Source organism: Streptomyces sp. NPDC045846 (genome assembly GCF_056431605.1).
Map to the genome: position 1 here is coordinate 311,206 of NZ_JBWKKJ010000005.1, position 114,269 is coordinate 425,474.

Below are 114,269 nucleotides of genomic sequence, written 5' to 3' on the forward strand. Positions count from 1 at the left end.
AGACCCCCTTGGGGGGGTTCCCCCCCCCCCCCCCCCCCCGGCGTCCCCCCCCCCCCCCCCCCCCCCCCCCCCCCCACCCCCCTCTCCCCCCCCCCCCCCCCCCCCTTCCCCCCCCCCCCCCCCCAGGGCTGTGCAGACCTCTGCGGTCAGCCCGGCTGGCAGACGCGGAGCACGGCGCATGAAGCCCCGGCGAGGTGGGGGCAATGCGCTGCTGAACGTCCCCGGACCGCTGGCCAGGGGCGCCGCTGGAGCCTGTAGGGGCAGCCGCGCTTCCTGCGCCCGCCCGCTGGGCGAGGCCCCGTGGCGAGTCGTGGTCCAACTGCGCTGCCGCACATGGACCAGCGGCAGCCACCTGCGCTCATTCACGTGAGAGCATCCGTCCATGAGTAGCGACCTGGAAGTGAGCGCTCTGGCGATCAACGTCACGATCCCGCAGGCTCTCCGCTGGACGGACACTCGGCGTGGCGAAGAGTTCACGCTGACCACGCTGAACGTCCGGCTTCTCCCGAACGGGCACCTGGCCGTAAAGGCCTATGGCCGACCTGTCGCTGGTGGTCGAGGCGCATACGTCTCGTTCCCGGTACCCGATCGACCCGAACTCGGGGCGCTGGTCGCCGAAGCCGCCGACCGTGCCGGAGCGTTGTGGGCCGCCCATCGTGGCCTCGGCTGAAGGCGGTTCGACTCGATGACGGACGGTCGCGGTTACGGATTTTCGCCCTCGCGGCGCGGCCGAGGGTGGAAGAGCCCGCGGGCCGCGGTGTGCGCAGGCAGTCGGTGCGGCCGCGCTCGTGTGGCCAAGTCCTGTGCCCGGCTGGACCAATTCGTCGCCGTCCGGGACTGTCGGTGGCGTGCCTGGTGGGCGGGCCGGTGTCAGCCGGTCAATGCGGTGAGAGTGGCCTCCAAGTCGGCTGTCTTCGGCCGGTTGTGGGGGAGCTTGGCGAGGAGCGTGGCCATGCCGCAGGTGTTGGTCAGAGCGGACAGGACAAGGCCTCCGGCGACGCCCGCGGACAGCCAGCGCGCAGCGCTCTGGCGCTGTCCGGCGATCAGTCCCGTCAGGACGAGGGATCCCGCGGCGAGGCGGACCTGGCGGTCCATGGCCCAAGCGGTGCCGGTGCCGACGGGGCGACGGACGTCGTGACCGAGCCGGGTCCAGGCGGTGGTGCCGCCGGCGAGAGTGGCGGCGGGGACGCCTTGCTCGGCCAGGCGCCCGCAGGCGGTCGCGGCTCGGGCGCCGGAGGCGCACACGATGAGGAGGCCGCCGCGCCGGGCCGCGTCCTTCAGGGCCGGCAACGCCGTATCGAGGCGATCGAGGGGGATGTTGTGGGCGCCGGGCAGGTGACCGGCGGCATACTCGCCGGGGGTGCGCACGTCGATGACGGTCAGCTCGTGCAGGCGGGCGTTGGCCTGGTCCGCAGAGAGCGAGGAGGGGGTGGGCACGCGGGACTTTCCTTCGCCGGGTTGGGGTTACCCCTTCGGTAGGATACCCGCGGGGGTATCTCGAAGGAGCGTGGGCTGTGGAACTGGCGATGGCGGCTGAGGAACTGAAGACCGTGGTCAACCGGTTGCGACGGGCGCAGGGCCAGATCGCCGGTGTGGTCAAGATGATCGAGGAGGGGCGGGACTGCGAGGACGTGGTCACGCAGCTCGCCGCGGCCTCGCGGGCGCTGGACAAGGCGGGTTTCGCCATCATCGCCACCGGCTTGCAGCACTGCCTGACCGATGCGGACATGGCCGCGTCCGGTGATCGGGAGCAGATGCGTGCGCGGCTGGAGAAGCTGTTCCTCTCCCTGGCCTGAGCGCGGGCGCTGCGACACCTCGTACCCCGTCGGCCTCAGGTGAGAGCGTCGATCAGCATGAAGGCGGCCACCGCGAGCAGGACGACGGCGAAGGTGCGCTGAAGGCGCGTACTGGTGACCTTGGTGGCCAGACGTTTGCCGTCCCAGGCGCCCAGGACCGCCGCTCCGGTGAAGGGGCCGATCACCGCCCAGTCCAGGCCGACGGCGGTGGAGCCGCGAGTGGCCAGGGAGGCCAGTGAGTTCGTCGAGATGACGAGCAGGCTGGTGCCGACGGCGGCCTGCATCTCGAACGCCAGGACGGTGACCAGGGCGGGGACGGCGAGGAAACCTCCGCCGACCCCGAGCAGGCCGGTCAGCGCGCCGAGCCCGGCGCCGGCGCCAACTGCTCTGGCGGGCTTGGCCTCGCGCGTCTCAGAGCCCCTGGTGGCCGGACCGGGCCGCAGCAATTTCACGGCGGCGAGGGCGGCGACGGCAGCGAACGCGGCGGTCAACGCGGCCTGGGGCAGGCGGGATGCGGCGGCTCCGGCCGCGGCGGCGGGCAGGAGCCCGGCCCCGGCGAACAGGACACCGGCCTTCCACCGGACGTTGCCGGTACGCGCGTGGGCGTACAAGGCGGTGAGAGAAGTGGCGGTGACGATGATCAGGCTGGCGGTGGTCGCGGCGGCCGGGGTGAAGCCGAGCAGATAGATCAGCGCGGGCACCGCGAGGACGCTGCCGCCTCCGCCGAGCGCGCCGAGCGCGAGTCCGACCACGGCACCCGCGATCAGGGCAAGGATCAGCGCACTCACGCTATGACACCGTCAATGTTGCCGCGGCCGCCGGACAGCGGCAGCCCCGCGCGCGCCCAGGCGGCCATGCCGCCGATGACGTCGGTGGCACGGATGCCGCGCCGGGCCAGCAGCTTGGCTGCCGCCTGGGAGCGGTGACCGGAGCGACAGATCGCGACGATCGGTTTGCCCTGCGCGGCTTGCGGGAGTGGATCCCCGGCCAGCAGACGGGAGAGCGGCAGGTGCACCGCGCCGGGCGCACGGCCTGCCTTCCACTCGGGCGATTCGCGGACATCGAGCAGGACGGCTTCGCCGGCGCCGGTCCGCTGATGGGCCTGTTCGGGGGTGAGGCGGGCGGGGCCGGTGCGAAGGAGCGAGGACATCGTGTGATCCGTTTCGTGCGGGGGCCGGAAGTGCGCGTCAGTCGGCATCGGGGCGGGTGAGGGCCAGCCCCGCCTCGTGGGCGGCGTCGAAGCCGTCGTCGACAGCGACTACGTCGCGGCCGGCGGCGTCGAGCAGGGAGGCGGCCATCGCCGCGCGCATCCCACCCGCGCAGTGCACCCACACCACTCCGCCCGGCACCTCGCCGATGCGGCCGGGCAGTTCGTGGATCGGGATGTGCACGGAGCCCTCGATGTAGCCGGCCGCGCGTTCGGAGTCCCGGCGCACGTCCAGGACGGTCACGTCGCCGCCGCGCTGGTGAACCCCGGCGAGGTCGGCGAAGCGGGCGCGGGGGAACGAGGCGAGCTGTTCACCGGCACGGACCCAGCCCGCTGGGTCACCGGTGGCGGCAGCGGCGGGGCGGTCGATGCCCACCCGCACGATCTCCCGCTGCGCGCGGGTGATCTGCTCAGGAGTGTCGGCGAGCAGAGTGACGGGCTTGCCCCACGGGATCAGCCAGGCCAGATACGTCGCGAGCTTGCCCTCGCCTTCGAAGTTGAACGATCCGGCCACATGCCCCTCGGCGAAGGCCGTACGGCTGCGCAGATCCACCACCCACTTACCCGCAGCCAACCGAGAGGCGATCTCCTCCGCGTCCGCGCGCTTCGGCGGGGTGAGGTCGACCGGTGCCGGGCCCGCGGCGTTGGCCGGGCCCATGTGTGCGTAGTACGCGGGTACGTCGTCAAGACCGGAGAGTATCCGGGCGACGAAAGTGTCGACGTCCAGGGTCAGCGCGTCGTTCGTCGCGCGCTCGTTGCCGATCCTGGTGGCGTCCCCCTGGCTCTGGGAAGAGGAGCAGAAGCTGCCGAACCCGTGGGTGGGCAGCACCGGCACCTCGTCGGCCAATTCCTCGGCCAGCCGATGGGCGGAGGCGTGCTGGGCGCGGGCCAGCTGCTCGGTCAGTCGCGGCTCGACCAGGTCCGGGCGGCCCACCGTGCCGATCAGTAGCGACCCGCCGGTGAACGCCGCCACGCCGCGCCCGTTCTCGGTCAGGGCGTAGGAGGTGTGGTGCGGGGTGTGCCCGGGAGTGGCGATCGCGCGCAGCGCCAGGCCCTCGTCCACCGTCACCGTGTCACCGTCGGCCACAGGGACCCGGTCGAACGACACGCGCGCGCCCGCCGGCACCAGGTACTGGGCGCCGGTGAGGCGGGCCAACTCCAGCCCACCGCTGACGTAGTCGTTGTGCACATGGGTCTCGGCCACGAAGGCGATGCGCACACCGCGACGGGCCGCTGCGGCGACGACCTGGTCGACGTCGCGCGGCGGGTCGACGGCCACCGCGCTGTTGGCCCCGCCGACCAGATAGCTGCGGTTGCCCAGGCCCTCGAACTCCAGGGTGTCGACAAAGAACACGGCTCACGACTCCTTCCGAACGGTGTACCCCGGGGGGTATCTGACAGCACCATAACAGTGATACCCCTGGGGGTATTCCCCGGCCGTCGGAACGGCGCTCAGGGCAGCACCCGGCGTCCCGCGGGGACAAGGCGGGGTTATAGGGGGATGGAGTGCGGGCGGCGCGCTCCAGGGGCTCCCCGCTGATGTGGGGCACGGTCAGCGGGTCGCGCGCCGGGGAGCCGCTGGTGGAGGACAGTTGTGTACGTGGCTGACGTGTTTGATGTGGATGCGATTGCGCGGGAGCTGTACGGGTTGAGGCCGGATGAGTTCACCGCCGGCCGGGACGCGTATGCGGCCCGCGCGCGTTCGGCGGGGGAGAGTGCCGCGGTGAAGCAGATCAAGGCACTGCGCAAGCCGACACTGGCGGTGTGGGCCGCGAACCTCCTGGTTCGCTCCGATGCGGACCAGACGCGGCAACTGCTGGAGCTGGGCCAGGCACTGCGTGAGGCCCATCGAACGCTGGCGGGCGAAGAGCTGCGGGAGCTGTCGCACCAGCGGTACGAAGTGATCGCCGCCATGGCCTGCCAAGCGCGCCAGTTGGCCGAGGCGGCGGGGCAGCCCATCACCGAGAACGCCCAGCACGACGTCGAGCAGATCCTCCACGCTGTCCTTGCCGACCCGGACATGGCCCACACCTGGGCGGCGGGCGTCCTGGCCAAGCCACCGCCGGCGGCGATCGGGTTCGAGAACCTGGAACCCGCACCCGGCACCGTCACGCCCCGAGCGAAGAAGCGCCCTCCCGCCACCCCCGTCACGACTAAGGCCCCGGCCCCCGGGCCCGTACAGACGGACATCAGGGAGGAGAAGCGGGCCCGTGCCAGGGTGGACCGCGCCTCGCTGGAGTACCAGCAAGCCGAGGAAGAGCTCGCGCTCGCGGAGAAGGAACTCGCCCAGAGCCGTGCACGGCTCGAAGCCCTCGACCAGCGGATCGCGAGCCTGCAAGAACAGCTCCAGAGCGCGAGCGAGGAGCACAACCGCTGCGCCACGGCGGCAGACACGGCACGCCGCCGGCAGCAGCGGGCCGACAAGAAGGCGGAGACCGCGCGGATCGCAGCCGAGAAGGCTCGTAAAGCGCTGGAGGATCTCCAGCGGGGGAAGCGGCGCCGCTGACCTGTCGGCGGAGTGGCGGGGGCCGGTTCGTCCATCGGTCCCCGACCACCGGACTCGGCTCCCACCGCGCCATGGCGGCCCTGTTCTCGCGCGCCGTGCGCGGGCATCCTGCTGGACGCCGTGAACCATGTCGGCAGGCGTCACGGCCCCCAACTGCCTTTCAAATGCCATGACTTCACTCCGACAGGCCACATCTGCTGGAGGGCTGGCCAGGCAGGACGGCGGGATGAGCGCGATGCGAACCCGCCGGGAGGCGGACATTCCGTGTGCCTTTGCGGGCGGCTTTTCGGTCTGCTGGCGACGGCGGTTCTCAGCTACCGGATGGTGATGAGCGGCCTGTCCTTTGGCGCGCCCACCAGGACGGACAGGGCCCAACAGGTCAGAGATCGGGGGAAGTTCGTCTGGACGGCGACCGAGGTCCGGAGGTAGGCGGCCTGGCGGTTACCATTTCCGGTCGGACAGCCGCAAAGAGCCGGGGGAATAGTTGTACATGAACAGCGATGAGCAGCAGGTCTCGGGAATCGACCTTTCCTACCGTCTGACCGCAGAGGACTTCAAGGAGGCCCTCGGCGCCCGTGCCAAGGCCTCGGCCGGTGCTCGTCGTCAGCGCGTCATCATGCTCGTGTGCGGCTCGGTGGCGCTGGTGGGCGGGATCATGTCGCTGGTGACCGGCGGTAGCCTCCCCGTGCCGGTGGTGGTGGGGCTCGTCGTGTTCGTGGTGCTCATGGTCGCCATGCCCTATCTCCAGGCCCGCCAATTCCACAAGCTCACGGCGGGCCACGGCGACTACCGGGCGACGATCGCGGACGCAGGTGTCACCGTCGCGCATCAACAGTCCGCAACCACCCTGACTTGGCAGGCCGCACCGCGATATGTCGAGACGCCGCACCTGTTCGTGCTGCTGAGCGCGGACAAGAACGCCTCGTGTCTCACCATCCTGCCCAAGCGGGGAACCAGCGACGTGGACACCCTGCGGGCAGCGCTCGACCGGCGCGCGGCGCGCGTCTGACCCGGCCTCCGCAGGCAGCGTCACGACGACCCCGGTTCCGGCGCCTTCCAAGGCCGAGCTGCCCGACCGCGTGGCCACATCGCCTGTGAAAATGGGCTGCCGCGAGGTCAGGTTTGGTCAAGGCCGGTGGTCGTCTGCTGGATGAGGTGGTCGACGACGTCTCGGTGACTGTGGCGGTGGCGGTAGGCGGCTCGTTGGCGGTCGGCCCCGTTGCCTTGTGCGGCGAGGTGTCGGCGGGCTGTGTGGACGCGCGTGCGGTCGTCGGGCGGCAGGGCGCTCAGGACGGTGTGCCAGAGGTGGTCGAGGTAGCGGGTGGCTGGCTGTAGCCGGCCGGAGGACAGGTCAATGCTCTGGCCGCGGACACCGTCGCGGGCGGCGCGCCAATGTGCGGCCCGGAGCATTTCCGGGTCCGGCCGGGGAGCGGCCTGTCTGTCGTGTACGGCGACGAGGGCAGCGGCGGTGAGACCCTTAACGGCGGCGGCCAGCAAGAGGGTGTCGTCGAGTGTGGGAGCGGCGTCGGCGGCACGGACTTCCAGGGTCGGCACGTGGTGGGAGGGCCGGATGTCCCAGTACACGCCGGCGCGGTCCAAGACGGTGTGGCTGGTGATGAGTTGGCCGACGAGGTCCTCGTAGTGGGCGGCGGACTCGAAGTAGGGCGGTGGTCCGGCCACGGGCCAGCGTCCCCAGGTGAGGGTCCGCCAGCTGTCATAGCCGGTGTCCTGGCCGTTCCAGTAGGGCGAGTTGCCGCTCAGCGCGATCAGTGCGGCCAGCCAGGGCCGCAGGTGATTGCTGACGGAGAGCGCGGTGGCCAGGTCGGGGACCTCCACATGGATGTGGCAGGCGCACACGGTCTGCTCGTCGTCCAGCGCGCGGAAGGTGGCCAGGCTCTGCGCGTACCGGGCTCCCTCCGACACCGGCGGGGGAGTGTGCTGGCCCAGGACAGGCGTTCCGCTGGAGACGATGCGCAGCCCCAGCCGGGCGGCAGCGCGTGTGACAGCGTGGCGGATGTGGCGCAAGTCCTCCCCGAGGGCGGTGAGGCTGGTGTGGGGGTGGGTGCGGACCTCGACCTGGTAGCGGGTCAGTTCGGTGGTGACCCTGGCCCCGAGTTCCGCGGCCGCTTCGGCGACGACCTTGTCCGCACGCGTGCTGAGCTGCCGGGAGACCGGGTCGACCACCAGGTACTCCTCCTCCACGCCGACTCGCACCACGGGTGAACCGCCGATGCGCCGCGAGGGTGGGTCGCTGACTGCTGGTGAAGGGGTCGGGACGGGGGCGGATGTCCACGTTTCGCTCTCCATGGCCACCAGGGTGTCACGCACAGTAATCCTGTCGTGTGTGTTGGCTGGAAGGAGGCTGTATGAGGCCGCAGGGTGGTGTCCTCGTCATGGGCGGCGGCCCGGCCGCCGGTCACCCCGGGGCGAGTTCGAGGCCACCTGCTGGCCCATGCCCGGGGTCAGGCTGCCGAAGTCCGGAGCGCCCCGGCAGCGCACGATCGCCTCTCACCATCACGGCCCGGCGCCGTGCGCCAAGCGCCAGGAGGCCGCCGCTCATGACGGCACCGCTCGCTGCCAGGGGCCGGATCGGCGTCTGAAGAGGGCGGCGTGGCTGTGTCGGGCACCCTCCCGCAGCGCCGAGTGTCGGTACCTCGCCGATCACCACGGCGCTCACCTTCCGAATGCTCAATCACCGCATTGGCCTGCGGCGAAGACCTTGCCGGAGGCCGACGCCGCTGGCGTCGGCCGGGCGTGCGGCGCGAACTTTGCCAGGTCCGCCGTTCCGTCTACTGTTCGACCGGTCGTCTGCCATCCATTTCGCTGCTCGCGCATGACGGCCCACGTGAATGAGAAGTACTGAGAAGAGCCATGGGGCATTTCGGAGTGGGCATGAGGCCACCTGTCTCGCGGGTCGCGTCCCAGGTGGCGTGGGGCGCGTCACGGTGGGCATCCGTACTTCGCACGCCGCCCCAGGGAAAGGGAATTCGGTGTCTGAACTCGCGTCGCGCATGGGCAGGAGACGTGGCCGTGCCGCTGCCTCGTGCAAGGCGCTGGGCAGGGATCTGCGGGCCACCGGGGTGGCGGTGTGGAACGACAACGTGTCCGACTTCGCGGCGGCGCTGACGTATTACGCCGTGCTTGCGCTGGTACCGGCGTTGCTCGTCGCCGTCTCGGTGATCGGTCTTGCGGCCCCGCAGGCGACCGGCCGGCTGATCGACGACCTCACCTCCTACGCCCCCGCCCAGTCGGCCAGCGCCCTGCGTAGCGCACTGCGCGAGATGACGACTGCCCAGTCCGCGGTGTGGCTGCTGGTGGCCACGGGAACCGTCAGCGCACTGTGGTCGGCGACCAGCTATCTGGCGGTGTTCCGCCGGGCTCTGCACTCCATGCACCACCTGCCGGACAACCGCCCCGCACTGCGCGCCGCACACACCATCGTGGCCACCGCACTGGTGCTGCTCGCCCTGCTCCTGACCGGTTCGGCCGCGATCGTCATCTCGGGGCCCCTGGACCGCCGAGCGGCGGCCCTGCTCGGCCTGGACAGCCTGGGTACGTGGCCGATGCTGCGCTGGCCGATCATGCTGGGCGTGGTCACGGTCCTGGTGCTCGTTCTGTTCCGTACCGGACCGCGTGAGGTGCGGGGCGTGCGCCGGGGCTTGCCGGGCGGCATCCTGGCTGTGCTGCTGTGGTTCGCGGCGTCGGCCGGTTTCGCCCTCTACGCCGGTCACTTCGCCTCCTACACCCGCCTGTACGGCTCACTGGCCGGGATCGTCGTCTTCCTCGTCTGGCTCTGGTTCACCAACCTCTCGCTCCTCACCGGAGCCCAGTTCAACGCGGTCCGCGGCCGCCCCGCGCGTGGCACGGCGGTGCCATCCGAGGACGCGGCGCGGGGAAAGACACCGAAGCCGTAAAGAGCAAATAGGAGCCTCGCGTTCCGTATGCGCCCGGCCGAGTGGGCGCCCACCGGGGCCGGTGGCCGACGCCGGTGACGTGGGCGGACGAACTCTTGACAGGTGCATGTGCCATTGCGAGGCTGGCAGCGGCCAACGGCCTTGTGATCTCCAGCAAGTCTTGCGTACCACCCAGCTCCGGCCGGGACATCCGGTCGGTCGTGGTTCCGTGTGTCCTTGATATGTCAGGAGGAAGCGATGAACGCTGTTGCGGTGCAGGACCCCCAGAGCGCGGCGCCGGTCGGCGACGACGAGCTCGACCTGGTGATCGGCGATCTCGAGCAGGAGCTCGTGCAGAGCCCGGCGGCCGACGCCCCGCAGGCCAGCACCTGTATACGGGTCTACTGCATCATCGACTGACCGTCACACGACAGCACGGGCGGTGCCCTCGGCAACGACGGCCCGCCCGTGCCTTTCGCCAGGGCCGGGCACGGACGGGTGGGGGATGCGGTGCCGGACGTCTTGTGGGAGCTGCCCGCCCCGGGTGCGGCGAGCGCGCCGCAGGCGGAGCGGAGCCGCCAACTCCCAGACGGCGCACGGAAAGTGGTGGGCTCCCTGGCCGCCGGAGGCGCCCAGGGGATGTTCCCGCCCGTCTTGACGGACGGGCCGGAGGGAACCGTTGTCGTCCAGCGGCACTTGGGCGGCGCGGCAGAGGCCGAGGCGCTCGCGGACGCGCTGACCGATGCCCGCTTCGCGCCCTTCACCGCGGCCATGGAGCGGCTCGACTCCTGGTGCCTGCGGGCCGCGCCCCGGTGGGCGGGGCTGATCGCTCCCCGGGTGCTCGACGTGACCCATGGCGAACTGTTCGGCCCCCTGAGCACGGAAATCTTCGAAGCGTGCCTGACCCGGGGCCGACGGGGGGCCGCCGACTTCGCGGCCCTGCGCGTCGCTCAGTACGAGTACGTCCTCGACCTCTTTCTGACCCGCCTCGATCGTGATCTGGCGGTGGGGCTGCCCGATGTGCCGGGGCTCGACGGCCCGGTGACCGGGATATGGGCTCACGGCGATGAGACGCACAACGGCGGCGGGCGGGTCCTGCGCGTGGAGTTCGCCGGGGGCGGGCGCCTCGCCTACAAACCCCGGCCCGCTTCCGGCGAGGTGCTGTTCCTGGCCGAAGGTGCCGACGGGTCCCCCGCCGGTTCGGTGTTCGCACTGCTCAACAGCCTGCCGACGGTTTCCGGGCCGGTCCGGCTCCCGGTGCTGCGCTGCCGGATGGGCCGGAGCCCCGGGGCGGACTACAGCTGGCACGAGTGGATCGAACCGCCCCGGACCATCGGCGTCCTGCGCACCGACCAGGAACTCGCCCTGCGGGGAACGGTGTTGGAACCGGAGGCGGCCCGGCGCTTCTGGCACCGGGCCGGTGCGCTCGCCGCGACCGGCTTCGCGTTCGGGATGGCCGACCTCATCGGCCCCAATCTCCTGGCCGGGACGCGGCCGGGGGACGACGGGCCGCTGCTGTACCCGGTGGACCTCGAGGTGTTCTTCACCGACCCGGACCGGCTGTCCGCCACCGGCCTGGTGCAGGACCCGTCCGGCGGCCCGCACCATGTGGGCCTGGAGAACGTGCCCCGCTGGTGCGATCTGGACGGGCCCCCGACCTGCTGGACCGCGGGAAGCGACGGAGTGCTGCGCCTGGTACGCAGAACTCGCCCGCTGGCGCGAACCTGGACGCGGTCGGTGGTCGCAGACATCGAAGGGCGCGTCGGCTACGGGCCCTACCTGGGCGCGATGCTGCGCGGCATGTTCGACGCCTGGACGCTGATGTGCCGCAACCGCGAGCGCATCGCCACATTCGTCGCGGAGCGTGCACCGGACCATGCCGTACGCGTCCTCGCCCGTCCCACCCGGGAGTACGCGGACGCCCTCACCGCGGACCGCGACGATGCGGCCTCCGTCTTCGCCCCGGGCGAAAGGGCGCAGTTGGCGCGAGGAGACGTGCCGTACTTCTTCCGCAGGGCCGACGGAGGACCGCTGCAAGTGCTCCCGGAGCCGGGCCGACCTGCCGTGAACGCCGAGTTGCCGGAACCCGCCGTTGGCTGGACGCCGGCGGCGGTCGTGCGCGAGGGGCGCAGGCTCGACCTGGCCCGGCTCGGCCTCGCGCTGCGCGGCGCCGTCGAGCACGTCTTCGCCGACCTGGCCGGGCCGGACGTCTTCCTGCACGAGGACGGCGTACGGATCGCCCTGCACGGCGCGCACCACGGCGAGGTGTCCTTCGACTGGGCCGGGACGGGGCGACGGATCACCTACGCCTGGGACGAAACCAAGCTCCGCCTGCGGATCGACGACATGGGCGAGACGGATGGGCCGGGTGGGCCCCGCGCGGACGCCGCACGAACGGCCGACCACATCCGGGAGCGGCTGCTGCGCCTCGGCCGGGTGGACGCGGCCCTGCGCGCACCGTGGGCCGCAGGAGGCTTCACAGACATCCAACTGGAGGAAAAACTGAGGCGGTTGACCGACACCGCGGCCAACTGGCTCGACGGCGTGATCGCGGAACACGGCTGGCCGGGGCAACGGCTCGTGGGCCCCGAAGCCTCGGCCGTCGCGAGCGGGCTGGTCCAGCACGTGGTGGAGCGGACCGATTTCCAGCGGCGCTGCCTGCGGCTCGTGGAAGCGGCCGCGGCGGACGGTGATGTTCCCTTGCGCGAGGTGGCGTATCTGACCGACGCGCTGCGCTGGGCGGAGAGGCGGGAGCAGGTGTACGGGACGAAGTTCCGCAAGGTGGCGGGGGAACTGGTGCCCTGCCCCATCGAAGACGCGTCCCGCGTGGACGAACGCCGGGCCGGTGTGGGCCTGGGGCCGCTGGAGGAGTACGCCGCGCGGCTGCGCGAGCGCTTCGCGCACACCGACGGGGTGTCGGCGTGAGGGAGACGGAAGGACAGCGCCACGTGACCTGGGACGGATTCGCCGCACAGTACTGGGGGCTACGGCCGACCCGGCTGACGGCTCCCGCGCCTCTGGACGCCGCGCGCGCCCACGAGCTGGTCGTCGAGTCGGCCGAGCCGTTCCGCGCGGGAACCGTCTACCGGGCGCTGCCGAAGGTCCGCCTGCACACCACGCGCGGGTGGCTGGGCGCGCCCGGACGGCTGCTGCCCGACGCCGACGACAAGAGCGCACAGCAGTATCTGACGCGCGCCGGTGGGAAGTTGGCCGTCCCCGGGCTCCTGTTGAGCGTGCGCCAGCCGCTGCACCTGGATCACGGTGTGTGGACGGCGGTGCGGGACGAGCTGGCCCAACTGTGGCGCGCGGTCGGCTGGCCGTGCCTGCCCGTCGAGTCCGAGCTGACCGAGGCGGAACAATTCACCTGGGACCGGGGCATGGGCGCCCCCGGCGAGCACGCGGTCCTGATCTGGGTCCTCGAAGGGGCCATGGAAGCGGAGCTGTGGCCGGAGGCGGGAGGCGGGCCCGTCGAACTGGCGGCGTCCGCAGGCCAGTTGCTGTACTGGCCGGAGGGATACCGCAGCCGGGAGCGGCACGCGCGGCGATGCGTGACCCTGCGCGTCCACGTGCCCCGGGCGCGCCGCCTGGTCACCGCGGCGGTCAGAACCCTGCTCGCGGACGCCGTGCACGAGCGTCTGGGCCACGGCGGATCGGTGCCCCTCCTGCCGTTCCCCGCGCCCACCCCGCCCGACGGCCCGACGGCTGTCGCGCCCGAACTCGCGCAGGTCGGCGAGGCCGCCGGAGCGGCCCTGGCGGAGGGAGGCCCGGCCCGCGCGCTCCGGGCACGCTGGGCCGCCCTGCGTTCGGCGGCCGGACTCGACCCCGCGCCGCCACCACGCCCGAGCACTCCCCCGGCTCCCGGTCAGCGCTTCAAGGTGGCGGGGGAGATCGTGCGGATACCGGACGGGCCGGGCCGCTGGATCTGGGCAGCCGACGGACATGCCTTTCCCGTGGGCGGCACGGCGGGGGAGCGGATCGCCGAACAGCTCACCGCGGGACGGGAGTTGACCGTGGCCGAACTCTGCCGAGCGGTCGGCGCGGACGAGCGCAACACCGCCGTGCCCGCCCTCCTCGGCAAGCTGGCGGGGCTGCGGGCGATCGAGGTGCTGGACGAGCGGGGGCAGGAATGACGCGCACGGAGCCGCACCAGGGGCACGGGGTGAGCGTCGAAGAGCGCTTCGACTGGGCCGAGTTCGTCGAACGGTACTGGGACCGGCGGCCGGTGCTCTACAAGTCCGTCCGGCCGGCCCCCTTCCAGGAGGACGAGGTCTTCCAGGCCGCGTTGCGGGCCACTCGCGCCCCCGACCCGCATCTCATCCCCTCCCACACCCAGTTCGCGGTCGGCCGATTCCAGCAGACAGCCCCCGGACCGTGGCTGCCGCGCGCCGCGGACGGCACGTTCACGGGCTACGGGAAACGCCTGGCCACTTCGGCCGAGGAGGTCCGTGAGGACGGGTACGCGCTGATCGTGCACGCCTTCCACGGCTTCCATGCCGCCCAGTGGGAACGCGAGCGGGCCTTCTTCGCGGGCCTGTGGGAACAGGTGGGCCTGCCCACCACGGGGGCGATCACCACCCTCTTCCACGGCACGTACGAGCACACACCGGTCGGCGTGCACAAGGACCGCTTCGCCACCTTCCTCTTCGCGTTGCAGGGCCGCAAACGGATGCGGTTCTGGACCCACCGCCCCTGGACCCACGCGGCGACCACGGTCCTCGACTACGAGCCCTACCTCACCGAGTCGTTCACCGCCGAGGTGGAGCCCGGCGACTTCCTGTACTGGCCCGCCAGCCACTACCACGTCGGCGAGAGCGTGGGGAAGTCGATGGCGACCAGCGTCAACGTCGGGGTACCCCGGGAGAACCACCGTGCCGTGTACGACCTCGACGATCTGCTCGTCGGGCATGACGCCCGCTCCCTGATGGACCCCGACGCCGGACTCGCGACGCTGTCCGCCGCCGCGGCACCCCTGTCGGTCCCCGGCCCGGCGACCGTCGGACTGCCGCCCGTCTTCGAGCAGGCCCTCGTGGAGTTCGGGACGTACACCGAGGCGTCGCGCATGCGGGGCCGGGCCGTGGTGCAGTCCCTGCGGACCTGGACAGCCGGTGGCCTGCGCCCCGCCCCGCCGCCCGACGAGCCGCACCCCCTGAGCGACGAGGTCATCGTGCGAGCCCCCGCCCCCGTGCTGTGGGGCGAGACCGGGGGCGCGCGGGTGTGCGCGGTCAACGGCCATGCGGTGACCACCGCCCTGGACGCGGAGTACGTGCGCCGCATGCTGCGCCTCCTGGACGGCCCGGGCATCGCGGTGCGGGACCTGCTCACCGCCCTCCCGGACGGCGCGGTCGCGACGTCCATCGACGAGCCACTGCCCGCGAGCAGGCCGGGCGCCCGCCGCCTCCTGGAGATCCTGGAGAGCTTCCGGGGAGTTGACCGGCTGTGACCCCAGGACCTCGGGCACGTTTGGTCTTCGTCGCCCATGACCAGTTACGGGCGGTACATCGCCGTGAGGAGATCGTCGGAGCGCCGTGGTTGGGAGGTGGTGTCGGGGCCCGTGACCCCCGGAAGCGCTGACTGCTCCGCAATCGGCTCAGCCCTCCCGAGACGGAGGCGGCAGGTGACGCTACCGTTCGCGCATGCGTTCCCTCATCGGTGCCGGTTTCCGCGCACTCGCCATGGCACTCGTCAACGGCGATCCCCTGTGGCCCGCGATGACGCTTTTCGCGGTGTCCGTCCTGATCGCCACCGCGGTGGCCGCGGGCCGTGTCTCCCGGCGGAAGGGCGGCAGCGGAGGGGCTGAGTGACGTGTGGGGCCGCAGTGCCGTAGACACCCGTGCAGCCGTCCGCACGTCATCGCGGTCGGGGCAGGAGCGAGGGCCCGTCGTGAGGTCACCTGACTCGCCCCGACCGGGCAGGAGTTCGTGCGACGAGCAGAGCGATGTCGTCGGTGTGATCGCTGGCCATGCCGGCGAGCAGCTCGTCGCAGAACGTGTCGACGTCTTCGCGCGTGAGGGCGGCCGCGTGCTGGCGTAGACGGGTCATACCGTGTGCGAGGTCCTCGCCGCGGCGCTCGATGAGCCCGTCGGTGTACATGAGGACGGTGCAGCGCGGCGGCAGGGCCGTGGCGGCGTCGGTGCGCGGGAGAGTCGCGTCGACGCCGAGGAGGAGGCCACGGCCGCCTCTGAGGAAACGAGTGTCGCCCTCATGCGTGATCAGCAGGGGCGGGGGGTGCCCGGCGCTGGAGTAGGTGATCGTCCAGCCCGCTTCGTCGTCCTGGTCGAGGAGGGCGTACAGACACGTGGCCGTGGCATGCGGATAGAGCGACTGGTGCGCGAGGTCGAGGCGGCGCAGGATGTGCCCGGGGGGTTCTTGGCGATCGCAGCCGATTCCGCGCAGCATGTTGCGCAGCTGGCTCATGGTGATCGCGGCGCGCAGGTCGTGACCGGTGACATCGCCCATGATCATGGTGGTGCTGCCGTTGGGCAGAGGAAAGCTGTCGTACCAGTCGCCGCCGACTTCGGCGGTGGTGGCGGCGGGCGCGTAGCGGGCGGCCATCTGTAGCGGGCCGGCCTGAGTAAGGGTGGGCAGGAGGGAGCGCTGGAGGCGCTCGGCGATGTGCTGGGTCTCGCGGTGCAGCCGCGCGTTGTCCACACCCAGAGCGATGCGGTGCGTCAGATCCTCGACCATCGCCAGGTCGTCGGAGGTCAGAGGGGCGCGGTCGGCGGAGCGGCCGATGGTGAGGGCGCCGAGGACTTGCCGTCGGGCCCGTACGGGGGCGACGACGGCGGTGTGGGTGCCGAGCTGGTCGAACAGTTCGAGCTGGCGGGCGTGCAGCGGGTCGGCGGCCTGGTCGGGGCTCGGGATGTCGGCTGCCGTCAGCAGCAGGGGGCCGGCGCCGATGAGCACGCGGGCCAGCGGGCCGACCGGTTCTTCGGGGAGGTTGGGAAGCAGCCCGGTCAGACCGCCGACGGGCAGCAGACCAGGATCGCGATGGACGACGCTGATCCGTCGCGGTCTGCCGTCGTCGTCTAGCAGGTCGACCGCGCACCAGTCCGCCAGCTGGGGCACGAGGATGCGGCACACCCGTTGGACCGCGGCGCGGGAGTCGAGCGTGCTGGTCATGGCGGTGGTGGTCTCGGCCAGGAGCGTCAGCCGATCCAGGGCTCGTTGGACCACTTGGTCGATCTCGAAATCGTCCACGTCTCCTCCTTGCGGTTGGCCCATGAAGAAGGACCGCATGCCTCTACGCCTTCCCCGCCACGCGCGGATCTGTACCGGCGACGGAGCCGCTGCCTTCGGCTTCACCCGTCAGCCCCAGCCGCACGTCCGCCGTCAGGGATGCGCGATGCGTCGCTGCTGAATCGACGGCGGGACGAGGGGACGGACGCTTCGGGACGACGAGGACGGTTCGTGCCCCGCACGGGCCGTCGTAAATAAAGAGTCGCGACCCGTTGTGGACGGCGTCGGGCCACCGGGACCGACAGCACCTGCGAAGGGTTTGCGCACTGATCGGCAGGGGCGAAGAATCCTCGCACTGACCTCCTCGCCTTCCCCCGTAGGGAGAATGGCGGAGTTTCCCCTCGGGCTGGAACCCTGAGGCCGCAGCTTCATTGCGTCGAAGGGAAAAATGCTCATGTCGGTCGAGGCAGGCCCCGAGAACCGCGCGCAGCAGAGTCTCGGCACAGCTGCCGCGCGCAACTTGGCGACCACCACCAAGTCCGTGCCGCAGATGCAGGAGATCACGTCGCGGTGGCTGCTGCGGATGCTGCCATGGGTGCAGGTCCAGGGCGGCACGTACCGGGTGAACCGCAGGCTCAGCTACTCGGTGGGGGACGGGAGGATCACTTTCGTCCAGACCGGCGAGCGGGTGGCCGTGATCCCGGCCGAGCTCGGTGAGCTGCCCGCGTTGCGGGACTACGAGGACGAGGCCGCGCTCACCGAGCTCGCCAACCGGTGCGAGCAGCGCGAGTTCGCGGCGGGCGAGACGATCGCGACCGCGGGCGACGTCACCGACCGGGTGTTCCTGCTCGCCCACGGCCGCGTCGAGAAGATCGGCACCGGCCCCTACGGCGACGAGACCGCCCTGGGCTTCCTCGCCGACGGGGCGTACTTCGGTGAGCAGGCCCTCGTCTCCACCGACGCGACCTGGGAGTGGACGATCCGCGCCACCACCGGATGCACCGTCCTGGTGCTGACCCGGGCCGATGTGCTCAACCTCGCGGAGCGCGCCGAGTCCCTCCAGAACCACTTGGCCTCTGTCGCGCGACTGCCGGAGCAGCGCACCAACACCTACGGTGAGGCGGCGATCGACCTTTCGGCGGGTCATGTCGGTGAGGCGGTCATTCCGCATACGTACGTCGATTACGAGGGTGCGCCGCGGGAGTACGAACTCTCGGTCGCGCAGACGGTGTTGAAGGTCCACAGTCGTGTGGCGGACCTGTACAACCAGCCGATGAACCAGACGGAGCAGCAGTTGCGGCTCACGGTGGAGGCGCTGCGGGAGCGGCAGGAGTACGAGCTGGTCAACAACCGGGAGTTCGGTCTTTTGACCAACTGCGACTACGGGCAGCGTCTTCAGCCGCACGACGGGGTGCCGAGCCCGGACGACATGGACGAGCTGTTGTCGCGGCGGCGTGGCTCCAAGTTGTTCCTGGCGCATCCGCGGGCGATCGCGGCGTTCGGGCGTGAGTGCAACAAGCGGGGTCTGGTGCCGGAGTCGGTGGAGGTGGGGGGCCATCATGTGCCGGCGTGGCGGGGGGTGCCGATCTTCCCGTGCAACAAGATCCCGGTGAGTGAGGCCCGTACGACGTCGATCATCTGCATGCGTACCGGTGAGGCCGAGCAGGGGGTCATCGGGCTTCAGCAGGCGGGGATCCCGGACGAGATCGAGCCGAGCCTGTCGGTGCGGTTCATGGGCATCGACGAGCAGGCGATCATCTCGTACCTGGTCACCGCGTACTACTCGGCCGCGATCCTGGTGCCCGACGCGCTCGGCGTCCTGGAGAACGTCGAGGTCAGCCGCTGGCGCGCTACCGCGGGCCCTGGAGCTCCCACAGCGGAACCCCCCAAGCCCACCACGCCGAGGAGCTGACGCCTCGCCTCGCGTCGGGTCCTGCGTCCCTCGGACTCGGCGCCCCGCGGTCCAAACGGCCTCCCGCAGGTTGGTGCCTGACCGAAGGGGCGCGCCGGGGCCGCGGGCCCGGCGCTGCTGATGACACAGCGCCAGTGATCTGATCGCTGAAGGTGCCGGGCCCGGGATCTCCGGACCCGGCTCTGCCCGTCTGTGCCGCGTGAAACCAGCCGCGCCATCCGGTCCGCCTCCGCGCGTGAGCTCGCTGGCACGGCCAGCGATCCGGGCAGGCGGCCCGGCTCCGGACGACAATGCCCCACCAGGCGACCGGCAAACGAGGCAGCCCAACGACGTACCGTCTGCGGAGCGACGGTCAAGGTCGCCCGTGACGGGTGTCGCTCGCCGGACACCGACTTCCGCCACGCCGCCGGCCCCACCACCCGCCGGCTCCCCAATCCTCCCCAGAACGTGCCGAGTTGCCGGGCCTGCCGCACCGCCTTGCGCCGACGCCGACAGTCGCTCAGCGACGCGTACGGCACGGACCTGACGGTTCCCTGTTCGCGGTGTGCCCGATCACAGCGGGTGAGTTCGCCGGATCTCGGGGAATAAGTGGCCTCAGACGGTGGGAGGTTGCCATGGACAGCAGAGATCTTGAACTGGGCGAACTACTCGTCGCCGCGGAGTCCGCGCCGCCGGGGGAGTCCGTCGGCGTCATCGCGCACGACCTGCGCAAACGCTTCGGGGCGGAGAGCGTGTCCTTCCTGTTCGCCGACTTGGTCGGGCAGCGGCTGCTGCGCCTGAGCGCGCCCGCCGAGGGAGATCGGGCAGACGCCGCGGAGCAGATCGATGTACAGGGCAGTGTCTACGACACCGTTCTGCGCAGCCAGCGCCAGCACGTACAACCGGACGGTCAGGGCGGACAGCGCGTGGTCTCGCCCGTGACCAATCGTGGGGACTGCATCGGTGTCCTTGAGGTGACGCTGCAGTACGCCGACGCCACGGTGCTCTCACAGATCAGCGAAGCCGCCCACGCACTGGCCTACATCATCGTCACGGACCGCCGCTTCACCGATCTATACCACGTCAGTCGGCGCACCACCCCGACCAGCCTGGCCGCCGAGATCCAGCATCAGCTGCTCCCGTCGTCCTCCTGCTGCGAGGCTCCCGAGTTCACGCTCGCCGCAGGCCTGGTCCCCGCCGACGACATCGGCGGCGACACCTACGACTACACGCTCGACCGGGACACGCTGCATCTGTCCATCACCGATGCGATGGGCCACGACACCGACTCGGCTCTCCTGGCCACGTTGGTCACCGCCGCACTGCGTGGAGCGCGCCGCAGTGGTTGCGACGCCCTCCATCAGGCCCGACGCGCTCACGAAGCCCTCAGTACCCACAACCGTGGGCTCGCCACGGGCCAGCTGTTCTGTGTCCGTCTCGAAACGGGCACGTGCGACCTGGTCAACGCTGGGCATCCCTGGCCCTGGCTCCTCCGGGCCGGTGCTGCCGAGGCGGAAGAGGTCGAGCTGGCGGTCAACCTGCCGTTCGGCGTACCGGCGCCCACCTCCTACCAACTTCAGAAGCTCCAACTGCACCCCGGGGACCGCCTGGTGCTCCTCACGGACGGCATGCAGGAACGCGCGGCCGCAGGTGTGGATCTGCCCGCACTCGTGCGCGAGACGCGCTCCGCTCACCCCAGAGAAGTCGTACGTGCTCTGACGGCAGCGGTACTGGACGCCTGCCGTGGCAGCCTCAGGGACGACGCCACCGTCGTCATACTGGACTGGCACGGCAGCGGCGGCGCCAACGGCCGCAGGACAGCGGAGAATTCGCCCCGCCGAGGAGCTGCTCCCCCTGCGTGACGGGGTGATGAGCGGGCGGCCTCTTTGCTTGGCACCCGCCCACCAGAGTCGGGAAATCATTCGCCCGCTATGAAGGCTGTCTCCAGCCCGAGGCGGAGCGGGAGGGCGCGCAGTCCCGCAGGCCTAGGCGAGCTCATGGAGCTGTGGGGGCAAGGAGCGTGGTGACGAGGTGGTGCGCGTAGGGGGTGCTGAGGTCCTGGGGGCGGAAGAGGATGCGGTACATGAGGGGCGCGACGATGCGGTCGATGACGGTCTCGGCGCCGGGCACCTCTTCTCCGCGTGCGTGGGCCCGGTTGAGGATGAGCTCGATCTGCTCGGCGGCGTAGGCCGAGCACTGGCCGGCGTTGCTTCCGTCGGGGTCGCCGAGGAGGGCGTCGCGGATGTAGGCGCGGCCGGTGGGGGAGGACATCTCGTCGAGGAACTGTTCGGCCCAGGCTGTCAGGTCGGCGGCCAGGGCGCCGTGGTCCGCCGGTGCGGTCTCGGGACGCAGGTGCTCGACCGCGACGTCCGAGAGTAGCTCCTGAAGGTCTCCCCAGCGACGGTAGACCGTCGACGGCGTGACCCCCGCGCGCTGGGCGATCATCGGTACCGTGAGGGCGTCGCGCCCCACTTCCGACGCGAGTTCGTGTACGGCGGCGTGGACCGACGCCTGGACGCGGGCGCTGCGTCCGCCGGGACGTACCATCTGCCTGCTCATGAGGCCATCTTAAAGCGAATCTGTTGCGTCTGCCGGGTCGGGCGGCGGGCCCTCGCATCGCCGACCGGCATGCCCGCCGACATTCCCAGGTCTGCTCGACCCCCTTACTTGGTTGGGCGGTAAAGGGTGCGACTCGGCGGCCGTGCCCCGTTCCGCTTTCGCTCAGCCCAGCGCGTCCATCAGGGAGGTGACATAGGCATCCAGCCGCTCCTCCATGGCTTGTGTCGTCAGCTCGGTCCGTCCTGCCTCTCGCCACGGCTGCGCCAGCCACCGCACTTCCTCCGAGAATGCCAATGGCTCGCGCACCTGCCAGTACAGCCGTTCTTCCGCGGACGCGGCCAGCGCCCCGCCCGCCTCCTGGTAAGCCTCGGTGAAGCGCAGGCCCCACGCCGGGCCGTGCAGCAGGGCGAGATTGGTGGAGCAGTGCGCCACGTCGAGGTCCGCCGGGCCCCAGGAGGCTGCCGCCCAGTCGACGACGCCGGTGATCCGGGTGACGGCGGCACCGGCCGGGCCCTCGCGCGGCAGGTCGAACAGCACGTTGCCGGGCTGGAAGTCCCGATGCAGGAACCGCCCTTCGTAGCGCGGCACGGGCTTGCGGATCACGTCGATTGCGGCCGCCCAGACCGGCACGTCTGCGCCTTGGGGAGTCACGACCGTGTCGGCTGTCGTCAGTGTCACGTACTCCCGGGGCCGGACGGCAGGCCGCACGGCGTGGATTGCCACGAGTTGGCGGGCCAGCAGCGGCAGTCGCGTCTCCAGCCCCTTGTCGTCGAGGACCGTCCGGCCCGGCAGGTGCGTCATGAGGAGCGAGGGGTACTCGCAGTGCACAGCGGTCGCGTCGACGGCGACGAGTCCAGGAGCCTGCACCTCGGTGCTCGTGAGCGTGGTCAGGGCATCGGCTTCCCTGTGCAGGAGGTTCTCGGCAGGCCCCTGCCGAGTGGGGTCCACGAAGGAGCGCAGCACCAGGTGCCGGATGCCTCCGTCCCGCGCGCCGATGGTCAGCCTCCGCATGTCAGCGGTGGCGCCACCGTGCAGCGCCTCGGCCCCGACGACCCGCTCGCCGGCATCGAGGTGCCGCTGCACCCAGGCCAGTGTCAACGGCCGTACCTGCGACGCCTCATGATGATGGGTCACCGTGCCACCTCATCATCCGGAGGGCGGCACGCGCGAACGCTTTGTTGCCCGGCCGCGGGCCAGCGTGCGGGTGCTGGGTGGGGAAGCTGCGAGCATGCCTGTCCGCACCCATAGCGAGGGATGGGGAATCCAAGGGCCTCATTGGCCGGCTCAAGGCCTCCCGTCGACTGGCGTTCCCCCTGCCCTCCCAAAGCCGTGAGGTAGCGACGTTGGTTCAGGCGGCTTGGGCGAGGGCGGTGGCGGGCCGGGTCTGTTCGTAGGCGTGGCCGACGCGCAGGAGCACGGCCTCCCCGAGCGGCCGCCCGAGGAGCTGCATGCCGATCGGCAGTCCTGCGCTGTCGTGGCCCACGGGCAGGGACAGGGACGGTACCCCGGTGATGTTGGCGGGGGAGGAGAGGCGTACGTAGGCGTCGGAGACGCCTTCGACGGTGCCGTCGGCCCAGGTGAGGGTCTCCTGGCCGGCTCTCACGGCGGTGGTCGCAACGGTGGGGGCGGCGATGAGGTCGACCTCCTTGAGCATGCGGGTCCACTCCTGGCGCATGAGGGTGCGGGAGCGCTGGGCGCGCAGGTAGTCCCCGGCGGTCATCAGTTCACCGGCTTCGAGGAGGATGCGGACGTCGGCCTGGTAGAGGTCGGGGACCGTGCGCAGGGTGTTCTCGTGGTAGGCGGTGGCCTCGGGCACCATCAGGCCCCACTGGGTGGCCTGGATGTAGCGCGTCATGGGGATCTCCACCTCGACGAGGCGGGCACCGAGGTCCCGCAGTTGGTCGATGGCGCGGCGGACGGCCTCTTCGGTCTCGGCATCGACGTGGTCGAAGTAGTAGGTGCGCGGCACGCCGACCCGCAGCCCTGTCAGGTCCGCGCCCCCCTGCGGCCGGTAGTCCGCGACGGCTGCGGGCAGGGAGGCGGGGTCGCGCGGGTCGTGCCCGGCCAGGGCGGTCAGGACCAGGCCCGCGTCCTCCGCGGTGCGGGTGATCGGGCCGACGTGATCCAGTGACCAGGACAGCGATGTGATGCCGTGGCGGGGGAGGAGGCCGTAGGTCGGCTTGAGCCCGACCACGCCGTTGAGCGCGGAGGGCACTCTGATGGATCCGCCGGTGTCGGTGCCCAGGGCGAAGGTGGCCATGCCGGAGGCGACGGCGACGGCGGATCCGCCGCTGGAGCCACCGGCAACCCGGTCCGTGTCCCAGGCGTTGTGGGTCTGGGGGGTGGTCAGGCCGTAGGCGAACTCGTGCGTGTGGGTCTTGCCCAGCAAAACGGCGCCGGCCTGTGCCAGGCGGGCGGCGACCGTGCTGTCGGTGCTCGCACGGTGATCGGCACGGACCAGGGAGCTGGCCGTCGTCGCCGAACCCGCGACGTCGATCAGGTCCTTTAGCGCCATGGGAATGCCGTGCAGCGGACCGCGGTGGCGGCCGGCCGCGATGTCGTGTTCGGCCTCCCGTGCGGCGCTGCGGGCGCGGTCGGCGGTGACGGCGACGTAGGCCTGAAGGTGCGGGTCCCTCAGCGCTATGCGTTCCAGGACGGACTCCGTCAGTTCGACGGGGGACAGGCGCCGCGCGTGGATGGCGTCGGCGGCCGCGGCCAGGGTGAGTTCATACGGTTGCATCGTGGGTCTCCTCTCCCGCCCGGTAGGCGGGGGCGGGCGGGGTCTCGCCGAAGTCCAGCTCGCGCAGCACGGCGACGACGGAGTGGATGTGTTCGGCAGTGGCGGCGACGGCGGCGTGGCGGTCGGCCGACAGTGCGAGCCCGCTTCGGGCCAGCAAGCGGGCCGCTTCGGGCGGGGTGAGTTCTGGCGTTGACATGGACGTCCTTCTTCGCGGGCCGTCGGCGTTCAGCGGACTTCCGCGCTTTCTGGGTTTGCCTCGTAGACAGCTCGGGCCGAGGAGCTCAAGCTCTCCCCCGCTGCAAAAGCTAAGTGGTTGCGTTAGCCCACGGTAGGGCCTACAGTGAATTAACGCAAACAGTTAGCTTTTAGTGGTGAGGCGAGGCGCGAGACATCCGCACGACCGCCACACAAGCGCCTGCCGCCCGCCCCAAAGGCCCGCGGCCTCACGGCCTTCCCTGACGCGACTCGAAGGACAGCACGATCATGAGCACCGCACTCGCCAATGACCCGGCCGCCGTTCCCGCTTGGGCCGTGGGCGACGTAACCGTCCACCGCATCGACGAGATCCCCCTGCCGCCCGCCACCGGCCCCTGGCTACTGCCCGACGCCACCCCGGACCTCGTCGCCGCGCAGGACTGGCTTCACCCCCACTTCGCCGACGACCAGGGCGCCCTCCGTCTCGACAGCCACAGCTTCGCCTTCACCCTCGGCGGCCTGCGGATCCTGGTCGACACCGGCATAGGCAACGGCAAGCAGCGGGCCAACCCTGCCTGGCACGACCTGAACTCCGACTACCTGCACAACCTCACGGCCGCCGGATTCCCCCCGGACTCGATCGACCTGGTGATACTCACGCATTTGCACGCCGACCACGTCGGCTGGAACACGAGGAAGGCTCACGACGTTTGGGTTCCCACGTTCCCGCGCGCCCGCTACCTGACCGCCCACACCGAGCGGGAGTTCTGGGCGGGATACGACATGGACGAGGCGCGCGCGCAGATGTTCCGGGACTCTGTGATCCCGGTGGAGGAGGCGGGGCTGCTCGACCTCGTCGATGTTCCTGCCGAGGGTGTCGACATCGTCCCCGGGCTGCGCCTGCTCCCCACCCCCGGCCACACCCCCGGCCATGTCGCCGTCCAACTGACCAGCCAGGGGCGGACGGCCGTGATCACCGGAGACTGCATCCACCACCCCGTCCAGTTCGCCCACCCCGCCATCGGCGCGTGCGTCGACATTGACCCGCAGCAGTCCGAGACCTCGCGCCGTACCCTGCTCGCCTCCCTCGTCGGCACGGACGCGCTCGTCCTGGGCACCCATTTCGCCCCGCCCACAGCCGGCCACGTAACCCTCGACGGGGGCGGCTACCGCCTCTCACCCGTACAGGCCGACGCACACGCGTCCCGGGCCGCTCGTCCTCCGCGGGGTTGAACGTCGGTGCGTCCAGCGCGTTGTCGGAGCCGAACGGCCTGGCACCCTGACGCAGGCGGGCGGCGTGATTACGCCAAGGGCGAGATGCCATGGGCGGAGGCCGACGGCGACGAGCGTGCCGTCCCCGAGATCGACGTCTTCCCGTTTCCCGTCAGCTATGAGGTGTATGGCGAGCTGGCCCCTCACAGCCCCGGCTGCCTCGGCCCACTCGTACAACCCCAGCCATCAGAGGTCCAGGAACAAGCTCTACGCTGGCCCGGTGACTGATGAGCAGGAGCGGGTGCAGCCGTCGGGAGTTTGGGCCACGGCGGTGGGAGTGGCCAGAGTGCGGGCGCTGGAGACCGAGCGGGAGGACGCCCTGTTCCGCGACCCGCTGGCGCAGGCCTTCGCCGCCGCCGGAGGCCTGTGGCCCTCCTCGCCGCACCCGCCGGGTGACGAGGCCGCGCAGCGCCGCCGGAGGGGCGTCGCCTTCTCCATCGTGATCAGGACGAGGTTCCTCGACGACCTGTTGGAGCAGGCGTCCGCGTCCGGGGTCCGCCAAGTCGTGCTCCTTGGTGCAGGTATGGACAGCCGGGCCTTCCGGATGGACTGGCCCGAGGGCACCCGGCTGTTCGAAGTCGACACGGCCGAACCGCTCGAATTCAAGGCTTCGGTACTGCGCCAGGAGCAGGCCGTCGCACGCTGCGAGCGGATCCCCGTCCAGGTGGATCTGCGCGACGACTGGCCAGGCGCGCTGGTCGCCGCAGGGCACGACACGGCGGCGCCGACCGTGTGGATTGCCGAAGGGTTGCTGATCTATCTGCCCGAGGACGCGGTGGAGTTGCTGCTGGCGCGGATCAGCGCGCAGTCGGCGGCGGCCAGTTGGATGGGGCTGACGTTGGGCTCGCGTGGTGTGATCGAGCGCTTCGGCGCGGACGCCGCGCCGGGATCGGCGGCGTCCTTGTGGGTCTCGGAGATGCCCGACGATCCGGTGGACTGGCTGGCCGGGCACGGCTGGGAAGCCAGCAGCCACACGCTCCGCGAGCGTGCCGCCGCCTATGGCCGACCGTTCAGCACCCCGCCGCAGCGTGAGGAGCGGCCCGGCGGGCTGATCTCGGCGGTCCGTCGGTAGAGCGCTGCCTGGCGTGTGTCCGTCATCCAGGCCGCTTCCTGGCTGGCGCGGACTGACCGCCCGCCGCACCGGGGGCGGTGAGAACCCTGTGCGCGGCTGCGTGCGCAACTTCGCGCGCTGCTGGGGATGTTGGCCCTTACGGAGCGGTGGATGCCTCTTCGATTCCCTTGATCGCGTTCCGGACGAGGAGGGCGAAGTCGCCGTTGCCTTCGTCGGCGCACTGGCGGAGTGCGGGCAGTGCGGGCCGGGCCGCTGGTCCTTTGGAACCGAGGTAGTCCAGCACGAGCAGGGAGGGCGGAGCGGATCTGCTCGACCAGGAGGGGCAGCGCGCCCTCAGCGTCGCCGGTGATCTTCCACAAGGCATGGGCTGCGGCCGCCCGCAGCGCGCCGGGCTCCACCGCACTGTCCCGCAGGCGGCGCAGGGTGGCGATGGCGGGCCGGGCCGCGTGCGGCCGTGCGCCGATCCACTCGCAGGCCGTGGCTCAACCGCCTTGCATCTGAGCCGTGTTGAGAGCCGTCGCGAGTTGCTCAGCCGGGTCTGCGGCGAGCGGATGCTGCTGACCGACCGGTCGGCCAAGTGGTGATGCCGTCGTCCGGCCACCGCGGAACGACATGGAAGTGCAGGTGGCCTCCCGCTGCTCGGATCCTGGACCCCTCGCGTTGAGGACATTGACGCCGGTCGAGTTCACCGCGGAGCGCAGGGCACCTGCCACGCGCTGGGCCAGCTCGGCAGTCTCGGCCAGCACCTCGGCGGGAGTGTCGAAGAGAGCGGGGTAGAGAGTCGTCGGTGCCACCAGGGTGTGACCTGGAGCGAGAGGGCTGAGCGGCGGGCGGGGCGTGAAGGCGCATGCGGATGGCCCACGAGCCACCCAGTGGGTGTTGACTTCACTGATGAGCTGTCAGAAAGGGCACGGCATGGGGGCGACAGTGCCACACGCCCGACGGAGCGCGGTCCAGCCGGGCCGAGGCCTTGTGCTGCAACGCCGCAAGCGGGGGTGCCGGAGCCCGGTCCGCGGAGCAACCCTGTGCGGCCACGCCGCCCACCTGAAGCACGTTCGAGTTCGCGCTACTGGAGCCCGGCGCGGCCGAGGAAGAGGCTTGTGGTGACCTTCAGTTGGGTGCGTCCGCCCTCAGCGTCGATGATGCGGCCGATCTCCTCGAAGACCTGCTTGCGCGGGTGTGCGGGGAGGGCGCGGTAGCCGCCGTAGGAGGCGAGCAGGCCGAGGAGGTCGGAGGTGGACGGTTCGTGCAGCGCGGTGTAGAGGCGGTGGTCAGGGTCTCGGAACCGGTTGGCGGTCATGTCGCGCCACTGGCGGGCCTCGGGGCCGCGACGGGTGGGGCGAGGCCGGGGATCGAGGAGGGTGTCCGCAGGCACCTCGATGCCGAGCCGGCCATGGGCGGCCGTGAGACGGTCCGCCAAGTGGCCGCAGGGCAGGGCCCAGTGGTTCCAGAAGAGGGCTATGGCTCCACCGGCTTCGAGTGCGGTGCGGGCCCGGGCCCAGCGCACGGCGGGATCGACCCAGTGCCATGCCTGGGCGCAGTACAACAGGCCGTAACGTCGTGGGGGGTGCCAGGTCTCGAAGTCGGCCACCTCGACGGTGACGCGGGGGAGGTGGGCACAACGCCGGCGTAGCACTCGGGCCATGCGGGCGTCCGGTTCGACGCAGGTGACCGCGAGACCCGAGTGCGCGAACGGCAGGGTGGCCTTGCCTGTCCCGGCGCCCACTTCCAGCGCTGCCCCGTCTGCGGTCAGCGAGGCGAAGTCCCGGACGTCCTCGACGAGTTGCGGGGGATATCCGGGCCTGGCCGCGTCGTACTGTTCGGGGTCGTCCCCGAAGATGTGCCGCGCGGAACGCGGCGTCGGCGGGTCGTGGGCGGGTGTCCCGTACGGCATGGAACCCACGCTAGGTGTTCATAGGACCTGTCCACACAGGGGCCTGCCGTTTCTGGCCTGTTCGTTCTGGTGGACATGAGGGCGGCGCCGGAAGGGCCGGTGGGTCCTCACGGCAAGGGGCAGTGGAGGCGCGGCGAGCGGGAGGTGCTGGCCGCGCATGCGAGATGCCCCGGGGGGAGTTCTTCAGGCGGCATTCAGCGGTGCCGGGTTCGGGGGCAGTTGCCAGTCGCCGTCGCGGTCCTCCTTCGACCAGCGTGCGACGAGGTCCGGGACGCGCAGGAAGCAGGCCAGCGCGGTGGCCGTCTGGAAGGCGTCGATGGCGCGCTGGGTCATCGGCATGCCCAGGCGCAGGAGCCGAGGATTGACCGCGGCCTGGATCTTGTCGACGAAGGGCCGCAGCACGGTGTCGTAGTTGGCCAGTGCGGTCGGCAGATCGTCCGGGTGCCGATTGATCTCGTCGGCCAGGACATGGGCGCCGACCAGGCCGCCGGACACTCCCATGCCGCTGTAGGGGGAAGCGCAGTGCGCGGCGTCTCCGGCCAGGACCACGCGGCCCTTGGACCAGGTGTCGGTGCGTACTTGGGCGATCTCCTGGGAGTAGAAGAAGGGGCTGGTCTTCATCCCCGTGATGAAGCGCTCGGTCTGCCATCCGGCGTCGCGGAACCTGCTCGCCCAGAACTCCTGCTGGCGCTCGACCGGTTCCCGGTGGATCGCCGAAGCTTCCTCTGATTCCTCTCGGATCACGAAGTACGCCTGTGTCTCGGTCGGGTTGTGGCTGCGGCGCATGATCTGGCGGCCGCCCGGGACCATATAGGTGTCCCGGATGTTGCTGTCGGAATCGATGCGGGGGACGAACCAGTACGCCATGTGGATGCCGAGCCGCCAATACGGGTCGAAACCGTCCGGGAGGATCGCTTGGCGGATGCGTGAGCCCTGCCCGTCTGCGCCGATCAAAAGGTCGAACTCTTCGGACGAGCCGTCGGAGAAGTGCGCGACGACTGTGTGCTCGTCCTGCTCGAAGCCGCCCACGCTCTTCCCGAAGACGTAGTCGGCGTCGTGCTTGGTCGCATCGTTGAGGATGCGGACCAGGTCGCCGCGCATGATCTCGTACTCGGACGTCAGTGTCTGACGGCCCTGCCCGGATGCGTTGGCCATGATCGTCGCTCTGGTCCTGCCGCGGTCGTCGATGAGGGCGACGCCCTTCTCGTCGACGAGCTTGGCCCGGACGTCTTCGAGAAGTCCCATGCGGCGGATGGCCTCGATGCCCTGACCCCGGAGGTCGACCTGGGCACCAGTGGCCCGCAGCGCGGGGAAGCGTTCGACGACGGTCACCCGGTGTCCGCCCCGTGTCAGCCAGAAGGCCAGCGCCTGCCCCGCGACTCCGCCGCCCGCGATGAGGACTCGTAACGATCGCGCTCCCGAACCCTGTGCCATGTCCGCCACCCCAAAATCTATCGGTGAATGATTCCTTTTCAGACTTCTCTATCGGCGATAGATTGTCAACGTGACGAAGATGAACCGTGAGACCGTGGTCTCCGAGGCGCTCACCCTGCTGGACGAGGTCGGGCTGGATGCCGTCAGCACACGGCAACTGGCGAAGCGGCTGGGCGTCGAACAGCCTTCGCTGTACTGGTACTTCCGCACCAAGAAGGACCTCCTGGCCGCCATGGCGCAGGCCGCGATGGCGCCCCATGCGAACGAGCCGCTGCCGACGCCCGAGGACGACTGGCGCGAGTGGTTCCTGGAGAACACCCGCAGCTTCAGGCGCACTCTGCTGATGCGTCGCGATGGCGCACGCCTCCATGCCGGCTCCACCCCCACCGCGGACCTCGGGCGGATCCGCCACAAGATGTCTTTCCTCGTCGACTCGGGCGTGCCCGAACGCGATGCGCAGATGGCGATGCTGACGGCGGGCCGCTTCACGGTCGGCTGTGTCCTGGAAGAACAGGCGGACTCGGGCCCCGGCAGCGGCTCGGACCTACCGGCCGACGTGCCGCGCATCGACCCCGAATCGGCATTCGAGGCGGGACTCTCCCTCATCGTGGACGGCTTGACCCCGCGCGTCAGGGCATCGAAGCCGGGTCGCCGCCAGGTTTGACCTCAATTGCGCCTGGGGTTCTAGCTTCGTGATCATGACGAGCACGAGCATCGAGCAGAACAGCACCGCGCCAACTCCGCAGAACGTCGCCACGGCACCCGATCAACGGCCCATCGCCCTCGTCGCCTGGCATGCCGTGGAGGCGATTCTGCGACACTCGCAAACCACCCTGACGCGGGGCGGAGTGCCGCACCGAGGTGCTCGACCCAGGCCCTGTTACGGGGCCTTGACGCCGCTGCCGTGTCATCGAGCTCCGCACTCCCTTGGCACGGCCGATCGTCCAGCCCGAGCCGCCAAGTTCGTCGCTCCAGGGCCCACCGCTCGCCCCGGCGAACGTCGGAGAGGGGCGCTCCACGAACCGTCGCCGGGGCCGCGCGGCGCCGACGGAGGCTTCCTGGCTGCTTGTCGGGATTGCCCGGCCTGGGGCGTCATGCGGTTGCTGACCTCGGACAGAGAGACCGCCCGCGTCGGCTACTCCGCGGGCTTCGCGCTCCTGGACCAGCCGCGTGATTCGCCCTCGTCGATGAGGCGTTGACCGGCCTCCCACAGAGCGGCTGACGCGTCTCCGATGAGGGCCTTGCGGGTGCGGATGTCGTCGGCCGTGATGCCGGGTGTGCGCCATGTGCCGCCGCGCGCCATCCAGTTGAGGAGCAGGGGCTGGAGGCGGTCCATGGCTTTGGCGAAGGCGGCTTCGGGGGTGCGGCGTTCTTCGAACTCGTCCCACAGGGCGCGCATGCGCCGGGCTTGGTCCGCGGGGAGCAGGTCGAAGAGCTCGTCGGCGGCGGCGACCTCGCGCTCGCGCTGGTCGGTGCCCGCGGCACTGCCGTAGAGGGGGGTGTCACCTGCGTAGATCTCGACGAGGTCGTGCAGCAGGACCAGCTGAATGGTGTGGCCGACGTCGATGGGTTGGTCGGAGTGTTCGGCGAGGACGGCCACCATCATGGCCAGGTGCCAGGAGTGCTCCGCGTCGTTCTCGCGGCGGTCCGCCGCGGCAAGAGGGGACTGGCGCAGGATGGTTTTGAGCTGGTCCACCTCGATGAGGAAGGTGAGCTGGGCGAGCAGCCGTGCGTCGAGGCCGTCGGGCAAGGGCGTCTTCTCCACGAGGAGGCTGCGTTCAATGCTCATGCGTCCATCGTGGCACGTACGACGCCGGCGTACCGGCGGCCGGGCACGCCGGCACGGTACGGGTACCTGTCCGGCAACCCCGATGACTGAGGAGGGAGCAGTGTCGGGCAGGAGCCGGTGTCGGCCGGCCCCGCCGTGGTCAGGGAAAGGGGCGCGGATGTGGGTTGACCTCCTTGGGGAAGAACGGTCGTGAGGTGTGGCCGCGGCGATGAAGAGCGGTGAGCACCCTGTCGAGTCCGGTGATGCGCCGCAGGCGGTGGCCGAAGGTCATCGGGAGCAGGCCGGGGACGAGGACCTTGGCGCTGGAAAGGCCGGAGGCGGCGTGGGCTCGGGCGCAACCACCCAGGGCGGGGCCCGCTCGGGCGGCTGACGTGCGGGCCCATGGCGCACTACCCGGGCCGCTTCATTGCCGTGGCGTCGGCACAGACGGGGCGGGTGCAGGAGGCGTAGGAACGAGCGGCCACGAGGAGGCCGATGCCCAGCCCGCCGAATGCCAGGCCGCCGAACTCGACGACCCAGGTGATCCCCGTACTTGAGGTGAACGGCGGGGACGGCTTGGCTTTGGGCAGGACGCCGACCGCCATGAGCGGGGCCATGACGGTGAGGCAGACCCCGTACATCGCCAGTGGGATGCCGGTCAGCCATGCCGGTATCAACGGCAGTAGGCGCGGGACCCGTCGTCCGGACAGGAACACCGTCCAGCGCGGGAACACCTGCCCCCACCGGTAGAGCAACCCCAGCAGCAGGAAGACCCCGACCATCGCGGCCAGCACGGTCACGTCGATCCCCGCCGACGCGGTTGCCTTCGCCGGGCCCGACGCGCCGTCGTTCGACACCCTCTGCCAACCGTCACCTGTGACGCCGAGCGCGTTGCCGCCCAGCGTCCATATCGTCTTCGCTCCAGCCCACGGCAGAAGTCCGCACATGAGCAGGTACACCGCCACGATGGTCCGTCTTGGCGCCCGGGAGGCGGCTGGGTGGGTCAGGGGGCCGTCGGAGGCGCCGGTGTGAGGCTGCCCGCATCGCGGGCAGGCGCCGCGTAGCCGTCGGCGGTACGACACGGCGACGAGGAGCAGAAGGGTGGCGCCGACCGTGTTCAGCAGCACCTGGGCCAGCCCGGTGGCACTCTCGACCCCCGAGAGGGTCGTCATCGTCACGAAGTAGATCGGCAACCCGTTCATTCCCGCTACGAATACCGGGAGTGCCACGAACAACACGGTCGTCACAGCAACCCGGCCGCGGTTGGACCGAGTTCGGGTACTGGCGAGGCAGGCACCGCCGCTCAGGAGTGCGAGGGCCGCCAGGAAGAGCTGGACCCCCGGCGCGTATGCGGAGTGCTCCTTCCATGGGACCCTGGTGCCCGTCACCGCCCAGGTGACCTCGACAGCGGCGTACAACATTCCCCACACAGCTGCCGCCGAGGGGACCCATAGGGGCCACCGTCGCCACCACAACTTCCGCTCGGGGCTTGCGGTGGGTGGCCTCGGAACGCCAACTACCTCCGAGCTCGCAGGAACAGTCACTGTTACTCCCGTGCATCTGGATCGCGGACACTTCAAGGCTCCCTGGCGCAGGCGCTGTTGAGATCCCTCCCAAGGGCCATCCGACCTCCCCCGCGCGGGGGAAGATTGGATCGAGAGAGCCACGGTGGCGTCGTGTCGGCTGCTGTCCGGGGGGTGCTATGCCTCGGTGTAGGGGAGCACCTGATGGGTCGGGTCCTGCTCGGGTCTGATCTCTCGGGGGCCTCGGGCGTACGTGGTGCAGAACTCCACCGGCTCCTTGAACGTGATCGCCATGAGGGGAGCCGCACCGGGCATCGGTATCTCCGGGCCGATGGTGTAGTGATGGCGTGTCACCTCGGTCACCACTGTGGGTGCTTCCATGGAGGAGAACGCCAGCTGGCGGACTCGCTCGTCCGGTTGCCCTTCGACTGCCAACTCCGGGTGCAGTTCCAGAAGTCCCGACTCCGGGCAGTGCCAGCGCAAGCGGGTGACGTAGAGCGCGTCGAAGGTGAACCATGCGCTCCACCCGCGTCCATCGCCGAGAAGTCCCAGCTCTGACGCCTCCATCACGCCGTAGGAGAACGGCGCACTGCTCCAGTGGCCCACCAACATGTCATCCAGATCCATCCAGGAATCCTCGGGCATGGGGCGGGAGTTTGACCATGTCGCCGGGCGGACGGTTCGGGGGAGGCCGGCCGGAGACGGCGAGGTGCCAACCGTACGGTCGGAGTTGGGACACCGAGGGCCAGGGTTGGCGCCTACCTGGGTGCGGGCGACGACTGCTGCGGCAGGCGGCGGACGAAGTCCATCAGCAGCGCGCAGAACGCGGCGGGCTGTTCCAGCGGCGCGAGATGTCCGGCGCCGGGGATGACCGCGGTCCGGCCCGCGTCGAGGTCGCGGGCCAGACGCTCGCCGCCCTCGTGGAAGTCGGGCATGTCGTACTCGCCGACGCCGACCAGGGCGGGTATGCCCCTGAGTGTGCGTAGTGCCGCCGGGCCTGTGCCGAGAGGGTCGGCAGCCTGCCGCGGTTCGCCGTGGGTGAGTTGTTCGGGCAGCTGGCGGTGGAGCATGCGGGCGGCGTGGGTTCGCACCTCTTCGGTCGCCCCGGCCGCGGTCCATGCCTCGACGCCGGCTTTCACCGCGGCGTCCAGGTCGCCGGCGGCCAGTGCCGTTCGTTCGGCCTCCCAAGCGGCGTCCAGGCGCGGGGAGGCGGGTTGGTCGTGGGGCCGGTACCCGACCAGGACCAGCGCCTCCACCCGCTCGGGCGCCGTGACGGCGGCTTGCAGCGCCACCAGGGCGCCGAGCGAGTTCCCGGCGAGCACGAAGCGGTCGGCCCCGAGGTGGTCGAAAGTGTCGAGCACGTCCGACCAAGGGGCGACCTCACGGCGGTCGGTCACGATCGCGTCGCCGTGGCCGGGCAGGTCCAGGGCGATGGCCCGCACGCCTGCGTCGGCGAGCAGTGGGAGGTGGGCGTCCCACATGGAGCGGTCGGTGGGGCGGGCGTGCAACAGGACGACGGGCCGTCCCCGGCCTGCCTCAGAAGAGGGAAGCAGCATGGTGTGAGGTGCCTTCTTCAGTCAGTGGTCGGGTGGGGGAGGGCGAGGCGGCGGGTGTGGAAGGCATCGGTGGCCTCGCGAGGGTGCCGGTCATGCGGCGTCGGTACCACGCGGACGCACTCCTCGCGGTCGTCGGGCTCGCCCCACACGCCGGGACCGGTCAGGCGCATGGCGCCGAAGCCGAGACGACCGACTTCCTTACCGGCGATCGTGAAGGTCCCGGCGGTGTCGGTCAGGGCGGTGGTCATGAGCGGATGCCTTCTTCCTCTTCGGGGGCGTCCTGGACGGTGGGAGATGAGCCCTGCTCGGCCAGTTGACGCAACAGGACCAGGGCAGCGGCACTGGAGCTGCCGGGTTCCGCGCTGTAGACGGACAGGTGCTGGCCCGGGGCGCTGGTGACGGCCAGCGCTTCGAAGTGCAGCCGCACCTGGCCCACTTCGGGATGGCGGAAGTGCTTGTCCTCCTGCGTGCGGGGACGGGCCTCGTAACGTGCCCACAGTCCGGCGAAGGCGGGGCTGCGCACGCCGAGTTCGCCGACGATCCGTTCGATCCGTTCGTCCGCGGGGAACTGCGAGGAGGATGCCCGCAGGTTCCCCACCGCGGTCTGCGCCGCTTTGTCCCAGTCGACGTAGAACTCCCGGGCGTACGGATCGAGGAAGATCATCCGCGGCAGGTTGTCGTACCGGGCGAACCCGCGGTACAGCTCGCGCGCCATCGCGTTGGCCGCCAGTACGTCCTGTGCCGTGCCGACCACGAAGGCCGGCGCGTCGCGCATGCCGTCCATGAGCCGCACCAGGTCCGGGGAGACCGTGGGAGCTGCGGCCGCCGTGGCGAACACGGGCAGGCCGAGCCGGAAGAGATGGCCGGCCGCGGCGCCGTCCAGCCGCAGCGCTCCGGCGATCGCCCGGAGCACCTGCTCGGACGGACTCCGCTCACGCCCCTGCTCCAGGCGGATGTAGTAGTCCGTGCTCATCCCGGCCAGCAGCGCCACCTCGTCCCGTCGCAGCCCCGGCACGCGCCGATCGCCGGTGTCGAGGAGCCCGACGTCCCGCGGCGTGATCATCGCGCGGCGGGCACGCAGGTAGTCCCCGAGCTCGTTGTTGCTTTCCATGTCCGCCACGCTAGATCCATGGCGTGGGTCGGGGCGTGGGTGCGGTGCACCCACCCAGGACCACGGCCGCCCCCGGTGTCACGGGAGCACCCGGCGGCCGTGCCCCACCGCCGCTGAGCGCGGGAGATGCTGACGGTATGGTCCCGACCCGCCAGTGAGAGCAGATCCTCGTCCTGGGGGATCGGACCACTGCGGCGAAGGGGCAGCCCTGCGACTCCTACGGACGTGATCTCCCCGAGAAATACGCCCAGTTCAGTCGATTCGCTGTCGGGCTGGCTGCCGAGGCGACTTGGGCGGCAGTCGTGAAGATCACTGTGCGTTCCTTTCTCCCCTGGTCGTCATCGTCGTTCCGACGGAGCGGGAGCCCCATGCGCCATTCCTACCGTCAGGCGGTCGTGCGGGGTCCCGCGGCGCGGCGCAGGCGGTTGGCGATCGCGAGGCCAAGCCCTTCCTGCGCGGGCAACGAGGCGACGATGAGGTCGCATTCCTGGTGGTCGAGGCTGCGCAGGAAGCCGTACAGCTCGCGGGCGTAGGCGTCCATCGAACTGGGCAGGGTGACCACGGCGTGCGCCTTGACCTGAGCGTCGGCCAGGGCGGCGGGAAGCAGGACGCCGACCTGGCGGCCCTCCTCCTGCGCACGTTCCGCTTCGGCGATCACGTTCTCCGGCTCGACCAGGACGACGCGCGCCTGCGGTGCGTAATGTGACGGATGCTGGCCGGGCACCCGGACACGGCTGGACGTCGGGACCGCGAGCGGATGCCCCAGCACCGCTTCCAAATCCTCCCGGGACACCCCGCCGGGCCGAAGAATGACGGGGACCTCGCCCGTCGCGTCGACAATGGTCGATTCGACGCCCACCTCGCAGGGGCCACCGTCGAGCAGGAAGTCGACGCGATCACCGAGTTCCTCGCGGACGTGGGCCGCCGTGGTCGGGCTGACCTGCCCGAAACGGTTGGCGGACGGGGCCGTGACGCCGCCACCGAACGCCCTGAGCAGCGCGAGCGCGAGGGGGTGGTCGGGGACGCGCACGGCCACCGTCTCCAGTCCGCCAGTCGCCTTCAGAGGCACCCGGCGGCCCCTGCGCAGAACCAGCGTGAGCGGCCCCGGCCAGAAATGCCGGGCCAACAGGCGTGCCGTCGCGGGTACGTCGTCCACCCACTCGTCCAGCAGTTCCGCACTCGCGATGTGGACGATCAGCGGATGAGTGGAAGGGCGCCCCTTGACCTCGAAGATCCGCGACACCGCGACAGGGTCCTCGGCGTTGGCGCCCAGGCCGTAGACGGTTTCGGTGGGCAGGGCCACCAGGCCTCCGGCCCGCAGCACGTCGGCCGCCATCTCGACGTCGCCGATACTTGCCATCACGCTCACAGTCCTCTTCTCCATTTGGTCCCGCCCTCCACGTTCTGCGGGCATGTCGGGCGGAGCTTCACGTCGGCCGACGGTACCCAACAGACGCCCGAGGCGCTCCGGCGGCACCCTCATGGGCGAAGACCCGCTCGGAGCAGATGCCTCGGACCCGAGCCCCGCCGCCTGTCCGCCTTCTCGCGCCTGGCCGGCGCCGTGTCCTGCGGCCTCGGCCTGCCCGTCCCGGCAGGCTATCGATGCCGCCGGGCCGCGTACCGACAAGCGAGAACAGTCCCTCGTACGAGTCAGATCGCCGCCTTGGAGGCCGCCGGTGTCGTCGCCCTGGCTGAGCAGGGCAGATGGAGAACTGGATCGGAAGTATCTAGGGTCGGCGCGTGGCCTGCATCATGGTGTGCGAAGACGACGCGGCGGTTCGTGGTCTTCTCAAGCGCGCCCTGGAGCACGACGGTCACCGTGTCTGCGTTGCCGCCACGGCGGAGAGTCTGCTGCGGCAGCTCACACCGCCACCCCAGCTGGTCGTGCTGGATCTGGGGCTGCCGGACGCCGACGGACGCGATGTGTGCCTGGCCCTGCGGGCGCGTGGCATCGACGCGCCGGTGCTGATGCTGACCGCCCTGGACGGCCTGCATCACAAGGTGGACGGGTTCGAGGCCGGCGCCGACGACTACATGACCAAACCGTTCGACATCCCGGAACTGCTGGTCCGGGTCCGTGCGCTGCTGCGCCGGGCCACGCTGGCGCCCGCACCACGCGAGGTGGTCCTCGACCCGGCGAAACACGTGGTGACCCACGGCTCGGTGAGCGAGGACCTGACCCCGACGGAGTTCCGGCTGCTGGGCCGCCTGATCGCCTCCCAGGGTGAGGTGGTGCGCCGTCACGCGCTCCTCGCCGCCGGGTGGCCGCACGGGGCCCACGTCAGCGACAACACCCTGGACTCCTTCGTGCGTCGGCTGCGGACCAAGCTCGGTCCGCTGGGAGTGGCCGAGCGCCTGGCGACCGTCCGTGGGGTGGGCTACCGATGGCAGTGACGCGCTTCCGCAGGAGAGTCGTCGCGCTCACCGTGCTCATCGCCACCGCCGTCGTCGCGATCCTGGTCGTGGTCTCCCACGTGTTGTTGAGCCGGGTGACGGACGCCGATGCGCACGATCTGGCGCGCACCCGCGCCGAGGCGGTCGCGGCGAATGTCACCGAGGTGGACGGGCGGGTCGTGCTGACGGAGAACAGCAGCGAGGCCCTGGACGAGGTCGCCTGGGTCTACGCCGACGGTCGCCTGATCGACGGGAACGTACCGGCCGGCATGGTCGAGCGTGTCGAGACGCTGGCGCACTCCGGGCGCGAGCAGACCTCAACCGTCGCGCACTACCTCCTGTACGCGCAGGCGATTCCGCTCGACGGCCACCACGTCATGGTGATCGTCCGGGTGGACCTCACGCCGTACGAGACATCCGAGCAGCACAGCCTGACCTTGTCGCTGATCCTGGGCGGCCTCGCCATCCTCCTCGCCGGCGGTGTCGCGCACCTTGTGGTGCGCCGCGCGCTGCGGGTGGTGCACGAGATGGCATCCCTGGCCAACGACTGGAGTCATCACGAACCCGGGCGCCGCTTCAACCTCGGAGTCCCGCGCGACGAATTCGGGGAACTGGGGCAGACCCTGGACGGCCTCCTGGAGCGCGTCGACCACGCGCTGGCGGACGAGCGCCGGCTCACCGACGAGATCGCCCACGAGCTGCGGACACCGCTCACGGTTCTACGGGGCGAGGCGCAGCTGGCCCAGCTGTCCGGCGAGCCGGTGGCGCCGAAGACGGTGCTGACCGAGGTCGACCGCCTCCAGGCGGCTATCACGACGCTGCTGCGCGCCGCGCGCGCACGCACCGATTCCGGCACGCGGTGTGACCTGCGGTCCGCCGTGCGGAAGGCGATCGCCGGCCGCGCGGTCGAGGTCGCCCTTCCCGCGCATGCGGAAGTCGCCGTAGCGGCCGACGTCGCCGAGTCACTGCTGGCGCCCCTCCTGGAGAACGGGCTGCGCCATGCGCGGTCGCGGGTGTGGATCACCGCGCGACTCCAGGGCGGGGCCATGGTGGTCGACGTCCTGGACGACGGCCCGGGTTTCGATCCTCGCGAGCTCGACCGGGTCTTCGAAGCGGGCGTGACCGGCGGCTACGGGTGCGGCCTGGGGCTGTCGGTGGTCCGGCGCCTCGCGGCCTCCGCAGGGGTCGAGGTCCGCGCGATCGCGGACGGCCGCGGCCACATCGAGATGACGCTCCCCGCCGCGCGCACGGCCACGTAGTCAGGTTGCGTGCAGGTTCCCCGCGCAAACCTCCCCGCATGACGACGACAACCGAGGCACGCACGCAGAGCGGGCGGCTCATGCTCAACAAGGTTCCCGAGGTCACCCTCTGGTTCTGGGTGATCAAGGTCCTCTGCACGACGGTCGGGGAGAGCTTCGCCGACTGGATCAACACCCAGCTGGGCGTTGGCCTGGTGAACACGGCCTGGATCTTCACCGGGCTCTTCGTGGTGGTTCTGGCCGTCCAACTGCGGCTGAAGCGATACGTCCCCTTCCCCTACTGGCTGACCGTGGTCGTTGTCAGCGTTACCGGCACCCTGTACACCGACATCCTGACCGACCAGCTGAACGTGCCGCTGTGGATCAGTTCCGCCGTCTTCTCGGTGCTGCTCGCGGTGGTCTTCGGTGTGTGGTGGCTGCGTGAACGCACGCTGTCCATCCACGCGGTCACCACGCTCCCCCGGGAGTCGTTCTACTGGCTGACCGTCCTGGTCACTTTCGCGCTCGGCACCGCGACCGGCGACTGGACTCTGGAGCTGACCGGGTGGAGCCCGGGCGTCTCGGTGCTCCTGCCTCTCGGCCTCATCGCGGCGATCGCGGCGCTGCGGAAGTACGGTGCGAACCCGGTGCTCTCCTTCTGGCTCGCCTACGTCCTGACCCGCCCGCTGGGCGCGAACATTGGCGACTGGCTCGCCTCTCCCAAGGTCGCCCAGAACCCGGGCGACCCCACCGGTATCGCACTGGGCACGTTCACCACCAGCCTGATCTTCCTCGGGCTGATCCTGGCGACGGTGGTCTATCTGACGGTGACCCGCTCGGACGTCATCGAGACCCACGAGGCGACTCATGCCGCACACACCGTGGGCAACCCGCGCAGGGAGCGCATCGCGCTGGCCGGCTTCGGAGTGCTGGCCGTCGCGACCGCGGCCCTGCTGGCCTGGGCCCACAGCCAGCCGCACGTCGGCCCGGCACCGGAGACCGACACCACCTCCGCCGTTCAGCTGGCCCCCGGCCAGGCGGTGAAGAACTTCCCGTCCGCGAAGGTCGCCGCGCTGCGAGCCCTCGCGTCCACCTCCCTCACGGACACACGCTCGGGGAACACCGCCGGGGCCCACGCGGCCGCCCAGTCACTGCGTGACCTGTGGGATGCCGACCAGGATTCACTCCAGCCGCTGGACGACACCGGCTGGACCTCCGTCGACGCCCAGATGGACAAGGTGCTCAAGACCTTCGGCATCGACCATGCGAACCCGCCGATGCCACCGGTGCAGCAGGAGAGCGAACTGAGCGTCCTCCTGGCTGACCTGGGCTGAGCACCGCCCCGCCCGGCTGCGCCACCGTCGGCGGACCCGGAGCGGCGCACCGAGAACTCGCGTCGCCTTGCCCCGGGCCGAGGGAGTCCCCACGGCCCGGGGGAAGGGCGACGAGCAGGTGGGGGTCTTGCGGGAGCTTTACTGCACCATGGTTGCAGTTGCGGACTATTCGCAATTGGCTGGGTTGCGGCCCTTCCGCACAGCAGAAAGCAGTATCCGGCATGACCGTCGCCCCCACATCCGCACCGCCCGCGAGCGGACCCCGGCTGCGCCGTCTGCGGGCGTCCATGACGCGCCAGGAGTGGACGCGGCTCGGCGGGATGGCGGCTTTCGTCCTGGCCCTGCACGTCATCGGATGGTTCACGCTGGTCGCGATCGTGGCGCCCGAGCACTACAGCATCGGGACGAAGTCCTTCGGTATCGGGATCGGCGTCACCGCCTACACCCTGGGCATGCGGCATGCCTTCGACGCCGACCACATCGCCGCCATCGACAACACCACCCGCAAGCTCATGAACGAGGGGCAGCGGCCGCTGTCCGTGGGCTTCTGGTTCTCGCTGGGCCATTCCTCCGTCGTCTTCGGCCTGGCCTTCCTGCTGTCCCTCGGCGTCAAGGCACTCGCGGGACCCGTGCGCGACGACAACTCGCAGCTGCACAATGTCACGGGCCTGATCGGCACCACCGTGTCCGGGGTCTTCCTCTACCTCATCGCCGGAATCAACCTCCTGATCCTGGTGGGGATCTGGAAGGTCTTCCGCAAGATGCGCGCCGGGGACTTCGACGAGGCGGCCCTGGAAGAGCAGCTGAACAATCGCGGCTTCATGAACCGGCTCCTGGGGCGCCTGATGAAGTCGGTCGACAAGCCCTGGAAGATGTACCCCATGGGCCTGCTCTTCGGCCTCGGATTCGACACCGCCACCGAGATCGCCCTGCTGGTCCTCGCCGGTTCCGGGGCGGCCTCGGGGCTGCCCTGGTACGCCATCCTGTGCCTGCCGGTCCTGTTCGCCGCCGGGATGTCGCTGCTCGACACCATCGACGGCAGCTTCATGAACTTCGCGTACGGCTGGGCCTTTTCCAAGCCTGTCCGCAAGGTCTACTACAACCTGACCATCACGGGCCTGTCGGTCGCGGTCGCGCTCATCATCGGGACCGTTGAACTGCTCGGTCTGCTCGCCGACAAGCTCGACCTGCACGGCCCGTTCTGGGACTGGGTCGGCGGGCTCGACCTCAACGTCATCGGGTTCGTGATCGTCGCACTGTTCTTCGCGACCTGGCTGATCGCGATGGCCGTGTGGAAGTTCGGCCGCATCGAGGAGAAGTGGACGGCCGGGCTGACCCCTGCGCGCCAGGAAGCCGAGTGAGACGCCGCTGACCAGGCCCACGCCCTCGCGCCCCGACTGGCCGGTCTCCTCGCCGGCGCCCGCGCGTGAGTCCCGACCCACGTGCTGCCGTCCTCTTCGGCCCCTCACCGGCGCAGGCGGGCACGGTCCCGCCACGCAATCCTCAGCCGACCCCGCGCACGTCTGGACAGCCCGACGGGCCCGTCGCAGCTTCTTGCGGCAGGCCCGTCGGCCTTGAGGGACTGCCCTGCGTCGATGCCGCCGAGGCTCTGGCCGTAAGCTGCCGCCATGACCGCTCCCCAGAAGATGACACCCCGTGAGGCCCTTGAAATCCTGCTCGCGGGCAACGAAAGGTTCGTCACCGGCAGTCCGGAGCACCCCAACCAGGACGCCGCCCGACGGACCCAGACGGCCTCGCTCCAGGACCCCTTCGCCGTGTTGTTCGGCTGCTCGGACTCGCGGCTGGCAGCCGAGATCATCTTTGACCGGGGGCTCGGCGACCTGTTCGTGGTGCGCACGGCGGGCCATGTGGCGGGTGCGGAGGTCCTCGGGAGCATCGAGTACGGGGTGAGCGTGCTGGACTGCCCCCTGGTGGTCGTGCTCGGCCACGACACGTGCGGCGCGATCGCCGCGACCCGCGCCGCCGTCGAAGACGGCGCCCTCCCCGAGGGATACGTGCGCGACATCGTGGAACGCGTCACCCCCAGCGTGCTGGCGGCCCGGGCAGCCGGGCGCGACCAGGACGACGAGATCCTGGAAGAGCACATACGGCGCACCGTTGACGCCCTGCTGGACCGCTCGCGCATCCTCGCCGACCAGGTGGCGGCCGGGCGTACCGCTGTGGTGGGACTGGCCTACCGGCTGGCCGACGGCACCGCGCGCCTGGTCGCTGCCCGGGGAGTGCAGGAGCCGGCTCACCCTGCCTCCTGACGTCCGCGACGGGCGGGCGTCGCGCCCGCGGGCTCAGGCGGATCGCGCGATCACGGGGTGCCTCGGTGCTCGGCCGTACCCGGTCGAGCCCGGGGCGTGGTTCAGACGCGGGGGATGGCCATGAGTGCCAGGGGGGCAGTGGTGGGGTGGGTGGAGCCGCCGGTGGGCTCGACGGTGAGGCCCATGCCGGAGGCCTGGTCGACGGAGCCGGTCAGCAGGACGGCTTCGGTGGTCCTTGCAGGGTCCATCAGACCTGCTGAGCGCATGGTGCCGGCATCGTCGAACCAGAGTTGGTAGACCTTTCCCGCCGGGGGCCGGGGCAGGCCGGCGGCCAGGAACACGGCTTGGTTGCGGCTGCGCGCCACGACGAGCGTGCCCGTGGCGTTGTTTTTGAGCTGCCCGGTGGTGACCTTGGCGTCGGGGGCCGCGAGGACGTCAGCCAGTTGCTGGGACTTCCGCTGTTCCGCCTGTGCCTGAGCACGCGCGATGTCGGCCTGTTGATGCTGCCATACGGCAATCCCGCCAAGCCCGACGGCTGCGGCCAGGCAGGCGGCGAGTGCGAGCCGGGTCAGGGTGCGCCTGCGGCCGACGCGCAGCGCCGCCGAGGCCGGGGATCCGGTGTGGGGCGGATCCTGCCGCACGGTGGTGATCCTGCGGAGCACGTCTGCTTTGAGAGCAGCCGGGGGAGTGGCGGTCATGGCGAGCCCCAAACGCCCAGCGGTGGCGGCCAGTTCGCGCACTTCCTGAGTGCAGGCGTCACAGACGACGAGGTGGCGCTCGAACTCCTCGCGCTCTTCGTCGAGGAGTGCGTGCAGCGCGTAGGCGCCGGTCAGTGTGTGAAGGTCGGCGCTCGTCACGCGGTCACCCCCAGGCAGTCGCGCAACCGGATGAGCCCGTCGCGCAGGCGGGTCTTGATCGTGCCGAGCGGCACGGACAGCAGTTCGCTCACTTCACGGTAGGTCAGCCCTCGGTAGTAGGCCAGGGTGACCGATTCGCGTTGCAGCTCCGTCAAGGTGCGCAGGCAGCGGCGCACCGACTCGCGTTCCAGGCGGCTCTCCACCTCTTCACTGACCTCGTCGAAGGCGGGGGTCTGGGCGAGCAGCGCTGCCTTGTTCTCCCGGTCGGCCGAGGCCTGGGCGGAGCGGACCCGGTCCACGGCCCTGCGGTGCGCGAGGGTGAGGACCCAGTTCATGACGCCTCCGCGCTCGGGCTCGTAGCGGGCCGCCGTGCGCCATACGTCGACCAGTACCTCCTGGGCTACTTCCTCCGACTGTGCCGGATCTCGCAGCACGCTGCGCACCAGGCCGAAGACAGGGCCGATGACCGCGTCGTACACCGCGGAGAACGCCTCTTCGTCGCCGCGCGCGGTCCTGCCCAGGAGTTCGGGCAGGTCGGGGCCGACCTGGCGAACTCCACCGATGTGCACGCTCTCTTTCACCCGGCGATCCTCCCGGAAGTTGATGGTTGCGCGGGTGATTCGGAGTCGGCGGGCCGTCGGATTGGTGCGCGCGGGCAATATCCCGTGCTGATGTCGCGGCTCCCGCGCGGTGTGGCAGCACGTAGGCGTTCACCTGTGGTTGTGCCTTCCGGTAAAGGCCCGCAGGCTCCGTCAATCATGAGTACGTCCTCAGCCGAAGAGATGAACGGCCAATCTCGCTGGGCCTCGGTTCCGAATAGGAGCCGTGATGAAACTTCTGAGCAGAGGGATCCGCCTTCCGCTCGCAGCGCTGTCCGGGCTGCTGGCCGGGTTCGCCGCGCTGGCCGTCGCCGAGCTGGTCTCCGTCGCGGTCCGGCCCGAATCCGGTCCGGTGATCGCCGTGGGTGGCGCGGCCATCGACCGTACGCCGCCCGCGGTGAAGGACTGGGCGATCCGGCACTTCGGCTCCCACGACAAGCTCGTGCTCCAACTCGGCATCCTCGCCGTTCTGGCCCTGCTGGCCGTCGTCCTCGGCGTCCTCACGCTGTGCTTTCGCCGTGCCGGGGCCGCCGGCGTGCTGCTGTTCGGCGCCGTGGGAGCCCTCGCTGCGACCGGCCGCCCGGACTCTGCCGCCGCCACCGACGCGCTGCCGTCACTGGTCGGCTCCCTCGCCGGGGCAGGGTTGCTGTATCTGCTCGTCGGTCGCCTCACCCCGCGAGGTGGTGCCCCGGCCGACGCCGGTCCGACGCCTGAAGACCAGGCCTCCGCGAGGTCCGCCGACTGGGACCGGCGCGGGTTCGTGATCGCGGCGAGCGCCGCGGCGGCCGCTTCCGCCGGCGCCGGAGTGCTGGGCCGGTCGCTGAGCGGCGCTCGCGGCCGGGGAGCCGTTGCCTTCCGCAGCAAGGTCTCGCTGCCGAGCCCGGCCGTCGCAGCCCAGCCCATTCCTTCCGGCGCGGTCCTGCACACCCCGGGCATCAGCCCGTTCGTCACCCCCAACCGTGACTTCTACCGGGTCGACACCGCCTTGGTCGTCCCGAAGGTCGATGCCACCACCTGGCAGCTGAAGATCCACGGCAAGGGCGTCAGCCGCCCCCTCACGCTCACCTACCAGGACCTCCTGAAGCGCCAACTGACCGAGCGGGACATCACGTTGACCTGTGTCTCCAACGAGGTCGGCGGTCCCTATGTGGGCAACGCCCGCTGGATCGGGGTGCCGCTGGGCCGCCTGTTGAAAGAGGCAGGCGTCCGGCCGCCGTCGCGCGGAGGACCGGCGGACCAGCTGGTGGCCCGGTCGGTGGACGGCATGACGATCGGCACCCCGGTCGAGGACATCATGGACGGCCGGGACGCGATGCTCGCCCTCGGCATGAACGGTGAACCTCTCCCGTTCGTGCACGGCTTCCCGGTCCGCATGGTGGTCCCGGGCCTGTACGGCTACGTGTCGGCATGCAAATGGCTCCAGGACCTGGAGTTGACCACGTTCGACGCCTACGACGCGTACTGGGTCAAGCGCTCCTGGGCCAAGAAGGCGCCGATCAAGACCGAGTCCCGGATCGACACCCCGAAACCGTTCGCCCGGCCCAAGGCGGGCACGGTGATGATCGCCGGTGTCGCCTGGGCCCAGCACCGTGGCATCGACCGGGTCGAGGTCCGGGTCGACGACGGTCCGTGGACGCGGGCCGACCTCGCCGCCGAGGACACCACCGACACGTGGCGCCAGTGGTCCCTGCCCTGGAAGGCCACCCCGGGCGGACACACGCTGACGGTCCGGGCCACCGACCGCACCGGGCAGGTTCAGACCGAACAGCGCGCCCCGACCATTCCGGACGGCGCCAGCGGCTGGCACTCGGTGGTGATCACCGTGGACTGACCCGCGCTCGAGAGCCAGCACAGCCCCTTCCGTAGGGGCCCGGAGGGCCCCGTTCACCTCATTGGAGAAGTCATGATTGCCTTGCGATTCCGCCGTGCCGCGATCGCCGTCACCGCCGCCGCCGTCCTGCCCCTCGCACTCACCGCCTGCGGAGGCGACAACAGCAAGAAGGACAACGCCTCTTCGTCCTCGGAGTCCGCCGCGCCGTCGGACGCACAGTCGACCGGCAGCGACACATCGACAACGGACAAGCCGTTCGGCGCGGCGTGCGCGTCGGTGCCCAAGGAGGGCGCGGGTTCGTTCGACGGGATGGCCAAGGACCCCGTCGCCACCGCCGCCTCCAACAATCCGGCGCTGTCCACCCTGGTCACCGCGGTCAAGAAGGCCGGGCTGGTCGACACCCTCAACAACGCCCAGAACATTACGGTGTTCGCCCCCACCAACGACGCCTTCGCGAAGATCCCCAAGGCCGACCTGGACAAGGTCCTGGGCGACAAGGCCACGCTGACCAAGATCCTCACGTACCACGTGGTCGGCCAGAGGCTCACCCCCCAGCAGTTGGGCAACGGGTCCTTCGACACCCTGGAGAAGGGCAAGCTCACCACGTCCGGTTCCGGCACCTCCTACAAGGTGAATGACACCGCGCAGGTGGTCTGCGGCAACGTGCCCACCGCCAACGCCACGGTCTACATCATCGACACGGTCCTCATGCCCAAGTAACCGGGACGCGCGGTCACCCAGCCGGTGACCAAGCGTGGACGGGAGCGTGTGGGCCCTCGGCAGCCGCGGACCCACACGCTCCCGCTCACCCCCCGAATCAGCGGGGGCCCCATGGTGGTCGCATCACTCCGGCATCGCTCAGCCGGTCCGGATCGCGAGGCGCTCCAGGAGGCGTTGCCTCTGCTGGCTGCCGAGGCCGCGTACCCGACGGTTCTCGGCGATGTCCATCTCGGTGAGGATCTTCTGGGCGCGCACCTTCCCGATGTCGGGGAGCGATTCGAGCAGCGCGCGGACAGGCATCTTGCGCACTGCCTCGGAGGTGCTGGCGAAGATGTCGTGCAGCGAAAGGGTGCCGCGCTTGAGGGCACTCTTGACGTTGGCGCGTTCGGTGCGTGCGGCGGCGGCCTTGTCCAGTGCGGCCTGGCGCTGTTCGGGGCTGAGCTGGGGCATGCTGCCCATGGGGGTGGTCCTCTCGTCGTGCGGTCGGGCGGTCGTCATGATGTCTTCTGCCCAGGGTGGCCACGGCATCTCCATGCCGAGCAGCCGGTCGGGGATGCGGTCACCGCAGCGTGGTGGGGGAGTGCCATGTCGGGCCGCGGTGAACGTGCGTGGGTGGGCCGCGGGGTCAGGCGGCGACTTGATGCTCGGCGAGGGCCTGGCGTCGTATCCGGGCGCAGGTGCGGGAGATGAGACGGGAGACGTGCATCTGGGAGATACCGAGTTCGTCGGCGATCTGGTTCTGCGTCTTGTCCTGGAAGAACCGCATGTACAGGATTTTCGCTTCGCGTTCCGGGAGGGCGCGCAGGGCGGGCTTGACGGCTTCGCGGTCGATGACGGTGTCGAAGCCGGATTCGGTGATACCGAGGCTGTCGGCCAGCGCCGTCCCGTCGCCGTCCTCCGCGCCGGCCCCGGTCGTTTCGGCGTCGAGGGAGAGGGTCCTGAACGTCTGGAGGGCTTCCATGCCGTCACGGACCTCGTCTTCCTGGAGGCCGGTGTGGGCGGCGAGTTCGGCGATGGTCGGCTCTCCGGGCCGGCTGGTCTGGAGTTCGCTGCGGGCTGTGCGGACCTTGTTGCGGAGTTCCTGGACCCGGCGCGGGACATGGACGGACCACAGGGAGTCCCGGAAGTGGCGTTTGATTTCGCCGGTGATGGTGGGTACGGCGTACGCCTCGAAGGCGCCGCGGGCGGCTTCGTAGCGGTCGACGGCCTTGACGAGCCCCATCGCGGCGACCTGGTAGAGGTCTTCGAGGTCGGCGCCGCGGTTGCGGTACTTGCCGGCCAGGCGCCGTGCCATGGGAAGCCATTGGGCCACCAGGTTCTCGCGCAGCGCGTCCCGCTCGGGGCCTTCATCGAGGGTGTTGAGGTGGGCGAAGGCAGCGGCGGTGTCGGGGGCGTCGTCATGGCTGCGGTGACGGCTGATGGCGGTGATCGTCATGGCGCTGCTCTCCTGGCATGTCGTCGGGGTGGCTGGGTGACGCCGCCGAACCCGTATACGCGCAGGGCAGGTCCGAAGGGGAGCGCGCCCAGGACATACGGGTCCTGCGGAGCGTGCCTCCGGTCCGAAGCACGACGTCCGCCTGCCCCGGCCCCCGCCCCGCAAACGGGGCAGTCCGACCCGGGCGCTCTGCTCAGCGCCTCAAGGGCCTGAAGACAGGGCCGTTGGTCCGGCGCCGGTGGCCCCCGTCGCGGCTGAGGCAGGTCATGGCTGTCGAGGTGACGTCCAGGGGAGCGGGATGGTGCCCGCGGAGCGGATGTGGGCAGGAGGGACTGCCCAGTTGGGGTGGTCGCGGCGCCGAGTGGATGGGGCGGCTGCTCATGCGAATCGGCGCGTCGAGTGCGCGAGCAGTTCGTGTGAGGGGCAGGCCCCGGCCGGGTTGTTGGACGGGAGACCCTGGCACCCAGGTGTTCAGGTGAGGTCGGGTCCGACAGGCCGGCCGGTGGAGGCGCGGGGGGTGAGTACCGGTCGCAGGCGCTGGGAAGCTGCGGGCTTACGGGTGATCAGGCGGACCAGCTGCTTGACCGCTTGCTTTCCCTGCTCGGCCATGGGGGAGTGGACGCTGGTGAGGGGAATCGGTAGCTCGGCGGCGAGCGGGGTGTCGTTGAAGCCCCCAAGGGCCACGTCCTGTCCGATCCGCAGGCCCAGGTCCCGGGCTGCTCCCATCGCGCCGATGGCGGCGAAGTCGTTGACGGCGAAGAGCGCGGTGGGACGGTCAAGAGGGTGCAGCAGTTCGGTCGCGGCCGCGCGCCCGCCGAGCGTGTCGAAGGGGCAGTGACGGACGCGGTGCGCGGGCAGGGGAAGACCGGCCTCGCGGTAGCGCTCCAGGAAGCCCGCGGTGCGGTCGGCTCCGGTACTCGCGAACGGCTCTCCCGCGATGACCGCGACGTCGCGATGGCCGAGCGCCAGCAGGTGCTCGGCCATCAGGCGGCCGCCCAGGTGGTCGTCGCAGGTCACGGCGATCAGTCCCGCGGCGTCCTGGGCCTTCGGGGCGTGCCGGTTGACCAGGACGAACGGGACGGCGCGCAGGGCCGGGTCGGCCAACGCGGCACCGTCCAAGTGTGCGTCTCCGATGATCACCCCGTCGACGCGTCGGCCCAGGACCATGGCGAGGCGTTCGCGCTGCACCGCCGGGTCGTCGCGGGTATTGGCGACGAAGGTGGAGAGTCCGTGCCGGGCTGCCTCCTCCTCCACACCCTCGTAGATGGTCGCCACGACGATCTCGGCGAGGCGCGGGAACAGGACGCCGATCAGGTTGCTGCGATGGGTGCGCAGGCTGGTGGCGTGCGGGTTGGGCTGATAGCCGAGTTCGTGGGCGAGCTTGCGGATGCGGTCGGCTGTCTTCCCGGAGGCGGCGCGGCCGCTCTCCCCGGCCGGCCCGTTGAGGACCCGCGACACCGTCGAAACATGCAGCCCCAACTGCTCGGCGATGCCCTGCAGTGTCGCCGGTCGGTTCTTGCCCGCCATGCCCACGCCCTCTTCCCGGCCCGCACGTCCCTTTCCCTCATTCTCGCCGACGTGGAAAGAGTCCGGCTCCGGCCGGTAGGGCTTTACGAACCGGTGCTCGCCGTCAGGTAGGGGAGGGACACGAGGCCGACCACGGCCATGATCAGGACGAGGATTCCTACGGTGACCAGGGCCGCCGTCACATACGGCCGGGCGACGGAGAACGGCAGCCGCAGTCCCGGGTAGGCCGTACGCAGGGCGCGCGGCGTGCTGTCGGTCTCCGATGCCACGGCGATGGTGAAGCCCGCGGGGCGGAACACCTGCTTGTCGACGTACTGCCAGTCCCAGTGCTCCGCACGCAGCAGCAGCGGTGTCTGTCCCGCCGTGCCCGACACCACGAGGAGTACGGACTCACCCTTGGACCCGCGCACCGGATGGGCGGTGGCGGCGATCGGTTCGACGGAGCTGCTCCGGCCCCGGCGGTCGATCAAGGTCAGTTGACCGTTCGCGTAGAGCACCCGTTGGCGGCGTGAGCGCTGCCAGCTGTACAGGCCCAGCCCGACGGCGACGGCTACACACATCAGCACCACGATGAGGACGCCTCCGGCGGCCCCGATGCCGACCCGGGCGGACCGCGCGACCACCCTGACGGCGGCCCCCAACAGGATCAGGCCGATCATCGGTGCTGCGATCAACGTCCGTCTGATGGTGGGCAGTTGGCGTAAGGGAACCGGGCGCAGCACCAGTTCCGGTATGGCTTCTTGACTCATCGACACTCCCTTCGGGGAGATGAGAATGCCGGACCCAAAGGTTTGGGTCAATGAGTTAGCCAAAGGTTTGGGTTGGCCTCTGCGCGGTGCCGGGAAGGAGCGGACCCGTTGGCGCCGTGGGGACGGTGTCCGGCGGAGTGCGGGGGAACGGTTCAGGGCGCGGGACGTGGCCTCTGCCCCTGGACCCGATCAGGGGATGTCAGGGGGGATGGAGACCCGTGCCAGGTCGGTCGCGGCGGGCAGGAGTACGGGAAGGGAGGGGCTTGAGGGAGGCGGCCGGTTCGGGTACGTGCCTCGGCCCGGGGCGCGGCCGCTGCCGGATCGCTGTCGGGCAGGACCGCCGGGTGGGCACGGGGCATGGATTGGGCCGGCCGGGGCGGGGCAAGCGCTGGGTATGGGTGACGTTGCCGAGACACCGCGGCCCGGGGGGCCGGGGACGGACTATCGCTGTGCGTTCGTGCTGGGCGGGGGCGGGGCGCTCGGGGCCTACGAGGTGGGAATGCTCAGGGCGCTGATCGAGGCCGGAATCCGCCCGGACCTGGTGGTCGGGACGTCGGTCGGCGCCATCAACGGCGCGGCGATCGCGGCTGACCCCACGATGGGGACCGTCGAGCAGCTGGGCGAGCTGTGGGGGAACCTGGGCCGCTCCGGCGTCTTCTCCGGGTCGGTGCTCCAGCGCCTGAGGCTGGCCGCCCGCAACCGCACCCATGTCTACTCCTCGGCGCCGCTGCGCGAACTCCTGGAGACCTGGCTCCCGGCACGGCGCATCGAGGATCTGGCAGTGCCCTTCCAGTGCGTCGCGGCGAGCATCGAGGGCGCCGCCGAGCACTGGTTCACCCAGGGGCCTCTGGTCCCGGCCGTGATGGCCTCGTGTGCGGTGCCCGGACTGCTGCCGCCGATGGAGGTCGACGGCGAGCACTTCTTCGACGGCGGCTTGATCAACAGCATTCCTGTGGGCCGGGCGGTCGCCGCAGGAGCCCGCACGGTCTACGTCCTCCAGGTCGGGCGCGTCGAACGGCCGCTGAACGCGCCCCGGGCGCCTTGGGAGGTGGCCGCCGTGGCCTTCGAGATCGCCCGCCGACACCGCTTCACCCGGGACATGGCCGACCTGCCTCCCGGCGTCGAGGTGCACGTACTGCCCACGGGAGCCGCGTCCGGCAAGGGGGAGGACATCGCGGGCCGCAAGTTCCGCCACCGCGACTTCGGCCTCTCCGGGCAGCGGATGGAGCTGGCGCACGAGGCATCGGCCGCCTATCTGGAAGCGGCGGGCAAGCCCCGCACGGACGAAGCTCCATGAGCAGCGCGCTCGGTGCACGTGATGTGGCCAGACGGTGCCTCAGCATGCCCGCACTCGTCGCGCTGATCCCCGTCGCCGCGGCCCTGCTGCTCGTGACGGTGGTGCTTGCCCCGCTGTCGCTGCTGGCCGGACGGCCTGGGCGGGCCTGGCAGCCGCAACGGCTGGCCCTCTACGCCCTCGTGTATCTCGTCGTCGACCTTGCCGGTGTGGTGGCGGCGGGCGTCGTGTATCTGCGCTGCCTGGGCGGCGGAGCGGACCGTGAGGAGCGTTCGGTGACGCTCAACTACCAGGTGCTGGCGCGCCTGTTGGCCTTCCTGGTCGCCTGTGCGGAACGCATTTTCGCGCTGCGGGTGGAGGTCGGGCCGCCGATCCCGCAGCGGACGCACCCGCCCCGCGACGGCATCGTGGTCTTCGCCCGCCACGCCGGCCCCGGGGACTCGATCCTGCTGGTGCACGCCCTCCTCTGCGGCGCGGGTCTGCGCCCCCAGGTCGTCCTCAAGCAGTTCCTCCGCTGGGACCCGTGCATGGACCTCCTGCTCAGCCGGCTTCCGCACTGCTTCGTCCCGCGTCGGGGCGAAGCGGGGACTTCACAGGTCATCGGCTCGTTGGCGGCCGCACTGCGTCCGGGAGACGCGCTGGTCGTCTTCCCTGAGGGCGGCAACTTCACCGAACGCCGCAGGCGTCGGGCCATCGGCTGGCTCAACCGCACCGGCCAGACCTGGCGAGCGGCGCGCGCCCGCCGACAGCGCCATGTCCTGCCACCGCGCATGGAGGGATCGCTCGCGGCGCTGTCCGGAGCGGGCGACGCCGGAGCGGCCGTCGTCTTCGTCGCGCACACCGGCCTCGACCGCATCGACTCGCCGTCCCGATTGTGGCAGTCGATCCCCTTGCGCTCGGCGGTACGCGCCACCTGGTGGACCGTACCCAGCCGCGCGATACCGGCCGGTGAGCAGGCCCGCGAGGCCTGGCTGACCGACCAGTGGTCACGGGTGGACGCCTGGATCGCCGGGGAGTGGGCCAGCCCTGCCGAGGCCCCGCCCGCTGCGACCTGACCGGTCCCGGTAGCGGCGCCGGGGGGAGTCGTGGGCCACTCCCGAGAGCATGTGCGGTGCAGAGGCGGCGGGCCGACGGCCGGGGAGCGGGCTCCGGCGTCCACTCGTACGCGTGGTCCATCAGCCGGCCGACGGGCCGCGACAACCTGTCCTCATACGCCGTCGGGCTCGCATCCGGGGCCTTCAGGAGTCGTAGACGGTCAGGATCGCACCGTCGATCACCACGCAGCGCGGAGTCCCGGCGGCTCCCTGGCGCAGGGCGTCCAGACAGCGGCGGAAGAGCGTCAGTTCCTCTCCGTCGAGGACGGCGGCGGCGAGGTCGATGAGCTCCGCGATCGCCGGTTCGGTCAGGACCGGGGGCAGCTCGCCGGAGAGCAGGACGACCCACTCTCCGGTGCGCCCCCTGACCACTGCGGTGGTGGGCCCGCCGTGCACGAACAGCACATGTCCCCCAGGAAGTCTGGGGCGTGCGGCTCACGTGCCCCGAGCAGAAGGAGACACTAGCGGCGGATGCGGCCCGTTTCGGGCCGAGTCGATTCTTTCTCCGAGATTGTGCGGACCGGCAACCGGGCGGGCGCCCCCGGGCGTCTACGCCGGAACGCCCCGCACCCGGACGGGTCCCGCGATGAGCGGTCGGGGTGCCTCAAGTCCACTGTGTTCGGCGTGAGTTGAGCGCGATGGGTCGGCCCTACTCCTTCGTCGGTGAGCGGTCCAGGAGGGATTCGACCAGGGCCGCCACGTGGCGTCGGTCGTCGGGAGAGAGGCGTTGGAGGCTGGCGATGAGCACCTCGACCTCGGGATCGGCGTCCGGTGTTCCGGCTCGGGTCGAGTCGGTGGCCGCGGGGTCCGCGGCGTAGATGTGGATACCGCAGGCCTCGGCCGCGGCTCGGCGCACGGTGTCGAGGGGGAGTCCGAGCCCCTTGGCGAGATTTTCCAGGGTGGCCGGCTGGGGCATGCGCACGACGCGGTCAGCGGTCGCGAGGTGGTGGACGGTGGAGCGGGGAAGGCCGCCGCGACGTGCCACTTCGCCGTAGGACCAACCTTCACGGTCCAGGCACTCTCGGATGATCTGTTGCAGTGCGTTGGCCACTGATGGTCGCTTCCTGCTCGCCGTTGGGCGGAAACCTTCCGCGTCGGACCGATTCTAAGGGCGTCGTCGCCGCGCCTTTGGGGGTGTCTTCCGGAACCGCTTGCGCTGCGGCTCGGACGGACACTACTGTCCAATCTCGTTGGACAGGACGTCCATTCGGTTTGGACATCGTCGGCAGGGGATCTGCCCGCGCCGGACCGCAACCCACCATCCCTGAGGGGGGATTCATCATGATGGAAGCCCACGAGCTCGACGCGGAATCCGCGGAGCTGCTGCCCGGCCGCGAGGCGCTGGGGCGTCTGAAGTTCAGCTTCGGCCGCAGCACCACCGTGACCAAGCACGTCGCCAACGTGACCGCGCACAACGAGTCGGCCGCGCTCAACGACCACTCGCTGTGGTCGGCCGCGGAGTCCAGCGCCGCCCAGCAGATCACCATCACCCAGTAGCACCCGCGCCGCACATCGCACGACCGCGCCGGGCACACCCCAGTGCCCGGCGCGCACTGCCCCCTACAACGAACCACCGTCGGAAAGGACATGCCATGAGCATCGACAACCACGAGCTGGACGCCGAGAGCGCGGAGCTGCTGCCCGGCCGCGAGGCGCTGGGGCGCCTGAAGTTCAGCTTCGGCCGCAGCACCACCGTGACCAAGCACGTCGCCAACGTGACCGCGCACAACGAGTCGGCCGCGGCCAACGACCACTCGCTGTGGTCGGCCGCGTCCTCCGAGGGCACCCAGGCCATCCACATTTCTCAATAGCACGCGCACCACCCGCGACGGGCCGCGCGAGCGGAACGCGCGGTCGCGCCGGGGGGAGTACGAACACATGTCGCTGCTCGGAGACGGGACCACAGCACGGCATGGCGGCGGTCCACCGCTGCCCGGGCCGGGGGGACTCCCGGTGGTGTACGAACACCCCCCGGTGGAGGGCCGGGCGGCCGCCGGGACCGCGAGACCCGAGCGGCCGCCCGTGCCCCGGCTCAGCGCCAGTCTCCAACTGCACGGCGAATACCAGGGTTCGGGCTTCACCGAACCCAAGTACATCGCCCGGCGGGGGGACGGGCAGGTGGTCCAGCTGTCCCGGCTGCTGTACCTGGTGGCCCAGTCGATCGACGGCATCCGCGACCTGGAGACCGTCGCCCACCGGGTCAGCGCCCGTTACGGCCGCGAGGTCAGCAAGGACAACGTCCGATACCTGATCGAGGAGAAGCTGACGCCGCTCGGCGTCACCGTGCCCGAGGGCGCGGCCGACGAGGAGGTCTCCGCGCCGCGATCGGAGCTTCTGCTCGCCCTCAAGGGCCACCGGGTCCTGTTCGGCGAACGGCGGGTGGCCGGGATCGCCCGCAGCCTCGCCTGGCTGCACTCACCGGTCGCGGTCGCCCTGGTGCTGGCCGCCGCCGTGGCCATGGACGTCTGGTTCTTCGCCTTCTTCGGGGCGGTCGAACCCGTCCTGGAAGTGCTGGACCAGCCGGTCCTGATCCTGGTGGCCTTCGCCCTGACCGTGGCCTCGCTCGTCTTCCACGAGTTCGGCCACGCCTCGGCCTGCGAATACGGGGGCGCCCGGCCAGGATGCATCGGCTGCGGACTCTTCCTCATCTGGCCCTCCCTCTACACCGACGTCACCGACGTCTACCGGATCGGGCGGGCCGGCAGGCTGCGCACCGACTTCGGCGGCGTGTACTTCAACGTCGTCTTCATGCTGGGGATGGCCGGGGCCTACTTCGCCACCGGTCAGGTGTTCTTCCTGTCCGCCGTGTATCTGGGGCACTTCGAGGTCCTGGAACAACTCATGCCGGCCGTCCGCCTCGACGGCTACTACATCCTGGGCGACCTCGCCGGGATCCCGGACCTCTACGGCAAGGTCCGCCCCATCCTGCTGAGCCTGGTGCCGGGACGCCGCGGGCGTGCGGCCCGCAGGGAAGTCGCGGGTCTCAAACGATCCGCCCGCCTCATCGTCGCCACCTGGGTCCTGACGATGGTGCCCCTGCTCGCCGGTGAACTCGGGTACGGCCTGTGGAACCTGCCCCGCATCATCGCGACGATGACCCGGTCGCTGACGGAACAACTGGGCGGCACCGCGGCCGCGTTCACGAGCGGGCACTTCGCCTCGGGACTGGTCGGCGTGATCGGCTCGGTGATGCTGCTGTGTCCGATGGCCGGAGTGACGTACCTGTCGGTCAAGCTCGCCGGTCGGTTGATCCGGGCGGCCGCGAAATCCACCGCTCACAAACCCCGGCTGAGGATCGCCCTCTGCGCTCTGTCCCTCGCCGCGCTGACGGGTCTGAGCTACGCATGGGTGTCAGGCATGACACCGAGGCCACTGCCCCAACGGCCGCCGATCGCGCCCGTCCTGCAACCCGGCGTCCCGACGTCGCGGCCACCGGTCCACCACACCCCCGCCCGGCGACGGCGCCCCACCGCCTCACCCACTCCCGTCACACCGTCGCCCAGGACCGGCTCACCCTCGGCAGGGCCCCGATCCAGCGCTTCCGCGAGCCCCACCGCGACCTCGCCGGTGTCACCGAACCCCCACCCCAGCACCTCCAAGCCCCCGGCCATCGCCGGCACGGCCAAGCCCCGGACCTCCGCGAAGCCCTCCGGACAACCGGCGTCACCTCCCCCTACCTCGCCGACTCCCACGCCGCCACAGAGCCCACCCCCCACCGCCAGCCCCACGCCCGCCCCGAGCCCGGCCGCGACATGAGAGACCACGTGCCGCGGGGCCGACCACCTCAGGAGACCTTCATGCGCCGCCATCAGAAGCCGCCTTCCACCGCGAGTCTGCTCACCCGCCGCTCCGTACGCCTCGGACTGTTCGCGGCCGGTGTGGCGAGCGTCGCGACCGCCGCCCCCGCTCAGGCCAGCGCCCATGCGATGGTCGGCGGTGTGGCGATCGCCCAGGACCACACCTTCACCCATGCCGACCCTCTGCACCACACCCAGGTCAAGGACACCTTCACGGTCCAGCAGTTCGGCTCGGTGAACAGCGCCGACGTACGCAACCAGGCCAACGCCGTGTCCGTGGGCTGTTCCGCCGACGCCCACTGCCGGTCGGTGGCCCTGTCCTTTCAGATCGTCACGATGGCCAACGTCCGCACCCATCTGAACGCCGTCAACGTCGGCGACGCCGCGAACCGGTCCTGCACCGGCTGCCAAACCCTGGCTGGGGCCTACCAGTTCATCGTGTCCACCGCGAAGCCGTTCACCCTGGACCAGAACGCGCAGCGCCGACTCGCCCTGATTCACCAGCGCCTCGACGCGCTGACCCGGTCGACCGTCCCGGCAGCCGACCTCAAGAGGCAGGTGGACGCCCTGGCGGACGAGGTGACGGGCGTCCTGCGTGACGCCGCGGCCTCCGCGCCACAAGCCGGTACGCAGCCCGTTGTCACGACGCACCGCCACCTGGACGGCTGGCCCACGCACTGACGGCTGTCTCTCGCCGGTCCCGGCTACCGCCGCCCGGTCCGGATCCTGGCCCGCTGCCGATCCCGGCACTCGGGCGCAGCTCACGGGACCCTCGTCCCGCGAGCTGCGCCCGAAGGGCAACTCCGCGCGACACCAGCTGAGGGCGGCGGTACACGACTCCTGTCGGGCGGTTGCTGTGGATCGGCTCATCCGGTGCTGGGGGTCGTGCGGGGGTACAGCGTGCGCAGGCCCCCCGCGCTCTGCCGAGCGCAGCCCGTTGTCAGTGGACGATGTTACGTTCTGTGACATGACCGATCACGCGCTACGGCTGCTGCGGCAGGACCGCCGCCTGGCCGAACTGGCCGCCTTTCCCTTCGACTTCGACCTTGACCGCGCCGCCCATGGCCATGTCGAAGAGGTGCGCCTCGCCCTGGGCGGGCCGTTGGAGACGGTCGCCGGTGACGACACCGGCGGCACGTACTTCGTGTGCGCGGACGGCTCGGTGCTCTACGCCGACTCGGAGGGCGCGGCGGGGATCATAGGCTCCAGCGTCGACGAGGCCTTGGAGATGCTGATAGGCCTGCCCGGTTGGCGTGGTTACACATGTCTGGCGCTCGACGAAGGCGAGGAGAAGATCCTGGCGTACGTCGCGGAGGCCGAGGACGACATCCGCGAGCACTACGAAATCGACGAAGCGCGGGCCGAGCTCCGCGCGGCGCTGGGCTTCCCCAAACGCTCCCCGGTCGACCTGATCCGCAGGCTGCGCGCCGAACTGCTGCGGACCGAGCCGGACTTCGTTCTGCTCAACGCGGAGGAGGGGTGCGCGTACGACCGGATAGGACCGGCCGGCCCGCCGCTGTGGGAACCCGTGCTCGCGGCGGGCCGTGCCGATCTCGCCCGTTTGCGGGAGGGTGACCGCGGAGCCTGGCGTGACGTGGCCGAGGACCCGGTGCGGCGCCGGATCACCCTGCGGGCCGCACAGTTCGACCGCGCCGAGGGGGATCTGGAGCTGCTGCGGCACCTGCTGAGGCATGAGACACGGTCATCGATGACGGACGAACTGCGGCTCGCGGCCGTGCTCGTGGCGCTGCGCGGGGATGTTGGGGATCTGCCGCTGCTGCGAGAGGTCCGGGACACGGACTACGACACGGCGTGCGGCCTGGGCGGCATACCGGAACGGGGGGCAAGCGCGGACGAGTTGCGACAGTGGGCGCGGGCGCTCGACGAGTCGATGTTCGGGACGGACCCGTCGGACGAGCCGGTCTCCACATGGACCGACCTGGCGCGGGACCAGGGGATGGTGGCCCTCGCGCGGGTGACGCTGATCCGCGAGCTCGACGACATCTTCATGGACCAGAGCAGACTCCGCCGCCCCGAGACGCCCCGCGCCCTGGCCACGGCGCCGCTGAGCGGGCTCGCCCGGGACTTCGAGGAGCTCGGCGACCTTCCCCAGGCGCTGCGTGCCCAACGTCTGTACGCCGCCCTTCAGGAGACGGCGTGGGACCGGGTCTCGGCCCGGCACACCCTGGCCCGCCTGGAGCGGGAGGCGGGCCAGTTGGTCCGGGCGACGCACAGCCTGGCCGTTCTGCGCGACGTCCTGGCCACCCCGGGCGATGACTCACTGCGCCACTGGCAGCAGGTCAACCTCGGCCGCTTCATCGCCGAGGAGCACTACCGGCTCACCCTCGCCCTGACCGACGCCGCCCGTCCTGAGCAGTCCCGTGCCCTCCTCGCAGCCGCCGACGCCATACTCGGCGAGCTGTCGCAGAACGCCGCGAACGGTGTTCGCGCACTCGCTGAACGGACCGCTGCGAGGGTGCGGGAGGCCGGCTGAGATCGGGCGCGGAGGCCCGCGGCGCTGTTCTCCTGTTCGCCGTGGTTGGCCTCGCGGGACACGAAGGTCGTCCTTCGCTTCGTTCGAGCGACCGACGGGCCGCCAGTCCCGCCTTCGCGGAGTGGCGGCCCGGGTGCGGGGTGCGGTGGTCAGCTGTCCGGGTGCCATTCGCGGGCGAGGATCGCGTAGATGACCTCGTCGGTCCACTCGCCCTTGACGAACTCGTTCTCCACCAGATGCGCCTCGCGCCGCATGCCCAGCTTCTCCAGGACGCGCATCGAGGCGGTGTTGCGGCCGTCGAGACGGCCGACGATCCGATGCAGGTCGAGTTTTTCGAAGCCCAGTTGTATCAGGGGCCTGGTCGCCTCGGCGGCGAACCCCTGGCCCCGGTGGTCCGGGTGCAGCACGTAGCCGATCTCGCCCTGGCGGTGGGCCCGGCTCGTCCAGTGCAGGTTGACGTCGCCGATGAGGGCGCCGGAGTCGCGCAGGGCGACCGCGAGGAGCAGGGTGTCGCCCTCGTCCTCCAGCGTGGTGAAGGTGATCCGTTCGGCGAGCTTGGCCCGCACCTCGTCACGGGTGCGCGGCAACGAGTACAGGTAGCGGTTGACGTCCTCCCGGCGCTGGATGTCGTACAGCGCGTCGAGGTCGTCCTCGACGAACGGACGCAGCACGAGGCGTGCGGTGGTGATCGGGTGGCCCAGGCTGATCATTCGGTTACTCCATGACCGTTGCGGTGATCGAGGCGGGTTCCTCCGGGGCTGGGGTGAAAGAGCGGCCGCCGACGGCCGTGGTGAGGGCGGCCAGCGCCCCGAAGCCGACCACGAAGACGAAGGCGAGCCGACTGCCCCCCAGATCGGCGAGCGTACCCGCGATGGCGTTTCCGGCGGACATGCCGAGGGTGAGTGCGCTCCCGACGACGGCGAAGCCCTCGGCGAGCGCCTGGCGCGGCACGATCGAACCGACCACCGTGCTGCCGGTGATGAGGACCGGCGAGATGCCCACACCGGACAGGATGACGAACCCGTACATGGCCGCCATCGAATCGACGAGCACCAGTGGTGCCATCGTCAGGCACAACAGCACGTTGGTGAACAGGAGTTGACGGACCACCGGCAGTTTCCAGTTCACCAGGCCGAAGGCGAACCCGGCGATCATGCTGCCCACGATCATGAGCGCGAGCAGCAGGCCGGCTCTTCCCGATTCGCCCTGCTTGTCGGCGAAGTTGAGGACGGCCACGTCGGCCGTGCCGAGCAGGGTTCCGGTGGCGAGGTAGCCGAACGTCAGGAGCGGCATCCCGCGCATCCGGATCACGCCGATGCGCGGCAGGTCCGCGTCCGGGTGGATCGTCGGCTCCGATCGCCGCAGCGTCGCCATGACCAGCGAGCCGCCCACGGTGAGGGTGATCGCGCCGATCAGGCCGGCGCTGGGGAAGATGTCGACCGCGAGCCACACCACCAGGAGTGGGCCGACGATGTACACCACGTCGTCGAGCACCGCCTCCAGGGCGTACGCGGTCTGCATCCGCTTGCCGTCGTCGAGGACGGCGTTCCAGCGGGCGCGCACGAGCGACCCCAGCGGCAGCGCGGAGGCCCCCGCCAGGATCGCGATGGGGAAGTACGTCCAGGAGGGCATCCCCGCCTCGGCGGCCAGGACGATGCCGAGGATTCCGCAGGTGTGGACGAGCGTCGACCAGAGGATGACCGGCCGCTGGCCGCGGCGGTCGGCGAGGCGGGCGAGGATCGGCGCGGTGAAGGCGTTGGAGAGACCGAACGTTCCGGCGACCGCGCCGCCGAGGGTGTAGGAGCCGGTGAGTGTCTCGATCATCAGCAGGCAGCCGAGTGTCCGCATGGACATGGGTATCCGACCGATGAATCCGGCGGCCACGAAGGCCGCGGCACCAGGCACGGTCATCAGGTCGCGATACGAGCGCATGAGCACAATCTCCTTATCGGGCCCGGCAGCAGCCGTTGTGCGCCCACTCCGGTTCGTGCCAGTAGTGGTCGTCGCGGTGGAGCGCGGTGGGGGCGTCGGCGCGGACCGTGACACCCGGGCCGGCGAGGCCGTTGGCGGCGGGCCTTCGGAAGGGGGCGAGGAGTTCGGTGACGGTCCGGACGTGGCCGCCGACCAGCACGGTCCGCACGGCGGCCGCGGCGTGGATGTCCTTGAGGGGGTCGCCTTCGACGAAGACGAGGTCGGCGAGCTTGCCGGGGGCGATGGAGCCGACCTTGTCCTCGATGCCGAGGCACCTGGCCGCGTTGCCGGTCGCCGTCATCAGCGCCTCGCGCGGGGTGAAGCCGTACTTGACCATCGCCCGCAGGTTCTGGTGGAGGCTGATGCCGACGTCGTCCAGCGCGGCGTCGGTCCCGGCGACGACGAGCCCGCCGGCCCGGTGCACCCGCAGCAGCATGTCCGCGTCGCCCATGGTCCACGCGTGGTTGACGTCGGAGCCGGGGCCGCCGTCGGCGTTCGCGGCCTTCCGCAGGAGCCGCTGGTACTCCCAGTCGGGGTAGAGCACCTTGGTCCGGTCGTCGTCGAGCAGCGAGCGGTCCCCCACGAACAGTTCACTGGCGAAGATGGTCGTCGTCGAGATCCACATGCCGCTCGTGGCCAGGATCGCGACGGAGTCCGATGCGGTGCGTCCACCGGCGTAGCTCAGCGTCCGGGAGTAGCCCAGGCGGTTGCCGCCGCCCGTGTGCTCCATGCCGTCAAGTCCCGTGTGGGCGGCGGGATACAGGTAGTGGGAGGTCACCGGGATGCCCCGGTCGTGCGCCCAGGACACCACGCGTTTCTCGAAGGACACCGGCAGCCGCATGTAGGACTTGACGAGGTCGTAGTCGAGGCCGCGCGCCCGGTCCAGCTCCCGTTCGAGTTGCTCGGGGGTGAACACCGGACGCATGAAGTTGTAGTAGGCGCGGGTGCCGTCGAGCGCCTCTCCGGTGCCCAGGTACCGCGGGCCGACGCGGGCACCGCTCGCCAGGGCCTCGCGTGTCTCGACCATCTGGTAGGCGGGGTCGCCGGGGGAGCGGCTGGTGGTGATGCCGTACGACAGCCAGAGCCGCCCGGCGCGGTCGCCCCACTGACGGCCCCGGATGTGCCAGTGGTTGTGTGTGTCGATCAGGCCGGGCATGACGGTGAGCCCGGACGCGTCGATCACCCGGCCGCCGGGTCTGCTGCCGCGGGGGACGATCGCCGCTATCCTCCCGTTCTCGATCACCAGGTCGACGTCACGGCGCAGCTGGGTGCTGCTTCCGTCCCAGACCGCCCCGGCGCGGACGACCACCCGCTCGGGGCGGTCGACCGCCCGCCAGGTCAGGTTGACCGGGACGGTGCGCGGTCGCCCGCCGTCGATGGACACCGTGCGCAGGGCGCCGTTGCAGAGGTAGAGGACGGTCCGGCCGTCCGCGCTGACCGAAATCGAGTCGGTGACCTCGTCGGTGAGCCGGCTCGGCGCGCCCGTGATGTGGCCGCTCGCGTCGATCGGCACCCGCCACGCCAGGCTCTCCATCGCGAAGACGAAGTGCTTCCCGTCGCCCGTCCACACGGGACCGTCGTCGCCCCGGGTGGCGATGGACCGGTCGCGTGCCACGGCCTCGTAGCGGATCTCGTTGCCGTGCAGGTCGACGGTGAGGATCTGGTTGTGACCCGCGAGGGAGCGCTGGGAGTACGGTCGGATCGCGGCGAGGCAGAGGCGGGTGGAGTCGGGGGACCAACTCGGTCTGCCCGGCTGGTACATGGCGGGCAGGACCTTGGTGGCGGCCTTGGCCGCGAGGTCGAAGACCCAGGTCGCGCCGCTCTCGTCCTGGTAGGCGATCTTCGCGCCGTCCGGCGACCAGCGGGGTGTGAGCTGAGCGTTGGGCAGGTCGGTGAGCCGCTCGGACCGCCCGGTGGCGAGGTCGAAGCGCCAGAGGTTGGCGGTGCCCGCCCGGTCGCTGACGTAGACGAGCGAGCGCCCGTCCGGCGACCAGTCGGGATCGGTGTTGAAGTAGCCGTCCGACACGATCTTCCGGGGCCGGCCGCCGATCTCCAGCAGCCACAGGGCGTTGAGCGCGCGGAAGGCGATCCGGCCGCCGTCGGGCGAGAGGACCGGGCCCGCGATCCCCTTGACGTCGAAGGGGCCCGTGGCGGTGAGGTCCCTGGCCTTGCGGCGGTAGTCGCGGCGCGCCAGCGGAACGACCGCGGTGAACGCGATGTCCCGTACGCCGCCGGTGAGTTGACGGCGGCGGATCTTCCCGTCGGACGTGTAGAGGAGCTCCGTGGCGGACAGCCAGCACGGTGCGAACGGCGACACGTCCTCGCTCCCGCTCACCACCGCGTCGCCGACGACGAGTTCACCGCGGGGCCCGGTCACCCGCATGTAGCTGAGCGTCGTGCCGTCCCGGCCGAGCTGCGGGCCGAAGAACGTCGCGTCGCCTGCGGCGGTGACCAGTTGTTCGCGGCGGCCGGACGCGATGTCGACGGCCTCGATGACCGAGTAGTCGACGACGTAGACCACGCGCCAGCCGTCCGGCGACCAGGACGGCATGGTGTAGGCGTGCCCCTCGTCCACGAGCACGCGGATCTTCCCGGTGGCCAGCTCCAGGAGCCGGATCCGGCTGCGCTGGTCCTGGTCCGAGGCGTAGACGACGTACTTGCCGTCGGGCGAGAAGCGGGGCTCCAGGTCGTAACCGGGGCCGCTGGTCAGCCGCCGCAGGCCGCTACCGTCCGCGTCGATGCGCCACAGGTTGTAGACGCCGTCGCGGAACGACTGGAAGACCAGGCTCTTTCCGTCGGGCGACCAGTCGGGCTGGGTGGAGTCCTGTACGTCGTCGGTGAGGCGGCGGGCCTGCCCGCCGTCCGCGGGCAGCAGCCAGATCGAGTTGAGGGCGTCCAGGGCGATGGTGCGGCCGTCGGGCGACATCACCGCACGGAGGTTGGAGCTCTCGTGCACGGCCACCGACCGCACGGTCTCGTCCGTGGCCTGGGCGGCCTCCGCCTGGCCTGCCCCGCCCACGAGCGAGGGGGCGAGCCAGAGGGCTTCGGCGGCCACCGCCAGTCCGCCGCTGTAACGCAGCACCTCGCGGCGTCGGATCTGGTGCGGTTCACGATCGCGTGCGGACACTGAGACCTCGATCTTTCAATGTCGTGAACGGGAAGGAAGAGGAACACGAGGAAGCGGGAGGAGCAGGGGCGGTCGTGCGGCGAGCACCACGGTCCGCGGAGCGGCTTGCGCCGCTCCGCGGACCGTGGTGGATCAGGCCTCGGCGCGACTGGCCTCGTAGTAGTCCTGGAGCATCTTGACCAGACTCGGGTGGATCCTGGACGCGGCGAGCAGCTCGGGCGGCGGCGTGAACTGCGGGTCGAAGTCCTCCGCCCACTTCTGGTACGACGGGCGCATGTTGTATTCGACGATGACCGGCCAGTCGACCGTGACCTGCCAGTTGTACTCCCAACCGGTGGCCAGCATGTGGGTCACGGCCTGATTCACCGACTCCTCGCGGCTCATCGGCTGGATCGGCGCCCGCACCGGCCGGAAACGGTCGATGTCCAGCTCGGCCTTCTCGCCGAGGATCCGGCCCGCTATCTCCTGGGCGAGCAGCGGGGACAGGTGCAGGCCGTCGCGGTAGGTGCCGGTCATCATCCACAGGCCGGCCAGGCCCTCCGTCTCGCCGAGCAGCGGGAAGGCGTCCAGGGACACCGGCCGGTTGCCGACCTGGAGCTTGGCGAGGCCGCCGTTCCACAGTCCGGTACGGACCTGGCGGTGGGCACAGTCGAGGAGGAACTGGACGTCCCGCAGGACGGGGGTGTCCATCGGCTCCGGTGAGATGATGTTGGTCGCGCCCACGTACACCTGGCCGTCGGTGCGCGGCACGATGTGCAGGCCGCAGGCGAAGGCCCGGTTCGGGGTGCGGATGACGCTGCGCGGCACGGTGTTGTCGTCGGTCTGGATCAGCGCCGACACGCCGTATCCGCTGACCAGGCGCGGCACCCGGCGGGCGATGTCGGGCACCGTGTCGAGGAGGTCCTGGGACCGGACACCCGCCGCGAGCACGACGTCCTTGGCGACCAGGGTGTCCCCGGACTCCAGGACCACGCCGTCGATCCTGCCGTTGCTGTAGGCGAGGCGCACACCGTGCTCGGCGATGAGCGTCCCGCCGGTGTTCAGGTAGGCCGCCTGGAGCTGGTCGAGGAGCCGGTGGGAGTCCACGGCGTGCTCGCCCGGGATGAAGAACGCCTTCAGCGAACGCTGGCTCGCGTGGGCCTCCATCCACTCGATGTCGGCCGGGTCGATGTCCTCGTAGGGCTCGTCGTAGCGGTCCAACTCGGTCCGGATCGCTTCGTAGTTGCCCTCGTCGATGCCGGGGTGGCCCACCGTGTTCAGGTGGACGATCGTGCCGTCGGCGGTCTGGACGTTGGGCTGTCCGGTCTCCTCGGCGAGCTGCCGCGACCACTCGGGCCACATCTTGCGGGCCTGGATGTCCATCTCCAGTTTGGACCGGCCGTGTTCGCTGGCCACCAGGGTGGTGGTGACCTCGCCGAAGCAGCCGTTCATCGCGCCGGCCGCGGTCGACGCCGCCCACGGGCGGTGGGGCTGTCCGAGGAGGGCGACCCGGATCTTGCGGCGGGCCAGCGTGAGTGCCAGCGAGAGGCCGAGCGCCCCGTTGCCGACAACGATGACGTCGTACGACTGCTTGTCTTCCTGAGTGATCGTCACGGTAGTGCTGTCTCCTCATGGATGGGAAAGCTCAGGTGCGGGATCAGGAACGTGTGCGTCGGCGGATGTGACGACGGGGTCAGTTCTCGGCGGGGGTCAGCGCCAGCGCCTCGGCGGCGATCTCCAGGTGTTCGCGCTCGTGCAGGGCGGACAGGGCGAGGCGCACCAGGCCGGTGCCCTTGGCCACCGTCGGGAAGAACGCGGGCAGCACGAGCACTCCGGCCGCGCGCAGTCGCCTGGCGGCGGCGAACCCGGCCTCCTCGGTGGGGTAGTGCGCGCCCCGGACCGGCGAGCGCAGGCCGGCGTTGACCAGCTGCCCGTCGGTGAGGGCGTCGAGGACGTCGGCGTTGTGCCACAGTCGCTGCTGCAACGCCGCCACCTCGCCGCTGAGGTGCAGCCGGGCCGCGGCGACGTCGGCGGCCAGCATGGGGAGCATGATCGAGTGGCCGAAGACCAGCGGGTTGGCGAACTTGCGCAGCACGCGTACGTCGGCCTCGGCGGGAACCAGTGCGAAGCCGCCCGCTCCGCCGAACCCCTTGGACAGGGAGCCGGCGATGACCACGTTCGGCGGGAGCCGGTCGCCGAACTCCTCGAAGGCGTATCCGCCGCCCAGCGGGCCCGCGATGGAGATGCCGTGCGCGTCGTCGACGTAGAGATGGCCGCCGTACGGTTCGAGGGCCGCGTGCAGAGCGACCACGTCGATCAGACCGCCCATCGAACCGACGCCGTCGACCAGCACGATCGGTGTGCGCCCGGCCGCACCGCAGTCCCTGAGGATGCCGGCCAGCGCTTCCTGATCGGCGAGGTCGAAGCGGTGCAGGGGGCCGATCTGCTCCAGGATGCCCCGGATGACCTGCATGGAGGCGTGGGCGGTGCGGTCCACGATGAACGTCACGCCGCCGGGCGCGACCGGATAGCTGGGCAGCGCGCCGGACCCGAGCAGCGGCAGCAGCCCCAGGTGGACGTTGCCGACCGAGGTGAAGGCGACGGCCTTGTTGCCCCGGTACACCGTGGAGAGCAGCTCTTCCAGCTCACCGAGGTACACCGGGCGCATCCGGTTCCGGGACGACGACAGGTGCGCGCCGTAGCGTCGCAGCGCCTCGGCCGCGGCGTCGACCAGAGCGGGGTGCTCCTCCAGGCCGAGGTAGGAGCAGGAGACGAATTCCACCGACTCCGATCCGTCCTGCAGGCGGACGCGCTTGCCCGACCGCTCGGTGACGACGTGGCCGGTGAGGCCCTCGTCGAAGGCGCGGTCCATGGAGTCGGAGGTCTTGCTGATCCGGGACTCGACCCAGTTCGCCCGGTTCGACTCCTTCTCCGCAGGTGGCGCCGTTGTTCCCCCGTCGCCCGGGGGCTCGGGCGAGGCGGGCGAACTCCCGCCGGGATCACTGGTGTTGATTTCCGCGAAGGCGTGGGCGCAGACGGCGGCGTAGTGCTCGCCGTGGGAGCCGAGGAAGTCGCGGCACTCGTCGAGCAGCGTGGCGAAGTCGGCCACGCCCCCGAGGTGGTCGGCGATCCGGCGCAGCCCGGCGGCCAGTGCCTCGCGGGCCGCAGGTGCCTGCGGGTTGGCGGCCTGTACGTCCCAGTACACCTCAGGGGAGCCGGCGGTGATCCGGGCGAGCAGTGCGAGCAGCATGGTGGCCGGGGGCGGTGCGAGGGCGCGCAACTCCGCGATGTCGACGTCCAGGTGGGACGCCGCGAGGCCGAAGCCGAGGACGGCCGCGTGGGTGAGCGCCTGGGAGGCGGCCGCGAGCCGGTCGTGGTCGTGCTCGTCGACCCGGACCACGCGGCCGCCCCAGCCCTCGATGAGACGCAGCAACTCCATGCCGCGCGGGCCCTCGTTGACGACGACGGCGGCGACCGGGCGGCCCTCGATGCCGAGGGAGGGCGCGAACATCGGGTTGAGGCTGACCGCTTCGAGACCGTCGGCCGTCTCGCGCACCAGGCTGATGAGCGCGCTCTTGACCGACAGGGTGTCCACGAGCAGGGTGCCGGGTCGGAGCAGCCCGGTCAGGGGCTTGACCGCCGACAGCGCGACCTGTTCGGGAACGGCCAGGAACACCGTGTCCGCACGGCCCAGTTCACGGGCGAACTCCGCGTCGACGTCGGTGACATCGCCCCGCAGGAACGGGGTGAGCGTGGGGGAGCCGGAGGCGGGTGTGCGGTCGACCACCAGGACGTCGGCCCCCGAGTCCGTGAGCAGCCGGGCGAACATGGCGCCCACCGCTCCCGCTCCGACGACGACGCACCGGCCCAGTGCGAGGGTGTTCATCGACTCAACTCCGCTTGTTCGACGGCAGTGTGGACGGTGGACGCGTCGGCGGCTTCGGCGGCGCTCGCTGCCACCGCCGCGAGCATGGCCCGCGATTTCACGACGGTCTCGGTGTACTCCTCCTCCGGGTCGGACAGCGCGACGATGGCGCCGCCGACCCCGAAGGTGGTCTCTCCGTTCGCCGACACCAGGGTGCGGATGACGATGCTCAGATCGGCTGCCCCGCTGAGCGAGAACCAGCCGAGCGCCCCGGAGTAGACCCCGCGCGGCCCGTCCTCCAGCCGGTCGATGATCTCCATGGTGCGCAGCTTGGGCGCTCCCGTCATCGAACCGCCCGGGAACGCGGCCCGCACGCACGACACCGCGGACTCCGACGGGCGCAGCCTGCCCCGGATCGTCGACACCAGCTGGTGCACCGGGGCGTAGGTCTCGACGTCGAAGAGGACGGGTACGTGCACGCTGCCGACGTCGCACACCATGTTGAGGTCGTTGCGGACCAGGTCGACGATCATGAGGTTCTCGGCGCGGTCCTTCTCGTGGCCGAACAGGTCGGCCCGCAGGGCCTCGTCCTCGCTCGGGGTGGCCCCGCGCGGCCGCGTTCCTTTGATCGGCTTGGACTCGGCGACGCGGTCGGCACCGATGGACAGGAAGCGCTCGGGCGAGGCGCTGAGCACCGCGAGGTGAGGGAAGTCGAGCAGGGCCCCGTAGGGCACGGGGCTGATCCGGCGCAGGTGGGTGTAGGCGCGCAGCGGGTCGATCACGCCGGCCGCGCCGACCGTGTTGGTCAGGCAGATCTCGTACGATTCCCCGTCGCGGATCTCGTCCAGGCACTGGGAGATGAGCTTGAGGTAGGCCTCCTTGGCGTGCCGCGGACCGGCCTCGTGCTGGTCGGGCTCGGCGGTGAGCACGGTGGGCGGCGCCTCCTGGGGCCCGCTCTGTGGCGGCAGCGCGCACAGCCGGTCGGCCGTGTCGGCCAGCCAGGTCTGGGCCTCGCCGGTGCGCGCTGGGGCTCCGTCGCTGAGGGAGAGCAGATACGTGGTCCGCTCCAGGTGGTCCAGTACCACGAGCCGGTCGACGAACAGCATGGCCGCGTCGGGGGTCGACGACCGGTGGGCCGCCTGGCCGCCGGTCTCCGCCTTCAACTCGTAGCCGAGGTAACCGACGTATCCGAGGTTGAAGTCGAACGGCAGCCCCGGCGGCGTCGGTATCGCGCGCTGCCGCAACCGCTCGTCGAGGTAGTCGAAGAACTGCTGGCGGACCTGGTGGGTGTGGCCGTCGGCGCGCAGCACGCTGACCGTGCCGTCCGCGACGTCGTAGGTGACGTACTCGGCCAGCGGCCCGTCGGCGGCTCCGAGGAAGGAGAACCGGGACAGCCCGTCGAGCACGGCGCTGCTGTCGAGCCAGAAGCTGAGCCCGCGGTCCGCGAACAGGTCGCGGTAGACCGCCTCGGCGGCGGGCAGGTGGGGCACCTGGCGGACGTGCACCTGAAGGGGGCCCTGATCGGCCCGCGCCGGGGTGTGGGTCGGCGCTGCCGCGGGGCTGGGGGCGGCGGGGCGCGTTGCCCGCCGACGGGGCCAACTGTGCGCCAGATCACGGAAGTTGGCGAGGAGCTCCTTGCCGTACTCGCTGCCGATGGACTCGGGGTGGAACTGGACGCCCCAGATCGGCTCGGACCGGTGCCGCAGCGCCATGGGGATGCCGTCCGGGGTCCACGCGATGGTCTCGAGGTCGTCGGGCATCCCGGTCACCGCGAGCGAGTGGTAGCGCACCACGGAGAACGGTGAGGGCAGGCCCTTGAGGATGTCCACGCCGGTGTGGTTGACCGGTGAGACCCTGCCGTGCATCGGCTGTGGTGCGTGCTCCACGGTTCCGCCGAACAGATGGCTGATGCCTTGGTGGCCGAGGCAGACGCCGAGTGTGGGCAGGCCGCTGGACCGGATGGCCGACGCGCTCACCCCGAAGTCCCGTTCCCGGTCGGGCCGGCCGGGGCCCGGAGACACGACCAGGGCGTCGAATGCACCGAAGTCGATGTCGTGGATGTCCACGTCGTTGCGCACGACGGTCGGCGGGCGGCCGTTCACCTCACCGAGGTATTGGTAGAGGTTGTAGGTGAATGAGTCGTAGTTGTCTATCAGGAGTGTACGCATCCCAGATTTCCCCCCGTTGGAAAGCTCATTCTGGAGTACTGCCGCCGCCTGTCGCCGGAGAGGCGATGGGGTCCGCTATCACCAGGTCCTCCACCCGGCAGGTCTCATCGATGATCACTTCGTAGAGCCGGCGGAGGAAATCACGATCGATGTGGTGGGCCGCGCCGTACTCCGCCGCCCTTTGCTGAACGATTCCGATGCGATGGGGCTGCATCATGGGGACGCCGTTCTCGCGTTTGTGGTCCGCTATGCGCACACAGCATTCGATGCGCCGCTTGATGATGTCAAGAAGTTGTTCGTCGATGCGGTCGAGTTCTCCGCGTAACGCCTCGAGCGGGTCCGAATTCCCGACGGGCATGTCACATCCTCTGATAGAGAACCGGGACTTTGTTCCGTTCGGTCTGTGCGAACTCCTCCAGGCCCGTGCGCTCCACCGTGAATTCGAGGCACCGTGGGCCGGTGATGACCTGGTGGATGTGGTGGGCTTCGTGCAGGGACTCGGCGACGGCCCCTGTGGTGATTCCGGTCGGCGTCCGGGGCGAGAGCAGCAACCGGACTCTGTAGTGGGGGAATTCCCACAGCACCTGGAATTGGCAGTCGGCCGGGTCCAGGACTCCGAGCGCGGCCAGCCGTTCCATGAGCTGGTCGGAGGAGACCTTCCAGGTGTCCACGATCAGCGTCTGGCCGGTCCGGCCCAGCAGCGTCAGCCGTTGTGTCTGGCTGCCGCACGCGCATCCCGGCGGGTCCAGCCTTCCGCGGTCGCCGATCCAGTAGCGGAACAGGGCCATTCCGGTGGTCGTCAGGGGAGTGACGACCACCGCCCCGGGGCGGCCCGCGGGCACAAGTTCGCCGGTACTTTCGTCGATGATCTCCACGACGACCGCGTCCTCGTGCACATGGTGTTCCGCCGCGGAGATGTGGGCGCACTGGTATCCGATGGGGCCGGTCTCGGTCGTGGAGTACGCGAAGGACCGGACGGTCAGTTCCGGAGCCACGGCGGCGATCGCGTCCCTGCGCGCCTGTCCGACCGGCTCGCCCATGTACAGGAGCCGCCGCAGGTGCGGAACCGTCGCCGCCGTTTCGGTGGTCACGAGTTCGGCGCCGTGGGACGGGGACGAGACGAGCGTGTCAATTCCGTGCTCGCGCACCAATTCGGCTGTGTGGGCCATGGAGGGCTTGCTGCCGAGCGGGAAGGCGAGGGCGGGCACCAGCTGGAGCACGTCCTGCACGAAGGTGAAGGCGCCGCCCAGTTCCGCCGGGTGCATGCAGTTCGCCACCCGGCGGGGCAGCGGCGGCGCGGCGGCGTGGATGCCTCGGGCGCCGAGCCGGTTCACCCGACGGGTGAATTCCCAGGAGTGGTAGAGGACTTTGTTGAGGCCCGAGGTTCCGCTGGAGCGGATCACCAGGCCCGAATCCCCGCCGTCGATGAGGAATTCGTCGGAGCCGGGCGGACAGCCCACGGCGAGGTCCTGCGGTGTCAATGTCGGCAATCGGGCCAGTTCCGAGAGGTGGCTCACCTGGTCGAGCTGCGGCCAACGACGGCTCACCGAAGGGCTGTTGCGTGCCGTTGCGACCATGGCCCGGACGTTGTCGTCCCGCAGCCGCTCCAGATCCGACCGGCTGAGAGTGTCGAGGTTGTCGGCGAGCCTTATCGCGTGATCGCCGACAACGTTGTTCGAGCGTGCGTGGGTCTCGGTTGTCATGATGGGCCGGCCGATATCCCTTCTGCTAGGTACACGACGGCGCTGCATGGGCGCACACGGCCCACGGCCTTGTGCGCTCGGCCTGGAGATCAGTGTTTCAACGCGGTGCACAGTGCGGGTGCCATGGTCGGAGACCGGCTGTCGACGCAGTTATCCACGGTTCGGATGCGGAGATCGGCGCGGTCAATCGGATCGTGATATTCCACAACCGTCACCATCCCCGTTGCAGCCGCAGCATTGCATGGCGCACGAACTGGTGGCAAGGGCTTTCCGGTTCGTCCGAAATTCCTTGTCGGCACTCCGGTTTGGTGGCACTTCGCAGAGATTCGCCGGGTCGCGGACAGGCCAAGTTGCTTGTTCTCCATGATCGTGGTGGCTGATTGTCGCCGTGCACGTTCCGTGCCGGGAGCCGGGCTGGCTATCCTGGCCGCTATCTGACGCAGCGCGTTACGGGGGACCCTGGGGGAAGGGGTGGCGCTTCGCTTCACGTGGCTCCGTGGCCACGCCTCTAAGATCGACTTTCCAAGAGAGCCGCCGTAGGCCGAGCGCCGACGGTGCTGCTGACACGCCGATTTTGAATCGATGCCGGCCGGGTGCCGGAAACGGACGGCGCGCCTTCTTTCGGCGCGCCCCGAACAAGGGCGTCGCGCGAACTGCGCGCGACGCCGCGGTGTGCTGCTTATGGACGTCAATCGACGAATTAGGTGCCTATGAAAAGTACCGTGCGTTCCGATGAGGTGTTCGGCCTGGTGGAATCGCCACCCGCGGACCCGGCTCCGGAGGCGGTGTCGCTGCCCGCCGAGCTGCGACGCCGGCTCCACGAAGCACTGGCCCGCCCCGCGGCCCATCAACCGGACTGGCCTGATCCGGCCCAGGCGGCGCAGGCGCGAAGGGTGTTGGAGGGCGCGCTTCCCATCGCCGTCCCCGCTGAAGTGGACCAGCTACGCGCGCGTCTGGCCGAGGTGGCGCTCGGCCGGGCCTTCCTTTTGCAGGCCGGCGACTGTGCGGAGACCTTCGCCGGGAACACCGAAGCCCAACTGCGGTCCACGATCCGCACCGTGCTGCAGATGGCGGTGGTGCTGACCTACGGAGCGAGCCTGCCCGTGGTGAAGGTGGGACGGATCGCCGGACAGTACGCCAAACCCCGCTCCTCGCCGACCGACGCGCAGGGCCTGCCGTCCTACCGGGGTGACATGGTGAACTCCGCCGCGCCCACCTGGGAGGCTCGCACCCCGGACCCCTCCCGCATGGTCCGGGCCTATGCCAACGCCGGGGCGACGATGAACCTGGTGCGGGCCCTGAACGCGGCGGGCATGGCCGACCTGCACCAACTCCACGCGTGGAACAAGGACTTCGTGAGGGAGTCGCCGGCCGGGCAGAGGTACGAGGCGGTGGCCGCCGAGATCGACCGGGGGCTGCGCTTCATGGCCGCCTGCCGTGCCGACGACGCCCAGGTGCGAGGCACGGAGATCTACGCCAGCCATGAGGCGCTGCTCATGGACTACGAACGCTCGATGCTCCGGCTGGACACCAGCCACGGGCCCCAGCTCTACGACGTCTCGGCCCACTTCCTCTGGATCGGAGAGCGCACCCGGCAGCTGGACGGCGCCCACATCGCGCTGGCCGAGCTGATGGCGAACCCGATAGGGGTGAAGCTCGGCCCCAATGTCACCCCCGAGCTGGCGGCCGAGTACGTGGAACGCCTGGACCCGCACGGGGTGCCGGGCCGGTTGACGCTGATCGCCCGTATGGGCAGCGAACGGGTCCGCGACGTGTTGTCCACGGTGGTGGAGAAGGTCACCGCGAGCGGCCACCACGTGATCTGGCAGTGCGACCCGATGCACGGCAACACCCACACGTCGTCCAGCGGCTACAAGACCCGGCACTTCGACCGGATCGTGGACGAGGTGCGCGGCTTCTTCGAGGTCCACCAGCACCTGGGCACCCACCCCGGCGGCATCCATGTCGAGCTGACCGGGCAGGACGTCACCGAGTGCCTCGGCGGCGGCCAGGAGATCGGAGACACCGACCTCCACGGACGCTATGAGACCGCCTGCGACCCCCGGCTCAACTCCCAGCAGTCCCTCGAACTGGCCTTCCTGGTGGCCGAGATGTTCCGCCCGGCGAAGAACGGCGGCACCAGCGGCTGAGGACGTACGCGTCACGCCTTGTCCAGGACCTGACGCACCGCGGCCTGGACGGCGGGCCAGGCCGCGGAACCGGGCCGGACGACGTCGACGTGGTCCGCGCCTGCCACCTCGACGAGCGTGCCCCCGGCCGCGGCCTGGTAGCGGCGGGAAATCGACACCGGCACCATCTCGTCCAGCTCGCCGTGTACGAGGAAGACAGGGACGTCCAACGCGCCGAGGCCGGCCGGGTCGGCGGCGGCGTACCGGTCCGGTACGTCCTGCGGACCGCCCCCGAGGAAGTGAGCCACCGCACCGTCGCCAAGGTTCAGTCGATGCGATTCGGCCATGTCTGCCACGGCGGCCAGGGCGACGACCCCGGCCACGTTGGCGGGCTGCGCACTCCAACCGGGCGTACCCGGGGCGAGGCGGTGGCGAAGCGCCGCCCACAGCCCGAGCTGTCCACCGGCCGAATGCCCGACATACACCACCCTGTCGAGGTCGACCCGGCCCGGATGCGCGCGCTCGAAGAGGCTGGGCAGCATGTCGAGCGCCCGGGCGACATCCGTGAACGTCGTGGGCCAGCCTCCCCCCGCGCCGGTCCGGCGGTACTCCACATTGGCCACGGCGATGTTGTCCCCGAGGAGCGAGTCGACCGCCTTCGTGAGGTAGAGGCGGTCGTACTGCGCGCGCCAGAAACCGCCGTGCAGCAACACCACCAGGGGCACGGTTCCGGTAGCCCCGGCCGGGACGGCGAGGTCGGCGACCTGATCGGGTCCGGGACCGTAGCTCACCGTGGAGCGGTCGTTCACCGTGGCGCACCTCGCGATGTGGTGGGAAAGGTGAGGCCGCCTACGATCCCGGCGGGGCGCACGGAGTTCAATACCGCGTTCCCGCCATACGTGCCGGATCCAGCCGGTGTGCTTCCAAGGGGGTGGCGTCGACGGCTTGACGGAGCTGGGATGATGTGGGCCGGCGCAGAGACGGAACCGGCATGGTCGTGGAGGACGCGGAAGAGAGCGGGCCGCCGAGGGTGGGCGGCATTTCGAGGCCGGGAGCCTGCTCCCCCATGCGCCCTCAACACACCCGGGGTTCGAGACCGTGTTCCCTTTGGTCTGGTTGGTGGGCTACTGTCCCCGGACGCAAGGTCCGTAAGGGGGCACCACACATGTACGCCGTTGACGCCGTCGACAGACCCGGCCGCCCGCCCGGTGTCCGGACCGGCCCCAACGGGCTCACTTCTCGCCAGGCCGCCATCGTCTCCTTCATCGAGGACGAGGTCGCCCGGCAGGGATACCCGCCCTCGATGCGCGAGATCGGCCGCGCGGTCAAGCTGAAGAGCACCTCGTCCGTCGCCCACCAGATGATGGCCCTGGAGAACAAGGGCGTCCTCTACCGCGACCCGCACCGCCCCCGTGCCTACCGCGTCCGCGACGGCTGGAACGGGCAGGACTCCACGCCCGCCGCCGACCTCCCGGCCCCGGTGCCCGTTCCGCTGGTCGGCCGGATCGCGGCCGGCTCCCCGATCCTGGCCGAGGAAGCGGTCGAGGACGTCCTGGCCATGCCACGCCATCTGGTGGGCGAAGGCGACCTGTTCGCGCTGACCGTCGTCGGCGACAGCATGATCGACGCCGCGATCTGCGACGGCGACATCGTCACGGTCCGGCGCCAGGACTCCGCCGACCACGGCGACATCGTCGCCGCCCTGCTCGACGGCGAGGCCACCGTCAAGCGCCTGCGCCGCAGGGACGGGCAGGTCTGGCTGGTGCCCCACAACACGGCCTACCAGGCGATTCCGGGGGACAACGCCACCATTCTCGGCAAGGTGGTCGCGGTCCTTCGCACCCTGTGATGCGCGGCCGGAAGTGCCACGGCCGGGCCTTCGGCGAAGTGGGCCGGACGGCGGCTCCCGGGGTGACAGCGTGGTCAGTCAGGCGGGCCATGTCCCTCATCGCGTGCTCGGCGCTTCGCCCGTCGTGGAGGGCGCCCTCCGGCCTCAGCCGGCAGGAGGTGACGGTCGGCGGGCGAGAGACGCGGGGCGAATGGCCTGCGGTCCGAACTTGCGGCGTGCGGCATCGGCGGCCGCCTCGATGCGGCGCCGTTTGTCGTCGGACGGGTCGAGGAGCAGCTGCTGGTAGGCGTGTTCGGCGCTGGTGAGGCCTTCGGCCCGCAGGGTGATGGCGGTGACGCGGGCCCGCTGGAGACCGAGGCTCGCGTACAGGTCGCGGGCGGTGCGTGCCAGGGCGTGCGAGTGTGCCGTCGCCTCGGTCAGGGCGCGGGTGCGCGTGGTGGAGGTCCGGTCGGCGTAGCGGACGGTCAGGGTCAGCGCACGGCAGACCTCCTTCGTCGTGCGCAGGCGCATGCCGAGTTCCTCGGCGAGGCCGAGCAGGGCGCGCTGGTGCTGGGAGGGATCGAGTTCGTCGGCCGGGAAGCGATGGGTGCCGGACGTGGTGCGGATGAGTGTCTCGCGCTGGACCGGCCGCTCGTCGATGCCGCAGGCGAGGGCATGGAGCTCGCGGGCGGGGCTTGCGCCGAGGATGCGGGCGAGGGTGGCGGGCGGAGTGTCGGCGAGTTCGCCGACGGTACGGATGCCGAACGTCTTCAGTGTGCGCGCCGTCGCCGGTCCGACACCGGGAAGGAGCGCGGTGGGCTGGGGTCGCAAGAACGCTTCGACACAGTCCGGGGCGGGGTCGATGACGGTGATACGGCCTGGTGGGGTGGCTGCGGCTGCCATGGCCGCGATCATCACCGAGTTGCCGGCGCCGATCGTCGTCGGCACCCCGTACAGGGCCAGCGCGCGCAGCGCCAGCACCTGTGCCGCTTCATAGGGGGTGCGGTCGAGGTAGCGCAGGGCACCGGTGAGGTCGAGGTCGACCGCCATGTCCTGGGGGCGCGGCTGGTAGCGGGGCGTGAAGTTCTCCACCAGCCCCACCAGCTGGCCGAACAGGTCGTCCGCGTCATCGTCGGGGCCCGGGTGGAAGAAGACCCGCATGACGCACCGCGCACGGTTGTGGCTCACGGCGCTCACCCCGCGCTGCCGCGGCTGGTGTGACCGAGCGCCTTCAGGTCGGCGGACCGGGTTCCCGCGGGCTGGAGATCGGCGTACGGATGCAGCCTCGCTCCAGCGGTTCCGTTGACCAGGGTCCGCTGCCCGTCACCGCGTACCCGCTTCTGCGTTTCGCTTGGCGGCTGGGCGGGCGTGGGCTCGGGCGTGGTGGCGCCGATCAGGGCGAGGGCGGCGTCGAGACCGTTGTCACGGCGCTCGGCGGCGAGCTCGTCCAGGTCCCAGACGCGGGCGCCGACCACGGTGCGTCGCGGCCCGCGCCGCTCCACGGTGCCCTGAACCAGAAGGAGTCCGGAGTGGAAGATGGTGTGCGCACATGCGGCGTGGCTGTCTTCGAAGAAGGCGATGTCGACCAGACCGGTGCCGTCTTCCAGGGTCACGAAGATGACGCGCTTGCCCGACGCGATGGGCGGCGTCTGCGTCGAGGCGCGGACCCCGGCGACCAGGACGCGCTGCCCGGCATGCAGGTGGGCCAGGCGCCGGGAGGGGACCGCGCCGAGCTCGGACAGCAGCCGGTGGTGGTAGTCCATCAAGTGCCGTGACACGTCCATCGACAACACCTCCAGCTCGGCACCGAGCTGCTCGCGGCCGGTCATCTCGGACAGTCCGCTCGCGCCCTGGGCCAGCGGGGCGGTGTCCAGGGGGAGCTGTCCGGTGCTGGGGCGGGAGCGGGTCTGGCGGTGCAGTTCGGTGATTTGGAGCAGTAGGTCACGGCGGGTCGCCTGACCGGCGATGCTTGTGAGGGCGCCGATGCGGGCGAGGCGTTCGGCGGTGGGCTGGGAGGGCCGGGCCCGCTGCCACAGGTCCGTCAGTGACCCGTACGGCTGCCCGGCCGCGATGCGGGCGGCTTCGTCGTCGCGGATGCCCTTGACCGCGGACAGAGCGAGCCGCACCCCGAGCCGTCCATCGGGAGCGGTCTCGACGCGGTAGCTGGTGTGGGAGTGGTTGATGTCGACGGGCAGGATCGGAATGTCGTGGCGACGGGCGTCCGCGAGGATCACCCGGGCCGGCCACATTCCCGGATCGTGCTCCAGCAACCCCGCGTACAGGGCTGCCGGGTGGTGCGCCTTGAGCCAGGCCGACTGGAGGGCGGGTACGGCGAAGGCGACGGCGTGGGCCCGGCAGAAGCCGTACGCACCGAACGATTCGATCACTGACCACACCTGCTCCAGGACGGTGGGGGAGTAGCCGCAGGCGGCGGCCTCCTGCTCGAACCAGGCGCGCAGTGTCGGCAGGCGGGACGCGTCCGACAGGGCGCGGCGGAACACTTCGGCCAGCGCCCGGTCGCAGCCGGTCAGGATGGCGACCATGTCGATGATCTGTTCGTGCCAGATGGTCACTCCGTAGGTGTCGCGCAGAACGGGTTCCAGGTCCGGGTGCGGATAGACGGGGGCTGCGCCGTGGCGGGCGGCGATGTAGAGGGCGGGCATTCCGCCGGCCACGGGCCCGGGACGGAACAGGCTGATGTCGGCGATCACGTCTTGCGGGTTGCGGGGCTGCAGCCTTCCGAGGAGGTCTTGCTGGCCGGGGGATTCGAGCTGGAACATGCCGACGGTGTCGCTGTTCTGGATCATCTTGAATGCCCAGAAGTCGTCCAGCGGTACCTGTTGCGGGTCGTCGAGGTCGATGGTCTGGCCGCTGGTGCGGTGGATCTCGGCGACGGCGTGCGCCATCGCGGACTGCATCCGCACCCCGAGCACATCGAGCTTGAGGAGGCCGAGGTCTTCGACGTCTTCCTTGTCGGCCTGGACCATGGGGTAGTTGCCGCCCGGGGTGGGCTGGACCGGGAGGCGGTCCAGCAGGGAGCGGTCGCTGAGGATCACTCCGCACGGGTGCATGGCGTAGCCGCGGGGCAGCGCGTCCAGTTGCTCGGCGAGCTGGAACAGCGGCCCGTAGCGGTCGGCTTCGGCTGCCAGGGGGCGCAGTTCGGGCAGCTCGGCCAGGGCCGAGGTGATGTCGCAGGCCCGCAGGTGCGGGAACGATTTCGCGATCCGGTCGACCTGGTGGGGTGCGATGCCCAGGGCGAGGCCGGTGTCGCGCAGCGCGAAGCGGGCGCGGTAGGTCTCGGGCATGCCGGTCACTGCGACCCGTTCCGCCCCGAACCGTTCGAAGATCCGGTCGTAGACCTCCAGGCGGCGCGCGGATTCCACGTCGATGTCGATGTCCGGCAGGCTGTTGCGCCGGATGCTGATGAACCGTTCGAACAGCAGTGAATGAGCGAGCGGGTTGGCCGTTGCGATGTCCAGGGCGTGGTTGACCATGCTTCCCGCGCCCGAGCCGCGGGCAGCGATCCGGATCCCCATCTCCCGTACGTCCGCGACGACTTGGGCCACAGTCAGGAAGTAGGTGCCGAACCCGAGCCGGGCGATGATGGCCAGCTCGTCCTCCAGGCGGCCCATCGCGGTCGCGTCCCGGTCGAGGCCCCGGCGGGCCATGCCGGCCAGGGACCGTTCGCGCAGCAGCCGGTCGACATCCCCTACGCCGCGGGCGCCTACGACCTCCGCTTCGGGAAAGTGGGCACGCCCCAGCCCCAGATCGGCAACCGGGTCCACCCGGCAGGCCTCGCCCGTCCGCACGGTCGTCTCCAGCAGGCGCGCCGCGCGGCCCGGGCCGGCACCGGCGGCCTGGGCGATGCGCTCGGCTGCGGCCGCCATCGCCTCCGGTCCCTTGAGCCACCGCTCGCCGGGGTCCAGGCGGTCGGCTTGGCGGAAGGGGATCGGGCGCAGCAGCCGGGCCGCGTCCAGCACGTCCGCGACCCGGTTCTGGTGGGGGTCGGCGTAGCGGGCGGCGTTGGTGAGAACCGCCTCGATGCCGAGCTCATCGGCGAGCTGCAGAGTGCGTCCGGCCAGGCGTAGCGATCCGGGCCCGGTGCCACTCTGCCCGTACCAGAGCACCTCTAGGCGTAGCGCGTCGCCGAAGAGCTCGCGCCACGGCTCCAGCAGCCGCGTGGCCAGGTCGGGGCGTCCGGCTGACAAGGCGCGGACGGGTTCGGAGACCGGCCCCAGCAGCGCGGTCAGACCCGCCCCCGCGTGGGCTTGCAGCACCTCCCACGACACCACAGGCAACCCACCATCCGCTGTGGTGTGCGTGGCGGACACCAGTCGGCACAGCCCCGCCCAGCCCAAAATGTTCTGGGCGAGAAGGGTGACGCGCAGTGGCGGCTCGACTACATGGGCACCGCCCCGGACCGGGGTCCGGCGGCGTCCTTCGGGCGCGGGGGGTCGGTGCGGGGCGACGGCGATGTCGACGCCAAGGATCGGCCGCACGCCATGGGCGGCGCAGGCCTTCGCGAAGCGCACCATTCCGGCCACCGTGTCCCGGTCGGTGAGAGCGAGCGAGGTCATGCCCCGCTCGGCCGCCCGTCGTACCAAGGAGTCCGGGTGAGAAGCCCCGTACCTGGCGGAATAGCCGGAGGCGACATGCAGATGCACAAACCCGCTCATCCGCTCCTCCTGCGCCTTGTACCCCCTTGCCCCTTCTGTCCCAGTGGCCAGATATCCACCATAACCCACGTGATCGAATCTCTGTTCGAACAAAAGGTAAGACGTTTTTCCAGGTCGAGGGTGCTAGCAATTGCTAGCCTGGGTGTATGGCAGCCGATGACAAGCAGCTCAACGTCCGGGTCCGCGCCCGCACCCACGAGCTCCTCGCCGAACGCGTCCAGCGCAAGGGCGTCACCATGCAGGCCTACGTCTCCGGCCTCATCGAAAGCGACCTCGACCCCGCCCGCGACGCCTTCGTCGCCGGCCTCGTCGACGACATGACCGGCCTGCTCGACGAATTCGACGACGCCTTCGACCCCGGCCTGCGCTGATGTTCCTGCGCATCGACGCTCGCTGGATCGAAGACGCCCTGCAGGACTTCGAACAACGCTCAGGCCGCGAGACCGGAATCGACGACTGGGGTGCCCTCGCAGCCGCGGTCCACCGGCACGCCTACGAACTCCACGCGGGCGAGCCCTTCTACCTTGAGGCCCCCGTACGGGCCGCCGTCCTGCTGCAGATGTTCGTGACGCTCAAGCCGCTCACCGACTACAACGGCCTCGTCGGATCCGCCCTCGCCCTGCGCTACCTCCACCAGTCCGCTGAACCCGCCAAGCCCCCCGCCGGCGCCATGCCCGACCTCGTCCGCGAACTCCGCACCGGCGCCCTGACCTTGCGCGCGACCGCAGCCCGCCTGCGCTCCTGGACCACTGCCTGACGCGTCCGCGGCACCGACTGCCCCGTCGCGCCGAGCGCCTGGAACGGGAGGCCCGCGAGCAGGGTGGTCAGGAGGGTATGGCGCACGCCGGGCATCACAGTCGACATGACCCGGGTCTTCTCACTCCTGGTCCGCGGCGCTTCCGGCGTGGGGGAGCAGGGGGAAGAGCCGGGTGATGAGGGCCACCGGTCGCGCGCCGTCCGGGCGGGCCAGGGGGCGTTGCTCGCGGTCCTGGTAGGGCGCGAGCGTCTTTCGGATGGCGTCTGCGACGCGGCTCATCTCTTCGGGCGTCAGGTAGGCGACGGCGCTGAAGGCCTCGTCGTGCCGCCATGCGGTCGGCGCCTCGTCTCGCTGCGCCAGCCAACGCTGCCAGCTTTCGTCCTCAAGGCCTCGGGCCAGATCCCCGAACTGCTCCTCCCCGGCGCCGCCATGGGTGTCGGCGTGCTGCTTCAGGCGCCAGGGGCGGGCGCGGCCCCCGTTGTGGGGGGCCTCCTCGATGTGTCCGTGGCGCGCGAGCTGTCGCAGGTGGAATGAGCAGAGGCCGGAGCTGTAGCCCAGCCGGGAGGCGGCTTCGGTCGCCGTGAGGGTGCCGACGTCGGCGAGCAGATCCAGCAGGGCGCTGCGGACTTCGTGCTCGCGCAATGCTTCGTTGGCGCTGGCCATGCGGGCGTGCGGGATGTCGACTCCATCTTCAGTCACTTTGCAAACTCTGCTACTTTGCAAAGGAGTTGGCAAGGGGCGCTCCTTGCTGACGGCATCAGCTGCGGGGGGCCTCCGCGGCGCCTGCGGCGTGCGTAAAAAAGGGGAGTCGGTTATGCCTGTTCGTGACGAGCGGTCTCGTCCCACCGATCGGCGCGTCCGCCTGCAAGGCCGCCCCGTCGACACCTATCCGGCTCTTCCGCCGGAGGCGCAACGGGGTTCGGTTCGCAGGGTCACGGTGGTGGGCGAGGAAGTGCTGAGCCGCCCGTGCCGCGAGGTACGGGAGTTCGGGACTCCGGAGTTGTCGGCATTGATCGACGACATGTTCCTGACCATGTACGTGGCCGACGGAGCCGGGTTGGCCGCCAATCAGGTCGGCGTCGACCTGCGACTGTTCGTGTACGACTGTCCGGACGATCACGGGGTCCGGCATGTCGGCCACATCATCAACCCGGTTCTGGACCTGCCCGATCCAAGCGGTCGGCGGCTCATCGACGACATCGAGGGCTGCCTGTCCGTGCCCGGTGCGGGTATGGAGGTTCCCCGCACCGATCGCGCTGTCGCGCGCGGGTTCGACAAGGACGGCAACCCGCTCGTCATCGAAGGAACGGGTTACTTCGCGCGGTGTCTGCAACACGAGACCGACCACCTCCTGGGCCATACCTATCTCGACCGGCTCTCCAGACGGGACCGCAAGGACGCGCTGCGCCAGATGGAAGAGAACCGTGAGGGCGTCTTCGCCCAACGCGCGATCAAGGCCGCCGGCCTGGGCAAAGCTGGAGACCGTTGCTGAACCGGCCCGCGCAACGGTGCCGGCCAGGAACTCAACGGAGTTCTGAACCGGCGCAGCTGACGGCATTGAGCATCGGATCGTGACCGGCTGGCCGCGACCCGGACCTCACAGGGTGCCGCGGCGGGTCGCCATACTGCTCTCGCGCTCTCGCCGAGCAGCACGCGGGCGTGAAGCGGCGGCAACCGCGATCGTGGTGGCGGCGAGGGCGGCGCTGACCCAGGCGGCATCCCGGTAGTCACCTGTCGCCCCCGTCGCGGCGCCGGCGAGCAGCGGTCCCAGAAACGCGCCGCTGTTCAGCGCCACGGTGGCGAACGCCCCGTTCAGGGACGGGGCATCGGACGCGACCTGCATGACGCGGTTGACGAGGGTCGATCCGATGCCGAACGACAGCCCGCCCTGAACGACCGCGACGAGGAACAGTGGCACTGCCTGCGTGCTGGCCACGGCCAGCGCTGCCCACCCGACCGGCAGGGCCCACATCGCGAGGACCGCACCTCGCCGGAGCCGACCGTCGGCCATACGACCAGCCGCGTTCACTCCGATGAAGGCGCCGGTTCCGAACGCGGCGAGCAGTCCCGGGACCGCGGCGGCGGACAAGTGGGTCACCTCCGTGGCAATGACAGCCAGGTAGGCGAAGGTCGCGAAGGTCGCCCCATTGATCAGCGCCGCCAGTGTCAACGCCAACTGCACCGGGCCCGACTTGAGCGCACGCGCCTCATGCCTCACCGAGACGTCGTGCCGCCGAGCCGCACCCCTGGGCGCCGACCGGAACACGAGCGTCAGGGCGGGCAGGCACAGGGCAGCGACTGCCCAGAAAGCCGAACGCCAGCCGGACCACTGCCCGGGCAGGGCGCCGACAGGCACGCCGACAACACACGCCAGCGTGACCCCCGACAGCAGGACAGCGGTGGCGCGGCCCTGCTTCGCAGGGGGCACGAGGTCGCTCGCCACGCTCATCGCGACCGCCAAGAACCCGGCGTTGACGATGGCGGCGACGATCCGGGTGCCGAACAGCACCGCGAAATCCGTCGTGACCGCTCCGACGACGTGCACGATGACGAACGCGGCAAGGAAGCCCGCCAGCGCACGGCGGCGTGGCCAGCGCGCGCTCAGTGCGGCCATCACCGGCGCGCCGCCCATCATCCCGATCGCGTAGGCGGACGTCAGGCTCGCGGCGGCTCCCACCGACACGGACAGATCGCGGGCGATACCCGGTACGAGGCCGGACAACATGAACTCGGAGGTTCCTTGCGCGAAGACAGCAAGACCGAGGACGTAGAGGAACACGGGCACGGAGTCGACTCCAGCAATGACGTGTGCGGGCATGAACATCCGCGTGCTGGACGTCGAACTGCGTCACCTGTTGTTGGGACGAGAGCCGAAACCGGACCAGACACACGGAACACGTGTCCGGCCACTCACAGCGAAGTCGACCAAGGAACCTCTCGGTTGCCGGTCAGACCACCATCCGCCGCCGAGTGACCGGCGGCTCCGTTCTGTCTGCCTCAGGGCTCATCACGTGAGGCACAGTACCCACGGCTCCGGCCGCCATCAACCTGGTAAACGCCCGTCGTGCGCCACCCAACGCCAGGCAGTGCGCCGGGCGTTGCGCACGAGATGCGACCAGGCCGGCGCCGAGCTGCCTCGCAACTCCCGACCGGACGCGTCACACCTGCGGTACGGCTTCTTCGGGAGCGACCGGACCGGGCGGGGTGCCGTCGCCGAAGGGGCGGCCGCCCAGCGAGGCCCGGTCGTGGGTGTCGAGCCAGCTCGACAGGTCCGGACCGCAGGGCACGATGCCACTCGGGTTGATGTCCTGGTGGACCAGGTAGTAGTGGCGTTTGATGTGGTCGAAGTCGACGGTGTCGCCGAATCCCGGCGTCTGGAACAGGTCGCGTGCATAGGCCCAGAGGACGGGCAGCTCGGAGAGCTTCTGCCGGTTGCACTTGAAGTGGCCGTGGTAGACGGCGTCGAAGCGGACGAGTGTGGTGAAGAGCCGGATGTCCGCCTCGGTAATGGTGTCACCGACCAGGTAGCGAGAGGCCGTAAGCCGCTGTGAGAGCTGGTCGAGACGGGCGAACAGGGAGGTGTACGCGGAGTCGTAGGCCTCTTGAGAACCCGCGAAACCGGCACGGTAGACGCCGTTGTTCACGTCTCCGTAAACCGTTTCGTTCACTGAGTCGATCTCTTGCCGCAACGCCTGCGGGTAGAGGTCGGGGGCTCCTTCGCGATGGTGAGCCGTCCATTCCAGCGACATGTCGATCGTGATCTGAGCGAAGTCATTGGTCACCACCTTGCCGGTCGGCACGTCGACGATCGCCGGAACCGTGATGCCGCGGTCGTAACCGGGATCGCGGGCGAGGTAGGCCTCTTGGAGACGTTCGATTCCGAGCACCGGGTCGCGCCCGCCCGGGTCCAGGTCGAACGTCCAGCTGCGCTCATCGTGGGTGGGCCCGGCCACGGCCATCGGCAAAGCCTCTTCAAGGCCGAGAAGCCGCCGCACGATGATCGCCCGGCTGGCCCAGGGGCAGGCGCGGCTGACCACCAGCCGGTACCGGCCCGGTTCGACGGGGAATCCATCGCGTCCGTCGGCGGTGATTCGGGTGGTGATGTACCGGCTGTCCCGCGTGTAAGCGCTCCCGGGATGCACGTAACTCATAGGCGGCAAACCCCTGTTCAGTATCCAGGCTCCCCGTCGGTGCCTGGCTCGGCTGTGGGCGCGTCCGCTCCCAAGACGCGTCCGCTCCCACGACAAGGGTCCCCACTCTTGGCGCGCCCCGCTCGTCGAAGCTCTGACAGGCCGCGTTGATCTCCCGGCGTGCCGCGCGGCGGTGCGGTCATGAGGTCGTGGACGCACCCCAAGCCTGGCACTACCGAGTGTGAATGAACAACAAATCCAAAACACTAACGAGTAGTGCTATGGTCCTCGCATGAAGAGAGTGAGCTTCGCCGAGTTCGGCGGCCCCGACGTTCTCCACCTCACCGACGTCGAAGAACCCCACGCGGGCCCAGGTCAGATACGTATCGCCGTGCGCGCGGCGGGCGTGAACCCCGTCGATTGGAGGATCCGCGAAGGCCAGTTCCAGGAAGCCCACCCGATCGAGCTGCCCGCTGGTATCGGGCAGGACGCCGCCGGGGTGGTGGACGAGGTCGGCGACGGCGTCGACGGAGTAAAGGCCGGCGACCTCGTGTTCGGGCGGGGATCGAGCGCCTACGCCGAGTTCGCCGTGCTTTCAGCCTGGGCCGCGATGCCCGAGGGCCTCTCGTTCGAGGAGGCGGCCGGCTATCCCTCCGTGGTGGAGACCGCGCTGCGCATCATCCGCGAGGTGGGGGTGCGGCCCGGGCAGACGCTGCTGGTCAGCGGCGCGTCAGGCGGCGTCGGATCGGCCGTTCTGCAGATCACCCGGGACCGCGGCATCACGGCGATCGGCACGGCCGGGGCCGCCAACCAGGACTATCTGCGCAGCCTGGGCGCCCTCGCCACGACGTACGGCGCGGGCTGGGTGGAGCGAGTGCGGCGGCTCGGCCGGGTCGACGCGGCGCTCGATCTGTCCGGCTCCGGTGTGCTCCGCGAACTCGTCGAACTGACCGGAGACGCACGAAAGGTGATCTCCATTGCCGATCGCGGTGCATCGGAGCTCGGCGTCCGGTTCTCCGGCGTGACCGGGAACGTGCCGCACGCCCTCGCCGAGGCCGTCGATCTCATCTCGCGCGGCAGGCTCCACATCCCGGTCGAGAAGGTGTACCCGCTCGCCGAGGCAGCCGCAGCCCACATCGACAGCCAGGCCGGACACACCCGCGGGCGCCGCGTCGTGGTCGTCTGAACCGTTCTTCCAGCCCCCTCCGCAGCCCCGGCAGGCTGCCCTTTCCCCACGCTCCCCGAAGGAGCCCCATGCACACTCCTGTCACGATCATCGGCGCCGGACTCGGCGGGCTCGTCCTGGCCCGCGTCCTGCACCTCCACGGCCTTCCGGTCGCGGTCTACGAGGCGGAGTCCTCCTCTGCGGCCCGGTCGCAGGGCGGGATGCTCGACATCCACGACCACAACGGCCAACTCGCCCTCGAAGCAGCCGACTTGATGGACCAGTTCCGTGGCCTCGTCCTGGAGGGCCGGCAAGCGATACGGCTGATGGACCGGGAGGGGACCGTCCTGTTCGACAAGGCCGACGACGGCACGGGCACAAGCCCCGAGGTGCAGCGCGGCGAGCTGCGGCAGATCCTGCTCGACGCACTCCCCGGCGACACCGTCCACTGGGGCAGCAAGGCCACGGGCGTCCGTGCCCTCCCCGGGGGCTGCCACGAGGTGGCCTTCGCGGGCGGCGGCTCCGTCGTCACCAGTCTCCTGGTCGGCGCGGACGGCGCGTGGTCACGCGTGCGGCCGCTGCTTTCCGACGCAACCCCCCAATACGTCGGCCGGTCCTTCGTGGAGACCTGCCTGCACGATGCCGACACCCGACACCCGGCCACCGCGAAGGCGGTCGGCGGCGGAACGCTCGTGGCACTCGACCCGGACAGCAACGGCAAGTGGCTCGTGGCCCACCGGGAGAAGGGCGGGGCCCTCCACGCGTACATCACCCTGGCCAAGCCGCAGGACTGGTTCACCGCCATCGACTTCACCGACGCCGCGGGAGCCACCGCACGGATCGCGCAGGAGTACACCGGCTGGGCGGCGGAACTCACCGCCCTGATCACGGCCAGCTCCACCGCGCCGGTCCTGCGCCCCCTCCACGCGCTGCCGGTCGGACACCGCTGGGACCGGCTGCCGGGCGTAACCCTGCTCGGCGACGCCGCTCACCTCTCGACGCCCAATGGTGAAGGCGCCAACCTGGCCATGCAGGACGGCGCCGAACTCGGAAGGGCCCTCGCCGCACACCCTGATGACATCGAGACGGCACTCGCCGCATACGAGCGAGGGCTGTTCACGCGCGGTGCGGCGGCCGCCGCCGCGGTCGCCCACGACCCGACCCCGCAAGAAATGATCAAGTTCTTCACCGGCCGAGAACCGGTGGAGATCTGACCGTGCAGGGGCCGGGTAACGGCTGTGCACGGCGCGGGTGTTAGCTTCCGTCCCGTGATGCGACACCAGGATGAGACCAGGGCGGCCTACGACGGGGTCGTCGAACGGTACGCGGCGATGTTCGCCAATCAGTTGGAGACGCAGCCGTTCGCGCGGCAGATGATCGCCACCTTCGCCGAACTCGTGCGCGGCACCGGGAACCTGCGGACAGCCGACGTCGGGTGCGGACCCGGCCATCTGACGGCCATGCTGCACGGTTTGGGACTGGACGCCTTCGGGCTCGATCTCTCCCCGGCCATGATCGCTCACGCCCGTCAGGCCCATCCGGAACTGCGGTTCGACGAAGCCCGCATGGAAGCCCTGCCGGTCAAGGACGGCACGCTCGGCGGAGTGCTGGCCCACTACTCGATGATCCACACCCCACCCGCCGAACTGCCCGCGCTGCTCGCTGAGCAGGTACGTGTCCTGGCACCAGGGGGCGTGCTCCTGGTGTCCTTCTTCGGGACGGAGGGACCGGAGCCGGTCCGCTTCGACCACAAGGTGGCGCCCGCCTACAGCTGGCCGACGGAGCGGTTCGCCGACCTGCTGACCGGAGCCGGACTTGTCACGGTGGCGCGACTGCTCCACGACCCGGCGTCAGAGCGGGGCTTCCTCGACTCCCACTTGCTGGCCCGCCGCCCGTAGCGGGGCCCGGGCCGGTGGTGGATCGGCGGGATGAAGCTCACCAAGCGCCGCGTTCCGAGCGTTCGCTCGCGAAGGTGTCGCCGTCCACCGCAGTGCTCCGAGAGCGGTCGCCCACCGGTTGCTGACCGGTCTCACTGACGCTTGCCGGCCACCCTGTTAGCGTCATGCGGTGATCTCTCTGGGGGAACCCGCGTTCTTCACCCGGCTGCGCGACGCGCGACGGGTACTCATCGCCGGCGCGGGCGGCGGTTTCGACGTGTACGCCGGTCTGCCGCTCGCACTCGCGCTGCGCTCGGCAGGCAAGGACGTACACCTCGCCAACCTGTCGTTCGCCGATCTGTATGGCCTGGACCTCGATGCGTGGGTGGACGAGGACGTCGCGGCCGTCAGGCCCGACACCCCCGTGCGCGGCGACTACTTCCCGGAACGGACGCTCGCGCAGTGGCTCGCGACGCAGGACCTGCCGCCGGTCGTGTACGCGTTCCCGAGCATCGGGGTCGGTCCGCTGCGGGCGGCCTACCGGACGCTGATCAAGCATCTCGGTGGTGTCGACGCGGTCGTGCTGGTGGACGGCGGTACGGACATCCTCATGCGTGGCGACGAGCACGGTCTCGGCACCCCGGAGGAGGACATGGCGAGCCTGGCCGCGGTGAGCGGACTCGACGAGGTTCCGCACCGGTTGGTGGCGTGTCTGGGCTTCGGGGTGGACGCGTATCACGGCGTGAACCACTCGCTCGTGCTGGAGAACCTGGCAGCCCTGGACCGGGACGGCTCATATCTCGGTGCCTTCTCGCTGCTCGGCGCGGGGAGGGAGGGCGCGCTGTATCTCGACGCGGTCGCGCACGCCCAGCGTCACACCCCGAGCCACCCGAGCATCGTGAACGGTTCCGTGGCGGCCGCCGTGCGGGGTGACTTCGGGAACGTCCCGTTCACGGACAGGACCAAGGGCAGCGAGCTGTTCATCAACCCGCTGATGGCGCTGTACTTCTGTGTGGACCTGCCGGGACTGGCCCGCCGCAATCTCTACCTCGGTCTGCTGGAACGGACGGCGTTGATGCGACAGGTGAGTTCCGTGATCGAGGAGTTCCGCGCCACGCTGCCCCGCCAGCGTCCGCCGAGGACGTTCCCGCACTGAACCGTCCTCCGGAGCGAGCGGACGGACCCCCCTGCGCGGGGCGCGGCTTCCATCCCAGCGGGGGCTGGTGACGAGCGCACAGATCCGTGGGACCCGGGCTTCGTCCGGGGCGGCGGGGCAGGGGGAGGCGGCTTCCCGGCCGCCGCCCTCCCCGTGTCATCGCCGTGGCGGGGGCTGTTCGGCTACCGGCTGAGCGTCTTGAGAGCGGCCGCGTCGTACGGCCGCAGCTCGTCGAAGCGGTTGCCGAGGACCTTCGCCGCCCACTGCGGGTCCTGGAGGAGCGCCCGTCCGACAGCGACCATGTCGAACTCGTCGCGCTCCATACGGTCCAGGAGGTTGTTGATGTCGCCCAGATCCGAGCCTTGGCCGGCGAACGCGCCGAGGAAGTCGCCGTCGAGGCCGACCGAACCGACGGTGATGGTCGGCCGGCCGGTGAGCTTCTTGGTCCAGCCCGCCAGGTTGAGGTCCGAGCCCTCGAACTCCGGGAGCCAGTAGCGCCGGGTGGAGGCGTGGAACGCGTCCACGCCCGCGGACGCCAGCGGGGCGAGGATCGCCTCCAGCTCCTCCGGGGTCTGCGCGAGGCGGGCGTCGTAGGCCTCCTGCTTCCACTGCGAGTAGCGGAAGATCACCGGGAAGTCGGCCGACACGCGTTCGCGGACCGCGGCCACGATCTCCGCGGCGAACTTCGTGCGCGCGACCGCGTCGCCGCCGTAGGCGTCGGTGCGGCGGTTGGTGCGCTCCCACAGGAACTGGTCGAGCAAGTAGCCGTGGGCGCCGTGCAGTTCGACGCCGTCGAAGCCGATCCGCTCGGCCTCCGCGGCAGCGTCGGCGAAGGCGCCGATGACGTCATCGAGGTCGGCGCGGGTCATGGCCTTGCCGGTTCCCTCGGTGCCGTCGACGCGGATGCCGGAGGGACCGACGGCGGGCGCCTCGGCGTACGGCGCCTGACCCTGCTCGCGCACCATGCCTATGTGCCACAGCTGCGGCACGATCGTGCCGCCTGCCTCGTGCACGGCAGAGGCGACCTTGGCCCACCCCGCCAGCTGGTCCTCGCCGTGGAAGCGCGGGACCCGGTCGCTCTGGCCCGCGGACTCGTGCCCGACGTAGGTGCCCTCGGTGACGATGAGGCCCACACCCGCGGCCGCCCGGCTGGCGTAGTACGCCTGCACGTCCTCGCCGGGCACGCCGCCGGGGGAGAACATCCGCGTCATCGGGGCCATCGCGATGCGGTTGGGGACGGTCAGGCCGTTCAGTGCGATGGGCCGGGACAGGATGTCGGCCGCGCGAGAAGCGGTGGACGTGGTGACGGTCATGCGGGTCCTCCGAGGGGTGAGGGGCTCGTCCGGGTACGACGAGAGAAGTGCATAGTACACATGCTGTGTATCATGCATATTGCCGTGCCCGTGGGGGAGGAGTCGTCCTCGTGAGGGACGCGGCGGCACCTCGGTGCGGAAGGGCCGGCGGGCCGCTGCAGGGCGGGAGCGACCCGGCTCCCGATCCGTCCGGCTGTCCCGCTCCTCGGCTTCGGCGGGGACTCGCTTCGGCGCTCGACGGGTCGGCGATAATGGAGCGACGGAATGGGTGGGAGGCGTGGTGCTGGAGAAGCTGGAGCGGGAGCTGATGCTGCTCTCACGACACCAGGTGCTCGCCCGGCGCGAGCGTGATCCCGAGCGCCTGGAGCGGTCGGCGTACCTGCTGCTCAGCCGGATCGACACCCAAGGGCCCATGTCCATCGGTCAGTTGGCGGAAGCGTTCGGGCTCGACACCTCGACGGTGAACCGCCAGACGGCCGCACTGCTGCGCTGCGGACTGGCCGAACGCGTGGCGGACCCGGACGGTGGCATGGCCCGCAAGCTGCGCATCACCGAAGAGGGCGGGCATCGCCTCGCCGAGGACCGTGAGGTCAACCGGTCCTGTCTGGCGCAGGTCGTAGCCGACTGGTCCCCCGGGGAGGTGGAGGAGCTGGCGGACATCCTGGTCCGGCTGAACCGCAGCGCCGAGGCCCTCGAAGGCCGGTACTGGCCGCGGTCGGAGGACGACTGCGCACACGCCGATCGCTCCACGCGGGCGCCCCGCCACCCCGCTCAGTAGGAACAGCCGCACCCGCCAGCCTCATGGCGCCCACCGCGCCGCGGGTGTATCGGGGTCAGGCGGGTCGTACCGTACGGGGGCCGACGCACTGGGCGCCATGAGCTCGAACGCGTTCGCGCAGCGCGCGGTCGGCGGTCACGACCGTGCAGGGCCGGTCGGCGTGGGCGGCGGCGAGTTCCACGATGAGGTCGTCGCCGCTGCCGGGCGCTGACTCGACCCGCACCCCGGCCACGGACTCGACGCCCCGGGCGGCGCCCTCGACGACGAGGATCACCTCTTCGTCGACGTCCCTTCCGACCAGTCGGTCCCGCAGCCGCTCTGCGGCGCCCTTGCGGTCGCGCCACCACCCGTCGGGGACGGACCCGACGACGTTCGCGGCATCGACGATCAGTACCGGACGCACACTCACGAAACCTCCCGACCGCATCGGGCCTGCCCGGGCATGGTGCGCATCCCTCGTGTGATCACGGGCCGTGATTCTGCCATGCCGACGTGAGCGGACGCGGCCCGGCGGGTGCTGCGCCGGCTGCTGGGGGCGCGCCAGTGGCTCGCCCTGACCACCACCGGGCGGAGGCCAGCCGTACATCCTCGACAACCGGGACCCGACTGCGTCGGCTCCGGTGAACCATCAGTCATATAAAACGAAAACTACCTGGGTGTCGCCCGCGCGCCTTCCCGCTTCCGCGCGCTCCTCGGTGTGGCCGGTCCGGCCGAGTGCCGCGCCACGAGGCCGGGTAGTAGGCACCCGGAAGATAATGCGACGATACGCAGGCTCTGAGAGTCACTCCAGACAATTCACTCCGTGCCCTCTCCACGACGCAAGGAGGCCTGAAGTATGGCTATCTCTCCCGTGACCGGAACGGTCCCCGGCCCCGCCGACTCCGGAAGTGAAAACGCAGTGGGCAAGACCTATAAACCCACGCGGTTTATGCGTCACCCGCTGACTCGTAAGAACCAGAGGGAACTCAAGATCCTGACCAATGAGCCTCCCCCCATCCTGCAGAGGTGGAAAAGCTGGGAGGACATGAGTCGAGCGGAGAAGAAGCCGCCGGAGTGGAGCACGGTCAGCGGGAAGTGGGACAAGGTCAAGGGGAAAGTCAAGAAGGCATCCGACGATGAGCCGGACCGCTGGATCGCCCCCATCGGCTTCTCCATCAACAAGGTGACATATGGCACCTTTCCGGAAGGAGACTCTGCGCACGGGCGCGGGTGGGGCACCTACATGAATATGGGTGTGCCGCTCATCGAGGAGCGGAGTGACATTCAGCAGCCTCCCCCCGACGTGATCTATGAGAACACGTTTGTCAATCGAACCGACCCGCGACCGATCACCTGGACCGCCGGTTTCGAGTACTCGGTTTCGAACACGATCAGCTGGTCCCTCCAGGGCCAGGTGCAGCTCACGTTCGGCGCGAAAGCCACTGCGTCCCTGCAACAGCAACTGCAGCAGAGTATGGCCCTGACTCAGTCCCAGAAGACGACTCTGAAGAACAGCAAGGACAACCAGGGCGTCGACTCGGAGTCCCAATCGCAGGGGACGAGCACCACCACGGCGACCGGCACCGCTACGGGCACCGGAGAACTGTCGGCCCAGTTGATGCTCGGGATCAGCGCTTCCGTCAGTGGATCGTTCACCACCCAGTTCAAAGGCTCGTTCTCGCTGAGCGGGACCGTCGACACCCGAGCCGTGGTGCGGGCCACCCAGCGCCGCAAGGTCAGTAAGTTCGACTACGAGCTCCCCATTACCTTTGGCGGAGTGGTGGCCCTGTACTACGAGGAGCCGGTGGAATTCAGCGGCATCCAGAGTATTCAGGGCGCAGAGGACGACGAGACGCGCAAGCGAGCGCAGACGCAGGACCAACGCGGAGAAACCAAACCCGAGAAGTACTATCACGTGGTCGCTCGGGCGGTCGATGTACTTGAGTTGGTCGGCGAGGGCAGGGACTACTTCAGCCAAAAAGGGGAGGCGGAGATCGTTTCCGTCCTGGCGGGGGAGGCCGAGGTGTTCGAGCTGGAAAAGCTCACCCTCAGCGACGGTCTCGTGAAGGGACAGGAAGCACCGTTCTACAAGAGCTGAAGCAAGAGCCGACGCGTCGTTTCCGCCAGGGAACTCGGAAGGGGAGCTCATGTCCGACGGCAAAGGCCAAACCAGCGGTGAGCGAGAAAGCGAGGCCACGGCGAGGTCCGGCCTTTTTGGCAACGCCTTCAACAGCGGCAGCGACCGGGCCAAGGAGGCCGAGAAGTCCGCCGAGAAACTCGGGAAGGCCATCCCCGGCGCCGGTGAAGGTGCCTGGGACGAAGACGAGGAGAGCGTATCGGGAGACGTGTCGGCCTTCGTGCATGGTCTGGAGAAGGGGCGCGATCCATGGCATCCGCGCCAGACGGCACACGGGGCACTGGACGTCATGCAGGGCTTCCTCGGCCCGCATTTCTCGAGTTTCCAGGCGACAGCAGATCGTCAGCGTAAAGTCAGCGAAGACCCCAAGTCGACCTCCGGCGCGGCATCGTCAACGATGAAGTCCTCGACCGAAGAGGGGGAATTCAGGAAAGCGGCAGATATCCGCGACGAGGATCAGCCGCACATGAGCGAAGACATGCAGAGGAAACTGAACAGGGCCCAGTACCAGACCGAGGGCGCCCTCCTTGTCACCAGCGGCATGGCGGGCCATGCCGTGGGCGTCGCACTGGACCCGGCGCGGGAGAAGGCCTACGTCGTCACGGACAGTGGCAAGCTCTACAGCGTTTCCCTCACCCATCACGTCAAGCGCGAGTTCGTGACGACCGAAAGCCTGGGCAGTCCCGGGGGAGTGGCCCTGGACGGAAAGGGCAAGGCCTACGTCACCGACCACAGCGGCAATCGCCTGGTCCGGGTCGATCTGGCCAACGGCACCACCGAGACGGTCGTCACCGGTGTTCAGGCCTACGCCGTCAAGCTGGACGCAGACGGCAAGACGGCCTACGTCACCGGTCTGGACGGAAAGCTGTTCGCGGTCGATCTGGGGAAGAAGGACGCCAAGAAGCTGATCGTCGACGAGTTGGGATCGTCCACCTCGGGGGCGACGCTGGACGGCAACGGCAAGGCGTACACCGGCAATTGGAACCACGTCGGGAATCTGTGGGAGGTGGACCTGCTGGCCGACCCGCCCAGCAAGCGCGCGGTGACCGCCCTCTCCCGGCAGAGCGGCGACATCGCGCTGGACGGCGCGGGCACGGCATACATCAGCGATCACTGGGGCGACGTCCTGTACAAGGTTGACCTGGCCAGCGGCGCCCAGCACGTGGCGGTCAAGGCCACGGGCAGCTTCTCCGCGCTCGGCGTCGCGTTGGACCTCGACAACGGCGTGCTGTACGTCAGCACTTGGGAAGGCCAGCTCTGGCGGTTCGCCCTGCGTGTTCTGCAGACCCCCGAGCTGATCGAGATCACGACCGGAGTGTAGGAACAGGCCGCCTCGCGAGCGGACCTACCAGCCTAACGGTGCAAAAAGGTCCCCCCGTCGATGACCCAGAGGCTGGCCGGAACCGCACCGCACCTGACGACCTCGGAGTGCATCTTGGTGTCGGTGTGAGCCCAGCCGACACGGCGCTGGTGCTGCTCGTCGGTCGGGTAGAAGGTGAGGCCGGCTTCGGGATGTCGGCCTTTCTCGAAGAGATACGGCTTGCCTCCAGCCGGGGTGATCACGGTCCGCGAGATGGGGCCGGTCACGATAATGGCGCCGTTCGTGTCGACGGTCAGGCAGTCGACATCGAACTCGGCCCGGGTGGTTCCGACGTTCTCGAACACGTGCTGCACCACGACATGCCCGCGGCTACGGCCGTCGACCGTACGGGCGCTCAGCTGTGCGGTGAGCCGCTCGCCCGGGTTGGGGCCCGGCCCGTACTCGTTGAGCAGAGTCCAGCTGTCCAGCGCGAGATGTTGGGCGGCCGCGGGGACCGCCGGCGCGGACGCGGCCGCAGCGGCTCCGCACGTCCCGGCCGCGAGGGCCATGACCGAAGTGGCGAGCGCAAGCGCGGTGGTGAACTTTCGCATGGTCAATCCTCAGTAGGTTGAAGGCAGTCGAGCCGTTTCCCGACTGCCTTCAACCTCGCAGTTCACCCCAGGCCTTGCCCTCCACCCCAGGGAGGGACCTCTTCCGCCGCCGGGCGGACCGCTCGTCCTCCCTCGGCCTCACGGAAGCGGAGCGTTGTCGCGCGCCGTACTGCCACCTGGCACCCGCGCGCGCATCGAGAAATTCGCTGCGTCGGCCCGCGCCGTCGGCAATGGGTGAAGTACCCGCCTGCCTCAGCCGGGTTCATCACGGACTCACAACTGATCTCAACCCCGACCGACGTCGACCCGAACCGTGAAGATCAGTAGCGAGGCTTTGCGGATGTGCGCGGTATGCGCTCCAGGAGCGGGCCGTCTGGTCGGGAAACCAGCCGACGGCGTAGGAGGTCAGTTCCGCCACGTCGCCGAACGGGCCGTCAGCCTCGATCGGCGCGGTCTCGGTGCGGGAAAGCCTCCCGATGCACTCGGGAACCCTTTCCCTCGGCGCTCCGCTCTCCGCAACTCCGCACCGCTGCTAGCGGTTTCAGTCAAGCAGGGTGGCGGCCACGGCCGCGATCACCATGACGGCGGCGACGCCGACCAGTACGCATCGAGCCGCCCACCGCCCTCCGGCATTCCCTGTCGCCCTCCGCTCTGTGATCCGAGGAACCTCGGTGAGCAGGCAAGGTTCAAGCCAGTAGCCCCCCAGCAGAGCGGCGTACTGCACACCATCGTCATCGCGCATGTCCACACGCCCTCAACACCGCTTCCGGCACGGCCGCAACGGGGAGGGCCTCGATGTGATGAAGAGCTGGAGATGGAGGATTGCACCGTCCAATCCAGGGCAGGCGCATCGATTAAAACTCGTTCGCGAACCACACGCAGCCTCTCTGGCCAGCCGCGGCCCGGCGCGGGCTCGATGCCCTCGCCCACCTGCCTCCGGTCGCCGTGCATGCGCTGCCCGCGGCGCCGGCCGTGGTCGCGAGGGGCACCAACGTGCTGGAGCGTGGCGCAGAGCGCTTGGCGCGTGCGCCGGAAGCCGTGCATTCTCACGCCCCCCGCGCACTCCGTAGATCGGTTCGCGCCCTGATGCGGGGGTGCACGCGTCTTCCCGGGGCTGGGATCACTGAAGGACCGTTACGTACCTAAGGGGCGGCGCGTGATCGCGCCTGGATGCAGGGCATATGCCGCCGGTGTATTGGATGCCAACCCTAGGGAGCGTGAACGGATGGCCGTCGCGCCGTGGAGCATCCGGACGTTCACCGGACGCAGAGTGCGAGCGCCCGCCCTCTTCTTGATCCGCGGCCCTACAGGGGTCGGCCAGTTCGCCGTCGCCATCCTCCTGCCACCCCCAACGCCGCGGGCGGCCACCCTCAACTGCCAAGGCCGAACCCGGCGCGCAGAAAATCAAGGAGACGATCGTGACTCACCACGGCGACCGCCAGGCGAACCTGGCAGAAGATGCGGTGGTCCTGCTGGCAGGTCTAGCCGATCTCGCTCTCAGCGGGCTGAGCGGCGCGGTTGGCAGGGCAGGCAACTTGCTGCGTCGCGCAGATCTCGGAGAGCTCCTGGCAGACGGCCAGGAGGAGACCAAGGCCCGTGGCCGGCTGTTCCTCGACCGCCACGCCGGTGCGGCACCGGCACATCTGGAGGTCCTGGCCCGCACCGTCGGGACGCACCCGCGGGAGACGACCACCTCGTGACGGAAGACACCGGGAACAGCCTTCTCAAGGGACGGATCGACTCGGTCCTGGGGGAGTTCGTCACGGCCGAAGCACATGCGTTGGCCGACATCGATGCCGCTCTGCAACCCGTGTCGGAGCAGCTCCACGCCGCGACCGGCTCCGGCAAACGCCTGAGGGCCGCCTTCTGCTACTGGGGCTGGCGCGGCACGGGACAGCCCGACAGCGACGCGCTGGTACGGGCTGCCGCCGCCATCGAGCTGGTCCACGCGGCCGCCGTGGTCCACGACGACCTGATCGACCACAGCAGCACCAGGCACGGCCTCCCCACCGTGCACACGGCCCTGAGACGGCTGCCCTGCGGCCAAGTCCGCGACGCTGACAGTGGGTTGGGCGGCCGTGACATCCCTCAGTCCAGTGCCCGAGCACTGGCGATGCTGGTGGGAGACCTGTTGATGGCGATGGCGGGACAGCTGTTCACCAGCTCGGGCCTGCCTGGCGCCTTCCTCCACAGAGCCCGGCCTCTGTGGACGGTGTTGGCCCGCGAACTGGTGGCCGGGGAATGCCTGGAGATCCTGCGGACCGGGTGCGAGCCCGAGCTGGAAGCATCGGTGAAGGTGATCCGGTACAAGACCGCCAAGTACACCGTCGAACACCCCTTGCAGCTCGGCGGCCTCCTCGCCGGTGCACATCCGCGCCTCCTGCAGGCCTACAGCGATTACGGCCTTCCGCTGGGCGAAGCCTTCCAGCTCCGCGACGACCTGCTCGGCCTGTTCGGCGATCCCGCCGCGACCGGCAAGGACCCCGCCGATGACGTGACCGGCAACCGTCCCACCGTGCTGATGGCCCAGGTGCTCGCCTGCGTGGCCCCGGCCGAACGCGAGGAATTGCACGGCCTGCTGGGCCAGGAAGGACTTACGGAGGAGCAGGTGCAACAGGTCCGGGACATCGCCTGCCGAACCGGAGCCGTCACCCGTGTCGAGAAGATGATCACCGCCCGGCAGCGCGCGGCGCAGGAAGCACTGGCGGGCGCCGCCGTGACCGGGGAGGCCCGCCGTGCGCTCACCACCCTGGCGGCCGACGCCACCACCCGCATCCACTGACCCCTGGAGCACCGCGATGACCTACACCCCCGCCTCCATGGATGCCCTGCGTACCCAGGGCGACGAACTCGCCGACGCGACCGTGAGCGCGCTGTTCGAGCGCGGCGAGGTCGGCAAGTTCAACTCCCTCATGCGCTACGTCTCCACCGTCGGCCAGGATCTGCCGGAAGGTCTGCCCGACGTGGCCCGCGAATACCTGAACACCACCGGCACGCCACCGGGCTGGGTGGACTGGGCCGAAATGGAGAAGGCCCGCCTCTTCTTCATCGACAACAACGTGCACATCTCCACCGCACTGTCCTTCGCCTCGATGCCGGCCTGCTACGTCCTGCCGCACGTCGCGAAGCTGCTCTCGGCCACGCACTCACTGAAGTACCCCTCGAAACGGATGGCCGAGACGGGGCAGTTCACCGTCTACTTGATGCGTCCCGATGCCTTCGAGGCCGGAAGCCGCTTCATCCCGGCCGCCCAGAAGGTACGCCTGCTGCACGCCTCCATCCGCCACCACCTCAAGCGCGAGGGCCTCTGGGACGTCGCCGCCCTGGGCACCCCGATCTGTCAGGAGGACATGATCGGCGGGCAGATGATGTTCTCCATCCAGGTCCTCGACGCCTTGCACCGGCTCGGCATCCACATGAGCAACGAAGGCGCCGACGCCTACTACTACGCCTGGCGGGTCGTGGGTGCCTTCCTCGGCGTGGACCAGGCTCACGTACCCCAGACGATCCAGGACGCCCGCGTCTTCTCCGACCTGTACATGACCCGTCACATGGGCCCCAGCGAGGAAGGCGCCCTGCTCACCCGACAGCTCATCGACCTGTACGAGGAAGTCGTGCCGGGCACCTTCTTCGACCCCGTCGTCTCCGCCCTGATCCGCTACCTGATCGGCGACACCTGCGCCGACTGGCTGAAGGTGCCCCGCACCCCCTGGGACACCCTCGTCAAGGCCGCTCCCGCGGTCCTCGGCGTACTGGAATCCCTAGAGGACCGCTCGCCAGTGGCCGCGTGGGCCCTCGACCGGCTCGGGTACCTGACCAGCGTCCTCGAACTGTCGTCGCTCACACGGGGCCGCGTCATGCACTACGCCATCCCCGAACACCTCAAGGCCGACTACGGGGTGAGCACCGCCGTCCTGCCCACGGCCCGGTGGACCCCGCCGCCAGCCACCATCGGCCAGCCATAGAGACGGCCCGCCGTGACGGGCGCGGCAGCCTCAGCCCGTTCGGTCCAGCGACGCGGCGCGGGCACTGCGGCGATGCGGGCCCGCAGGTGCCAGCGCCGGTCGTCCCACTCCTCGGCGCTCACACCTGATGCTGCGGCTGGCATCGCGGGCCGGTCTCGGCCCGGGCAACATGCATGCGGGGCCTCGCTGTCTACCGGTGTCCGCTGTGCAGGCTGTTGAGACGTTGCCGGGCCCGTATCTGGGGGGCCTCCTTGGTCGTTGCCTGTGGCGTGACTGACTTTCCGTATGCGTACCGTCGCGTATCCCCCTCTGCCCAGCGGGGCGTCATGAGGCGAAGGCGGTTGGCCGCGCTTCTCTGCTCGCTGTCCGCCCTCGTTCTCAACGGAGCCGTGGCGACCGCCCCTGCGTCCGCGGCCACTGCGGCGCCCCGCACCGGCGGTTACGTCGCCCTCGGGGACTCCTATTCCGCCGGCCTCGGGGCTGGTGGCTACGACGAAGACAGCGGCGACTGTAAACGCAGCATCAGGTCCTACCCGGCGCTGTGGCGCGCCGCGCACTCACCTTCCTCCTTCGCGTTCACGGCCTGTGCAGGCGCCCGCACGGGTGATGTCGTCGATGGCCAGCTGGGTCCGCTGAACCGGTCCACGTCGCTGGTGAGCATCACCATCGGCGGCAATGACGCGGGGTTCGCCGACACGGTGACGACCTGCGTTCTTCAGGGCGAGCGTGCCTGCCTGGCACGCGTCGCCCAAGCCCGTTCGTACATCAGCACCACGCTTTCCGGAAAGCTCGACCAGGTCTACGACGCCATCCACAGCAAGGCACCCAACGCTGAGGTGGTCGTCATGGGCTATCCACGCTTCTACAAGCTGGGGGGTGGTTGCGCTGTGGGCATCGGCGAGAAGTCACGCGCCGCCCTCAACGCTGCCGACGATGACATCAATGCCGTCATCGCGAAGCGCGCCGCCGACCACGGATTCTCCTTCGCAGGCGTCAATGCGACCTTCAAGGGTCACGAGATCTGCTCCGGCGACCCATGGCTCCACAGCGTCACCCTGCCCGTGGACGAGTCGTACCACCCCACGGCCAAGGGCCAGTCCGCCGGGTATCTCCCGGCGTTCTCTTCTGCTGTTTAGACAGCAGGTGGACGTCCGTCGGCCCCGATCCCATCGCCGTCCCCGCTGAGCGGGAGTCGGCCGTCTGCCCCAACTCCCTTATACGGGCTGGACTGGCGAACCGGCCGGGAGGACGGCCGCCCACTCCCGCCTGAGCAGCCCGTAGACCCACGAGTCTGAGACGTCGCCATTGACGACGCAGTCCTCCCGCAACGTCCCCTCACGCACGAAGCCGAGCTTCTGCAGCACGCGGGCAGAAGCCACGTTGCGGGTATCGGCCTCGGCTTGGACGCGATTCAGGTCCAGCGTGTCGAACGCCCACCGCAGTAGAGCGCGCGCGGCTTCGGTCGCGTAGCCGTGGCCCCACGCGGCGTCGTCGTAGCAGTAGCCGAGCGACGCGCTGCGAAAATCCGGATTCCATTGGTGCAGGGTGCACCAGCCGATGAAAGCCCCGTCGGACACACGATCCACGGCCAACCGCGCCCCGGTGCCTTCCTGTTCCATCTGTCGGCAATTGGCGAGGAACTGCTCGGCGTGTGAACGGTCGGTCCACGGGGGCGAGTCCCAGTAACGCAGGATGTGGGCGCTGCTGTGCATGACGAAGAGGGCGTTTGCATCCGCGTCCTCGAAGGCACGCAGTCGAAGACGGGCGGTGTGCAACGAGGGGGTGGGCAGCGGCGTCCTCATGGGGCCCTCCTTTGTCGGTCGCTGGCCCATCAGACCGCCGGTGCGGAGCCGGTCGCAAAGGGTTTTCTCGGCGGGCTGGCGGACGTGGCCGCCTCGCTTCATCCGTGCGACGGAGCACGCCCGGGCGGCGGCATCCGGGATCTGAGCGGGACCCCGCAACCCTCAGGTGCACCTCCGCATTGATCGACGGGTTCGGCAACTGGCCCGCGCCGACGCGAATGCGACACGAACGGGTGACGCGCGGGGAGGCGGGGGTCAGATGGATCGTTTCGCCGTCGGCCGCATCCCTAGGGTCGGACACGACAAGCCCAGAAGGTCCGATTGTCCGTCGCAGAAGGCCGCCGGGAGGCAGTGCTATGTCGCAGTCCGTATCCGATTCCCCCTCCGATTCCCCCCAGCACCGGATTTTCTTCATGCTGGATGTGGACGGTGACGGCGTCATCACACATGCCGAGTATCTGGGGCGGGTGGAGCGGGTCGCGTCGGCCATGGGCCGCGACGCCTCGCACCCGGTCGTCGTCGCTTCCCGGGCCGCGCACGAGGCGGTCTTCGCGGACATGGACGGCGATGGTGACGGCCGGGTGACCTTCGAGGAGTACCGGACCTGGGTGGGCCATGACGCGTTCGAACGGTCCTGCCGGCCTGCTCTGGGGTCCCTCTTCGACATCGCGGACGCCGACGGCGACGGGTGCCTGGACCGTGCGGAGTTCACGCGCTTGCGCACGGCAGCGGGAAACGCCGAGGCCGATGCGGCGGCGGCCTTCGACGACTTGGACGCAGACGGGGACGGGCTGGTGGACCGTGACGCCTACCTGGCCGGGATCCGGGACTTCGTGACCACCGGTACCTCGCCCATGGCGGCCTCTTACGGCGGCCGCCCCCTGCTCGACACCGGCCGTTAGCTCCGAACGCCGCCGCTCTGGTCAGCTGGGCCGGGTGACCAGAGCGGCGCTCGGGGAAGTGCATGGCCCTCCGTATCCTCAGCACCGCTCCGGCGGGCGAAAACTTGCGGTGGGGGAGACCGAGAAAACGTTCAATGTGGGCCCTGGCGTGGGCCGTTGCCGAAAGGACGGGACACGGCGCCTGGCCTGTGGAGCGTTCCGTTGACAGCCTGTTGGTCGGGCGAAGGCGAGTTACAGCGGAACCGTCAGGAGGGTGCAGCGCACGGGGGTGGCGTGGATGGGGTCGAGGGCGTTCAGGACCAGTTGGTGGACGTTCGGGTCGTACGGGCTGCCCAGGTGGCCGGTGAGTTCGAGCGGGCACACGTCCTGGAGCAGGATGTTGTGGACGGTGGCGCCCGGGCCGGTAGTGAGGAACTGGTGCCGGTACGCGGTGACGACCTCGTCGAGCTTGGTGACGATGTTGGTGTACGTCACGCCGGGCTCGGTGTCGCCCTGGGCGTAGAGCTGCTGGAGCACGGGGGAGCCGACGGTTTGGTCCCTCGCCGCGGGGCTGTCTAGGCCGAGTGGCTTGCCGGAGCGTCCCGCGATGTCGAGGACGGCGTCGGCGAGGTGGATCAGGCCGAGCAGCGTGGTGCCGTGGCTGCTCGGGTTGATGCCGACCAATTGGTGGACCTTGGCGGCGCCGCCGTCGAAGCGGAGGTACCACTGCGGCATGAGTCCGCCACCCTGGGAGTGGCCCACGAGATCCACCCTCTGCGCGCCGGTGGCGGCGAGGACCTTGTCGACGTAGTCGGCCAGCTGGTGCGCCGAGGCGGGGATGGGGCCGACGGCTTTCAGCAGGGCGTGAGGCTTGAGCTCGCCGTAGTTGAGGGCGAAGACGCAGTAACCGGCGTTTTTCAGCCGGGGGGCGAGCCCGCTCCAGTTGTCGTAGGCGTTCTCGAAGGTGCCGTGGACGAGGATGGCCGGGTAGGGGTGGGCGGCGGTCGGCTTGCAGGTGAAGTCGTTGGTCCCAGCAGGGGAGCGCTCGGGGTCGGGCAGTGAGCCGAGCAAGGCCGCGCCGAAGTTGACGACCCCGAGGCTGACGAGCGGAGCCGCAGGCCGCGGCGGCGTTGCGTCGGCGGGGGCATGCCGCGATGTGGAGGGCGCTGCGGAAGCGGCGGGGACGTCGGCGGTCAGGCAGACCGCCGTGGCCAGGGCTGCGCATGCGGCCCTGAGGGATCGGCGCATTGAGGTGCGCACCTCCTGGTGAGCTATCGAGGGGGGCTTGGAGCGGCCCCAGCTTCGGCATCGCCTGTGGTGCGCTCACGTGCGGCGCGCTGCATGCGCCCATTCGGCTCGCACGCGATCAACCGAGTGGGCGGGCTCCCGTGTCCGGTGGCCGAGGTAGCTCGCCGGGTGCTGGACAGGTTCCGGTCCCGTGGCGCGTGGCACACTGGCGGCTCAGGCGGCGGTGAGCGGGGGCGTTCCGGTTGGGTCTTGAGATCGAGAGTCGGCCGTCGGAGCTGCCGTACATCGAGAGGGTGTGGCGCAGCCGCAGCACCGAGGTGGGCCGGATGATGTCGGTCGCGGCGTCGCACTGGGAGCTTGTCTTCTGGGAGCACGAGGGCCGGGTGCAGGCGGCCGTGCTGGGCCCGGAGCCCAAGGCCTGTCCGGCTCCCGTTCCCAAGGACGCCACGTTCTTCGGCATCAGCTTCGCTCTGGGCACCTCGATGCCTCACGTGCCGATCAGTCAGCTGGTGGGTGGCAGCGCGCAGATACCCGATGTGACGCGGAACTCCGTGTGGCTGAAGGGTTCCGCCTGGCACGTGCCCGATTACGACAACGCGGAGGCGTTCGTACGGCGCATGGTGCGCGAGGGCATCGTGGACTGCGACCCCATCGTGCCCGCGGTGCTGGGCGGCGCGGCCCCCGATGTCTCCGAGCGGACCCTCCAGCGGCGTTTCGTCGCGGCCACCGGCCTCACTCAGGGTGCGGTCCGGCAGATCCACCGGGCCCGAGAGGCGGCGGTCCTGCTCCAGCAGGGAACAGCGGCGCAGGACGTCGTGCATCGCCTGGGCTATTTCGACCAGCCGCACCTGGCGCGGTCCTTGAGCCGGTTCATCGGCCGGACCGCCACACAGCTGAGTGTCCCGGGCGACGCGGAGCCGCTGTCGCTTCTGTACAAGCCCTCCTCGCTGGTGCCCGCCTAGTCTTCCTGACACAGCCGACGGGGTCGGCCCGCCTGGGACGGAGCGCTCTTCGGCCGCGGCCGGGCAGCGGGCCCCGCACTCATCACGGAGGAATCATGCGCAAGGTCGTTTCGGGTCTGTTCGTCTCGCTCGACGGTGTGGCCCAGTCGCCGAACGAGTGGCAGTTCGCTTTCGACGAGGAGATGGGCGCGGCACTGGGGAAGACGCTCGAGTCGGCGGACACGATTTTGCTGGGCCGGGTGACCTTCACCGAGTGGGCCGGGTACTGGCCGACGGTGACCGAGGGCGAGGACGCCGGTTTCGCCAAGTGGATCAATGACTCGCCCAAGTACGTGGTCTCCTCCACGCTGGACAGCGTGGACGACTGGGCGAACAGCACGCTCGTCAACGGCGATCTGGCGGCCGCGATCGGGGAGCTCAAGGCGGGAGAGGGCAAGGACATCACCGTCGCGGGCAGCCCGACGCTGGTGCGTTCGCTGCTGGAGCAGGACCTGCTGGACGAACTGGTCCTGTTGATCCACCCGGTGGTGGCGGGCGAGGGCCGCAAGAAGCTGTTCGCCGATGACGCTTCCCTGAAGAAGCTGGAGCTGGTCAGCGCCGAGCCGACCAGCAGCGGAGTGATCATCGCTACCTACCGTCCGACACGCTGATCACAGCTCGATCCGGGCCGGGTGCATGGACGGGCAGAGGAGAACGAGTCGCCTGCCCATGCCGGGGCGGAACGTGCTGTACGGGTAGACGGGGGACCAGGACGGTGCGGTCAGCCCGTGCCGTCCTTGGCCCTGACGTGTTCGAGTTCCAGGGCCTCGGCACCATTCGTTACGGATGCGCCGTGTGCACGTGCTCCGGCAGGCGGGTTATGCGTCGGCCGGAGCGATCTGGCATCAGCTCGCCAGCGTCATCGCGTGAGCGCCGCTGAATGGGCAAGAGGGCTCAATGACATACACAGGAGCGTCCGCAGGGATAACGTGCAGTAGACCGAAGCCGCGGGGGAGGGGCTCCGGTCGTCGACGGCGGCCACGCTTGCGACCGCAAAGCTCTGTTCCTCTTCCTGGCCCGGTCTCAATGCAGAAAGGCTCTGGTGAAGAAGAACTGCCCAGGCTGCCAGGCCTTGCGCCTGGAGGCGTCGAAGCCCGGCGCAGCCCTTGCTGAACTTCTGGTCCGCGTAGCGCTGCATGAAGGGTCGGCGGAGTGCCGGGAGCCCGCCCCCGCGCGGAAGAGAGCGAGAACGTAGGGCCGCTCACTTTCACGCAGGAGCCCGGTAGGGGTGCCTTAGTTCAACACCGCGCAGAGCCGACTCCCGGCCGAGACCGCGGAACCGGTGTGGCGGGGGGAGCGCAGGCCGCCCGCCACGCCTCGAAAGCGGCCAGGAGCGGAGCGGGTGGCGATCACTTGTGGTCCGCCTGGCGTCGTCTGTTGTTTCGGCCGGAAGTCGCCGGAACTCCCGCGCGTTCTCGTTGCAGATGGTCAGGAGCGGCGGAGGTCCAGGCCGACGTCGAGGACGGGTGAGGAGTGGGTGAGGGCGCCGACCGAGAGGTAGTCGACGCCCGTCTCGGCGTACGCGCGAGCCGTGTCGAGGGTCAGGCGGCCGGAGGACTCGAGCATCGCCCGACCGCTGGCCAGGGCCACGGCTTCGGCCGTCTCCGCCGGGGTGAAGTTGTCCAGGAGGATCAAGTCCGCCCCGGCGTGCAGGACTTCGGCGAGCTGGGTGAGGGTGTCGACCTCGACCTCGATGGCGAGGTCGGGGAAGCCTTCACGGACGAGCCTGAAGGCCTCGGACACGCCTCCGGCCACCACGGCGTGGTTGTCCTTGATCAGGGCCGCGTCCGAGAGGGACATGCGGTGGTTGATGCCGCCGCCGCAGCGGACCGCGTACTTTTCCAAAGCGCGCAGGCCCGGGGTGGTTTTGCGGGTGTCGCGGACCTTGGTTCTGGTGCCTTCGAGCGCGTGCGCCCAGGCGTGGGTGGCCGTTGCGATGCCGGAGAGGTGGCAGAGGACGTTGAGGGCGGGGCGCTCGGCGGTGAGCAGGGCGCGGGCGCGGGTCGTGACGGAGAGGAGCTTTTGGCCCGCCTCGACGCGGTCGCCGTCCTCGACGTGGCGCTCGACCGCGTAGCCGTCCGCGCAGACGACCGAGACGATCGCCTCGGCGATGTGGACACCGGCCACCGTGCCGGCCTCGCGGGCCGTGAAGTCGCCGGTTGCCACGGCACCTTGGGGGACCGTGGCGGCCGTGGTGACGTCCATGCCGAGGGCCAGGTCCTCGTTGAGTGCGATGTGCGCGATGCCTTCGACCTGGACCGGATCGAGGCCCGCGCCCCGGAGGAGTTGGGCGAGGGCCGGGTCGAGGCCGCATTCGAGGCTGTCCGCCTTGGTGCTGGTGGAGCCGCTGGTGTCCTCGGGCTGTACAAGGAGAAGGTTCGGGATGCTCATGATCACCGCTCCTGAAGAAGAGAAGGGAGGGCCGGGGGGAACTCCGTTGTGTCGGTGGTGTGGAGGGTGAGGGTGTGGTCCGGGTTGAGTCGTACGACCAAGTGACGTTGCCAGTGGGCGTCTTCGCGGTCCGGGTGGTCCTCGCGCCAGTGGCAGCCGCGGGTCTCCTCGCGGCGCTGTGCGGCGGCGACCAGGGCGCGGGCCACGCACAGGAGGTTCGTCGCCTCCCAGGACTCGACGCCGGGGACGGCCGGCTTGTGGTCGTCCGGGGTCGCGGTGGCGGGGTCCACCCTGAGCGCTTCGAGGTGCGCGGCCGCCTCGGCGAGGCTCACCGACGAGCGGACCACCCCAGCCCCCTTCGTCATGATCCGCTGGATCGCGAGGCGCGACTCGGGGGCCAGGAGCGGGAGCATGGTGCCTTCGGGAATCACGGGTTCGGCACGGGCGCGGGGCGTTGACGCGATGTCCTGTGCGATGCGTTCCGCGAAGACCAGGCCCTCCAGGAGGGAGTTGGAGGCGAGCCGGTTGGCGCCGTGGACGCCGGTGCAGGCGGCCTCGCCGCACGCGTACAGGCCGGGCACGGTGGTACGGCCGTGCGGGTCGGTGCGTACGCCGCCCGATGCGTGGTGGGCGGCGGGGGCGACCGGGATCGGCTCGGTGACCGGGTCGATGCCGTGCGAGCGGCAGACGGCGAGGATGGTGGGGAAGCGCTGTTCCCACATCTCGGCGCCGAAGTGCCGGGCGTCCAGGTACATGTGCTCGGCGCCCTGGGCCTGCATCTGGCGGGTGATGGCCTTGGCGACGATGTCGCGCGGGGCGAGCTCAGCGAGTTCGTGCTGGCCGAGCATGAAGCGCGTCCCGGCGGCGTCGACGAGGTGGGCGCCCTCGCCGCGCACGGCCTCGGAGACCAGCGGCTGCTGGCCCTCGGAGTCGGCGCCGAGGAAGAGGACCGTGGGGTGGAACTGGACGAACTCCAGGTCGGAGATCTCGGCGCCCGCGCGCAGCGCGAGCGCCACGCCGTCGCCGGTCGACACCGGCGGGTTGGTCGTCGCCGAGAACACCTGGCCCATGCCGCCGGTCGCGAGCACCACGGCGGGCGCGCGGACCGCGCCCACGCCGTCGTGCTGACCCTCGCCCATGACGTGCAGAGTGACGCCCGCCGTACGGCCTTGCGCATCCCTCAACAGGTCCAGGACCAGGGCGTTCTCGATCGTATGGAGGGCCGTTGCCCGGACCGTCTCGACCAGCGCGCGGGAGACCTCCGCGCCCGTGGCGTCGCCGCCCGCGTGCGCGATGCGGCGGCGGTGGTGGCCGCCCTCGCGGGTCAGCGAGATCGCGCCCGAGTCGTCGGTGTCGAAGCGGGCGCCGGAGGCGATCAACCGTCGTACGGCGGCAGGGCCCTCGGTGACCAGCGCGCGTACCGCGGCCTCGTCGCACAGGCCCGCGCCGGCGACCAGGGTGTCGTCCAGGTGCTGCTCGGGGGTGTCCCCCTCGCCGAGGGCCGCCGCTATCCCGCCCTGCGCCCAGCGCGTCGATCCGTCGTCGAGGCGGGCCTTGGTGACGACCACCGTGGCCAGGCCCGCCGCGGTGCAGCGCAGGGCGGCCGTCAGGCCCGCGACGCCGGAGCCGACGATCACGACGTCCGCGTCGATCGACCAGCCTGGTGCCGGTGCGTGCAGGCGTAGGCCGGTCGCGGTTCCGGCGGTGGACGCTGTCATGGGGTCTCCAAAGGTGAAGGCGATGGTGTCGATGAGGCGTGTGGTGCCGCCCGCGGCGGCGAGTGCGGGGGTGCGCCTCGCCGGTGTGGTCGTCGGGCCTCGGTGAGGTGGGAGGGATCGTTCGTCGCCGGGGGTCGGCACAGCGGCCCGACGGGGAACTGGCGCGTACGGTCGCGGGGACGTCACCTGCGTGACGCATGCGGGCGCGTGCGTCTCGGTTGCGGTGCGCGTCTCGCCCGGCGCGGAGAGGGCGATGGCTTCGGTTCGGAGGCAGGGCCGTCCGTGCCCGTGGCGTCGCCGGCCTCATGCGCCCGACCGGCTAACCCTCGTCAGCGGCGTCGGAGCTAGCCGGACGCGTCGGGCGTCCTTGCGGACATGCAGGCACGCGGACGGGAGCGGTAGTGCGGTGGACGCAGTGCCGTGCATGCCTCACTCGAGCAGCCCTGGTCGGCGTACGGCGGTCCCAGCTGGACTGTGCGCGACATCGACGCTCCCCCTTCGGTTGTTTCTAAATTCGAAACATGCGAGGGATGCTAGTGTTTCGAAAAACGAAACGCAAGGAGGGTCATGTCAACACCGCGGCCAGGGAAGCCAGTTCGTGGATCGAGCACCGGTCGTCCGATCATGGCCGCGATGGATCTCCTCGGCCGTCGGTGGGCGCTGCGCGTTCTCTGGGAGCTGCGTGCGGGTCCGCTCGGTGCGCGAGCGCTGCTGGCGCGGTGTGAAGGCCTGTCATCGAGCGTCCTCTACCAGCGCCTTCGCGAGCTCACGTCCACCGGGATCATCGCCGCCTCGGCCGACGGCTATGAGCTCACTGAGCTGGGGACAGCACTCGGTCACGCTCTCCAGCCGCTCAACGAATGGGCGAGCACCTGGGCGCAGGCGCAAGAGCAGAGCGATCAGAACCCTGTGGAGCGATAAGCGCCGCGCGGGCTCTTCGATCGTCTTGGGCGGGGCAGCGGCCTCCGGTAGCCGCGCTCGATGGTTCAAGACGGCCATGGCTCAACGCCCGTTGAGCGAGCCGTACCTCGGAGGGAGCTCTGCCGCCAGGGGCGACTGACCGGTGTCCGCGCCGCCCCTCGGGCCACGACGCGGCGAGCCGCTCGGGCAGGCGGGCCGTGCCGCGTACGGCCTTCGGATGGTGAGAGACGGAGGTCGGCCTCTTGACCTCCGTGGTGTCAGCAACTAGCTTGCGGTAACCATCGACCCGTGAATACCGAAAGGAGGCGACCAGAGGATGTCCACCAGCTCCGATCTTGGTCGCCTCGCCCAGTGCACCGTCTGGGTTCCGGGTCGGATCGCGCACGGCTGCTGAGCACGCCGTTCTGACGTGCCCCTCCGTGGCACGTTCTGGGTTTCCCGTCACCACTTTCCGGCGCGCCGATGCCGCGTGCCGTTGTGCGCGCGCTCCGTTCGTGCGGCGCGTCCGAACACAGAAAGCTGCCTGAGCATTGGCGAACATGATGGCTCGACCGATCACGTCCCGAAGCGAGGACCTGCCGTGGTAGAGGCACGGATCACGGTCAACAGCAAGGAAACACCGATTTCCCCGGCCCCGGCCCACACAACAACGCTGGACTTCCTGCGCGACCGCGGCCTGACCGGCACCAAGGAGGGCTGTGCGGAAGGCGAGTGCGGTGCCTGTTCGGTCCTGGTGGCCCGTCCCGGAGTCGGGGTGGACAGCCCCACCGACTGGGTGGCCGTCAACGCCTGCCTCGTCCCGGTGGCGGCGCTCGACGGTCAGGAGGTCGTCACCTCCGAAGGGCTGGCGACGAGCGGCGCACCCGGTGAGCCGCCCGCGCTGCATCCGGTGCAGGAGGAGATGGCGGTCCGCGGAGGCTCCCAATGCGGGTACTGCACACCGGGGTTCATCTGCAGCATGGCCGCCGAGTACTACCGGCCCGACCGCTGCGAATACGCCCCGGCCGACGCGGCCGACGGCCCCGCATCGGAGCACGGCCCGAACGGCTTCGACCTGCACGCGCTGAGCGGCAACCTCTGCCGCTGCACGGGATACCGTCCGATCCGCGACGCGGCCTTCGCCCTCGGAACGCCCAGCGACGAGGACCCGCTGGCGCGGCGCCGCGAGCAGGCCCCGCCGTTGCCGGTTGCCACTGAATACGTCCAGGGTGACCGCACGTTCCTGCGGAAAGGGACTCTGGCCGACACGCTGCGGGTGCTGCGTGAACGGCCGGACGCCGTGGTGGTCGCCGGTTCGACCGACTGGGGCGTCGAGGTCAACATCCGTTCCCGCCGGGCGGATTGCGTCATCGCTGTCGACCGGCTGCCCGAACTCAGGGAGCTGGTCGTCACCTCCGGATGCGTCGAGATCGGGGCGGCACTGACGCTCACCGAGATCGAGCGGCGTCTCGACGGCAGCGTTCCGCTGCTGGCGGAGCTGTTCCCGCAATTCGCCTCCCGCCTGATCCGCAACGGCGCGACGCTGGGAGGGAACCTGGGCACGGGCTCACCGATTGGTGACAGCGCACCGGCGCTGCTCGCCCTGGAGGCGTCGGTGGTGCTCGCTGATAGCGACGGTGAGCGCGAGGTTGCGCTGGCGGAGTACTTCACGGGCTACCGCCAGAGCGTGCGCTGCCCCGGTGAGCTGATCCGCGCGGTACGCGTCCCGCTGCCCCTGGCGCCGGTGGTGGCCTTCCACAAAATCGCCAAGCGGCGCTTCGACGACATCTCCAGCGTCGCGGTCGCCTTCGCGCTCGACGTCGAGGACGGTGTCGTCCGCACGGCGCGCATCGGCCTGGGCGGTGTGGCCGCCACGCCGATCCGCGCCCTGGACACCGAGGCGGCCCTGGAGGGAAGGCCGTGGTCGGCGCGGACCGTCGAGGCCGCGGCCGCGGTGCTGCGGGCCGAGGGCACACCGATGGACGACCATCGCGCCAGTGCCGAGTACCGTGCTGCGATGCTCGGTCAGAGCCTGCTGAAGCTGTACGCGCAGAACACCGAGGTGGTGTCGTCATGAGTCAGCTGTCCCAGCGTCCCGAGAAGCCGGTCGTCGGTGTCTCGATGCCGCACGAGAGCGCCACGCTGCACGTCACGGGTGCCGCCCTCTACACCGACGACTTGGTGTTCCGCACCAAGGACGTACTGCACGCCTACCCGGTTCAGGTCATGAAGGCCCACGGCCGGATCACCGCGATCCGCACCGAGGCCGCGCTCGCCGTGCCCGGTGTGGTCCGCGTGCTCACGGGTGCCGACGTGCCCGGAGTCAACGACGCCGGGATGAAGCACGACGAGCCGCTGTTCCCCGACGAGGTCATGTTCTACGGCCATGCGGTCGCCTGGGTGCTCGGGCAGACCCTGGAGGCGGCCCGGCTCGGTGCGGCGGCCGTCGCGGTGGAACTCCAGGAGCTTCCCTCGCTGATCACGCTGCAGGACGCGATCGCGGCCGACAGCTTCCACGGTGCCCGTCCCGTGATGGTGTCCGGCGACGTCGAGGCCGGCTTCGCCGACTCCGCGCACGTGTTCACCGGCGCGTTCCAGTTCTCCGACCAGGAGCATTTCTACCTCGAGACGCATGCGGCGCTCGCCCAAGTCGACGAGGCCGGGCAGGTGTTCGTCCAGAGCAGCAGCCAGCACCCGTCGGAGACGCAGGAGATCGTCGCGCACGTCCTCGGACTGCACAGCCACGAGGTGACCGTGCAGTGTCTGCGGATGGGCGGCGGGTTCGGCGGCAAGGAGATGCAGCCGCACGGGTTCGCGGCCGTCGCCGCGCTCGGCGCCAAGCTGACCGGTCGGCCCGTCCGGCTGCGGCTCAATCGCACGCAGGACCTGACCATGTCCGGCAAGCGGCATGGTTTCCACGCCACGTGGAAGATCGGCTTCGACGCGGACGGCCGGATTCAGGCCCTGGACGCCCTGTTGACGTCGGACGGCGGCTGGAGCCTTGACCTGTCCGAGCCGGTGCTGGCCCGCGCGCTGTGCCACATCGACAACACGTACTGGATTCCCAACGCCCGCATCGCCGGTCGCATCGCCAAGACCAACAAGGTCTCCAACACCGCCTTCCGCGGTTTCGGCGGGCCCCAGGGCATGCTGGTGATCGAGGACATCCTCGGGCGCTGCGCACCGCGGCTCGGCCTGGACCCGATGGAACTGCGCGAGCGCAACTTCTATCGGAAGGACCAGCACACTCCGTACGGACAACCGGTCACCCAGCCCGAACGGATCTCCGCCATCTGGCAGCAGGTCCAGGATCAGGCGAGCATCGCCGAACGCAAGCGCGGGATCGCCGCCTTCAACGCGGCGCATCCGCACACCAAGCGGTCCCTCGCCATGACGGGCCTCAAGTTCGGCATCTCGTTCAATCTCACCGCCTTCAACCAGGGCGGTGCGCTGGTGCTGATCTACAAGGACGGTTCCGTCCTGATCAACCACGGCGGCACCGAGATGGGCCAGGGGCTGCACACGAAGATGATGCAGGTGGCCGCCACGACCCTGGGTATTCCGCTGCACAGGATCCGCCTCGCGCCCACGCGGACCGACAAGGTGCCCAACACCTCTGCCACGGCGGCCAGTTCGGGCGCGGACCTCAACGGCGGGGCGATCAAGAACGCCTGTGAGCAGTTGCGCGAGCGTTTGGCGCAGGTGGCCGCCGGCCGGCTGGGAGCGAACGCGTCCGACGTGCGCATCGTGGAGGGCGTGGTGCGCGCCCTGGGCAATGACGAGGAGCTCGCCTGGGAGGAGCTGGTGCGCGCCGCGTATTTCCAGCGTGTTCAGCTGTCTGCGGCCGGCTACTACCGGACCGAGGGCCTGCACTGGGACGCGCGGTCGTTCCGGGGCGCCCCGTTCAAGTACTTCGCCCACGGTGCCGCCGCGGCCGAGGTCGAGGTCGACGGCTTCACCGGCGCGTACCGCATCCGGCGCGTGGACATCGTGCACGACGTCGGCGACAGCCTCTCCCCGATGATCGACATCGGTCAGGTCGAGGGCGGCTTCGTGCAGGGGGCGGGCTGGCTGACCCTGGAGGACCTGCGCTGGGACACCGGTGACGGGCCGCATCGGGGCCGGTTGCAGACCCAGGCGGCCAGCACCTACAAGCTGCCGAGCTTCTCCGAGATGCCGGAGGAGTTCAACGTCACGCTCCTTGAGAACGCCACGGAGGAAGGGGCGGTCTACGGTTCCAAGGCCGTGGGTGAACCCCCGCTCATGCTGGCGTTCTCGGTCCGGGAGGCGCTGCGGCAGGCCGCTGCGGCGTTCGGGCCGAGCGGAATCAGTGTCGAGCTCGCATCGCCCGCGACCCCGGAGGCGGTGTACTGGGCCATCCAGTCGGCCCGCGGGGGCGAAGCCTGCGCCAACGATCAGGCCCGCACGGGGTCTGCTCCAGGTGCAGCCGCCATGGACGGCGGGAGCCGGACGGGCACGGCAGCGCTG

General features: G+C 70.2%; 99 protein-coding genes and 1 pseudogene (1 of these 100 running past the window's edge). 51 read left to right on the forward strand and 49 right to left on the reverse strand.

Going from position 1 to position 114,269, the window contains the following annotated elements; all coding sequences use genetic code 11:
- Positions 1-382: 382 nt before the first annotated feature.
- Positions 383-670, forward strand: coding sequence for a hypothetical protein (locus AC07F3_RS16460; protein WP_479114579.1), 288 nt, complete (start codon positions 383-385; stop codon positions 668-670).
- 200 nt (positions 671-870) lie between these two features.
- On the opposite strand, the gene AC07F3_RS16465 is transcribed toward AC07F3_RS16460, so the two are convergent.
- Complete coding sequence (locus tag AC07F3_RS16465; protein WP_479114581.1) at positions 871-1,437, reverse strand: rhodanese-like domain-containing protein; 567 nt, start codon at positions 1,435-1,437, stop codon at positions 871-873.
- 77 nt (positions 1,438-1,514) lie between these two features.
- Here AC07F3_RS16465 and AC07F3_RS16470 point away from each other — a divergent pair, with 77 nt between their 5' ends.
- Complete coding sequence (locus AC07F3_RS16470) at positions 1,515-1,796, forward strand: metal-sensitive transcriptional regulator (RefSeq protein ID WP_190904181.1); 282 nt, start codon at positions 1,515-1,517, stop codon at positions 1,794-1,796.
- A gap of 35 nt (positions 1,797-1,831) precedes the next feature.
- Here AC07F3_RS16470 and AC07F3_RS16475 read toward each other — a convergent pair whose 3' ends face one another.
- Genes AC07F3_RS16475 through AC07F3_RS16485 form a run of 3 tightly spaced genes read right to left on the reverse strand, consistent with a single transcriptional unit; the run spans position 1,832 to position 4,357 of the window.
- The gene (locus AC07F3_RS16475; protein ID WP_479114583.1) at positions 1,832-2,584 is read right to left on the reverse strand and encodes a sulfite exporter TauE/SafE family protein; all 753 of its coding nucleotides are present in this window, start codon (positions 2,582-2,584) and stop codon (positions 1,832-1,834) included.
- A complete protein-coding gene (locus AC07F3_RS16480) occupies positions 2,581-2,946 on the reverse strand; it encodes a rhodanese-like domain-containing protein (protein WP_479114585.1) in 366 nt (121 codons plus the stop codon). Before AC07F3_RS16480 ends, AC07F3_RS16475 begins: the two co-directional genes overlap by 4 nt.
- A 37-nt stretch (positions 2,947-2,983) precedes the next feature.
- Positions 2,984-4,357, reverse strand: a complete 1,374-nt coding sequence (locus AC07F3_RS16485; RefSeq protein ID WP_479114587.1) for a rhodanese-like domain-containing protein — start codon at positions 4,355-4,357, stop codon at positions 2,984-2,986.
- A 246-nt stretch (positions 4,358-4,603) separates the two neighbouring features.
- Here AC07F3_RS16485 and AC07F3_RS16490 point away from each other — a divergent pair, with 246 nt between their 5' ends.
- Together AC07F3_RS16490 and AC07F3_RS16495 are read left to right on the forward strand one after the other, a co-directional pair.
- On the forward strand, positions 4,604-5,509 hold the full coding sequence (locus tag AC07F3_RS16490; RefSeq protein ID WP_479114589.1) for a hypothetical protein: 906 nt from the start codon (positions 4,604-4,606) through the stop codon (positions 5,507-5,509).
- A 490-nt stretch (positions 5,510-5,999) separates the two neighbouring features.
- The gene (locus tag AC07F3_RS16495) at positions 6,000-6,518 is read left to right on the forward strand and encodes a hypothetical protein (RefSeq protein ID WP_479114591.1); all 519 of its coding nucleotides are present in this window, start codon (positions 6,000-6,002) and stop codon (positions 6,516-6,518) included.
- 107 nt (positions 6,519-6,625) lie between these two features.
- Here AC07F3_RS16495 and AC07F3_RS16500 read toward each other — a convergent pair whose 3' ends face one another.
- The gene (locus tag AC07F3_RS16500; RefSeq protein ID WP_479114593.1) at positions 6,626-7,816 is read right to left on the reverse strand and encodes a carboxylate-amine ligase; all 1,191 of its coding nucleotides are present in this window, start codon (positions 7,814-7,816) and stop codon (positions 6,626-6,628) included.
- A gap of 704 nt (positions 7,817-8,520) precedes the next feature.
- On the opposite strand from AC07F3_RS16500, the gene AC07F3_RS16505 reads away from it, so the two are divergent.
- From AC07F3_RS16505 to AC07F3_RS16530, 6 genes are all read left to right on the forward strand, one after another.
- Positions 8,521-9,423 carry a YihY/virulence factor BrkB family protein gene (locus AC07F3_RS16505; protein WP_479114595.1) on the forward strand — a complete coding sequence of 301 codons (903 nt, stop codon included), beginning with the start codon at positions 8,521-8,523 and terminating at the stop codon, positions 9,421-9,423.
- Between the two features lie 237 nt (positions 9,424-9,660).
- Positions 9,661-9,822 (forward strand): hypothetical protein, encoded by a 162-nt coding sequence (locus AC07F3_RS16510; protein ID WP_479114597.1) that lies wholly within the window; start codon positions 9,661-9,663, stop codon positions 9,820-9,822.
- Between the two features lie 90 nt (positions 9,823-9,912).
- On the forward strand, positions 9,913-12,327 hold the full coding sequence (locus AC07F3_RS16515) for a DUF4135 domain-containing protein (protein WP_479114599.1): 2,415 nt from the start codon (positions 9,913-9,915) through the stop codon (positions 12,325-12,327).
- Positions 12,324-13,532 carry a hypothetical protein gene (locus tag AC07F3_RS16520; protein WP_479114601.1) on the forward strand — a complete coding sequence of 403 codons (1,209 nt, stop codon included), beginning with the start codon at positions 12,324-12,326 and terminating at the stop codon, positions 13,530-13,532. The genes AC07F3_RS16515 and AC07F3_RS16520 overlap by 4 nt, the downstream gene beginning before the upstream one ends.
- Positions 13,529-14,842 (forward strand): JmjC domain-containing protein, encoded by a 1,314-nt coding sequence (locus AC07F3_RS16525; RefSeq protein ID WP_479114603.1) that lies wholly within the window; start codon positions 13,529-13,531, stop codon positions 14,840-14,842. Before AC07F3_RS16520 ends, AC07F3_RS16525 begins: the two co-directional genes overlap by 4 nt.
- A gap of 193 nt (positions 14,843-15,035) precedes the next feature.
- On the forward strand, positions 15,036-15,203 hold the full coding sequence (locus tag AC07F3_RS16530; RefSeq protein WP_479114605.1) for a hypothetical protein: 168 nt from the start codon (positions 15,036-15,038) through the stop codon (positions 15,201-15,203).
- Positions 15,204-15,288: 85 nt separating this feature from the next.
- On the opposite strand, the gene AC07F3_RS16535 is transcribed toward AC07F3_RS16530, so the two are convergent.
- Positions 15,289-16,599: a PP2C family protein-serine/threonine phosphatase gene (locus tag AC07F3_RS16535; protein WP_479114607.1), complete on the reverse strand. Its 1,311-nt coding sequence runs from the start codon at positions 16,597-16,599 to the stop codon at positions 15,289-15,291.
- Between the two features lie 433 nt (positions 16,600-17,032).
- Between AC07F3_RS16535 and AC07F3_RS16540 the strand changes: the two are divergent.
- Positions 17,033-18,427, forward strand: a pseudogene (locus AC07F3_RS16540) (family 2B encapsulin nanocompartment shell protein); the annotation flags it as partial.
- A gap of 677 nt (positions 18,428-19,104) precedes the next feature.
- Positions 19,105-20,331: a PP2C family protein-serine/threonine phosphatase gene (locus tag AC07F3_RS16545; RefSeq protein WP_479114609.1), complete on the forward strand. Its 1,227-nt coding sequence runs from the start codon at positions 19,105-19,107 to the stop codon at positions 20,329-20,331.
- A 133-nt stretch (positions 20,332-20,464) separates the two neighbouring features.
- On the opposite strand, the gene AC07F3_RS16550 is transcribed toward AC07F3_RS16545, so the two are convergent.
- From AC07F3_RS16550 to AC07F3_RS16565, 4 genes are all read right to left on the reverse strand, one after another.
- A complete protein-coding gene (locus AC07F3_RS16550) occupies positions 20,465-21,028 on the reverse strand; it encodes a TetR/AcrR family transcriptional regulator (protein ID WP_479114611.1) in 564 nt (187 codons plus the stop codon).
- A 162-nt stretch (positions 21,029-21,190) separates the two neighbouring features.
- The gene (locus AC07F3_RS16555; RefSeq protein WP_479114613.1) at positions 21,191-22,162 is read right to left on the reverse strand and encodes a phosphotransferase family protein; all 972 of its coding nucleotides are present in this window, start codon (positions 22,160-22,162) and stop codon (positions 21,191-21,193) included.
- A 214-nt stretch (positions 22,163-22,376) separates the two neighbouring features.
- Positions 22,377-23,768: an amidase gene (locus AC07F3_RS16560; protein ID WP_479114615.1), complete on the reverse strand. Its 1,392-nt coding sequence runs from the start codon at positions 23,766-23,768 to the stop codon at positions 22,377-22,379.
- On the reverse strand, positions 23,755-23,964 hold the full coding sequence (locus AC07F3_RS16565) for a hypothetical protein (RefSeq protein ID WP_479114617.1): 210 nt from the start codon (positions 23,962-23,964) through the stop codon (positions 23,755-23,757). Before AC07F3_RS16565 ends, AC07F3_RS16560 begins: the two co-directional genes overlap by 14 nt.
- Before the next feature lie 287 nt (positions 23,965-24,251).
- On the opposite strand from AC07F3_RS16565, the gene AC07F3_RS16570 reads away from it, so the two are divergent.
- Positions 24,252-25,196: an MBL fold metallo-hydrolase gene (locus AC07F3_RS16570; RefSeq protein WP_479114619.1), complete on the forward strand. Its 945-nt coding sequence runs from the start codon at positions 24,252-24,254 to the stop codon at positions 25,194-25,196.
- Between the two features lie 259 nt (positions 25,197-25,455).
- On the forward strand, positions 25,456-26,307 hold the full coding sequence (locus AC07F3_RS16575; RefSeq protein WP_479114621.1) for a class I SAM-dependent methyltransferase: 852 nt from the start codon (positions 25,456-25,458) through the stop codon (positions 26,305-26,307).
- 482 nt (positions 26,308-26,789) lie between these two features.
- Here the strand turns inward: AC07F3_RS16575 and AC07F3_RS16580 are convergent, their stop codons facing one another.
- From AC07F3_RS16580 to AC07F3_RS16590, 3 genes are all read right to left on the reverse strand, one after another.
- On the reverse strand, positions 26,790-27,101 hold the full coding sequence (locus AC07F3_RS16580; RefSeq protein ID WP_479114623.1) for an HIT family protein: 312 nt from the start codon (positions 27,099-27,101) through the stop codon (positions 26,790-26,792).
- Positions 27,102-27,373: 272 nt separating this feature from the next.
- Positions 27,374-28,201 (reverse strand): class I SAM-dependent methyltransferase, encoded by an 828-nt coding sequence (locus AC07F3_RS16585; protein ID WP_479114625.1) that lies wholly within the window; start codon positions 28,199-28,201, stop codon positions 27,374-27,376.
- Between the two features lie 183 nt (positions 28,202-28,384).
- Complete coding sequence (locus AC07F3_RS16590) at positions 28,385-29,635, reverse strand: FAD-dependent monooxygenase (protein WP_479114627.1); 1,251 nt, start codon at positions 29,633-29,635, stop codon at positions 28,385-28,387.
- A 79-nt stretch (positions 29,636-29,714) separates the two neighbouring features.
- Here AC07F3_RS16590 and AC07F3_RS16595 point away from each other — a divergent pair, with 79 nt between their 5' ends.
- Entirely contained in the window at positions 29,715-30,299 is a 585-nt protein-coding gene (locus AC07F3_RS16595) for a TetR/AcrR family transcriptional regulator C-terminal domain-containing protein (RefSeq protein ID WP_479114937.1), read from the forward strand.
- 471 nt (positions 30,300-30,770) lie between these two features.
- On the opposite strand, the gene AC07F3_RS16600 is transcribed toward AC07F3_RS16595, so the two are convergent.
- The 7 genes from AC07F3_RS16600 to AC07F3_RS16630 all read right to left on the reverse strand — a co-directional run bounded on the left by AC07F3_RS16600 (position 30,771) and on the right by AC07F3_RS16630 (position 36,977).
- Positions 30,771-31,424 carry an HD domain-containing protein gene (locus tag AC07F3_RS16600; protein WP_479114629.1) on the reverse strand — a complete coding sequence of 218 codons (654 nt, stop codon included), beginning with the start codon at positions 31,422-31,424 and terminating at the stop codon, positions 30,771-30,773.
- A 389-nt stretch (positions 31,425-31,813) separates the two neighbouring features.
- Positions 31,814-32,605, reverse strand: a complete 792-nt coding sequence (locus AC07F3_RS16605; RefSeq protein ID WP_479114631.1) for a hypothetical protein — start codon at positions 32,603-32,605, stop codon at positions 31,814-31,816.
- A 498-nt stretch (positions 32,606-33,103) separates the two neighbouring features.
- Positions 33,104-33,553: a hypothetical protein gene (locus AC07F3_RS16610; protein WP_479114633.1), complete on the reverse strand. Its 450-nt coding sequence runs from the start codon at positions 33,551-33,553 to the stop codon at positions 33,104-33,106.
- 131 nt (positions 33,554-33,684) lie between these two features.
- Positions 33,685-34,482, reverse strand: coding sequence for an alpha/beta fold hydrolase (locus AC07F3_RS16615; protein ID WP_479114635.1), 798 nt, complete (start codon positions 34,480-34,482; stop codon positions 33,685-33,687).
- Positions 34,483-34,499: 17 nt separating this feature from the next.
- Positions 34,500-34,730, reverse strand: coding sequence for a hypothetical protein (locus AC07F3_RS16620; RefSeq protein WP_479114636.1), 231 nt, complete (start codon positions 34,728-34,730; stop codon positions 34,500-34,502).
- Positions 34,727-35,593 (reverse strand): helix-turn-helix domain-containing protein, encoded by an 867-nt coding sequence (locus tag AC07F3_RS16625; RefSeq protein WP_479114637.1) that lies wholly within the window; start codon positions 35,591-35,593, stop codon positions 34,727-34,729. Before AC07F3_RS16625 ends, AC07F3_RS16620 begins: the two co-directional genes overlap by 4 nt.
- 385 nt (positions 35,594-35,978) lie before the next feature.
- Positions 35,979-36,977, reverse strand: a complete 999-nt coding sequence (locus tag AC07F3_RS16630) for an L-threonylcarbamoyladenylate synthase (protein ID WP_479114639.1) — start codon at positions 36,975-36,977, stop codon at positions 35,979-35,981.
- Positions 36,978-37,333: 356 nt separating this feature from the next.
- Here AC07F3_RS16630 and AC07F3_RS16635 point away from each other — a divergent pair, with 356 nt between their 5' ends.
- The 5 genes from AC07F3_RS16635 (at position 37,334) to AC07F3_RS16655 (ending at position 42,829) form a co-directional block, all read left to right on the forward strand.
- The gene (locus tag AC07F3_RS16635) at positions 37,334-37,987 is read left to right on the forward strand and encodes a response regulator transcription factor (RefSeq protein WP_479114641.1); all 654 of its coding nucleotides are present in this window, start codon (positions 37,334-37,336) and stop codon (positions 37,985-37,987) included.
- Complete coding sequence (locus AC07F3_RS16640; protein ID WP_479114643.1) at positions 37,978-39,246, forward strand: sensor histidine kinase; 1,269 nt, start codon at positions 37,978-37,980, stop codon at positions 39,244-39,246. The genes AC07F3_RS16635 and AC07F3_RS16640 overlap by 10 nt, the downstream gene beginning before the upstream one ends.
- Before the next feature lie 38 nt (positions 39,247-39,284).
- Positions 39,285-40,559 carry a COG4705 family protein gene (locus tag AC07F3_RS16645; protein WP_479114645.1) on the forward strand — a complete coding sequence of 425 codons (1,275 nt, stop codon included), beginning with the start codon at positions 39,285-39,287 and terminating at the stop codon, positions 40,557-40,559.
- Positions 40,560-40,780: 221 nt separating this feature from the next.
- Positions 40,781-41,920, forward strand: coding sequence for a Nickel transporter NicT (gene nicT / locus AC07F3_RS16650; RefSeq protein ID WP_479114647.1), 1,140 nt, complete (start codon positions 40,781-40,783; stop codon positions 41,918-41,920).
- 267 nt (positions 41,921-42,187) lie between these two features.
- Positions 42,188-42,829, forward strand: a complete 642-nt coding sequence (locus tag AC07F3_RS16655) for a carbonic anhydrase (RefSeq protein WP_479114649.1) — start codon at positions 42,188-42,190, stop codon at positions 42,827-42,829.
- Between the two features lie 101 nt (positions 42,830-42,930).
- Here AC07F3_RS16655 and AC07F3_RS16660 read toward each other — a convergent pair whose 3' ends face one another.
- Together AC07F3_RS16660 and AC07F3_RS16665 are read right to left on the reverse strand one after the other, a co-directional pair.
- The gene (locus AC07F3_RS16660) at positions 42,931-43,686 is read right to left on the reverse strand and encodes an anti-sigma factor (RefSeq protein WP_479114650.1); all 756 of its coding nucleotides are present in this window, start codon (positions 43,684-43,686) and stop codon (positions 42,931-42,933) included.
- Positions 43,683-44,267: a sigma-70 family RNA polymerase sigma factor gene (locus AC07F3_RS16665; RefSeq protein WP_479114652.1), complete on the reverse strand. Its 585-nt coding sequence runs from the start codon at positions 44,265-44,267 to the stop codon at positions 43,683-43,685. The genes AC07F3_RS16660 and AC07F3_RS16665 overlap by 4 nt, the downstream gene beginning before the upstream one ends.
- 247 nt (positions 44,268-44,514) lie before the next feature.
- Between AC07F3_RS16665 and AC07F3_RS16670 the strand changes: the two genes are divergently transcribed.
- Positions 44,515-46,116 (forward strand): molybdopterin-dependent oxidoreductase, encoded by a 1,602-nt coding sequence (locus AC07F3_RS16670; RefSeq protein WP_479114653.1) that lies wholly within the window; start codon positions 44,515-44,517, stop codon positions 46,114-46,116.
- A 72-nt stretch (positions 46,117-46,188) separates the two neighbouring features.
- Positions 46,189-46,836 (forward strand): fasciclin domain-containing protein, encoded by a 648-nt coding sequence (locus AC07F3_RS16675; protein ID WP_479114655.1) that lies wholly within the window; start codon positions 46,189-46,191, stop codon positions 46,834-46,836.
- Positions 46,837-46,974: 138 nt separating this feature from the next.
- Here AC07F3_RS16675 and mihF read toward each other — a convergent pair whose 3' ends face one another.
- From mihF to AC07F3_RS16695, 4 genes are all read right to left on the reverse strand, one after another.
- The gene (mihF, locus tag AC07F3_RS16680; protein ID WP_479114657.1) at positions 46,975-47,334 is read right to left on the reverse strand and encodes an integration host factor, actinobacterial type; all 360 of its coding nucleotides are present in this window, start codon (positions 47,332-47,334) and stop codon (positions 46,975-46,977) included.
- Between the two features lie 127 nt (positions 47,335-47,461).
- On the reverse strand, positions 47,462-48,271 hold the full coding sequence (locus tag AC07F3_RS16685; protein ID WP_479114659.1) for a SigB/SigF/SigG family RNA polymerase sigma factor: 810 nt from the start codon (positions 48,269-48,271) through the stop codon (positions 47,462-47,464).
- Positions 48,272-48,742: 471 nt separating this feature from the next.
- On the reverse strand, positions 48,743-49,798 hold the full coding sequence (locus tag AC07F3_RS16690; RefSeq protein WP_479114661.1) for a LacI family DNA-binding transcriptional regulator: 1,056 nt from the start codon (positions 49,796-49,798) through the stop codon (positions 48,743-48,745).
- An 83-nt stretch (positions 49,799-49,881) separates the two neighbouring features.
- Positions 49,882-50,547 carry a hypothetical protein gene (locus AC07F3_RS16695; protein ID WP_479114662.1) on the reverse strand — a complete coding sequence of 222 codons (666 nt, stop codon included), beginning with the start codon at positions 50,545-50,547 and terminating at the stop codon, positions 49,882-49,884.
- A 394-nt stretch (positions 50,548-50,941) separates the two neighbouring features.
- Here AC07F3_RS16695 and AC07F3_RS16700 point away from each other — a divergent pair, with 394 nt between their 5' ends.
- Entirely contained in the window at positions 50,942-51,844 is a 903-nt protein-coding gene (locus AC07F3_RS16700; RefSeq protein WP_479114664.1) for a patatin-like phospholipase family protein, read from the forward strand.
- A gap of 44 nt (positions 51,845-51,888) precedes the next feature.
- Entirely contained in the window at positions 51,889-52,896 is a 1,008-nt protein-coding gene (locus AC07F3_RS16705; RefSeq protein ID WP_479114666.1) for a 1-acyl-sn-glycerol-3-phosphate acyltransferase, read from the forward strand.
- Positions 52,897-53,079: 183 nt separating this feature from the next.
- Here AC07F3_RS16705 and AC07F3_RS16710 read toward each other — a convergent pair whose 3' ends face one another.
- Together AC07F3_RS16710 and AC07F3_RS16715 are read right to left on the reverse strand one after the other, a co-directional pair.
- Positions 53,080-53,340, reverse strand: a complete 261-nt coding sequence (locus tag AC07F3_RS16710) for a hypothetical protein (protein ID WP_479114668.1) — start codon at positions 53,338-53,340, stop codon at positions 53,080-53,082.
- Between the two features lie 244 nt (positions 53,341-53,584).
- A complete protein-coding gene (locus AC07F3_RS16715; RefSeq protein ID WP_479114670.1) occupies positions 53,585-53,986 on the reverse strand; it encodes a helix-turn-helix domain-containing protein in 402 nt (133 codons plus the stop codon).
- A 230-nt stretch (positions 53,987-54,216) separates the two neighbouring features.
- Between AC07F3_RS16715 and AC07F3_RS16720 the strand changes: the two genes are divergently transcribed.
- The 5 genes from AC07F3_RS16720 (at position 54,217) to AC07F3_RS16740 (ending at position 59,226) form a co-directional block, all read left to right on the forward strand.
- Positions 54,217-54,432, forward strand: a complete 216-nt coding sequence (locus AC07F3_RS16720; RefSeq protein ID WP_479114672.1) for a hypothetical protein — start codon at positions 54,217-54,219, stop codon at positions 54,430-54,432.
- A gap of 95 nt (positions 54,433-54,527) precedes the next feature.
- On the forward strand, positions 54,528-54,746 hold the full coding sequence (locus tag AC07F3_RS16725) for a hypothetical protein (RefSeq protein ID WP_479114674.1): 219 nt from the start codon (positions 54,528-54,530) through the stop codon (positions 54,744-54,746).
- A gap of 67 nt (positions 54,747-54,813) precedes the next feature.
- Positions 54,814-56,691, forward strand: a complete 1,878-nt coding sequence (locus AC07F3_RS16730) for a hypothetical protein (protein ID WP_479114676.1) — start codon at positions 54,814-54,816, stop codon at positions 56,689-56,691.
- 41 nt (positions 56,692-56,732) lie between these two features.
- The gene (locus AC07F3_RS16735; protein WP_479114677.1) at positions 56,733-57,413 is read left to right on the forward strand and encodes a hypothetical protein; all 681 of its coding nucleotides are present in this window, start codon (positions 56,733-56,735) and stop codon (positions 57,411-57,413) included.
- 286 nt (positions 57,414-57,699) lie between these two features.
- On the forward strand, positions 57,700-59,226 hold the full coding sequence (locus AC07F3_RS16740; protein ID WP_479114679.1) for a hypothetical protein: 1,527 nt from the start codon (positions 57,700-57,702) through the stop codon (positions 59,224-59,226).
- Between the two features lie 149 nt (positions 59,227-59,375).
- On the opposite strand, the gene AC07F3_RS16745 is transcribed toward AC07F3_RS16740, so the two are convergent.
- The 8 genes from AC07F3_RS16745 to AC07F3_RS16780 all read right to left on the reverse strand — a co-directional run bounded on the left by AC07F3_RS16745 (position 59,376) and on the right by AC07F3_RS16780 (position 72,039).
- Complete coding sequence (locus tag AC07F3_RS16745) at positions 59,376-59,936, reverse strand: GNAT family N-acetyltransferase (protein WP_479114681.1); 561 nt, start codon at positions 59,934-59,936, stop codon at positions 59,376-59,378.
- Positions 59,937-59,940: 4 nt separating this feature from the next.
- Positions 59,941-61,158 carry an MFS transporter gene (locus AC07F3_RS16750; protein ID WP_479114682.1) on the reverse strand — a complete coding sequence of 406 codons (1,218 nt, stop codon included), beginning with the start codon at positions 61,156-61,158 and terminating at the stop codon, positions 59,941-59,943.
- A 13-nt stretch (positions 61,159-61,171) separates the two neighbouring features.
- Complete coding sequence (locus tag AC07F3_RS16755; protein WP_479114684.1) at positions 61,172-64,324, reverse strand: amidohydrolase family protein; 3,153 nt, start codon at positions 64,322-64,324, stop codon at positions 61,172-61,174.
- Between the two features lie 132 nt (positions 64,325-64,456).
- Complete coding sequence (locus tag AC07F3_RS16760; RefSeq protein ID WP_479114686.1) at positions 64,457-65,917, reverse strand: NAD(P)/FAD-dependent oxidoreductase; 1,461 nt, start codon at positions 65,915-65,917, stop codon at positions 64,457-64,459.
- Between the two features lie 79 nt (positions 65,918-65,996).
- Entirely contained in the window at positions 65,997-68,189 is a 2,193-nt protein-coding gene (locus tag AC07F3_RS16765; protein ID WP_479114688.1) for an aminotransferase class I/II-fold pyridoxal phosphate-dependent enzyme, read from the reverse strand.
- A complete protein-coding gene (gene pabB / locus AC07F3_RS16770) occupies positions 68,186-70,336 on the reverse strand; it encodes an aminodeoxychorismate synthase component I (RefSeq protein ID WP_479114690.1) in 2,151 nt (716 codons plus the stop codon). Before pabB ends, AC07F3_RS16765 begins: the two co-directional genes overlap by 4 nt.
- 25 nt (positions 70,337-70,361) lie before the next feature.
- Positions 70,362-70,694, reverse strand: a complete 333-nt coding sequence (locus AC07F3_RS16775) for a chorismate mutase family protein (RefSeq protein WP_479114692.1) — start codon at positions 70,692-70,694, stop codon at positions 70,362-70,364.
- Position 70,695: 1 nt separating this feature from the next.
- Positions 70,696-72,039: a phenylacetate--CoA ligase family protein gene (locus tag AC07F3_RS16780; RefSeq protein ID WP_479114694.1), complete on the reverse strand. Its 1,344-nt coding sequence runs from the start codon at positions 72,037-72,039 to the stop codon at positions 70,696-70,698.
- A 785-nt stretch (positions 72,040-72,824) separates the two neighbouring features.
- Between AC07F3_RS16780 and AC07F3_RS16785 the strand changes: the two genes are divergently transcribed.
- Positions 72,825-74,189, forward strand: a complete 1,365-nt coding sequence (locus tag AC07F3_RS16785; RefSeq protein WP_479114939.1) for a class II 3-deoxy-7-phosphoheptulonate synthase — start codon at positions 72,825-72,827, stop codon at positions 74,187-74,189.
- A gap of 11 nt (positions 74,190-74,200) precedes the next feature.
- Here the strand turns inward: AC07F3_RS16785 and AC07F3_RS16790 are convergent, their stop codons facing one another.
- Positions 74,201-74,977, reverse strand: a complete 777-nt coding sequence (locus AC07F3_RS16790; protein WP_479114696.1) for an alpha/beta hydrolase family protein — start codon at positions 74,975-74,977, stop codon at positions 74,201-74,203.
- A 356-nt stretch (positions 74,978-75,333) separates the two neighbouring features.
- On the opposite strand from AC07F3_RS16790, the gene lexA reads away from it, so the two are divergent.
- Positions 75,334-76,017, forward strand: a complete 684-nt coding sequence (gene lexA / locus AC07F3_RS16795) for a transcriptional repressor LexA (protein ID WP_479114698.1) — start codon at positions 75,334-75,336, stop codon at positions 76,015-76,017.
- 144 nt (positions 76,018-76,161) lie between these two features.
- Here the strand turns inward: lexA and AC07F3_RS16800 are convergent, their stop codons facing one another.
- Entirely contained in the window at positions 76,162-77,184 is a 1,023-nt protein-coding gene (locus AC07F3_RS16800; RefSeq protein ID WP_479114700.1) for a DNA polymerase Y family protein, read from the reverse strand.
- Between the two features lie 5 nt (positions 77,185-77,189).
- Entirely contained in the window at positions 77,190-80,672 is a 3,483-nt protein-coding gene (locus AC07F3_RS16805) for a DNA polymerase III subunit alpha (RefSeq protein WP_479114702.1), read from the reverse strand.
- Between the two features lie 146 nt (positions 80,673-80,818).
- Between AC07F3_RS16805 and AC07F3_RS16810 the strand changes: the two genes are divergently transcribed.
- A complete protein-coding gene (locus AC07F3_RS16810) occupies positions 80,819-81,043 on the forward strand; it encodes a hypothetical protein (RefSeq protein ID WP_479114704.1) in 225 nt (74 codons plus the stop codon).
- The gene (locus AC07F3_RS16815; RefSeq protein ID WP_479114706.1) at positions 81,043-81,429 is read left to right on the forward strand and encodes a hypothetical protein; all 387 of its coding nucleotides are present in this window, start codon (positions 81,043-81,045) and stop codon (positions 81,427-81,429) included. Before AC07F3_RS16810 ends, AC07F3_RS16815 begins: the two co-directional genes overlap by 1 nt.
- Before the next feature lie 120 nt (positions 81,430-81,549).
- Here the strand turns inward: AC07F3_RS16815 and AC07F3_RS16820 are convergent, their stop codons facing one another.
- Positions 81,550-82,128 carry a winged helix-turn-helix domain-containing protein gene (locus AC07F3_RS16820; protein WP_479114708.1) on the reverse strand — a complete coding sequence of 193 codons (579 nt, stop codon included), beginning with the start codon at positions 82,126-82,128 and terminating at the stop codon, positions 81,550-81,552.
- A 115-nt stretch (positions 82,129-82,243) separates the two neighbouring features.
- Here AC07F3_RS16820 and def point away from each other — a divergent pair, with 115 nt between their 5' ends.
- The gene (def, locus tag AC07F3_RS16825) at positions 82,244-82,921 is read left to right on the forward strand and encodes a peptide deformylase (protein ID WP_479114710.1); all 678 of its coding nucleotides are present in this window, start codon (positions 82,244-82,246) and stop codon (positions 82,919-82,921) included.
- A gap of 105 nt (positions 82,922-83,026) precedes the next feature.
- On the opposite strand, the gene AC07F3_RS16830 is transcribed toward def, so the two are convergent.
- Positions 83,027-84,214, reverse strand: a complete 1,188-nt coding sequence (locus AC07F3_RS16830; protein ID WP_479114712.1) for a Cmx/CmrA family chloramphenicol efflux MFS transporter — start codon at positions 84,212-84,214, stop codon at positions 83,027-83,029.
- Positions 84,215-84,587: 373 nt separating this feature from the next.
- Entirely contained in the window at positions 84,588-85,580 is a 993-nt protein-coding gene (locus tag AC07F3_RS16835) for a glutathione S-transferase family protein (protein ID WP_479114714.1), read from the reverse strand.
- Positions 85,581-85,851: 271 nt separating this feature from the next.
- Here AC07F3_RS16835 and AC07F3_RS16840 point away from each other — a divergent pair, with 271 nt between their 5' ends.
- The 4 genes from AC07F3_RS16840 (at position 85,852) to AC07F3_RS16855 (ending at position 89,757) form a co-directional block, all read left to right on the forward strand.
- On the forward strand, positions 85,852-86,745 hold the full coding sequence (locus AC07F3_RS16840; RefSeq protein ID WP_479114716.1) for an NADP-dependent oxidoreductase: 894 nt from the start codon (positions 85,852-85,854) through the stop codon (positions 86,743-86,745).
- Between the two features lie 68 nt (positions 86,746-86,813).
- Entirely contained in the window at positions 86,814-87,938 is a 1,125-nt protein-coding gene (locus tag AC07F3_RS16845) for an FAD-dependent oxidoreductase (protein WP_479114718.1), read from the forward strand.
- A 54-nt stretch (positions 87,939-87,992) separates the two neighbouring features.
- Positions 87,993-88,622, forward strand: coding sequence for a class I SAM-dependent methyltransferase (locus tag AC07F3_RS16850; protein ID WP_479114720.1), 630 nt, complete (start codon positions 87,993-87,995; stop codon positions 88,620-88,622).
- Between the two features lie 169 nt (positions 88,623-88,791).
- Complete coding sequence (locus tag AC07F3_RS16855) at positions 88,792-89,757, forward strand: DUF1152 domain-containing protein (RefSeq protein ID WP_479114722.1); 966 nt, start codon at positions 88,792-88,794, stop codon at positions 89,755-89,757.
- A gap of 182 nt (positions 89,758-89,939) precedes the next feature.
- Here the strand turns inward: AC07F3_RS16855 and AC07F3_RS16860 are convergent, their stop codons facing one another.
- Complete coding sequence (locus AC07F3_RS16860; RefSeq protein WP_479114724.1) at positions 89,940-91,070, reverse strand: NADH:flavin oxidoreductase; 1,131 nt, start codon at positions 91,068-91,070, stop codon at positions 89,940-89,942.
- Between the two features lie 307 nt (positions 91,071-91,377).
- On the opposite strand from AC07F3_RS16860, the gene AC07F3_RS16865 reads away from it, so the two are divergent.
- Entirely contained in the window at positions 91,378-91,848 is a 471-nt protein-coding gene (locus AC07F3_RS16865; RefSeq protein ID WP_479114941.1) for a MarR family winged helix-turn-helix transcriptional regulator, read from the forward strand.
- A gap of 55 nt (positions 91,849-91,903) precedes the next feature.
- On the opposite strand, the gene AC07F3_RS16870 is transcribed toward AC07F3_RS16865, so the two are convergent.
- A complete protein-coding gene (locus AC07F3_RS16870; RefSeq protein ID WP_479114726.1) occupies positions 91,904-92,257 on the reverse strand; it encodes a PIN domain-containing protein in 354 nt (117 codons plus the stop codon).
- A gap of 426 nt (positions 92,258-92,683) precedes the next feature.
- Here AC07F3_RS16870 and AC07F3_RS16875 point away from each other — a divergent pair, with 426 nt between their 5' ends.
- Both AC07F3_RS16875 and AC07F3_RS16880 read left to right on the forward strand, forming a co-directional pair.
- Positions 92,684-93,925, forward strand: a complete 1,242-nt coding sequence (locus tag AC07F3_RS16875) for a gluconolaconase (protein WP_479114727.1) — start codon at positions 92,684-92,686, stop codon at positions 93,923-93,925.
- A gap of 49 nt (positions 93,926-93,974) precedes the next feature.
- Positions 93,975-95,285, forward strand: coding sequence for an NHL repeat-containing protein (locus tag AC07F3_RS16880; RefSeq protein WP_479114729.1), 1,311 nt, complete (start codon positions 93,975-93,977; stop codon positions 95,283-95,285).
- Between the two features lie 32 nt (positions 95,286-95,317).
- On the opposite strand, the gene AC07F3_RS16885 is transcribed toward AC07F3_RS16880, so the two are convergent.
- On the reverse strand, positions 95,318-95,875 hold the full coding sequence (locus tag AC07F3_RS16885) for a hypothetical protein (RefSeq protein ID WP_479114730.1): 558 nt from the start codon (positions 95,873-95,875) through the stop codon (positions 95,318-95,320).
- A 1,418-nt stretch (positions 95,876-97,293) separates the two neighbouring features.
- Between AC07F3_RS16885 and AC07F3_RS16890 the strand changes: the two genes are divergently transcribed.
- The 4 genes from AC07F3_RS16890 to AC07F3_RS16905 all read left to right on the forward strand — a co-directional run bounded on the left by AC07F3_RS16890 (position 97,294) and on the right by AC07F3_RS16905 (position 100,976).
- Positions 97,294-97,575, forward strand: coding sequence for a polyprenyl synthetase (locus tag AC07F3_RS16890; protein WP_479114732.1), 282 nt, complete (start codon positions 97,294-97,296; stop codon positions 97,573-97,575).
- Positions 97,572-98,657, forward strand: a complete 1,086-nt coding sequence (locus tag AC07F3_RS16895) for a polyprenyl synthetase family protein (RefSeq protein WP_479114734.1) — start codon at positions 97,572-97,574, stop codon at positions 98,655-98,657. The genes AC07F3_RS16890 and AC07F3_RS16895 overlap by 4 nt, the downstream gene beginning before the upstream one ends.
- Before the next feature lie 16 nt (positions 98,658-98,673).
- Positions 98,674-99,840, forward strand: a complete 1,167-nt coding sequence (locus tag AC07F3_RS16900) for an oxygenase MpaB family protein (protein ID WP_479114736.1) — start codon at positions 98,674-98,676, stop codon at positions 99,838-99,840.
- Between the two features lie 326 nt (positions 99,841-100,166).
- Entirely contained in the window at positions 100,167-100,976 is an 810-nt protein-coding gene (locus tag AC07F3_RS16905; protein ID WP_479114737.1) for an SGNH/GDSL hydrolase family protein, read from the forward strand.
- A 78-nt stretch (positions 100,977-101,054) separates the two neighbouring features.
- On the opposite strand, the gene AC07F3_RS16910 is transcribed toward AC07F3_RS16905, so the two are convergent.
- Positions 101,055-101,642, reverse strand: coding sequence for a GNAT family N-acetyltransferase (locus AC07F3_RS16910; protein ID WP_479114739.1), 588 nt, complete (start codon positions 101,640-101,642; stop codon positions 101,055-101,057).
- A 413-nt stretch (positions 101,643-102,055) separates the two neighbouring features.
- Here AC07F3_RS16910 and AC07F3_RS16915 point away from each other — a divergent pair, with 413 nt between their 5' ends.
- Positions 102,056-102,544 (forward strand): EF-hand domain-containing protein, encoded by a 489-nt coding sequence (locus tag AC07F3_RS16915; RefSeq protein WP_479114741.1) that lies wholly within the window; start codon positions 102,056-102,058, stop codon positions 102,542-102,544.
- A gap of 231 nt (positions 102,545-102,775) precedes the next feature.
- Here the strand turns inward: AC07F3_RS16915 and AC07F3_RS16920 are convergent, their stop codons facing one another.
- Positions 102,776-103,771, reverse strand: a complete 996-nt coding sequence (locus tag AC07F3_RS16920; RefSeq protein ID WP_479114743.1) for an esterase/lipase family protein — start codon at positions 103,769-103,771, stop codon at positions 102,776-102,778.
- 242 nt (positions 103,772-104,013) lie between these two features.
- Between AC07F3_RS16920 and AC07F3_RS16925 the strand changes: the two genes are divergently transcribed.
- Entirely contained in the window at positions 104,014-104,733 is a 720-nt protein-coding gene (locus AC07F3_RS16925; protein ID WP_479114745.1) for a helix-turn-helix domain-containing protein, read from the forward strand.
- Between the two features lie 95 nt (positions 104,734-104,828).
- Positions 104,829-105,383, forward strand: coding sequence for a dihydrofolate reductase family protein (locus AC07F3_RS16930; protein ID WP_479114747.1), 555 nt, complete (start codon positions 104,829-104,831; stop codon positions 105,381-105,383).
- Positions 105,384-106,200: 817 nt separating this feature from the next.
- Here the strand turns inward: AC07F3_RS16930 and nadC are convergent.
- Entirely contained in the window at positions 106,201-107,163 is a 963-nt protein-coding gene (gene nadC / locus AC07F3_RS16935) for a carboxylating nicotinate-nucleotide diphosphorylase (RefSeq protein WP_479114749.1), read from the reverse strand.
- 2 nt (positions 107,164-107,165) lie between these two features.
- Positions 107,166-108,881: an L-aspartate oxidase gene (locus AC07F3_RS16940; protein WP_479114751.1), complete on the reverse strand. Its 1,716-nt coding sequence runs from the start codon at positions 108,879-108,881 to the stop codon at positions 107,166-107,168.
- Between the two features lie 624 nt (positions 108,882-109,505).
- On the opposite strand from AC07F3_RS16940, the gene AC07F3_RS16945 reads away from it, so the two are divergent.
- From AC07F3_RS16945 to xdhB, 3 genes are all read left to right on the forward strand, one after another.
- Positions 109,506-109,802 carry a winged helix-turn-helix transcriptional regulator gene (locus AC07F3_RS16945; RefSeq protein ID WP_479114753.1) on the forward strand — a complete coding sequence of 99 codons (297 nt, stop codon included), beginning with the start codon at positions 109,506-109,508 and terminating at the stop codon, positions 109,800-109,802.
- 580 nt (positions 109,803-110,382) lie between these two features.
- Entirely contained in the window at positions 110,383-111,858 is a 1,476-nt protein-coding gene (locus AC07F3_RS16950) for a xanthine dehydrogenase small subunit (RefSeq protein ID WP_479114755.1), read from the forward strand.
- Positions 111,855-114,269, forward strand: partial view of a xanthine dehydrogenase molybdopterin binding subunit gene (gene xdhB, locus AC07F3_RS16955; RefSeq protein ID WP_479114756.1) — the 5' portion only. 12 nt of this gene lie beyond the right edge of the window; only the first 2,415 of its 2,427 coding nucleotides appear in the window; it begins with the start codon at positions 111,855-111,857; its stop codon lies beyond the right edge, outside the window. Before AC07F3_RS16950 ends, xdhB begins: the two co-directional genes overlap by 4 nt.

Excerpts from the sequence above, each read along its gene's own strand:
- AC07F3_RS16460 (WP_479114579.1), top strand. The coding sequence starts at position 383 with ATGAGTAGCGACCTGGAAGTGAGCGCTCTGGCGATCAACGTCACGATC.
- AC07F3_RS16480 (WP_479114585.1), bottom strand. The coding sequence starts at position 2,946 with ATGTCCTCGCTCCTTCGCACCGGCCCCGCCCGCCTCACCCCCGAACAG.
- AC07F3_RS16495 (WP_479114591.1), top strand. The coding sequence starts at position 6,000 with ATGAACAGCGATGAGCAGCAGGTCTCGGGAATCGACCTTTCCTACCGT.
- AC07F3_RS16500 (WP_479114593.1), bottom strand. The coding sequence starts at position 7,816 with ATGGAGAGCGAAACGTGGACATCCGCCCCCGTCCCGACCCCTTCACCA.
- AC07F3_RS16505 (WP_479114595.1), top strand. The coding sequence starts at position 8,521 with ATGGGCAGGAGACGTGGCCGTGCCGCTGCCTCGTGCAAGGCGCTGGGC.
- AC07F3_RS16510 (WP_479114597.1), top strand. The coding sequence starts at position 9,661 with ATGAACGCTGTTGCGGTGCAGGACCCCCAGAGCGCGGCGCCGGTCGGC.
- AC07F3_RS16525 (WP_479114603.1), top strand. The coding sequence starts at position 13,529 with ATGACGCGCACGGAGCCGCACCAGGGGCACGGGGTGAGCGTCGAAGAG.
- AC07F3_RS16530 (WP_479114605.1), top strand. The coding sequence starts at position 15,036 with ATGCGTTCCCTCATCGGTGCCGGTTTCCGCGCACTCGCCATGGCACTC.
- AC07F3_RS16545 (WP_479114609.1), top strand. The coding sequence starts at position 19,105 with ATGGACAGCAGAGATCTTGAACTGGGCGAACTACTCGTCGCCGCGGAG.
- AC07F3_RS16550 (WP_479114611.1), bottom strand. The coding sequence starts at position 21,028 with ATGAGCAGGCAGATGGTACGTCCCGGCGGACGCAGCGCCCGCGTCCAG.
- AC07F3_RS16560 (WP_479114615.1), bottom strand. The coding sequence starts at position 23,768 with ATGCAACCGTATGAACTCACCCTGGCCGCGGCCGCCGACGCCATCCAC.
- AC07F3_RS16565 (WP_479114617.1), bottom strand. The coding sequence starts at position 23,964 with ATGTCAACGCCAGAACTCACCCCGCCCGAAGCGGCCCGCTTGCTGGCC.
- AC07F3_RS16570 (WP_479114619.1), top strand. The coding sequence starts at position 24,252 with ATGAGCACCGCACTCGCCAATGACCCGGCCGCCGTTCCCGCTTGGGCC.
- AC07F3_RS16585 (WP_479114625.1), bottom strand. The coding sequence starts at position 28,201 with ATGCCGTACGGGACACCCGCCCACGACCCGCCGACGCCGCGTTCCGCG.
- AC07F3_RS16590 (WP_479114627.1), bottom strand. The coding sequence starts at position 29,635 with ATGGCACAGGGTTCGGGAGCGCGATCGTTACGAGTCCTCATCGCGGGC.
- AC07F3_RS16595 (WP_479114937.1), top strand. The coding sequence starts at position 29,715 with ATGAACCGTGAGACCGTGGTCTCCGAGGCGCTCACCCTGCTGGACGAG.
- AC07F3_RS16600 (WP_479114629.1), bottom strand. The coding sequence starts at position 31,424 with ATGAGCATTGAACGCAGCCTCCTCGTGGAGAAGACGCCCTTGCCCGAC.
- AC07F3_RS16605 (WP_479114631.1), bottom strand. The coding sequence starts at position 32,605 with ATGAACGGGTTGCCGATCTACTTCGTGACGATGACGACCCTCTCGGGG.
- AC07F3_RS16610 (WP_479114633.1), bottom strand. The coding sequence starts at position 33,553 with ATGGATCTGGATGACATGTTGGTGGGCCACTGGAGCAGTGCGCCGTTC.
- AC07F3_RS16615 (WP_479114635.1), bottom strand. The coding sequence starts at position 34,482 with ATGCTGCTTCCCTCTTCTGAGGCAGGCCGGGGACGGCCCGTCGTCCTG.
- AC07F3_RS16620 (WP_479114636.1), bottom strand. The coding sequence starts at position 34,730 with ATGACCACCGCCCTGACCGACACCGCCGGGACCTTCACGATCGCCGGT.
- AC07F3_RS16625 (WP_479114637.1), bottom strand. The coding sequence starts at position 35,593 with ATGGAAAGCAACAACGAGCTCGGGGACTACCTGCGTGCCCGCCGCGCG.
- AC07F3_RS16630 (WP_479114639.1), bottom strand. The coding sequence starts at position 36,977 with ATGGAGAAGAGGACTGTGAGCGTGATGGCAAGTATCGGCGACGTCGAG.
- AC07F3_RS16640 (WP_479114643.1), top strand. The coding sequence starts at position 37,978 with ATGGCAGTGACGCGCTTCCGCAGGAGAGTCGTCGCGCTCACCGTGCTC.
- AC07F3_RS16645 (WP_479114645.1), top strand. The coding sequence starts at position 39,285 with ATGACGACGACAACCGAGGCACGCACGCAGAGCGGGCGGCTCATGCTC.
- nicT (WP_479114647.1), top strand. The coding sequence starts at position 40,781 with ATGACCGTCGCCCCCACATCCGCACCGCCCGCGAGCGGACCCCGGCTG.
- AC07F3_RS16655 (WP_479114649.1), top strand. The coding sequence starts at position 42,188 with ATGACCGCTCCCCAGAAGATGACACCCCGTGAGGCCCTTGAAATCCTG.
- AC07F3_RS16670 (WP_479114653.1), top strand. The coding sequence starts at position 44,515 with ATGAAACTTCTGAGCAGAGGGATCCGCCTTCCGCTCGCAGCGCTGTCC.
- AC07F3_RS16675 (WP_479114655.1), top strand. The coding sequence starts at position 46,189 with ATGATTGCCTTGCGATTCCGCCGTGCCGCGATCGCCGTCACCGCCGCC.
- mihF (WP_479114657.1), bottom strand. The coding sequence starts at position 47,334 with ATGACGACCGCCCGACCGCACGACGAGAGGACCACCCCCATGGGCAGC.
- AC07F3_RS16685 (WP_479114659.1), bottom strand. The coding sequence starts at position 48,271 with ATGACGATCACCGCCATCAGCCGTCACCGCAGCCATGACGACGCCCCC.
- AC07F3_RS16690 (WP_479114661.1), bottom strand. The coding sequence starts at position 49,798 with ATGGCGGGCAAGAACCGACCGGCGACACTGCAGGGCATCGCCGAGCAG.
- AC07F3_RS16695 (WP_479114662.1), bottom strand. The coding sequence starts at position 50,547 with ATGAGTCAAGAAGCCATACCGGAACTGGTGCTGCGCCCGGTTCCCTTA.
- AC07F3_RS16700 (WP_479114664.1), top strand. The coding sequence starts at position 50,942 with ATGGGTGACGTTGCCGAGACACCGCGGCCCGGGGGGCCGGGGACGGAC.
- AC07F3_RS16705 (WP_479114666.1), top strand. The coding sequence starts at position 51,889 with ATGCCCGCACTCGTCGCGCTGATCCCCGTCGCCGCGGCCCTGCTGCTC.
- AC07F3_RS16720 (WP_479114672.1), top strand. The coding sequence starts at position 54,217 with ATGATGGAAGCCCACGAGCTCGACGCGGAATCCGCGGAGCTGCTGCCC.
- AC07F3_RS16725 (WP_479114674.1), top strand. The coding sequence starts at position 54,528 with ATGAGCATCGACAACCACGAGCTGGACGCCGAGAGCGCGGAGCTGCTG.
- AC07F3_RS16730 (WP_479114676.1), top strand. The coding sequence starts at position 54,814 with ATGTCGCTGCTCGGAGACGGGACCACAGCACGGCATGGCGGCGGTCCA.
- AC07F3_RS16735 (WP_479114677.1), top strand. The coding sequence starts at position 56,733 with ATGCGCCGCCATCAGAAGCCGCCTTCCACCGCGAGTCTGCTCACCCGC.
- AC07F3_RS16740 (WP_479114679.1), top strand. The coding sequence starts at position 57,700 with ATGACCGATCACGCGCTACGGCTGCTGCGGCAGGACCGCCGCCTGGCC.
- AC07F3_RS16745 (WP_479114681.1), bottom strand. The coding sequence starts at position 59,936 with ATGATCAGCCTGGGCCACCCGATCACCACCGCACGCCTCGTGCTGCGT.
- AC07F3_RS16750 (WP_479114682.1), bottom strand. The coding sequence starts at position 61,158 with ATGCGCTCGTATCGCGACCTGATGACCGTGCCTGGTGCCGCGGCCTTC.
- AC07F3_RS16765 (WP_479114688.1), bottom strand. The coding sequence starts at position 68,189 with ATGAACACCCTCGCACTGGGCCGGTGCGTCGTCGTCGGAGCGGGAGCG.
- pabB (WP_479114690.1), bottom strand. The coding sequence starts at position 70,336 with ATGCGTACACTCCTGATAGACAACTACGACTCATTCACCTACAACCTC.
- AC07F3_RS16775 (WP_479114692.1), bottom strand. The coding sequence starts at position 70,694 with ATGCCCGTCGGGAATTCGGACCCGCTCGAGGCGTTACGCGGAGAACTC.
- AC07F3_RS16780 (WP_479114694.1), bottom strand. The coding sequence starts at position 72,039 with ATGACAACCGAGACCCACGCACGCTCGAACAACGTTGTCGGCGATCAC.
- lexA (WP_479114698.1), top strand. The coding sequence starts at position 75,334 with ATGTACGCCGTTGACGCCGTCGACAGACCCGGCCGCCCGCCCGGTGTC.
- AC07F3_RS16805 (WP_479114702.1), bottom strand. The coding sequence starts at position 80,672 with ATGAGCGGGTTTGTGCATCTGCATGTCGCCTCCGGCTATTCCGCCAGG.
- AC07F3_RS16810 (WP_479114704.1), top strand. The coding sequence starts at position 80,819 with ATGGCAGCCGATGACAAGCAGCTCAACGTCCGGGTCCGCGCCCGCACC.
- AC07F3_RS16815 (WP_479114706.1), top strand. The coding sequence starts at position 81,043 with ATGTTCCTGCGCATCGACGCTCGCTGGATCGAAGACGCCCTGCAGGAC.
- def (WP_479114710.1), top strand. The coding sequence starts at position 82,244 with ATGCCTGTTCGTGACGAGCGGTCTCGTCCCACCGATCGGCGCGTCCGC.
- AC07F3_RS16835 (WP_479114714.1), bottom strand. The coding sequence starts at position 85,580 with ATGAGTTACGTGCATCCCGGGAGCGCTTACACGCGGGACAGCCGGTAC.
- AC07F3_RS16840 (WP_479114716.1), top strand. The coding sequence starts at position 85,852 with ATGAAGAGAGTGAGCTTCGCCGAGTTCGGCGGCCCCGACGTTCTCCAC.
- AC07F3_RS16845 (WP_479114718.1), top strand. The coding sequence starts at position 86,814 with ATGCACACTCCTGTCACGATCATCGGCGCCGGACTCGGCGGGCTCGTC.
- AC07F3_RS16860 (WP_479114724.1), bottom strand. The coding sequence starts at position 91,070 with ATGACCGTCACCACGTCCACCGCTTCTCGCGCGGCCGACATCCTGTCC.
- AC07F3_RS16865 (WP_479114941.1), top strand. The coding sequence starts at position 91,378 with ATGCTGCTCTCACGACACCAGGTGCTCGCCCGGCGCGAGCGTGATCCC.
- AC07F3_RS16875 (WP_479114727.1), top strand. The coding sequence starts at position 92,684 with ATGGCTATCTCTCCCGTGACCGGAACGGTCCCCGGCCCCGCCGACTCC.
- AC07F3_RS16880 (WP_479114729.1), top strand. The coding sequence starts at position 93,975 with ATGTCCGACGGCAAAGGCCAAACCAGCGGTGAGCGAGAAAGCGAGGCC.
- AC07F3_RS16885 (WP_479114730.1), bottom strand. The coding sequence starts at position 95,875 with ATGCGAAAGTTCACCACCGCGCTTGCGCTCGCCACTTCGGTCATGGCC.
- AC07F3_RS16900 (WP_479114736.1), top strand. The coding sequence starts at position 98,674 with ATGACCTACACCCCCGCCTCCATGGATGCCCTGCGTACCCAGGGCGAC.
- AC07F3_RS16905 (WP_479114737.1), top strand. The coding sequence starts at position 100,167 with ATGAGGCGAAGGCGGTTGGCCGCGCTTCTCTGCTCGCTGTCCGCCCTC.
- AC07F3_RS16910 (WP_479114739.1), bottom strand. The coding sequence starts at position 101,642 with ATGAGGACGCCGCTGCCCACCCCCTCGTTGCACACCGCCCGTCTTCGA.
- AC07F3_RS16915 (WP_479114741.1), top strand. The coding sequence starts at position 102,056 with ATGCTGGATGTGGACGGTGACGGCGTCATCACACATGCCGAGTATCTG.
- AC07F3_RS16920 (WP_479114743.1), bottom strand. The coding sequence starts at position 103,771 with ATGCGCCGATCCCTCAGGGCCGCATGCGCAGCCCTGGCCACGGCGGTC.
- AC07F3_RS16930 (WP_479114747.1), top strand. The coding sequence starts at position 104,829 with ATGCGCAAGGTCGTTTCGGGTCTGTTCGTCTCGCTCGACGGTGTGGCC.
- nadC (WP_479114749.1), bottom strand. The coding sequence starts at position 107,163 with ATGAGCATCCCGAACCTTCTCCTTGTACAGCCCGAGGACACCAGCGGC.
- AC07F3_RS16940 (WP_479114751.1), bottom strand. The coding sequence starts at position 108,881 with ATGACAGCGTCCACCGCCGGAACCGCGACCGGCCTACGCCTGCACGCA.
- AC07F3_RS16945 (WP_479114753.1), top strand. The coding sequence starts at position 109,506 with ATGGCCGCGATGGATCTCCTCGGCCGTCGGTGGGCGCTGCGCGTTCTC.